A 112,935-nucleotide genomic window follows, 5' to 3' on the forward strand; every position below is an offset into this window, starting at 1 on the left:
GCAGCCGGTGCCTCGCACGCACAGAACACGCTGGACACGATCACGAAGAGCAAGACGGTCCGGATCGCGATTCCCACCGACTTTCCGCCCTACGGCTCGGTCGGCCCGGACATGGCGCCCCAGGGGCTGGACATCGAGGTCGCGCGGCTGATCGCCGGCAAGCTCGGCGCCAAGGTCGAATTGATTCCGGTCTCGACGGCGAACCGCATCCCTTATCTGCAGACCAAGAAGGCCGACCTCGTGATCTCGACGCTGGGCAAGAACCCGGAGCGCGAGAAAGTCATCGACTTCACGGTGGCCTACTCGCCCTTCTTCATCGCAGTGTTCGGCCCGAAGACGCTGTCCGTGAAAGCGCCGGCCGAGCTCGCGGGCAAGTCCATCTCCGTCACGCGCGGCTCCGTGGACGACGCGGAACTCACCAAGGTGGCACCGGCCTCCGTGGAGTTGCGCCGCTTCGAGGACAACAACGCGACCATCTCGGCCTTTGTCGCCGGACAGACGCAGCTGGTGGCAACCAGCGCCCAGGTGGCGAGCACCATGATGGCGAAGAACCCGCAACTCGGGAGCGAGCTCAAGTTCGTGCTGAAGGATTCCCCGAACTTCGTCGGCGTGGCCAAGGGAGAGGACGCGCTGCGGCTCAAGGTCAACGAGATCTTGCTCGATGCGAAGAAGAGCGGCGAACTCGACAAGCTGGCTGTCAAGTGGCTGGGCCGCCCCGCCGGCGATTTGCCGCAGTAAGGCGCGCCCACGACATGAACGAGCCATGGCGCCTCAGTGCGGCGCAGTTGACTGCCGGGTACGCAAAGCAGTTGTTCACACCCCTCGACGCGCTGCAGGCGTGCCTGGCACGCACCGAGGCTTGCGAGCCGTCGCTCAACGCCTTCGTGGCACTCGACCGGGAAGGTGCGCGGCGCGCGGCGGCGTCCAGCACGGCACGCTGGGCCACCGGCCGGCCGCTGGGCCCGCTCGACGGCGTGCCAGTGAGCGTCAAGGACAACATGCACGTCGCGGGTCTTCCCACGTCGTGGGGGAGCAGGCTGCTGCAGGGCTTTGTCGCATCGCACGACGAGCTGCCCGTGGCGCGCCTGCGCGCGGCAGGCGCCGTGCTGTTCGGCAAATCGAACCTGCCTGAATTCGCGATGCAGGGCTACACCTCCAACGCCCTGCACGGTACGACCCGCAACCCCTGGGACACCGCGCTGACGCCGGGCGGATCGTCGGGCGGTGCCGCGGCGGCGGTCGCGGCGGGCCTGGGGCCGCTGGCCCTGGCCACCGATGGCGGCGGCTCCATCCGCCGGCCTGCATCGCATTGCGGTCTTGTGGGATTCAAGCCTTCGCGCGGCCTCGTGCGCAGGGAGCGCGGCTTGCCCGAGATATTCCTCGACTACGAAGTGGCCGGCGGAATCGGTCGCTGCGTGAAAGACGTACAGCATCTGACGGCGGCAATCGCAGGATCGCGCCTGGAGGCCGGCCGGCCCACGCCGTCTCGCATTCTTTTCGTGCCCCGCTTCGGCACCCATGCCGTCGACCGCAACATTGCCGCGTCGGTGCGTCGCGCGGCCGAGGGTTTTGCCGCGTTGGGGCATGCGGTGGACGAAGCACAACAGCAGGTGAACTGGTCGGAGGCGATCAACGCGCTGTGGCCGACGCTTTCCAATGCAGGGCTCGCCTGGATGCTCCAGCGCGCATGGCAATGGCCCGAGTTCGGATTGCCCGAGGGCGTGCAGCCGGATCTCTCAGGCTGCGGCGCGGTCGCGCAGGCGAATTTCGACGCCGGCCTGAAGCTCGATGCATCCAGCCTGTTCGATGTACTGGTGGAAGTGCGTGAGCTCGAGCGACAGATGGAAGTCGTCTTCGCCCGCTACGACTTCATCCTCACACCCGCGACGGCCGCCCTGCCCTGGCCCTGTGAACAGAGCCACCCCGAGCGGATTGCGGACGCGGAAGTCGGCCCGCGCGGACATGCCGTCTTCACCGCCTTCGCCAATGCCGCGGGCTTGCCGGCCATTGCATTGCCAAGCGCGCACGCAGAGGGCCTGCCGACCGGCATCCAGCTGGTCGCATCGGCCGGCCACGATGCCGAACTGCTGGCTTTGGCCATGCAGTATGAGGAGGCGTTTCCATGGCCTGCGCTGTGGGACGAAGGGTTTCACTCAACGGGCTGAAATGAGGAGGTTCCACCCGGCATTTGGGTTGGAACTGCGGGCCATAGGGGCATCTCGCTCCTCTCGATCGCAGATGTCTGCGTGGCTATACTGCGCCCGTCATGTCAAAAACAGGCGTGATCGGGATTGGTCTCCCGTGCAATCACTGCGACGCAAGCCGCAGTTCCCCGCAGGGTCTGCGGCTTCGTCATTCGTGCTTCCATTTTTTTGGCGGCTCGATGGGCGGGCGCGAGCCCGGCCGGTTTCACGCAAGTGGTTGCCCGGTAGACCAACCCATCGAGCTGCCGCCTCGATTGGTCTCGGGTGCGGCGGTTTCAGCAAACCGCAATCACTTGGAGGCCTTTCATGGCTGCATCCGCTCGCGCGTCCGCGCACGTCTCTTCATTTCCCGAATCTTCTGAAGCCGCCAGCGTTGAATCGCTTGTGCTGCAGGCATGCGATGACATCGACAGCCTTCACGCTGTGCATCGTGCCTACGCGTGTCTCGAAAAGCTCATCGTTCCGCAGGGTGTGAACGATACGGAAGAGGTGTATCCGACCCGCACCGAACTCAGCGCGCTGGTGCGGGTGGTCAATGAGGAACTGCAGCGGCGGGTCGAAACGGCCGACACCACGATGCAGTCGTTGCGTGTTGCCTTGAGTGAAGGCGGTGCGCGATGAACACCTTCGAGGTTGTCGATGCCAGTCCAACAGGATTCGAGAAAACTAAAAAGAGCTTGGGCCGACGTCCACGAAACTGGCGACAGCCCACTGCTCTACTTCTCAGCAACCACCGCGGAGGACTCTTTGATAGTTGCCACCTGAATCTCCTGGCCATCGAGGCTCATCGACACGATCCTCCAATTACCACTTTTTACGAGGCTCGCATGCAACTCGCCAGTCCCACTGGAGCCTTCCACGGAAGCGGAAAACTCCGCGTTTCCACTTGGCCCCGACATTCGGATCGAGTACCCGAAGAAATGAAGGCTCATCTTCGGACGATCGCCTACTTTTTCTCTTATGCCGTCTGAGGTTTGAACGAAATTTCTCAGCGTCTGGTACGCGTCGGTCTGCTTGATGATCAAGTGGCCTGCGACCTCAGAAAGAGGGAGAACCACCAGCACTACTACGGCAGCCCATTTCAGAAATTTCATGCTGCCACTCGCCCCATTCCAGCTCGCATTTTTTGAAGGCTCATGTGCCCAAGGCCCGTCGCTTCGTTGAGATGGTTGTGTTCAGAAGCTGTTCGTTTGAGGAGTTCAGTTACTTGATCTCAATCCCGCCGGTCTTTTTCTTTGCGAGTTGATTGTGTGTGAACGAACAATCCGACGATACCAATCAGGAAGCCCAGAAAAATAGCCTTAGCGCCGAGTTCCACTTGATCGAGTGCAAGAGCGATTACCCCTCCGATCCAAGCCAAGGAGATGCCTGCAGTCTGAATGTGAAGCCCCGTCTGTGGCTTGCCCGCATAGAGTTTTCGGTACAGAACGACAACTAACGGGATGAGCACAGCTAAGACCACTAAGCCAAGAAGAAAACCCTGACGATTGGACATATCACCTCCTTAAGCACCACGTTTTTTGAACGCAATCGACATAGCCTACACCAGCACCCCCGCCAAACTGACCGCGCGTCCCACCTCTCGTGCCTTGCATTTGCGTCGAGTCGTTCACAGTAACTTGGCCTGCGCCCACCAGTCCAGCCCCTCCAAACCAAGTCACACCTTTGGAAGTCGAGACACCGCTCGAAGGAAATCCATCGCCGACCGAGTATGAGATACCGCAGGCAGCAACAAGTTGTGGACCAGCAACCCCGCAGAACTGTGCATAGAAGCAAGCGTCATCAAACTGCGGTGTAGTGGCTAAGCCAACCTCGCCGGCAAGGCCTATCACTGCTGCCCCCAAATTGCCAGAGAGTCCAATTTGTAAGGTGGTGCCGGCGGGAGATCCAGAAGGCTTTGGCTTCATCCACCCGATGGCCGCTGAGTTGGCTAGCCCAAAAGGATCGGTGCCTCTTATCGGATTCGCATCCACATACCCAAATCGATTCCACCCCCCGTCAAGTCCAATCGGATCTGGCTGACTGTACCGTCCCGTCCTGGCGTCATAGCTGCGGAAGTAGTTGTAGCTGAGGCCTGATTCCTCATCCGCATGCTGCCCCGGATACCGCAGGTTGAACTTCACCTCCGAGATGCTCGTCGTGCCCGGGTTCGGTGTCGTTTCTGTGTTGGCGAACCGGTACCTCGCCAGCGTCGGCTTGTCCTCCCCGAACGCGCTGTAGCTCCACTGCCAGACTGCTTGGCCATCTGCGTTCGTCAACTTTCGCGGCGTGTTCAGGTGATCGCTGTGCACTGCAAACGTGGCGCCGTTGACGATGGCCGCAACCGGCATCGGTCCATTGGCCGTCGGCAGGTAGATGTACTGGTTCTGCCCCGCACTGTTCGTGCCCCCGCTGCCCACTTCCGCGATCAGCGTGCCCTGCTCGTCGTAGACGTAGGCATAGCCCAGCTGCTCCGCCTGCGTCGTGCTCGGGCTCCACAGCTTCGTGAAGAACGCGATCAGGCTCTGCATGAAGCCCGGGTCGGCCTCGTCGCCCTGGCTGGGCGGATACAGCGGCTCCGTCTTGAACACCCGCTGCCCCAGCGCGTTGTGCGCATAGCGCGTGGTCGGGCTGACATCGGTCGCACCCGTCGTCGCCGCGGCAAGCCGCCCTTCGGCATCGTAGGTGTAGCTGCGCAGGCCGTCGCTCACCATGTCACCGTTGGCGTTGTAGCCGTAGGTGACGCTGGTGCTGCTCGCGCCGTTGATGGTCTGGCTGAAGCCCGTGAGCTGGTTGCTTGTCGATCCCACCGTGTAGGTGCGGTTGGTGCTCACACCATCGACAGCGCGGGTGCTGCTGCGGTTGCCGTTGGCGTCGTAGCCGAAGCCTGCGGTGTTGCCCGTGGCGTTGAAGCTCACGATGCGCCCCACGGCGCTGTAGCCCAGGCTCCAGGCGACGTTGGCATTGGCGATGGTGCTGTGGGTCGGGTCGGTGTCGCCGGGCTGGTAGAGGTTCTGCGTCAGGCTGGTGATGCGCCCGGCTGCGTCGTAGGCGTAGCTGCTGAACTCGGTGGCGGTCAGCCGGCGTGCGGTGTCGTAGGTGCGGCTGGCTGCGATGGAGGGGCTCGCGAACGCCCAGCTCCACGCCGTGGGCTGGCCCAGCGGGTTCCAGGCGATGCCGGTGACCAGCGGGTTGCCGTTCAGGCTCAGGCCTGTGAGGCGACCGGTGCTGTCGTAGCTGTGCGTGAGCACGCCGCCGCCGTTGGGGTAGCCGATGCTGGCCAGCGTGCCGTTGGGGTTGTAGGCGTAGCTGACCTGCTGGACGCTGCCGTTGGCCAGGGTCTGCTTCTTGAGGGTCACGCGGCCAAAGGCATCGCGGGTGTACTCGGTGGTGCCGCTGCGGTCGACGATCTCGGACAGATATCCCTTGCTGTTGGCCGTGAGGTCGTAGCGCAGGGTGGTGGTCTTGCCGTCGGCGAAGACCAGGCCAGTTGGGCGGCCCAGGGCATCGCGCGTAATCGTTGTCGCCTGGCCGAGGGCGTCGGTGATCTGGGTGGGCAGGCCGAGGTTGTCGTACTGGGTGCTGGCGGTGCCCACGTCGGCGCTGCTCTCGGCCGTCGCATTGCCCTGGGCGTCCCGGGTGTAGCTGGTGACGACACCCTTGAAGTCGCTGGCTGAAGTCACCGCGTCCAAAGCGTTGTAGCTCAGAGTGGCGCTGGCGTTGGCTGCGTCGGTTACCGCCTTGACGCGGCGCAGGTTGTCCAGGCCGTACTGGGTACTCTGGTTCAGGCCGTTGGTCGAACTGGTCAGTTCTCCGTTGGCGTCGTAGCCGAAGGTGCTGCTCTGGTTCGCGCCTTCGGTCCTGCCCGAGAGGCGGTTGATGTTGTTGACCGTGCGGGCCACGCTCCAGGCCACGTTGCCAGCGCTGTCCTTGATCTGCTCGGCGGTGCGGTTGCCCATGCCGTCCAGGGTGTAGGTGCCGCTCTCGCCTCGGTTGTTGCTCCAGCCCACCAAGCGGTGGGCTGCGTCGTAGGTGTAGGTAAGGGCCAGACCTGTAGGCAAGGAGACAGTCTCGACCGTGCCGTAGGGCTTGTAGGTCAGGACCGTGGTCAGACCGCCGACGGATTGAGTCAGCAGGCGGTCGCGCAAGTCGTAGGTGTAGGTGCTGACGAGGCCATTGGGGGCAGTCGAGCTGACGACGCGGTTGGCGAGGTCGTAGGTGTAGCTGGTGACATGGCCCAGCGCGTTCGTCGACGTGAGGACGTTGCCCCGGGTGTCGTAGGTATAGCTGGTGACCGCGCCGTTGGGTTCGGTGGCGGTGTCAACGAGCTGCGACGTGTTGTAGGTCCATTGCCAGATCCGGGCCTTGTTGGTCGCTGTGTCGGACACCGTCTTCGACAGGACGTTGCCGACAGCGTCGTAGGTGTAGGCGGTGGTGCGGCCAAGCTCGGACACCAGCGCAGGAAGATTGAACGTGGTGTGCCACTGCGTGGTGGTGGTCTTGGCATCGGACGTTCCAGATGCTTGCACTACCGTATTGGGCAAGCGCCGGGCAATGTCCCAGCTGATAGTCGTACGTACCCCCTTATGGTCATCGATGCCATAAATCAACCCGTCATCAGTAATTCCTCGCCACGAGGCGCTGTTTTCACCTGCTCCAAGAACTGCGCTACTACCCAGTGCGACGTGGCCACCACGATAGGCATAGAAATAAGTTCGCTGAGTATTGAGGGGGTCTGTAACGGACGTTGTGCCTTCAGTTGAGTTTTGGGTATAGCTAAGCTGATAGCGATCAACACCGCCAGCGTGTTCAGTGCTCGTAACCTTTCCCTGGGCATCAAAAGCATAGGTGGCGAATCTCAACCCACTTTCATCGATGACTCCGGTAAGGGCTTGGGGATAGGCACTGTTCTCATAAAGGAATCCTCGACTCTTTCCGTCAGGATAGATTACCCAGATCAACCTCTCATAAGCATCGTAGAGGTACGCGACAACGCGTCCGTCAAATGTTGTGACCGTGGCAAGTGTGTCCCCGGAATACCCCAAGGAAAGTACACGGCCGAACGCATTGAACACCGTGGCTAAGCGCCCCTCGCCATCGTATGAATAGAACGTAGATCGTCCACCGCGATCAGTTTTAGCTTGGAGCCTTCCAGCAGCATCGAAGACGAGCGAACTGTTGTCTTGTGCAATTTTGTATAGCCATCCTCCCTCGACTTCGACGAGCGTGTCGGCGCTATTGGTTGTCGTCCAAATGGTTGTATCAGCGGCCTTCTGGAACATGCGTCGCCCACCGTTGGGTGAGACGACTACAGCGAATCCCGTTGTTATTGACGTAGAACCCGCGCTCTTCGTTTGCAATATCCAGCCATGGTTATGCGACCAAGCTTTCCCCAGACCAAGTGCCGGCCTTCCAGAGGCTTCTGCGGATCGACTTCCATAGATGCGAACAAAGTCGAGCCCCACAGAACCGGCGTCTCGAATGTCGATTTCTTGGGCGATTTTTTCGCCGGTAGTTGGTCGAACGGGATTACCAACTACAGACTCAGACCAATCGGATTCTGACTCACCTGCCGGACAAGATTGACTATTTCCGTCGTTCGCCGGCTCAGGTGGAATTGGTTGGCACATCCCATTTACGGGGTCTGCTTGCTCCCCTTTTGAAATGTTACAGGTGCATGAAGAAGGAGTGTTAGTCCAATTTCCATTGGGCAACAAGTACCATTTGTTTATCGAGACATCGATGCTGGTATGAAGCCACCTCCCGCTCTCCCAGTGTCCGCACTGCGACGAGGACGATGACCGATCGACGTTAATCGAAAAAACTGGCAGCCCTGCTGCTAGGTTCTGTTGAATGTTGCCCCATGCACAAACTTTTGATAGCTCGCCGAGTTCAGCACTCGAGACCACCAGATAGCCCTGTCGTTGTTCATGCGTGCCGCGATACTCGAAAGGGTAGGGGCACGAATCCGCTGCCAAAGCACGAATACCGAAAAAGAGGACTAAGAGCCCGGACAACAACCGAGGAAGTCTGAAATAGTTGATGGAAAAGCGGTTTGCGTTTTTCCGAGGGTCTGCCCCACACACTTTCAGCTCCCAGCTTCTCATCCCTACTCCTCCTTTGATATTCGTCGTAGCGGCTTGAATGACTATGCCATCAACAGTGCATCCAGGGTCAGAGTCCGACCTGCCTCCTCGCAATCATAGTAATCCGCGACCTCCAATCCTCTGCTACAAATAATTGAACAACGAAATACTATTCAACTTAGCAAACGTCATCTGCGTAGCCTGCAACGAAGACTGCCGCTGATAAAACTCCGCAATCGCGCTATACGGGTCCAGGTCTTCAATGGAAGACAGATAAGACTCTTCCTGCAGCTTGCGGTCCCCACCACCCGAGTCCAGCGCATCGATCTCGCTCTGCCTTGAGCCCACCGACGACAACACCGTCAGCACGTTGTCGTGCGCATTCGTCACCTTCACGTTGGCTGTGGCCAGCGCGTTCTGCAGCTTCGCCTGCGCAGCCGCCCCACCACCGCTCAGCGGCGTACGCAGCGCACTCACCAGTTCGCCGATGGCAGCGAACACATCGGTGCCGGCGTTCTTCGCGGTAGACACATCAAAGCTGTCGCCAGCCGCCGGCGTGCCGGTGATCTTGATCTGCACGCCGCCGAAGTTGATGGGCGTGTCCGCCGAGATCGGGCCGGTGGCTGCGACCACTGGCGGCGTGTCCTTGGTCGTCACCGTGTAGTCGGTGGCGCTGAAGGTGATGGTGAAGTCCTTGCCGTAGTTGGGCGCGGTGGCGTCGGTCACGCTGACGGAGCCGAACACGCCGGTGCCGGTGTTGCCCGCGGCGCCTGACGCCACATAGCCCGCGCCGCCTTGCACCGACTGGAAGACGCTGCGGCCGTCGTCTGACGTAGACATCTGGCGCGCCACGTCGACCTGCATCAGCCGCTGGCCCTGGTCGCCGACGTACTGCACGCCGCCGCTGGCCGTGGCCACGAAGGGCGGGGAGCCGCTCTTGAAGCCTGCGAACAGGTACTGGCCGTTGCCGTCGTCGGAGTTGGCGATGCCCACCAGCTGGTCGTAGCTGCTCTGGATGGTGGTGGCGAGCGATGCGCGGTCGGCGTCCGACAGGGTGCCGTTGCCGGCTTGCACGGTCAGGGCCTTGATGTTCTGCAGGATCGAGGTCACCGAGTTGAGCGCGTTCTCCTCGGTGGAGAGCGAGCGCGACGCGCGCTGGCGGCTGGTGGCGTACTGCGAGATTTCCGACAGCGTCTGGCTGACGCCGAGTGCGCGGGCCGCGCCCACCGGGTCGTCGCCTGCCGAGAGAAATTTTGAGTTGGTGGCCAGCTGCTGCTGGACCCTGAACAGCTTCTGCTGCTGCTGGCCCATGGCCAGTACGTTCTGTTCGTAGAAAGATTGGGTGCTGATGCGCATCGCTTTGCCTTGTTGAGTCTGCTTGACGTTGGGCTGGCTCAGCTGCCGATGCCGAGGATGGTGTCGAAGATGGTCGAGGCGGTCTGGATCACCTTCGCATTGGCCTGGTACATCTGCTGGAACATCAGCAGGTTGGCGGTCTCCTCGTCCTGGTTCACGCCCGAGATGGCCTGCTGGCTGGCCTTGATCTGGCTGGTAACGCTGTCTTGCGTGGTGGCTGCCACCTTCACTGCCATGGCGCGGTTGCCGACTTCGCTGACGATCTGCGAGTAGGCGCCGTTGAAGGTTGCCGTGCCGTTGGCCATGGTGGTCTTGCGCTGCAGTGCGCCCAGCAGCAGCGCGTTGCTGCCGTCGGACACGCCCGCGGTGTTCTTGCCAATGGTGAAGGTGTCGCCTTGCGCGGGCGCGCCGGTCATTGCAACGGTGATGCCGTCGAAGCTCATCTTTGCGCCGGCGGTGTAGGGCACGGGCGTGCCGGCCGCGTAGCTGGTGCTGGTGCCATCGGCCAGCGTGACGGTCACGGCCGAGGTGGCCGGAAAACCGGTCAGGTTGCCGGTGGTCGCGTCGTAGCTCAGCGTGACGGTGCCGCCCAGCGGCGTTGCGGGGTAGCTCGCATCCACCGTGGCCGCGCCCAGCGCGCCGGAGCCCTTGTTGCCGACGGTATTGCCGGTGACGATGGGCGATGCCGCGGCCACCTTGGCGGGGTCGAGCGTCAGCACGTCGAGGTCGCGCGCGCCGGTGCGCGTGGGCTGCACCAAAAACGAGTCGCCGGCCTGCGCGGTACCGCTGGCAGCCGTGAGGCTCACGCCGTCGAAGGTAATGGGGAAGGTGGTGAAGGAGCCCATCGACTGCTTGTCCGACAGGCGGGTGACCGAGTAGGTCAGCGTGCCGGCCACGTCGGTGACGCTCACGTTGTAGTCGCTGGTCGTGAGTTGCGACGCGTTCGAGAGCGTGCCGGTGAGTTCGAGGTTGCCCGCGTTCTTTGCGTTGGAGAGCACGCCCGGCACGGACTGCGTGAAAAAGTCCTTGCCCAGTGCGCCGCTGAGGTCCACGCCCAGCTTGCTCTGCGCGTTCACGGCATCGGCCACCGACATGGCGAGCCGGCCGATGGAGTTTTGCGTGGGAATGAGCGTGTCGCGCCGAAAGCTCATGAGCCCGCCCAGCGTGCCGCCGGTGATGACGCCGTCTGACAACTCGGTCGTGTTGCCGGCAAAGCCCTGCAGCGCCACGGCCTTGCGCGACGGGTCGGCGGCGGAGTTAACTGCCGCCATGGTGGCGGCGTAGTCGCCCGTCACCAAAGACTGGCCGGTGGCGATGAACACGTTGTACTTGCCGTTGTCCTGCTGCAGCACCTTCACGTCGACCACCTGGCTCAGCTCGCTCACGAGCTGGTCGCGCTGGTCGAGCAGGTCGTTGGGCGGCTGCCCGCCGGCCATGGCGCTGATCTGGCTGATCTGCTGGTTGAGGCTGGCGATCTTGCTGGCGTAGGTGTTGATCTGGTCCACGCTGCCGACGATCTGCTCATTGACGGAGGAGTTCAGGTCCGACAGGTATTGGTCGGTCGCGCGAAACTTGCTGGCCAGCGCCTGCGCCGAGCTGATCATCTGCTGGCGCGCGGCCGGGTCGGCCGGTGTGTTGGCCACGCCCTGCACGCTGGTGAAAAAGCTCTGCATCAGCGGCGCGATGCCCGAGGTCTTGTCGGCCAGCAGGGTGTCGATGCGGTTGATCTGCGTGCTGTTGGTGGCGAGCGCGGCCGAGGCCGACTGCGCAATAGAGAGCTGCGCCGTCAGGTAGCGGTCGTAGCTGCGCGAGACGGTCGTGACGTTGGCACCCGAGCCGATGAAGCCCGAGCCGGTGCCAGTGGCGTTGCCCGTGGCGATTTCTGCCACCTGGCGGCTGTAGCCGGCGGTATACACGTTGGCTGTGTTGTGGGCCGTGGTCATCAGCGCGGTGCGTGCAACGCCGAGGCCGCTCAGACCCGTGTAGAACAAACTTCCGGACATATGGCTTTACCTGTCGATGAGGTGTGTGAAATGAGGTGGCATCGCCTGGATGCCTCTGGGTCTATATCGGCAGCGCCGGCCGAAAGTTGAGGGCCGATCGGGTCAGAACTCGGTCCAGTCGCCCTTGGCGTCGTTGGCCATGGCGAGTTGCGGGGCGCCAGAAGGCTCGCGCCGGGTGGGCAAGGCCTTGGCGGGGCGCTTGGGTGCTGGCTTGGCGGGCTTCGGGATTGGGGTGATACGCGTGAAGCCGGGGCGTGTGGTGGCGACGGCGTTGGCATCGAGCTTGAAGACGCTCACCGCCTGTACGAGGCTGCTGGCTTGCTCTTGCAGCGATTGAGCGGCTGCCGAAGCCTCTTCGACCAGTGCGGCGTTCTGCTGCGTGACCTGATCCATCTGCGTGATGGCCTGGTTGATCTGCTCGATGCCCGAGGTTTGTTCCTGGCTCGCGGCCGTGATCTCGCCCATGATGTCCGTCACGCGCTTCACGCTGCCCACGATCTCGTCCATCGTGCGGCCAGCCTCTTCCACCTGCTTGCTGCCTTCTTCGACCTTTTCTACCGAGTCGCCGATCAGCGTCTTGATCTCTTTGGCTGCTGCAGCGGAACGTTGAGCCAGGCTGCGAACTTCTGAAGCCACTACGGCAAAGCCTCGGCCTTGCTCACCTGCGCGGGCAGCTTCGACCGCTGCATTCAGCGCCAGGATGTTGGTCTGGAAGGCAATGCCGTCGATCACGCCGATGATGTCGACGATCTTCTTGGACGATGCATTGATCGAGCCCATCGTGTCCACCACTTGGGAGACGACGCTGCCGCCCTTCACGGCAACTTCAGAGGCAGACACAGCCAGCTGGTTGGCTTGACGCGCGTTGTCCGCGTTCTGCTTGACGGTGCTGGTCAGCTCTTCCATCGAAGCAGCCGTCTGCTCCAGCGAACTCGCCTGCTCTTCCGTGCGCGAAGACAGGTCCTGATTCCCCGAAGCAATCTGCCCCGAAGCAGTGGCGATCGTCTCCGTGCCCGTGCGCACCTCACCAACCACCTTTGCCAGGCTCGCATTCATCTCTCGCAGCGCGTGCATCAGCTGCCCTGTCTCATCGCGGCTTTCCACCTCGATGTGCGTGCTCAGGTCGCCCGCGGCCACCGTCTCGGCCACTTCCACCGCATGCCCCAGCGGGCGCACGATGCCCAGTGTCAGGCGCCATGCAAACAGCGCCCCCAGCACCAGCGCAATGCCCGACAGCACCATCAACGTGGTCTCGCCGGTCGTATGGCTGGCTTCGATGTCTTGCGCCAGTTCGTCGATGCGGTCGCGCTGATACGCCGCGAGCTTGGCCACGGCCTCCTCGTAGACGGTGAGTGCGGGCGCGAACTGGTTGTCGGCCATTTCCATGGCCTCTTCGTTCTTCCCCTCGGTCTTGAGCTTGTTGATCTTCCCGATGGTCGCGAGCACGACGCCGCGAGCGTCAGCCACACCGGCATACAGCTTCTTCTCTTCCGGAGAGGTCAGCAGTTCCTCGAGCTTCTTCTGCACCGGGTTGATAAGCGCCGACTTGTCGGCCCGGCCCTTCTCGAAGTAGGCGACCACCTTGGGGTCTGTCGCCTTGACCATCGCGAACGAATTGACGATTGCCGGCCCGAGCAGGTTGGACCACTGGTTGGCCAGGCGCTCCTTGACCAGCGCGTTCTGCATCATGTCTTCCGTGGCCTTGCCCACGCTCGCAAGGCGCTGCATGCCGGTGGCGGCAATGACCAACATCAGGAGCAACACGACCGCAAAGCCGAGGCCCAGGCGGGTGCCGATTTTCAGGTTCTTCAAGTTCATTTGATTTCCTCCAGCAGACTCAGAATTCCGTCCAGTCGCCCTTCGCATCCCCAGCTACGGCGAGCTGTGGGGCTGCGGCGGGTTCGCGGCGGGTGGGCAAGGCCTTGGCGGGGCGCTTCGGCTCGGGCTTGACGGGCTTGGCGATCGGGGTGATGCGCGTGAAGCCGGGGCGTGTTGTGGCCGCGGCGTTGGCGTCGAGCTTGAAGATGCTGACGGACTGCACGAGGCTGCCGGCCTGCTCCTGCAGCGATTGAGCGGCTGCCGAAGCCTCTTCAACCAACGCTGCGTTCTGCTGCGTGGCCTGATCCATCTGCGTGATGGCCTGGTTGATCTGTTCGATGCCAGAGGTCTGCTCCTGGCTCGCGGCGGTGATCTCGCCCATGATGTCCGTCACGCGGCGGACACTGCCGACGATTTCGTCCATCGTGCGGCCAGCCTCTGCAACCTGCTTGCTGCCCTCTTCGACCTTTTCGACCGAGTCGCCGATCAGGGTCTTGATTTCCTTGGCGGCGGCAGCCGAGCGCTGAGCGAGGCTGCGCACTTCGGAGGCGACGACAGCAAAGCCACGGCCTTGCTCGCCGGCGCGTGCCGCCTCGACTGCCGCGTTCAGCGCGAGGATGTTGGTCTGGAATGCGATGCCGTCGATCACACCGATGATGTCGACGATCTTCTTGGACGATGCATTGATCGAACCCATGGTGTCGACCACTTGCGAGACAACGCTGCCGCCCTTCACGGCAACTTCAGAGGCAGACACAGCCAGCTGGTTGGCTTGGCGCGCGTTATCCGCGTTCTGCTTGACGGTGCTGGTCAGTTCCTCCATCGAAGCAGCCGTCTGCTCCAACGAGCTTGCCTGCTCTTCCGTGCGCGAAGACAGATCCTGATTCCCCGAAGCAATCTGGCTCGAAGCCGTCGCGATCGTGTCGGTCCCCGTGCGCACTTCGCTGACGATCTTCACGAGGCTGTCGTTCATGCCCTTCAGGGCCTCGAGCAGTTGCCCGGTTTCATCTGTCGTCCGCGCCTCGATGCGGCTGGTCAGGTCGCCCGCTGCCACCGACTGCGCCACCTTCACGGCTTCCGCCAGCGGCCGCGAGACGATACGTGCGATCCACAACGCCAGCCCCAGGCCGAGCGCGATGCTGCCCAGCAGCAGGCCAAACACCCAGAGCCTGGCTCGTCCGTGCACCGCGTCGGCTGTCTGGCTCGCGCGCAGGGCGCCCGCCATGTTCATCTGCGTCAGCTTGTCCAGCGTCGCGTTCATCTCGCGGCTCAAAGTCTGCGACTTGCCGCGAATCAGATTGGCCGTCTGGTCGATGTCCTGCGTATTGGAGATGGCGACGATCTTGTTGTGCTCGAGCGCGTATTGCGCCAGCAACTTCTCGAACACCGGATAGAGCTCGCGCTCCTCGGGCTCCGAGATAAGCGTCGCATATTCGGCGCGCTTCTTCTGCAGCACCGCCCACGACTCGTCCATCGCCTTCTCGTGCGCAGTCATTTCGGTGAACGAACCCAACAAGGCATGCTCCGTCTCCTGCGCGCGGTAGCTCGCCACCAAAGTCTTCAGCTCCAGCAGCGAGCGCGTGGCGGGCAGCCAGTTGGTCGAGAGGTCCTTGGACATCTCGTGAACCTTGCCGAGCTGCATCACCGAAATCACACCGAGGCAGGCCGTCAGCACGAGGACGGCAATGAACGACGCAAGCAGCTTGGTCGCGATCTTGAGGTTGTAGAAAGACTTGATCATTTTTCAGGCCGAGAAGGCCAATACCGTGTGTTGCCGGCCTTCGCCGAGCTTGAAGATGCTGACGGCCTGCACGAGGCTGCCGGCCTGTTCCTGCAGCGACTGGGCTGCGGCCGAGGCTTCCTCGACCAGTGCCGCGTTCTGCTGCGTGACCTGGTCCATCTGCGTGATGGCCTGGTTGATCTGTTCGATGCCTGATGTCTGCTCGTGGCTCGCGGCGCTGATCTCACCGATGATGTCGGTCACCCGCTTCACGCTGCCCACGATCTCTTCCATGGTCCTTCCGGCTTCGCCCACCAGGGCGGTGCCCGCATCGACCTTGCCGACCGAGTCATCGATCAGGCCCTTGATTTCCTTGGCCGCTGCTGCCGAGCGCTGCGCGAGGTTGCGCACTTCGGCAGCCACCACGGCGAAGCCCCTGCCCTGCTCTCCCGCGCGCGCTGCTTCCACCGCGGCGTTGAGCGCCAGGATGTTGGTCTGGAAGGCGATGCCGTCGATCACGCCGGTGATGTCCACGATCTTTTTCGACGAGGCATGGATCGAGGCCATGGTGTCCACCACCTGGCTGACCACATCGCCGCCCTTGAGCGCCACCTCGGAGGCCGACAGCGCCAGCTGGTTGGCCTGCCGCGCGTTGTCTGCGTTCTGCTTGACGGTGCTGGTGAGCTCTTCCATCGATGCAGCGGTCTGCTGCAGCGAGCTCGCCTGTTCCTCCGTGCGCGTCGAGAGATCCTGGTTGCCCGCCGAGATCTGGCCCGAGGCGGTGGCGATGGCATCGGTGCCCTCGCGCACGCCGCCCACAACGCCGGCCAGGCCCTCGCGCATGCTTTCCACGGCGCGGGTGATCACGCCCATCTCGTCACGGCGGGCCGAGTCCAATCGCTGCGACAGGTCGCCCTGGCCGAGAGCCTGCACATGCTCGCTCAGCACGCTCAGTGGCCGCACGGTGCGGCGGATGAAGACGATCAGCGCCGCCCCCAACACGAGGGCCGCCAGCGCAATGCAGGCGCCGATCCAGGCCATCTGACGATAGAGCCCGGCGAGCACCTCCGAAGCGGGAAGCTCGGCCACCACCAGCCAGCCCGTCGCTTCGCTCCTGGCCACCGAGGCATAGCGCCGCTGCCCGTTCGCTGCGGATGCAAGCACCGCCCGCGCGTCGTCGATCCACATGGCGTCAGGCGCCGCGACCCGCGACAGCCAGGCGGTCGACTCGTCACCAGGCAGAAGCTCGCTCAGCTTCTTGCCCGCCGCCGTCGGATGAAAGACCAGCGTCGCCGCATCGGCACCGCCGCTGGGGTTGACGATGTAGAGCCCGCCGGTCTCGAAGATCCGCGTCTTGCCCACGGCTTCGCCGAAGGAAGCCTGCTGTTGGGAAATGTCCAGCCCGATGTAGAGCACCGCGACGACGCGGCCGGCCGCATCGCGCACCGGCTCGTAGACCGTCATGTAGGGGCGCCCGAACAGCATGACGCGCCCCACGAAGCGCTTGCCCTCGCGCAGCACCGGATAGGCGCCGCTCTTGCGATCGAGCAGCGTGCCGACGGCGCGTTCGCCGCTTTCCTTCTTCACCGAGGTGGTGACGCGGCGGAAATCTTCGCCTTGCGCTACGAACACCGTGGCATTGGCGCCGGGGAAATCGCGCGCGAAGGCATCCACCTCCGCGATGCGCTTGGCGTCGATGGGCGTGCCGTCACTGCTCAGCGCTCCCTGCGCGGCTCCGTCGAGAACGAAGCTGGACGCGAACTGGCGGCGGAAGACGCCGAAGGCGTTCTCCGCCGTGAGGCGCATGGTCTGGTCGAAGATGTCCAGCGAGCGGGCGATGGCTTCCGCCTTGGCATTGGCATACTGCGCGGCACTGCGCTGCTGCTGCGAGGAAGCCAGCGCGTAGAAGACTGCCAGCACCAGCGTCACCACCAGGAGCATGCCTGCGACGGCGCCGAGGGTCATGGTGCGAGCCAGGGAGACGAAGGCGGGATCGCGCCTCGCGGGGTTCGCGGTTTTCATAACTACAGAAAGCCCTATGGTTCAGAACTCGCGCCAGTCACCGGCACCGGCCACCGCAAGCTGCGGTGTCGTGGGCAAGGGCGACCCGACGCGCTTGGCCGGCTGAGTTCTGGCCTGCGCGCGAGGCGCGGCTTGGCGGCCTTCGTCGAGCTTGAAGATGCTGACGGCCTGCACAAGGGCGCCGGCCTGCTCCTGCAGCGATTGAGCGGCTGCCGAAGCCTCTTCGACCAGCGCGGCGTTCTGCTGCGTGACCTGGTCCATCTGCGTGATGGCCTGGTTGATCTGTTCGATGCCCGACGTTTGTTCCTGGCTGGCAGCGGTGATCTCACCCATGATGTCGGTCACGCGCTTCACGCTGCCGACGATCTCGTCCATCGTGCGGCCAGCTTCTTCCACCTGCTTGCTGCCCTCTTCGACCTTTTCTACCGAGTCGCCGATGAGAGTCTTGATCTCCTTGGCTGCTGCAGCGGAACGTTGAGCCAGGCTGCGAACTTCTGAAGCCACTACGGCAAAGCCTCGGCCTTGCTCACCTGCGCGGGCAGCTTCGACCGCTGCATTCAGCGCCAGGATGTTGGTCTGGAAAGCAATGCCGTCGATCACGCCGATGATGTCGACGATCTTCTTGGACGATGCATTGATCGAGCCCATCGTGTCCACCACTTGGGAGACGACGCTGCCGCCCTTCACCGCAACTTCAGAGGCAGACACAGCCAGCTGGTTGGCCTGCCGCGCGTTGTCGGCGTTCTGCTTGACGGTGCTGGTCAGCTCTTCCATCGAAGCAGCGGTTTGCTCCAGCGAACTCGCCTGCTCTTCGGTACGCGAAGACAGATCCTGATTGCCCGAAGCAATCTGCCCCGAAGCAGTAGCGATCGTTTCCGTGCCCGTACGCACTTCGCCCACCACCTTCGCCAGGTTGGCGTTCATGTTCTTCAGCGCCTGCATCAGCTGCCCTGCTTCGTCGCGGCTTTCCACTTCGATGTGCATGCTCAGGTCTCCGGCAGCGACCGTCTCGGCCACCTGCACGGCTTGCGCCAGCGGGCGCACGATGCTGCGCGAGATGAAGAACGCGAAGATGCCGCCGCTGACCACCGTCAGCACCGTCAGCAGCAGTTGCAGGTTGAAGCTGCGCGTGTTCGCCGCGTCGATGGCCTGGCTCATGTCGTCGATGGCCTGGCGCTCCATCGACAGCAGGTCGAGCACGCGGGTTTCATAGGCCTTGGCGGCCGGCTGGAACGACTCCTTGAAGGCGCGCGCGGTGTCCACCGCATTGCCGCTGGCCTTGGCCTTTCCTACGTCGTCCTTGGCGGTCTGGTACTTCGCGCGCAAATCGAGAATGGACTTCAGGACGGCCTTCTCCTCCTCCGTCACCAGCAGTTTCTCGACCTTGGCAATGGTCTCGCTGCCCTTCTTCACGCTGTCGGAGATCACGTCGGCAAAAACGACCGGCAGGGTCTCGTCGGTCGTGCGCGCAATCATCGAGGTGCGGGCGATGGCCGAGTAGGTAAGCACGTACCAGTCGGAGATGAGCCGCTCCTTCGCGAGCGGGCTCTGCATCATGACCCGGGTGGCTTCCGCGTTGTTGCGCGAGGAAACCAGGGCGATCGCGGTCGAGATCACGGTCAGGCCCAGCACGATGGCGAAAGCCACGGCCAGCCGGTTGCCGATGCGGAGGTTCGAGAGAAATTTCATGGTGCAGGCCTTGAAAGGTGAAGATGTGGAGCCGAGCCTGGCCATGCGGCCATGGCACCGGTGTCAGGCAGTGGCGGCGGCTTCGACGAGCCCCATTTCTTCGCTGGACATCAGCCGGTCGATGTCCACCAGGATCAGCATCCGCTCTTCCAGCGTGCCCAGCCCGATCAGGTAGTCGGCGTCCAGCACCGAGCCCATCTCCGGCGCAGGCTTGATCTGATCGCCCGTCAGCGTGATCACGTCCGACACGCTGTCCACCACCATGCCCACCACGCGCCCTGCGATGTTCAGCACGATCACCACCGTGAACTGGTCGTACGTCGGGTCGCCCAGCTTGAACTTGATGCGCATGTCGATGATCGGAACGATGATCCCGCGCAGGTTCACCACTCCCTTGATGTACTCCGGTGCATTTGCAATGCGCGTCACCGCGTCGTAGCCGCGCAGCTCCTGCACCTTCTGGATGTCTATGCCGTATTCCTCTTCGCCCAGCTTGAAGGTCACGACCTCCAGGCGGTTCACGCCGGTGGACGCTGGCGAAGCCGAGGCGGCTTTCTGCAGTGGATCTCTTGCCTTGTTCAGACTCATTGCTCTTTTCCTTCGATAACAGGGAACGGGTTCATCCTGTTATCGGCATCGGATCGCTGAACTTGAGTCCTTTTTTCTCAAAACTCGGTCCAGTCGCCCTTGGCGTTGCCGGCCATGGCGAGTTGCGGAGCGCCAGAAGGCTCGCGTCGGGTGGGCAAGGCCTTGGCGGGGCGCTTCGGTGCCGGCTTGGCGGGCTTCGGGATTGGGGTGATTCGCGTGAAGCTGGGCCGCGTGGTGGCGACGGCGTTGACGTCGAGCTTGAAGACGCTCACAGCGCGCACGAGGCTGCTGGCTTGTTCCTGCAGCGACTGGGCTGCGGCCGAAGCTTCTTCAACCAGCGCAGCGTTCTGCTGCGTGACCTGGTCCATCTGCGTGATGGCCTGGTTGATCTGCTCGATGCCGGAGGTTTGTTCCTGACTTGCGGCAGTGATCTCGCCCATGATGTCCGTCACGCGCTTCACGCTGCCGACGATTTCGTCCATCGTGCGGCCGGCTTCTGCAACCTGCTTGCTGCCTTCTTCGACCTTCTCGACCGAGTCGCCGATGAGCGTCTTGATTTCCTTGGCGGCGGCTGCCGAGCGCTGCGCGAGGCTGCGAACTTCTGAAGCCACCACCGCAAAGCCCCTGCCTTGCTCGCCCGCGCGGGCAGCTTCGACCGCGGCGTTGAGCGCGAGGATGTTCGTCTGGAACGCAATGCCGTCGATCACGCCGATGATGTCGACGATCTTTTTCGACGACGTATTGATCGAGCCCATGGTATCGACCACTTGCGAGACGACACTGCCGCCCTTCACAGCCACTTCCGAAGCCGAGACCGCAAGCTGGTTCGCCTGACGAGCGTTGTCCGCGTTCTGCTTCACGGTCGAGGTCAGCTCTTCCATCGAAGCAGCCGTCTGCTCCAGCGAACTCGCCTGCTCTTCAGTGCGCGAAGACAAGTCCTGATTGCCCGAGGCTATCTGGTTCGAAGCCGTCGCAATCGTCTCGGTGCCCGTGCGCACTTCACTGACGATCTTCACCAGGCTCTCGTTCATCTCCTTGAGCGCGAGCATCAGCCGGCCGGTCTCGTCCTTCGACTGCACCTCGATGCGCGAGCTGATGTCGCCCGCCGCCACCTTCTCGGCCACCTGCACGGCCTCGCCGATGGGCCGGGTGATCGAGCGCGTGATGAGCCATGCAATGGCCGCACCAGCCAGGACCGCGAGGGCGCCCAGTGCCAGCATCAGGTTGCGCGACCATACGTAGCCGGCGTGGGCCTCTTCCTCGGCCTCCTGCGACAGCTTGCCCTGGCGTTGGCTCATGGCGTCGAGCTCCTCGAGCAGCGCCCGCGTGGCCGGCTGGAACTTCGAGATGAAGATTGCGGTTGCCTCGTCGTTCCTGTTCTGCAACGCGAATTCGGACAGTTGAGCACTCAGCGGCACGAGCACGGCCACCTTCTCGTCGATGCGCGCGAGCAGCGCCTTGCCATCGGAAGTGGCCAGCAGCTTCGCCAGCACGGCGCGGTTTTCGGTGAAGCGGTCGCGCGCGGCGGTAACCTTCTTCGACTCTTCGCGCATGGCGTCGGTGTCGGTCAGCAGGATCAGGTTGCCATCGAGGATGGCGATGTCGCGGACCGCGTCCAGCATCTTGTTGACCGAGGCCACCTTGACGTTGTTGCCGTTGACGATGCCGTCCAGCCGCAACTGGATATTCGACATCGCGCTGAGGCCGAGGCCGGCAATGCCGGCCAGCAGCAGGAGCACGGTGGCAAAGCCCGCGCCGAGACGGGTACCGATCTTGAGATTGATGAATGAGTTCATGGGGTGGAGAGCTTGTTTTCAGGAATCCTGGGCATTGACGTGCTGGAAAACCCTGTCGAGCCGGTCGGAGACCTTCGCGGCGTCGTGGGTCGAACGGGTGACCGAACTCGTGACGAGCCACGCGACGACACCGGCGGTGAGCAATGCAGCCACGCCCAATGCACACACCGTCAGGCGCGCCCATTCGTAGCCGGCGCCGGCCTTGAAGCCGAGGCTCAGCGCGACGGCCAGCAAGAGCAACAGAATGGCGAAGCCCACGCCGAGGCGCAGGGCAAGCCTGGGGCTGAGACGTGTGCGCATGGGTGCTTCAGACCATCTCTACTTCTTCGACGTCGGCGTCGAGCTTGAAGGTGCTGACGGCGCGCACGAGGTTGTCGGCCTGCTCCTGCAGCGACTGGGCAGCGGCCGAGGCTTCTTCGACCAGCGCGGCGTTCTGCTGCGTGACCTGGTCCATCTGCGTGATGGCCTGGTTGATCTGCTCGATGCCCGACGTTTGCTCCTGGCTCGCGGCGGTGATCTCGCCCATGATGTCGGTCACGCGGCGCACGCTGCCCACGATTTCCTGCATCGTGCGGCCGGCTTCACCAACCTGCTTGCTGCCGGCCTCGACTTTTTCGACCGAGTCGCCAATGAGCGTCTTGATTTCCTTGGCCGCCGCTGCCGAGCGCTGCGCCAGGTTGCGCACTTCCGACGCGACAACGGCAAAGCCCTTGCCCTGCTCGCCGGCGCGTGCGGCTTCGACCGCCGCGTTCAGCGCCAGGATGTTGGTCTGGAACGCGATGCCGTCGATCACGCCGATGATGTCGACGATCTTTTTCGACGATGCATTGATCGAGCTCATGGTGTCGACCACTTGCGAGACAACGCTGCCGCCCTTCACCGCGACCTCGGAGGCCGAGACGGCCAACTGGTTCGCCTGACGTGCGTTGTCCGCGTTCTGCTTCACCGTCGAAGTCAGCTCTTCCATCGAAGCTGCCGTCTGCTCCAGCGAGCTGGCCTGCTGCTCGGTGCGCGAAGACAAGTCCTGGTTGCCGGCCGCAATCTGCCGCGAGGCCACCGCGATCGAATCGGTCGAAGCCTTGATGCGCGTCACCAGATCGGTGAGCGTGTCTTCCATCTCGCCCATGCCGCGCAGCAGCCGGCCGAAGTCGCCTCCGCGCTCGGTCTCGAATTCCTGGCTCAGGTCGCCCGAGGCCACGGTCTCGGCGATCAGCAGTGCCTCGGCGATGGGCTGCACGATGCTGCGCGTCAGCAGCCATGCGATCACCGATCCGGCAACGACCGCGAAAGCAGCCAGCCCGACGAGCCAGGCCCGGCCCGACCGGTACTGCGCGCCGATGCCGGCAGCGGTCCTGTCGATCTCCTTCTGCTGATGGCCCACCATGGCGCGGATGCTCGCGTCGTAGCCGTCGAGCGCGGGCAGCAGTTGCGTGTCGGTCAACTTCGTGGCCTCTTCCTTGCGGCCGTCGGCCTTGAGCTTGAGGATCTGGTTGCGCAGCTCGACGTATTCGCCGCGCTTCTTCTTGATGTCGGCGCTCAGCGCCAACTCTTCTGGCGACGCCAGCATGGCCTCGAGCTTCTTCTGCGTTTCGGTGATGACAGCGCTGGTGGCCGTGATGTTCTTCTGCAGATACTCCTGCACGGCCACGTCGTCGCTCTTGAGCAGGGAGAAGGTGCGCACGCTGTTGGTGTTGGTGCCCAGCTGCCAGGCGGCCGCCAGCCGTTCCTTTGTCAGCGACTGTCCGGCCATGGCCTCCGTCGCGTCGCCCACGCCCTGCAGGCGCAGCACGCCGATGGCCGCGGTGATCACCACCAGCGCCAGCACCAGTGCAAAGCCGGCACCCAGGCGCCGTCCGATCTTCCAGTCTTTCATGTGCGTCTCCTCGCGGAACCTCTGTGTGTCGTTGTTCTGATTGGCGTTGGCGTGCGCGCCCGGCCTTCAGGCGGCGATCTTCTCGACGAGGCCCATCTCGTCGCTGGACATCAAGCGGTCGATGTCCACCAGGATCAGCATCCGCTCTTCCAGCGTGCCCAGCCCGATCAGGTAGTCGGCGTCCAGCACCGAGCCCATCTCCGGCGCCGGCTTGATCTGCTCGCCCGTCAGCGTGATCACGTCCGACACGCTGTCCACCACCATGCCCACCACGCGCCCTGCGATGTTCAGCACGATCACCACCGTGAACTGGTCGTACGTCGGGTCGCCCAGCTTGAACTTGATGCGCATATCGATGATCGGAACGATGATCCCGCGCAGGTTCACCACTCCCTTGATGTACTCCGGTGCATTGGCAATACGCGTCACCGCGTCGTAGCCGCGCAGCTCCTGCACCTTCTGGATGTCTATGCCGTATTCCTCTTCGCCCAGCTTGAAGGTCACGACCTCCAGGCGGCTGCCTGCTGCGGTTTCTTGGGTCTTTGCCATGGGGTTTCCTTGATGTGGTGTGCGCGAGCGCGGCTCACCCGAATTTCTGCATGATGCGAACGAGCTTCTCGCCGTAGCGCGGATCGGTGGCGTAGCCCGCGCGCTGCAGGCCGTGCGCGGCCTCGGTCGGGTCGTCGGTGGCCAGCACGTTCGCGTAGCGCGGGTTGCGGGTGATGAAGCGCGCGTAGTCGGTGAAGGCTTCTTCGTACGAGGCGTAGGCGCGAAACTTGGCGCGCACCTTCTGCGGCTCGCCGTCGACGTATTCGGTGGTGGTGGTTTCGACCGTTGCGCCCTTCCAGCTGCGGTCGGCCTTGATGCCGAACAGGTTGAAGCTCTGCGTGCCGTCGTCGGCGCGAATCTCCCGCTTGCCCCAGCCGGACTCGAGCGCAGCCTGCGCAAGGATCAGCGGCGCGGGCACGCCGCTGGCCGTGCTCGCGGCCTGCGCAGACGCACCCATGCGGCCCACGAAATCATCGACCTGCCCTTGCAGCGAGGCATTCGCACTACCAGCACCGGGTGCGCGGCGCTCGCTGTTGAATTGATAGACGCTCAGGTCGGCCCCCACGCGGGCGGTCGGTGCCGAGCCAATGGGAATGCCCGCGCGCGGGCCGTACGGCAAGCCGCCGCGTGGTTCGAGCGACATGGGCTTGGTGCCGATTTCGGCGTCGGCATCCGCATCGGGCGGACCCGACGGCATGCTGCGCCGCAGCTGCGCGAGCATGGCCTCGGCCAACCCCACGCCGCGCCCCGAAAGGTTCTGCGTGAGCTGCTGGTCGAACATCGAGAGGTACACCTTCTGGTCCTGGCTCTCGAACAGCCCGCTGGAGGGCGTTGCCTCGCGCATGCTCTTGAGCACCATGTTCATGAACAGCGCCTCGAACTGCCGCGAGACCTGCTGCAGGCCTTCTTCCGGCGAAGTGCGCACGGTGCGCCGCAGGGCATCGACGCCCTGCACGTCGAGCGCGAAGCGCTGGTCGAGCGCGCCGCTGCGGTCGGTAGTGGCCGGTAGCGTCATCGCATCGACCTCAGATGATTTCCAGCTCGGCGCTCAGTGCGCCGGCCGACTTCATGGCCTGGAGGATGGACACCAGGTCCTGCGGATTCGCGCCCAGGCTGTTGAGGCCCTTGACCACGTCCGACAACGACGCGCCACCGCGCACCATCTGGATCGCGCCGCCGCCCTGGTTCACCGAGATCTGCGATGTCTGCGCCACCACCGTGCTGCCGCCCGAAAGCGCCCCCGGCTGGCTGATGACAGGTTCGGTGTTGATGACCACCGACAGGTTGCCGTGCGCAACGGCGCAGTCCTTCACGCGAACGGCCTGGTTCATCACCACCGACCCGGTGCGCGCATTGACCACCACCCGCGCCCCGGCCTGCGTGGGCGTCACTTCAATATCTTCGAGCCGCGCGAGAAAACCCACGCGCTGCTGCGGCTCCGGCGCACGCACGCGAATCGAACGCGCATCGACCGCCTCGGCCGTGCCCGAACCGAACTGCCGGTTGATTGCATCGACCGCGCGCTGCGTGGTGCCGAAGTCCGACCGGTTGAGCTCGATCGAGAACGTGCCTTCAGCACCAACAGGCGCTTCCACAGTGCGCTCCACCAGCGCGCCTGCCGGAATGCGACCCGAGCTCAGCTGGTTGACCTGCACCTTGCTCCCGTTGGCCGCGGCACCCGCGCCGCCGACCACCATGTTCCCTTGCGCCACCGCATAGGTCGCCCCATCGACGCCCTTCAGCGGCGTCATCAGCAGCGTGCCCCCGCGCAAGCTCTTCGCATTGCCCATCGAAGACACAGTCACGTCGATGTTCTGCCCCGGCCGCGCGAACGAAGGCAGCGTAGCCGTCACCATCACCGCCGCCACGTTCTTCAGCTGCATGTTCACGCCCTGCGGAATCGTGATGCCCAGCTGCTGCAGCATGTTGTTCAGGCTCTGCGTGGTGAACGGCGTCTGCATAGTCTGGTCGCCGGTGCCGTCCAGACCCACCATCAGCCCGTACCCGATCAACGGGTTGTCCCGCACCCCCTGAATGCTGGCGAGCTCCTTGAGCCGCTCCGCATGCACAGGCGCAAAAAACAAAGCACCAAACACGGCCAACGCCGCGATGCGCAAGCGAGCCGAAAAATTCGTGGAATGCCGCGGAACCGGCTCTGCCGGGCCGCAGGCGTTGCCCCCTGCAAGGGGGGGGGAGTAGCGACACGAAGTGCGCGAAGCCTGGGGGTAAGTCATTTTTAAAATGGCATGACGTTGAGGAAGATGCGCTGCATCCATCCCATGGTCTGCGCCTCGTCGATGTAGCCCTTAGCCGAGTACTCGATGCGCGCATCGGCCACCAGCGTCGAAGGCACGGTGTTGTTGCCCGACACGGTGCGCGGGTTCACCACGCCCGAGAAGCGGATGTACTCGGTGCCCTGGTTGATGCCCATCTGCTTCTCGCCACTCACCAGCAGGTTGCCGTTGCCCATCACGTCCGTCACCGTGACCGTGATCACACCGTTGAAGGTGTTGTTGGCGTTGGCCCCGCCCTTGGCGTCGAGCTTGTTGGTGCCCGAGAGATTCGTGCCCTGCCCGTCGAGCAGGCCGCCGATGAGCTTGGGAATGGCGGAGAACACGCCCGTCGTGCTGCCCGTGCGGCTGGCGTTGGCGCCGGAATTCTTGGTGGCGTTGACCTTCTCGCTGATGACGATGGTCAGGATGTCGCCGACGTTGCGCGGGCGGCGGTCTTCGAACAGCGCATTGGCGCCAGGGCCATCCTGGAAGATCGCGCCGGGCGCGCGGCGCGGCTGCATTGCCGCGTAGTTGTCGGCGCGCGCCGTCATCGGCTGATGCACCAGCGGCTCGCGCGGAATCTGCGCGCAGCCCGTGGCCAGCACCGCGGCGGCAAGAAGCAGCAGCGCTCTCGCGGCCGCGCCACTCCCACGAAGAAGACGCACACCCCGCAACATCACAGCTGGGCCAGGCGCTGCAGCATCTGGTCCGAAGTCTGGACCGCCTTGCTGTTGATTTCGTACGAACGCTGCGTCGCAATCATGTTGACCAGCTCTTCCACCACGTTCACGTTCGAGGCTTCGACGTAGCCCTGGCTCAGCACGCCAGCGCCGTCGATGCCGGGGTTCACCTGGTTGGGCGCACCGGAAGCGTCGGTTTCGGCATACAGGTTCTCGCCCTTGCTCTGCAGGCCCGTCGGGTTCACGAAAGTCGCAAGCTGAAGCTGGCCGACCTGCACGGTGTTCGTGCTGCCCGCCTGCACCACCGAGACGATGCCGTCGCGGCCCACCGTGATGCTGGTGGCGTTGGCCGGAATGGTGATGGCCGGCTGCACGGGAAAGCCGCTGGCCGTAACGAGCTGGCCGTCGCGGTCGGTCTGGAACGAGCCGTCGCGCGTGTACGAGGTGGTGCCGTCGGGCATCAGCACCTGGAAGAAGCCGCTGCCGTTGATGGCCACGTCGGTGGGCTTGTCGGTCTTGGTGAGGTTGCCTTGCGAGTGGATGCGCTCGGTGGCAACCACGTGCACGCCGGTGCCGACCTGCAGGCCCGAAGGCAGGCGGGTCTGGTCCGACGACTGGCCACCGACCTGGCGCAGGTTCTGGTAGACCAGGTCTTCGAACACGGCGCGGCTGCGCTTGAAGCCGGTGGTGCCGACGTTGGCGAGGTTGTTCGAAACCACGTCGAGCTGCGTCTGCTGCGCGTCGAGGCCGGTCTTGGCGATGTAGAGGGAGCGAATCATTTTTTGAAGAATCCTGCGGGTGTGTTGCGGGGCGGGCTGCTACGGATCAGCGGATCAGCCGTAGGCCAGCAGCTTGTTGGCGGCCTGCGCGTTGGTGTCGGCGGTCTGCAGCGACTTCATCTGCATCTCGAAGCTGCGCGCGTTCGCGATCATTGCCACCATGGCCTCGACCGGGTTGACGTTGCTGCCCTCGACCACGCCGGTGACCAGCGTGACGGCCTCGTCAGCCTCGGCGGGCGGCTGGCCGGCGCGCATGCGGAACAGGCCGTCGTCGCCGCGTTCGAGATCGGCGACCGGCGGGTTGACCAACTTGAGGCGGCCGACTTCGGCAATGCCCGTGAGCGTGGTCGAAGATGCGTCGCGCGAACCCACCAGCCCGTTGGTGGCAATGCTCACGCTGGAGCCGGGCGGAACGGTCAGCGCGCCGTTGTCGCCCACCACCGGGCGCCCGCCCATGGTGGTGAGCTGGCCGTCGGCGCTGATCTGCAGGTTGCCCACGCGGGTGTAGGCCTCGCCGCCATCGGCCGTCTGCACCACCAGCCAGCCCTCGCCGCTCACGGCCACGTCGAGCTCGCGGCCGGTTGCGGTCAGCGGGCCGTGGGTGAAGTCGGCGCCGGGCGTGGTGGCCGCCACGAAGGCGCGCGTGGGCGCCTCCTGGCCGACCACGGGCACCGCGCGGAAGTTGGCAATCTGCGCGCGGAAGCCCGGCGTAGAAACGTTCGCCATGTTGTTGGCAACCGAGGCCTGCTGTTCCATGACCTGCTTGGCGCCGCTCATGGCGACATACAACATTCGATCCACTGGGTGCTCCTGGTGTCAGTCGTTCTGCGTTGCTGTTGCCGCGTCAGCGGATGTTCATCAGCGTCTGCATGACCTGGTCCTGCGTCTTCACGGTCTGCGCGTTGGCCTGGTAGTTGCGCTGCGCGACGATCAGGTTGACCAGCTCGGAGGTGAGGTCGACGTTGGACGATTCGAGCGCGCCCGACTGCAGCGCGCCGAGCTTGGTGCCTTCGCCCGGGGTGCCGGTGAGCGCGTTGCCCGAGGCCTGCGTTTCAGCCCACACGTTGTCGCCCTTGGGTTCCAGGCCGTTCGGGTTGGCGAACGACGACAGCACGATCTGGCCCAGCAGCTTGGTCTGTTCGTTGGAGAACTTGCCGGTGATGGTGCCGTCGGCGTTGATCGAGAACGAGGTGAGTTCGCCCGAGCGGTAGCCGTCCTGCGCGAGCTTGCTCATGGCGTTGGCCGCGCCGAACTGCGTGGTGCCCGAGAGGTCGACCGTGGCGCTCAGCGCCGCGGCGCCGTTGGTGAAGGTGATGGGGCCGATGTTCAGCTGGCCGTTGGCCGGCGCGGTCATCTTGCCGGCGGAGTCGAAGGTCAGCGTGGTGAGCGCTGCGCCGGCGTTGAGCGCCGCGCCGTCGGAGGTGCCGTACACGCTCCAGGTGTTGGCGGGGGTGGCGCTCTTCACGAAGTACACGGACACGTCGTGCGGGTTGCCCAGCGAGTCGTAGATGGGACCGACGGCGTTCGAGTAGTTGAAGGTGTCGGAGTCGGCCGCGTTGAAGGGCGTCTTGGTGGGCGTGGTGAGGCGCGCGTCGAGGTTGAACTCGGCGTTGATGCCGGTCGTGGCCTTGGGCGTCATGGCCGCGGTCGGGATCTGGATGGCCGCCGGCGTGCCGCCGCTGATGCCGCCGCTGGCGTTCACGCCGAAGCCGGTGAGGCGCAGGCCCGATGCGTTGACGATGTAGCCGTCCTTGTCGCGCGTGAACTGGCCGTTGCGCGAGTACATGACTTCACCGCTGGGGCTGCTCAGGCGGAAGAAGCCGTCGCCGTTGAGGATGGCCACGTCCAGCGGGCGGCTGCTCGACTGCGTCACGCCCTGCGTGAAGTTCTGCGTCACGCCCGACACCGATGCGCCCAGACCGACGCGCGAGCCCGCGTACACGTCCTGGAAGGTGGCGGCGGCCGACTTGAAGCCGACGGTGCCCGAGTTGGCGATGTTGTTGCCGATGACGTCGAGGTTGGCTGCGGCCACGCCGAGTCCGCTGATGCCCTGGGAAAAAGCCATGTTGGTTCCTTGGTTCGATGCTGCGTTGAATGCGTTTTGAGAAAAAAGCTCAGAGGAACAGCCGCACGTCGGACAGGCTGATGTTGTTGCCCGTCATCAGTTCGAGCGAGACCCCGTTGGTGCCCTGCTTGACCGCGGCCACCTGCGAGAAGGTGAGCGAGGTGGCCTTCACGGTCGCGCTGCCGTTGGTGGCGTCGACGGTGAAGCGGTAGGCGCCCGCGGGCACCACGGCGCCCGTGTCGTCCTTGCCGTCCCATGTGACGGCGTTGACGCCTTCGGTCATGGAGCCGGCGCTGATGGTGCGAACGACCTTGCCGGTGCCGTCGACGATCTTGATGTCGACGTCGGAGGCGGTGCCGGGCAGCTCCACGGCAAAGGCCTGCGAGGCAGGTTCCTTGCCCTCTTCGGGAGCCTTGGTGATGAGCGTGTCGCCCGGCGACAGCACGTTGTAGCCAATCAGCGAGGTAGCCTGCAGCAGCTGGTTGGAGTTGGTCTGGTTCACCAGGCCGGAGAGCGTGCTGTTGAGCTTCTCGATGCCGCTCACGGTGCTCATCTGCGCGAGCTGCGAGGTGAGCTCGGCGTTCTGCATCGGGTTGAGCGGGTCCTGGTTGTTCAGCTGCGTGACGAGCAGCTTGAGAAAGCGCTGCTCGCTGTCTTCGTTCGAGACGTTGCTGCTGGTCGCCGCTGAAGTGGCGTTCTGACCGGTGATGGACGAGGTGTCGGAGATGGCCATGGCGTGGTGCCTGTTCTGTTCTGGTGGATCTGATGAATCTGGCGAATCTGGTGGGAGGTTTACTGGCCGATGGACAGCGTCTTGACCATCAGCGTCTTGGCCGTGTTGAGCACCTCGACGTTGGCCTGGTAGCTGCGCGAGGCGGAAATCATGTTGGTCATCTCTTCGACCACGTTGACGTTGGGCATCGCCACGTAGCCTTCGGCGTTGGCGTGCGGGCTCTTCGGATCGAACACGAGCCGCGGCGGCGACTGGTCTTCGATGACGCCCGCGACCTTGACGCCGCCGATGTCCCCGGCGCCGTATGCCGACGGCTCGACCTGGAACACCACCTGCTTCGCGCGGTAGGGCATGCCGTCGGGGCCGGCCACGCTCTCGGCGTTGGCCATGTTGCTGGCGGTCACGTTCATGCGCTGCGATTGCGCGGTCATGGCGGAGCCCGCCACGTTGAAGATGTTCATGGAAGTGCTGTTGAAGGGCATGGTGGCGGCCGCTCTTCTTTCTTGTTACTGCTGGATCGCCGAGAGCAGCGACTTGATCTTCGAATTGATGACGGTGAGGTTGGACTCGTAGCGCAGCGCGTTGTCGGCAAAGGCGATGCGCTCGACGTCCATCTCTACGGTGTTGCCGTCGAGGCTCGACTGGTTGGGCACGCGGTAGAGCAGGTCTTTGTCGGACGCGGCTTGCGCCTGCCCTGCAAGGTGGCGCGACGAGGTGGTGGCCAGCGACACCGACTGCGCCGACGCGCGGCCGCGCTCGACGGCTTCGCTCAGGCGCGAGCCGAAGTCGAAGTCGCGCGCCTTGTAGTTGGGCGTGTCTGCATGGGCGATATTGGCCGCGAGCACTTCCTGGCGCTCGGCGCGGAGGTTGAGGGCTTCGCGGTTGAAACGAAGCGCCGCATCCAGCTTGTCGATCATCTTTTTTCCATCCGTTGAGGCGTCGCCAATGCGCAAGCGCAGCGACAGATGGAAAGCGAGTCTATGCATGCATCGCGTTTGCAATCGCCCGAACAAAGGGGGTTTTCGCCTGCTGCTCGCACCTTCGATCGGCGGGCGGATTTCTAGAATTTCCGGGCGGCGGCATGCGCCCTCTTGCTGTGGCGCGCCGCAATCCAGGCCCTCTTTTCCGACACACCCGATGACCCTCTTCAAGCTTCGCAACCGCAGCCTGCCGGCACTGGTGGCCATGGTGTGCACGGCGTCCGCGTTCGCCGCCGCTGCCGATGCCAATGCCGCCGATGTCAATACGGTCATCGAGAAATACCTGCAGGTGCAGACGGCGGGCTTGCCGGGCAAGGTGACGATCAACATCGACGCACGCAGCACCTCCAACCTGCCCGCCTGCGATGCGCCCGAAGCCTTTCTGCCGCCGGGCGCGACGCCCTGGGGGCGCGTGTCGGTGGGCGTTCGCTGCCAGGCGGAGCGGCCGTGGACGCGCTACGTGCAGGCACACGTCGCGGTGGAAGGCAGCTATTTCGTGGCCGCGCGCGCCATCGATTCGGGCCGGCCGCTGGGCGCGGGCGACGTTACCGAGCGCACCGGCGACCTCACGCGGCTGCCGCGCTCGGTCATCACCAGCGCGGCCGAGCTGGCCGGCGTGGTGACGGTCAACCGGGTGGCGCCGGGCGCGCCGCTGCGCAAGGAGCTGGTACGCGGCGTTACCGTCATCCAGCAGGGGCAGGCGGTGAAAGTCGTGGCGCAGGGCCAGGGCTTCGTCGTCAGCACCGAGGGCAAGGCCATGACCGGGGCCGTCGTCGGCGCCGTGGTGCAGGCCAAGACCCGCGACGGACGGCTGGTCAGCGGCGTGGCGGACGAAGAGGGACAGATCCAGCTCGCCCAGTAAGCAGCTTCGTGCACGCCCTGCCTAAAGTTCTTGCCCAAGCTGCCGATATACGGGTCAGCCCCTGAGGAATCACCTTGAAAATCGATCAACCCGCCCCTTCGGCCACGCCCCCTCATCGCCCAACGCCCGCGCCGGGCGCGGCTACGGTGACCGGCGCCGATGCCGCCCAGCGCCCCAAGGAGGCGGCGCCGGCTTCCGCGCACGTTCATTCGCTGCCCAGCGCCGCGGGCACTGCCAGCGATTTCGATGCGGCCCGCGTGGCGGCGATCCGCGAGGACATCCGCGCCGGGCGCTACCAGATCCGCCCCGAGCGCATCGCCGACGGCCTGCTGGCAAGCGTGCGAGACCTGCTCGACCCCAAGCTCGACCCGAACAGCGGCAAGGGCGGCAACGAATGAAGCCCACCCTGCTGACCCACCTGCGCACCGAGACTGCCTGCATCGAGGAATTCCTTTCGGTGCTGGACCGCGAGGCCCAGGCAATGTCGGACGGCGCGTTCACCGACCTGGCGGCCATTGCCGGCCAGAAGACCGTGCTGCTCGACCGCATGGCCGAGTTGGACACGCAGCGCGAAGCCATGCAGGCGGCGCTGGGCTTCGAGCCTGGCCGCGTGGGTGCCGATGCTGCCGCAGCAGCCGGCGGCCCGGACGTGATGCAAGCCTGGGCTGCATTGCTGGAGCTTGCCGGGCAGGCAAGAGGCCACAACCTGCGCAACGGCTCGATGGTCTACGCGCATCTCGATTTCACGCAACAGGCCCTGCACTTCCTGCAGGCCAGCGCGCAGCTGTTCTACGGACCGGACGGCGTGCGCAAGACACAGGCGGGCAGCGGCAACCGCCTCGCGGCGGGCTGATCGCCGTGCGGGCCGGGCTGCTGGTCATGCTGTGGCTGTGCGCCACCGCCCTGCATGGCGTGGCGAGCGCGGCGGACGGCGTGCTTGTCACCAACGTGGCGCCGGGCGCCCTGCCGGGCGACGCGGTCAACCTCGGCCAGCTGCAACAGGTGCCCGCTGCCTTGCGCGACGTGGAACGCATCGCGTACTCAGGTACGGCGATGGCCGTGGCCATGTCGGCTGCGTACGTGCCCACGCTCTACCCCGGCGAGAAGACGGTGGGCCTGGCCGTCGGCACCTACAAGGGCTACACGGCGGCGAGCCTCGGCTTCAAGACCCTTTCGGACGACGGGCAGATGGCCTGGGGCATGGCCATCGCCAACGCAGGTCGGGACTGGGGCTTCAACGCCGGCATCGGCTGGAAGCTGCCGCGCGCGGGCGACCGCTGAAGCAGCCCTTCCACCCTCACCATCACCAACACACGGAACCCCTCGACATCATGAACAACGACGCTCACGGCGGCTCGCGCCAGGTGGCCATGGTGGGTTGCGACGAGGCCCAGGCGCAGGCATGGGGACAACGGCTGAGCCTGATGGGCTGCGCGCCGGTTTCCTTCGACAGCAGCGACGACTTTCTGCGCGCGGTAACGCGCGGCACGCAAGGGAGCCACTTCGACCTGCTGCTGGTGGTGCTGAAGGACGAGGGCGCGTGGCCGGTGCTGACGTCGATGTGCAAGGCGCTGCGCCTGCCGATCTTCCTGGTCGCCAATGCGCTGCAGCGCGAGCTGCTGGCCGAGGTGCTGCTGGCGGCGGAGCCCGAAGCGCAGGGCGCGAGCATCGATTTCGCGGTGCTGCCGGTCGACGACTTCGAGGTGGAGTTGCGCGTGCGCGAAGCGCTGCGGCGCAACGAAACGCTGCTGCATCCGCCATCGGTGAATGCGCTGTTCGGCGACTACCAGTTCATCGGCAGCCGCAAGGTGGTGGTGCACAAGGGGCAGGACATCCGCCTGAAGCCGCGCGAATTCGAGCTGGCGCTGCTGCTGTTTCGCAATACCGGCCGGCTGCTGGAGCGCGACTGGCTGCTGGGTTCGCTGTGGATGGACTCGCAGGTCGAGCGCAGGAGCCGGGTGCTCGACTGCTGCGTGGCGAACATCCGCCGCAAGCTGTCGCTGCACAAGGACAGCGAGTTCATGCTGCACTCGGTGTACGGACGGGGCTACGAGCTTCGCCATGTGCCGGGCTCGCCGATTGCAGGCACCGTGGACGACTCGGGATTTCCGGACACCTCGAACGAGCCGATCTGGCTGGGGGAAATCTCCCAGGCACGAGCGTAGGAGCCCGTCAGGCCTGGGAGTCGCTCCCGCGGCGGCGCCGGGTCGTCCATTCGTCGACGAAATACCGGGCGCGGAAGCGGGCCCGCTCGAGCGCTGCTTCGCGCGAGGGCTGTTGCGTCAGCACGAACACGCAGCGCTGCACCCGTCCCTGCCGGAGTTCGGCCTTGCCGGCATAGGTGCCTTCCAGGGTCTTTTTGAGGTCCAGCCGGCACGTCCAGCCTTCAGGGAGATTGAAGTCGACGGGGTCTTGGGTCATGGCGTATCGAAGAATAGTTCTCCGCAGGCCGTTTGAAAATGTGACGATCGCCAGCCTCGAGGAACCGCCACCAATGGGCGGGTGCCTGAGCGACCTCTACCAACGCCAGCAGACCGTCCACCCGAGTATCAGCCGGCAACCTTAAGCCGAACTGAAGGCCGGAAAATAAGAGCGCTGACGTCATGGAAGATCGCGCCACCCGAGCAAGAATTGCGGATGCAACAACTGCAGATCGACTCGCACCAGGTTCACCTATGGCACCTGTACGTCCCCGAGCAGGACGACGACGCCACCTGCGAAGAAAAGGGCATGGCCCTGCTGGCGCCCGAAGAGCGCGAAAGGCACGGGCGCTTTCACTTCGCCCGGGACCGGCGCCGCTATCTCATGACGCGGGGGCTGATCCGCTCGCTTCTCTCCTGCTATGCGCCCATCGCCCCGCAGGACTGGCAATTCGAGAACAACGCTTATGGGCGCCCCCGGATCGCCAATGCACTGCCGCAGGCGCAGCGCCTTCGCTTCAATATTTCGCACAGCGCCTCGCTCATCGTGGCGGCGCTGGCGGTGGAGCGCGAAGTGGGCGTGGACGTCGAGCACACGGCAAGGGCTGCCCCGCTGGAGATTGCGGAGAACTTCTTCTCCGCCAGGGAGGCGAAAGAGCTGCAGCAGCTTCCGGCCGGGCTTCAGCCTTCACGCTTCTGGGATCTCTGGACGCTCAAGGAAAGCTATATCAAGGCGCGCGGAATGGGGTTGTCTCTGCCGCTGGACCGGTTTTCCTTCAGCTTCGACGACGCCCACAGCGTGGCTATCGACTTCGAGGACGGCCTCGAGGATTCCGCAGCACGCTGGCAGTTCTGGCAGCTTCAGCCGGACAACGCGCACGCCGTGGCCCTCTGTCTTGAGCGAACTCAATCGCAAGACGTGCAGATCCTGTGCCGGAAGGCAACGCCGCTGCTTGCGTCCTTCGGGGAATTCCAGGGCACGGTGACGCGCCGGTCAGCAGGTAGCTGACTACTGACTGGCTGATTGGCCGCGCTCCGCCTCGAATTCGGCCCGGTTCCACAGGCCGAAATACAGCACCTCGGACCATTGCAGACCGAGCGGGTGCTCCGTGGCGCCGGTGCGGGTGCTGTCGCAGTCATCGTCCAGCCGCAGCCCGAAAAAGGCGTCGAGCGGGGAGGCGCACTTCTGCGTGGTCGCCTGTTTCAGCTGCCGCCCTGCCTCGGCGATGTCGGCCGGCAGGGCATCGATGGCAGCGCCCACGCGCAGGCATCGCGCGATCTCCTGTTCCACGCAGGCTCGCAGCGCCGCCTCATCTGATTCGGACATGGTGTCGAGCTCGATCGTCTCCAGCAGCAGGTAGCGGTCGCGATGGGCTTCGAGGAAGGCGATCGTCTCGTCGAGCCAGATGGGCAGATGCACCAGCGCCGTGGACGCACTCGCTGGCTCAGCGGGGGCCGTTTCCGTCTGTGGCGAAACCAGCCGCTTGAGACGCCCGAGGAAAGACACCGGCTGCGCTGAAACGGCAGGTTGCGGCTCGGGTGCTGATGCTTGCGCCGCAAGGAGAAACCGCACGATGTCGATGAAACGCCGCACGCGCTCGAAGCCCGGATCGAAGCTGCTGCTGATTGCATGGAGCCTGACCTTGTGCTCCGGCTCGTCGTCATCGAAGCCATCCGACACCAGCGAGGCACACAGCTGCGGATCGCCCGACATGAGAAGCCTGTACATGAACGGCACGTCGTAAGGCCATTCGGACAGGCCCGAAATTGTTTCCGGGCGGTCGGCATATGCGCCGGGCCGATTGCTGACGCTGTAGAGATAGGAACGGTTGGCCATCTGGAACTCCCTGATTCGCGCGCCATTGTTCGAGCGCTACTGCCCGATTCTAGGAGGTAGGCCCGGCTGAATGACTATTCCCAGGAAACCTGAAATTAAGAAAAAACTTCGACAAAATCAAAGACGCACCAATAAGAGGCATCACTTTTTTGTCGCCACCGATATCAAAATAGTGATTCAGAAAAATAACTACATTGAAAAAATAAAACAACTGTGATATTCATTTAATTCACTAGTATTTTCATATTACTATTCATCGATAACGCTCGATTTAAAATACAAATCAATTTGACACAATGACTCCAAAATGCGACATGGCTAGTTGCAAATACCCGCCCTCCTTTTAAGATTTATTTAGAAATAATAATTTCTAAGTGTTTCTTAAGTGGAATGGCCTCACGACCATTCAATAGTTTTCCAACGGATGGATGGGGCTCATGAACACAACTTATCGCTCGCTCTGGAACGAATCCCTTGGCGCCTGGGTAGCGGCGTCGGAACTCACTTGCGCGCGCGGCAAGCGCAGTGGGAGTTGCGTGACGGCCGGTGCACTCACGCTGCCTCCGTCGAGGCGCCTGCGCTCGGGGATCATGACCGCGCTGCTGACCATGGGCGGGCTTGGAGGGGCCTCGCTGGCGCAGGCGCAAGCGATCTGCACTGCGGGGCCGTACTACGTCTATAGCGGCAGCTCGACTTGCGCAGGTCAGCAGTCCCAAGCGACTATGGGCGGAGCCACAGCTATAGGCTTTAACGCCAGCAGTACGGGGCTGAATGCCACGACTCTCGGCTACGGCGCTATTGCCTCGGCGGTCAATGCTCTTTACCTGGGCGCGCGTACCGCTGGAGGAACCGGAGCAACCGGAGAGTCGTCGATTGCCATCGGTACGGATGTCGCCTCCACTGGAGCGGGGTCCATCGGTATCGGCGTGCAGTCGAAAGCAACTGGAAACGGCGTTGCCGTGGGTGCGTCAGCCGTTGCCTCGGCGACGGGCGTGGTCGCAGTGGGCGGTGGGGCCACGAGTTCGGCAGTCAACGGTGTAGCTGTTGGCTCCGGAGCCAGTGCGTCCGGAGTCAACTCCATTTATCTAGGCGCACGCACCGCCCCGACGGCAGGTTCGCTGAGCGAGAGTTCGATCGGAATCGGTACGGACGTGACTGCGAGCGACACGTACGCAACCGCCATCGGCTTCAACACGAAGGCGACCGGGCTGCGCAGCGTTGCCCTTGGATACCTCGCAAATGCGGCCGCATTGGATACCGTTGCGCAAGGTACCCGCAGCCAGGCAACAGCTCAGAACGCCATCGCCGTCGGCTTCCAGTCGATCGCGTCCCAGCTGAATTCGGTCTACATCGGCTCGCGTACCGGCGCGGGAACGGGGGCCACAGCAGTCGGCGCTGTCGCCATCGGCACGGATGTGACGGCGTCCCAGCTCAACACCACAGCCATGGGCTTCCAGAGCCAGGCGACCGGACAAAGCGCAGTGGCTGTCGGGTCGACTGCGGTCGCTTCGGGTACCTCTGCAATGGCGCTGGGGACGGGCACGCTCGCAAACAACGTCAATGCTGTCGCGCTCGGCGCTTCCGCCAATGCCACCGCGGCCGGCGCCAGCGCCCTGGGCACCTTTGCCAATGCTTCGGGAGCGAACTCCACAGCGGTCGGTGTCAGCTCGACGGCCAGCGGCTTGCGCGGGTTCGCTGGCGGCTGGGGGAGCAACGCCGTAGGCGCCGATGCCGCAGCCATCGGCACGTCGGCCAACGCGGCAGGAACAAGCTCGGCAGCGCTCGGCAACCTCGCCAATGCTTCGGCGGATTTCTCGCTGGCCATGGGCAATCAAGCCCTCTCGAGCGGAGTCGGCTCGGTCGCGGCGGGGTCGGGAGCCAACGCCGCGGCCGACGGGACCGTGGCGATGGGCAACAACGCTGCGGCAACCGTCACGCGCGCAACCGCACTGGGATTCGGCACAGCAGCGAGCGGCCAGAACGCTACTGCAGTGGGTGCACTCGCCAATGCGTCCGCAGCGCAGGCGGTCGCTATCGGCAACAGCGCCAATGCCTCGGCGCTCAATGCGATAGCGATGGGCACCAACACCGTCGCCGACTCCGCCGATGCAGTCGCGATCGGCAACAGTTCCAGGGCCACCGGCGGCAAGGCGGTGGCCATCGGCTCCGGCAACGTCGCCAGCGGCAATGGCGCCGTGGCGATCGGCGACCCGAACACCGCCACCGGCAACGGCGCGATCGCGAATGGCCTGGACAACACCGCCACCGGCAACGGCTCCGTGGCCATGGGCAACACCAACAAGGTCGGCGGCGGCGGCCAGGATGTGAGCGTGCCCGGCACGGCGGCTCAGGGCGCAGTCGGCATCGGCTACCAGAACACCGTGGTCGGCCAGGGCAGCGTGGCCATCGGCAGTACCAGCAAGGCGCTGGCCGCGGGCGCGGTCGCGTTCGGCGACACGGCGGTGGCGAACAATGCTCGCGACGTGGCGCTGGGCTCGGGCTCCACGACGGACGTGGCGGTCGGTACGCCCAACGCCGTGGTCGGCGGCACGACCTACAACTTCGCCGGCACCACGCCGACGAGCACGGTCAGCGTCGGCGCTTCGGGTGCGGAGCGCACCATCACCAACGTGGCGGCCGGCAGGATCTCCGGCTCCTCGACAGATGCGATCAACGGCTCGCAGCTGTTCGGCACGAACCAGCAGGTCACGAAGAACACGAACGACATCACCAACATCAACGCCGGCGCGGGCATCAAGTACTTCCACGCGAACTCGACCCTGCCCGATTCGCAAGCGGTGGGGACGGATTCCGTCGCCATCGGCCCGAACGCGGTAGCCAACAACGCCGGCGCCGTGGCGCTGGGCTCGGGGGCCACGACGGACGTGGCAGTCGGCACGGCCAGCGCCGTGATCGGCGGCACGACCTATAACTTTGCCGGCACGACACCGGCCTCGACGGTGAGCGTCGGTGCAGTGGGTGCCGAGCGCACGATCACCAACGTGGCGGCCGGCAGGCTCTCCAACACGTCGACAGATGCGGTCAACGGCTCGCAGCTGAATGCAACGAATCTGCAGGTCACCAAGAACACGACCGACATCACCGTCCTTGGCAACACGATCAACGACATCAACACCGGCGCGGGCATCAAGTACTTCCACGCCAATTCGACGCTGGCCGACTCGCAGGCGCTGGGGACGAATTCCGTCGCCATCGGACCGAACGCAGTGGCCAACAACGCTGGCGACGTGGCACTGGGCTCCGGCTCCACGACGGGCGTGGCAGTCGGCACGGCCAGCACCACCATCAACGGCACGACCTACAACTTTGCCGGCACTACGCCGACGAGCACAGTCAGCGTTGGCGCGGTGGGCGCCGAGCGCACGATCACCAACGTGGCGGCCGGCAGTATTTCCGGCTCTTCGACCGATGCCATCAACGGCTCGCAGCTGTTTGCCACCAACCAGTCGATCGAGAACCTCAGCACCACGGTCACAGCCAACAAGACCAGGTACTACAGCGTCAACTCGACCGGTGGCGGCAACGAAGACAACCTTGGCGCGACTGGCGCCGATGCCATCGCATCGGGCAAGGATGCGAGTGCAACTGTCGCCGGCTCCGTGGCCATCGGTTCAGGCTCCGTCTCCGACCGCGCAGTCGCAGGCAGCACCGGCAACATCCCCGCGGGCAGTTCGCTGATCCCCTTCAACACGACCGACCGTACGCTGCTCGGCGCCCTCTCCGTCGGCAGCGCCACTACCTACCGCCAGATCACCAACGTGGCCGACGGCACGCAGGCGCAGGACGCCGTCACGGTGCGCCAGCTCAGCGGCGCGCTGCAGTCGTTTGCGGTCACGCCCATCCAGTACTTCCACGCCAACTCCACCGCGGCCGATTCGCTGGCCATCGGCACGGAGTCGGTGGCGGTCGGCCCGCAGACGGTGGTCAACGGCAACAACGGCGTGGGCATCGGCAATGGCGCCATCGTGCAGCAGAGCGCACCGGGCGGCATTGCAATCGGCCAGGGTGCAACCTCGCACCTGGCCGACTCCATCGCGCTGGGCACGCAGTCGTCGGCCGCCGCGGTGCAGGGCGTGGCGCTGGGCGCGGGCACCAGCGTGACACAGGCCGGCGGCGTGGCGCTGGGAGCTGGCTCGGTGGCTTCGACTGCGGCAGGCGTGGCAGGCTACGTGCCGCCCACCGCCACCGACGCGCAGCGCATTGCCATAGGCGCGACCACCAGCACGCTGGCGGCCGTGTCGGTGGGCAATGCCGCCAGCGGCCAGTTCCGCCAGATCACCGGCGTGGCCGCGGGCACGGCCGACAGCGACGCGGTCAACGTCTCGCAACTGCGGGGCGTGCAAGGCCAGGTGGCAGTGATCGATCAGTCGACGGTCAAGTACGACACCAACGCGGACGGCACGACCAACTACAACAGCGTGACCATGGGCGGCAGCAATGCCACCGGGCCCGTCACGGTGCACAACGTGGCGCCGGGCGTGGCGGGCACCGACGCGGTCAACGTCAACCAGCTCAATGCGGTCAGCGGCGGCCTGAACAACCGCATCAACGCCCTCAGCGACCGCCTCGACGGAGTCGAGAAGAACGCCTATGCAGGCGTTGCCGCGGCCATGGCGCTGCAGATGCCCGGAAGCTACGTTCCGGGCAAGACGGTCATGCGCATCGGCGCGGGCTCCTTCAAGGGCCAGAGCGCGGTGGGCGTCAGTTTCCGGCGTACCTCCGAGAACAACGCCTGGAGCATCACCGGCGGCGTGGCCACCAGCCGTGCCGGCGTGGGCGCCACCGTGGGCGCGGAATGGGTCTTCAACTGATCGCCGTACGAATGAACTGGACGCACCCCATCATGAACAAGCTTCTTCAAGCCAAGGCCCCTTTCACTGTTCTCTGCCTCGCGGCACTGCTGGCCGGCGGCTGCGCCAGCCCGAGCTACACCATCACGCCGGAGATGCAGGCCCGAGCCGCTTCGGAGAACCCGGCGCCGCCGAAGGACGAAGACTTTCCCGCGCTGAACTCGGCCAAATGGCAGCAGGGCGCGTTCCCGAGCGTCGAGGCCTTGCGCAACATGCGCACCGGCCTGGGCAAGGACCAGGTGCGCGAACTGCTGAGTTTTCCGCACTTCAGCGAAGGGCTGGGCGGCGTGCGCGAATGGAACTACATCTTTCACTTCCGCACCGGTGCGGGCCCGGAGTACATCACCTGCCAGTACATGGTTCGCTTCAATGCAGACGTGCTGACCAACGGGATGTACTGGAAGGGGCCGGGCTGCGCGGATGTGCTCAAGCCACCCGTGGTGACGAGGCCTGCCGCGGCCGCTCAGCCGGCGGTTGCTCCTGCGAAGACGACGCTCGGTGCCGACGGCCTCTTCCGCTTCGACGGCCGCTCGCTGGCCGACTTGCTGCCTGAAGGGCGACGCAAGCTGGACGCCCTGGCAAGCGACATCAAGGTCAGCGTCAAATCGGTGGACACGATCAGGGTCACTGGCCACACCGACCGGCTCGGCAGCAGCACCTATAACCAGGCACTCTCGCTGGCGCGCGCCAACACCGTACGCGACTACCTCGTGCAAGCTGGCGTGCCCGCGCAGAACATGCAGGTGCAGGGCAAGGGCGAATCGGAACCGAAGGTGCAATGTGCGCAGACACGGCGGGCAGAGCTGATCGACTGCCTTGCTCCGAACCGCCGCGTCGAGATCGAGGTCTTCGCGCAGCGCTGAACTCTTCGGCGGGCCTCGCATACTCATTCATCAATACGAAGGAGGTATAAAAAAGCATCTCGAATGAGTATTTCCAGATATGGATTTGTCTCCCTAGGATGCGTCCACAACTATCAGGAGACGAGACATATGAAGAGGATCACCACTCTGGCTTTGCTATGGGCCGCCGGCTTGCAATGCACCATGGGCACTGCGCTTGCACAGAGCGCGCCCTGGCCCCAACGAGCCATCAAGATCGTGACGCCAACGCCACCCGGCGTCGGCTCCGACATCTTCGCGCGCAGCTATGCCGACCAGCTCTCGCGATTGCTGAAGGTGCCCGTGATCGTGGAGAACAAACCGGGCGCGCTGTCGACCATCGGCACGGACGCGGTGGCCAAGGCAACGCCCGACGGCTACACGGTGCTGTTCTCGACGAGCAACCCGTTCACGATGACGCCGTTTCTCCTCTCGAAGCTTCCCTACAACCCGAAGGAAGATCTTGTGCCTGTGACGCAGGCACTCAAGGGCGGCTCATTCATCGTGGCGAACAACACGGTGCCCGCGCGCAATACGGAAGAACTGGTCGCACTGGCCAAGCGCCAGCCGGGTCACGTGAGCTTCGCGTCTTACGGCTCGGGCAGCACCTCGCACCTGGGCTTTGAGCTGCTGCAGGAAGCAGCGGCCATCGAGATGCTGCACGTTCCCTACAAGCAGGGCGCCATGCCGGATGTGATCGGTGGGCAGGTGATGCTGGGCTTCGAGCCCCCGATCTCGGCATTGCCGAACATCAAGGCGGGCCGGGTGAAGGCACTGGCCTATACCGGCAGCCAGCGCAGCGCGGCACTGCCCGACGTGCCGACCGTTGCAGAGCGCTATCCCGGTTACGACGTGTCGACCTGGCTCGGCTTCTGGGTGCCCGCGCGCACGCCCGAGGCCATCGTCGAGCAATTGAACCGGGCAATCACCACCGTGACGCGCTCGCCGGAGATGGCGCGGCAGATCGCCGATGCCGGGCTGGAGCCGATGACGACGAATTCCGCCGACACCCGCGCCATCATCGAACGCGAGGCCCAGACCATGGGCCGGCTGATCAAGGCCAAGGGCATCCGCATCGACTGACGATGCCCCGGCGCGGCTGAACGAACGCCGCTCCCCATTCTTCTTCTGAGGTTTTCACGCCGTGGTGCTTGCAGCGCAAGCACCGCGCGCCGACACGCGCCAACACGCGCCATTTCCGCACGCCATTTCTACAACGAGGAGACACGCATGAAGACAACAACCACCCCACCCTTTCGCCGCCGGCTGCCGCACACCATTGCGGGTGCGCTCTGCATCGCCGCCAGCGCTGGCGCGACAGCTCAATCGAGCGTCCAGCTCTTCGGTACGCTGGACATGAACCTCACGTACACGAAAAGCGACGGGCGCTCCGTCAAGTCGATGGACCAGGGAGGCAACATCTTCCCCAGCCGACTCGGCTTTCGCGGCACGGAGGACCTGGGCGGCGGGCTGGCCGCGAGCTTCTGGCTGGAAATGGCACTGCTGCCCGACACGGGCGAGGTCCAGGGCGTCGGCTTTCACCGGCGCTCGACGGTGAGCCTGTCGCACAACAGCGTCGGCGAGCTGCGGCTCGGGCGCGACTACACGCCCACGTTCTGGAACATCTCGCAGTTCTCCCCCTTCGGCACCGTGGGCGTCGGCGGCTCTGCCAACATCGTCGAAGGCTGGCCCTTCGGCCTCGGCGGCGCACGCACGCTGGCGCGAGCCAACAACTCCGTGGGCTACTTCCTGCCCAAAAACCTGGGCGGCTTCTACGGCCAGGCGATGTACGCCCTGCCCGAAGGCGAGGACGGCGCCCGCTACCGCGGCGGGCGGCTGGGCTGGACCAACGGCACGGTCGATGTCGCGGCTGCCTACGGCGTGACACCGGTCGGCCCCAACGACTACAGCGTGGCCAGCCTGGGCGGCACCTACGACTTCGGGCTCGCAAAGCTCTACGCGAACTACTACCGGCAAAAGACCGAGGGCGACAAGCAGGTCAACGTGATGCTGGGCCTGGGCGTGCCAGTCGGCCCGGGCGTGATCAAGGCCTCGGTGGCACGCTCCAACCGCTCCGGACCGGGCATCGACAGCGACGACGCGACGCAATATGCCGTCGGCTACGTGCACTACCTCAGCAAGCGCACCGCGCTGTACGGCACCTACTCGCTTGTCCGCAACCGCGGCAATGCGGCCTACACCGTTGCCGACTCGGCGCCGGCCAGCACGCCGGGACGCGCAGCGCGCGGGCTGCAGTTGGGCATTTCGCACAACTTCTGATCGGGTCAGCTGCAAGAAAAAAGCCGCAGTGAAAAATCACTGCGGCTTTTGATAGTGGCTTTGCCAGCAGAAGAATGAAAGGCCAGAAGGCTTTCAGCAATCAACCGCTTGCAAGCGTATTTGGAGGAGAGGGAGGGATTCGAACCCTCGGTACTATCGCTAGTACGCCTGATTTCGAGTCAGGTACATTCGACCACTCTGCCACCTCTCCGGTGCTGTCGAGCCTGCGATTATAGCAGACAAAAATGGGGCTTTTGAAGCTCCCTGCGATCAACCGCGCAGAACTTCAAGCCCGCCGAGGTACGGACGCAACGCCGCAGGCACGTTGATCGAGCCGTCTTCGTTCTGGTGGTTTTCCAGCACGGCCACCAGCGTGCGGCCCACAGCCAGGCCGGAGCCGTTGAGCGTGTGTACGAGCTCGTTCTTGCCCTGCGCATTCTTGAAACGCGCCTGCAGGCGGCGCGCCTGGAAGGCCTCGCAGTTCGAGACGGAGCTGATCTCGCGGTAGGTGTCCTGCGCCGGCAGCCAGACTTCGAGGTCGTAGGTCTTGCCGGCGGTAAAGCCCATGTCGCCGGTGCACAGCAGCACGACGCGGTACGGCAGTTCCAGCGCCTGCAGCACGGCTTCGGCATGGCCGGTCATCTGTTCGAGCGCGTCGTAGCTCTTCTCGGGGTGCACGATCTGCACCATTTCGACCTTGTCGAACTGGTGCTGGCGGATCATGCCGCGCGTGTCGCGGCCCGCGCTGCCGGCCTCGGAGCGGAAGCACGGCGTGTGGGCAGTGAGCTTGATCGGCAGTTGCGACTCGGCCACCACCTCGTCGCGCACGAAGTTGGTCAGCGGCACTTCGCTGGTGGGAATGAGGTACAGCGCCGAATGGTCGGGCGCGGGTTCGCCGTCCTGGCCGCCCTTCTTCGCGGCGAACAGGTCGCCTTCGAACTTGGGCAGCTGGCCGGTGCCGCTGAGCGTGGCAGCGTTGACGATGTAGGGCACGTAGCACTCGCTGTAGCCGTGCTTCTCGGTCTGGATGTCGAGCATGAACTGCGCAAGGGCGCGGTGCAGGCGGGCGATCGGACCCTTCATGACGGTGAAGCGCGAACCCGCGAGCTTGGCGCCCATCTCGAAGTCGAGGCCCAGCGGCGCGCCCAGGTCGACGTGGTCCTTCGGCGCGAAGGCCAGCGGCGTGGCATTGGCGCCGGCGCCGCCTTGCGGGCTCCAGCGGCGCATTTCGACGTTGCCTGTCTCGTCCTCGCCCACCGGCACACTGGCGTGCGGCAGGTTGGGCACGGCGAGCAGCAGCGCGTGCAACTCGGGCTGGATTTCTTCGAGGCGCTTCGATTGCGACTCTTGCTCGGCCTTCAGCGCATTGACCTCGGCCATCAGCGCATCGACCGACTCGCCCTTGGCCTTGAGCGGGCCGATCTGCTTGTTCAGCGTGTTGCGGCGCGCCTGGATTTCCTCGGTGCGGGTTTGCAGCGTCTTGCGCTCGGCCTCGAGCGCGGTGAACGCCGACACGTCGAGGTACGGCTGGTTCTTCTTGCGTTTTTCGAGGCCGGCCACAGCGGAGGCCAGGTCTTTGCGGAGCAGGGTGATGTCAAGCATGGGGGGGATTTTAGGTGGGCGTAGCATCGCGGTCCCACTGACCCACCTCGAAGGGAAAAACGATGGAAGCCTATCTGACATTCAACGGCAATGCCGCCGAAGCGCTCGCGTTCTACGCCAAGGCGCTGCACGGCAAGGTCGTCTTCAGCATGACCTTCGGCGAAAGCCCGGCGGGAGCCCAGACGCCGGCCTCGTACAAGGACAAGATCATGCACGCCACGCTCGAGGCCCGCGGCCACAAGCTGATGGCCTCCGATGCGCCACCCGAGTGGCCCTTCGAGGGCTACAAGGGCTTCTCTCTATCGGTGCAGGCCGACAACGTCGACGAAGGCAAGAAGCTGTTCGACGCGCTGGCCGAAGGCGGCAAAGTGACAATGCCCTACGGCCCGCAGTTCTGGGCCACGGGCTTCGGCATGCTCACCGACAAATTCGGCGTGGCCTGGATGGTGAACTGCGAGAAGTAAGAACCGATCAGGCAACCGTCGCAGGATCGACGTTCGCCCCGCAGACGATCAGGCACACCTTCTCGCCTTCGCGCGGCACGTAGGCGCCGGTCTGTAGTGCAGCGAGCGGCAGCGCGGCGGCCGGTTCCACCGCCAGCTTCAGCTCTTTCCAGAGCCACTGCTGGGCTGCGCGGATGGATTCGTCGGACAGCAGCAGCGCGTCTTGCACCTGCTGCTGCGTGATCTCCCAGGAAATGGCACCGATGCGGCGTGCGCCGAGCGAATCGGCCGCGATGCCGCCCACTTCCACGTCGACCGGCTCGCCGGCTTCGCGGGCACGGAACAGCGTGGGCGCCTTCTCGGGTTCGAGCGCCACCACGCGGGCGCGCTTCTCGAACCAGCCGGCAAGGCCGCCGATCAGGCCGCCACCGCCCACGCTCACGAGCACCGAATCGGGCAGACCGCCCTGCTGTTCGATCTCGCGGCCCAGCGTGCCGGCGCCGGCCACCACTTCGGGCTGGTCATAGGCGTGCGTGAGCAAGGCGCCGGATTCCTTCTGGCGCGTCAGGCAGGCGGCCAGCGCATCGGGATACAGCTCGCCGACCACGACCACTTCGGCCCCCAGCGCACGCAGGCGCGCGCGCTTGGCTTCGGGCGACACGCCGGGCAGGAACACCTGGCAAGGCACACCCAGCGCACGCGCAGCGGCGGCCGTGGCAATGCCCGCATTGCCACCCGAGGCCACGACCACGCCGCTTTGCGGAATGTCGTTGGCCAGCAGCCGGTTCATCATGCCGCGCGCCTTGAAGCTGCCGCTGACCTGCATGTGCTCGAGCTTGAGCCAGATCTCCGCGCCCGGCACCTCAATGCCGAAGGCGCTTGCCGGCAGCTTCCACAGCGGGGTTTCGCGCAGGAAGTGGCCGGCGCGTTCGCTCAGCCTTCGGGCGGCGCTGTCTATTTCAGAGCGCCAGTCGGTTGTTTTCGTATCGTTCAAGAGATGTGTCCTGGAGGCGGAATGTCGTCGAGCTTGAGGCCCTTGGGGAGCGGAAACTTGATGGTTTCCTCGATGCCGTCCATCTTGCGGACCGACACCGCGCCGAACGCGCGCACGCGGTCGATCACCTCGCGCACCAGCACTTCGGGGGCCGAGGCGCCAGCCGTGAGGCCGATGCGCGTCTTGCCCTCGAACCACTCGGGTTTCAGCTCTTCGGCCGAATCGACCATGTAGCTCTGGGTGCCCAGCCGCTGCGCCAGTTCGCGCAGCCGGTTGCTGTTGGAGCTGGTGGGACTGCCGACCACGATCACGAGGTCGACCTGAGGGCTCATGATCTTCACCGCGTCCTGGCGGTTCTGGGTGGCGTAGCAGATGTCCTGCTGCTTGGGCTCGCGCACCTCGGGGAAGCGCGCGCGCACCGCGGCGGCGATCTCGGCGGCGTCGTCCACGCTCAGTGTGGTCTGGGTGACTACCGCCAGCCTGGAGGTCTGCGTCGGCGAGACCTTCGCCACGTCACCCACGTCCTCTACAAGGTGGATGCCGCTCGACAGCTGCCCCATCGTGCCCTCGACCTCAGGGTGCCCCTTGTGGCCGATCATGATGAACTCGTAGCCCTCTTTCGCGAGCTTGGCCACCTCGACGTGCACCTTGGTCACCAGCGGGCAGGTGGCGTCGAAGATCTCGAAGCCGCGGTCGCGCGCCTCCTGCTCCACGGCCTTGCTCACGCCGTGCGCGCTGAACACCAGCGTGGCGCCGGGAGGCACGTCGGACAGTTCCTCGATGAAGATCGCGCCCTTGGCCTTGAGCTCGTTCACCACGTAGGTGTTGTGCACGATCTCGTGGCGCACGTAGATCGGCGCGCCGAACTTGGCGATGGCACGCTCGACGATCTCGATGGCGCGGTCGACACCCGCGCAGAAGCCGCGCGGCTCGGCCAGGATGACTTCTGAGATCTCGGAGTTCATAGCACCCCGATCAGCTTCACTTCGAAAGTGACGGGCTGGCCGGCCAGCGGATGGTTGAAGTCGAAGCGCACACCGGTCTCGTTCGACTCGATCACCGCGCCGGCGTAGCTGCCGGTGCCGTCGGGCGTGGGGAACTGCACGACGTCGCCAACGGCGTACTGCTCGTCGGGGTCGCCCATCTGCGCGAGCAGCTTCCTGGCCACCCACTGCTGCATGTCGGGGTTGCGGTCGCCGAAAGCCTCGCCGGCGGGCAGCTCGAAGGTGGCGTGCGTGCCCTCTTCCAGGCCCATCAGGCGCTGCTCCATGGCAGGAGAAAGCTCGCCGGTGCCGAGAGACAGGGTCGCGGGTTTGTCGGCGAAAGTATTGATGATGTCGCCCGCCGGGCCGGCCAGCCGGTAATGCAGGGTCAGAAAGGAGCCGGAAGTCACGACTTGGGACATGGGGGCAGCGGAGGTGGGCAAAGACAAGGTGGGTGTCCCGATAAACTGGGCCTCATTTTAAGGACCGGGGCTTCCACCCGGCTCCGCCAAGGTTTCACCCCAGGGTTTCATGTCATTCAAGGATCTCCCCCTAGACGCCCGTCCCCGCGAAAAACTCATCTCGCGGGGAGCGTCCGCGCTGGCCGATGCCGAGCTGCTGGCCCTGCTGCTGCGCACCGGAGTTGCGGGCAAGAACGTGCTGCAGCTGGCGCAGCAACTGCTCGAACGCTTCGGCGGGCTCTCGGGGTTGCTGCACACCGGCGCCGAAGACCTCAAGGCCGTCAAGGGCATGGGCGGCAGCGCCAAGCGCTCCGAGCTGATCGCCGTGCTCGAACTGGCACGCCGTGCCATGGGCGAAAGGCTCAAGGAGCGCGCGGTGTTCGACTCGCCCGGCGCAGTGAAGCAATACCTGCAGTTGCACATCGGCTCGTGCTCCTATGAAGTTTTCGCGGTGGTTTTCCTCGACGTGCAGCACCGCATGATCGCTCTGGAAGAAATGTTCCGCGGCACGCTCACGCAGACCAGCGTCTACCCGCGTGAGGTCGTCACGCGTGCCATCCACCACCAGGCCGCGGCCGTGGTGCTGGCGCACAACCACCCGAGCGGCAACATCGAGCCCTCGCGTGCCGACGAGTCGCTCACGCAAACGCTGCGAGCCGCCCTGGCGCTGGTGGACGTGCGGGTGCTCGACCACATCATCGTGAGCCCCGGGCAGAGCTTCTCGATGGCCGAGAGAGGGCTGCTCTGATGGGCTCGCGCGCTCCCTCGCTCAAGAACCTCGCCGACCTCAAGCAGGTGCAGCGCGCGCTCGCCGAAACCCGCGAGCGCGAAGCCGCCGAGGCAGCCGCCAAGGCAGCGGCCGAACGCAAGCGCGCCGCCGAGAAAGACCTGTTCGCCCGAGCCATCGGCGCCACCGAACCATTGCGCCGCAAAGCCGCCGTGCCGCTCGCACCGGAGCCGCCCGCGCCCATCCCCGTGCAGCACCAGCTCGACGAGCAGCGCGTGCTGCGCGAGTCGCTCTCCGACGAGTTCGACGTGACCACGCTGCTCGACGTGGACGACGCCATGAGCTTCCGCCGCCCCGGCATCGGCACCGATGTGACGGCGCGGCTGCGCAAGGGCGACTGGGCGATCCAGGCGCAGGTCGACCTGCACGGGCTGCGCAGCGACGAGGCGCGGGAGGCGCTCGGCGGCTTCATCCGCACGGCCTACAAGCAAGGGTTGCGCTGCGTGCGCGTGGTGCACGGCAAGGGGCTGGGTTCGCCGGGCAAGCAGCCGGTGCTGAAGACCAAGACCCAGCGCTGGCTGATCCAGAAGAACGAAGTGATCGCCTTCGTACAGGCCAAGCCTGCTGAAGGCGGGGCCGGCGCCCTCGTCGTGCTGCTGGCGCCCGCGCGGCGCTGAGCCGCACGGGACGCCGGTTTCTCTTTTGCCTTACTGGCTCAGATCGAGCTTGTAGACCGAGCGGCCCTTGCCGCTGCCATCATCGGCCGTCAGCAGCGAGATGTTCGTCAATCCGGCATCCGTCGCAGCGCTCAGTTGGCCCTGCCCCGACGTGAACACCACATTCCCCGCCGTCGTCACTTGCGTGAAACGCCAGCTGCGCGCCGCACCGTTGGTTGCACGCGTGATGGTCTTCTTGGCCTTGATGTAGTCGATCAGCACGTCGCGGTTCGCATCCGGCGATGCATAGATCGTCGCGCGCCCGTCCAGCGCGGGGATGAAGCTCGCACCGCTCGTCGCACGGTAGTTGTTCGTCGCGATGACGAACTCCTTCGCCGGGTCGATCGCAGCGCCCAGGTACGTCAGGTTCTTGATCCTGCTGCCCACGTCCTGCGTCACGTCGATCTCGTACTGCACGTCGGGCGTGGTGAACATGTCGAAGTTGTAGCCCGGAAAGGTGCTGATGAGCTGCTGGTCGGCCGTGGCCGTCAGGCTGATCTTGTTGAAGCGCTTGGCCGCTGCTTCGAGCCAGCTCTTGATTTCCGCGCCCGTCACCTTCACCGCATACACCGTGTTCGGGTACAGGTACAGGTCGGCCGCATTGAAGATCGCCAGGTTGCCCACGGCCACGTCGGTGTAGTCGCGACCGCCTTCGTAGCCCGACTTGAAAGGCGCGCTCACTGACAGCACCGGCAGGCTCGCGTACTGCGACAGGTTGGCCTGGATGTAGGCCTTCACGTAGTCGGCCTGCGCCTGATTCACGATCTGGATCGCACCCGGGTCGCCCACGTCCGCGAAGAAGGTGTTCATGCGGAAGTCGGTACTGCCGATAGGCGTCTTCACGTAGGTGATCGCGGCCTTGTGCTGCGTATCGACCAGCGGAGCGATCGCAGGGTCGGCATCGACGTACACGGCCTTGTTGGCGCTGTCCTTGCCTGTCTGCGTGGAGCGCGCGTCGACCACGGTCTTGCTCTTGTCCACGCTCCAGGCCTTGCCGTCGTACTCCAGCTCCAGCTTGATGAGGCCCAGCGACTTGCCCCACGACGAAGCCATCACCGCCGGCACACCGTTGACGGTGCCGGCCGTGTTGTCCACGCCGGCCTGCGTGAAGCCGGGCTTGGCGCTGCGGTCGGGGAAAACGGCGTGCTGGTGGCCCATCATCAGCGCGTCGATGCCCGGCACCTTCGCGAGGTACAGGGCCGAGTTCTCCATCGTCGGCGAGTAGGCCGATCCGTCGATCCCGCCGTGCTGCAGCGCGACAACGATGTCGGCGCCCTTGGCGCGCAGTTCGGGGATGTACCGGGTTGCCGCTTCCACCGTGCCCTCAGTGCGCAGCTTGCCTTCGAGGTAGCGCTTGTCCCAGTTCATGATGCCGGGCGTGGTGAAGCCGATCACGCCAACCTTCAGCGGCACCGTAACGCTCTTGCCGTCGGGCCCGGTCGCGGTGAACTGCTTGTTCAGGATGACGTACGGCGCGAGCAGCGGCTTGCCGGTCTTCACGCTCTGCACGTTCGCCAGCACCAGCGGAAAGCTCGGCCCGACGCACTTCTTGGTGGCGTCCACGCCATCCACATCGAGCCCGCCGCCGATTGCCTGATTGAGAAACTCCAGGCCGTAGTTGAATTCGTGGTTGCCGAGCGTGCCGGCATCGAAGCCCGTGGCGTTCATCGCCTTGTACATCGACAGCGGCTGCGTGCACGGAATGCGGTTGATCAGCGCCTCGTAGTCGGCCAGCGCCGTGCCCTGGATGGTGTCGCCGCTGTCGAACAGCATCGTGTTGGCGAACTCCTTGCGCGCCGCGTTGATCAGCGTGGACGCGCGCTCGTAGCCGTACGACTTGTCTTCGGCAACCTTGAAGTAGTCGAAGCTCAGCACGTTGAAGTGCAGGTCGGTGGTTTCGAGCAGGGCCACCGTGGTGCGCGTGCCCTTGGCCACCGGTGCGGGCGTGGTGGGCGTGGGGTTCGACGTCACCGGCGGAATGACGACGTTGCCGCCGCCGCTTCCGCCGCCACAGGCGGTGAGCGCGGCGGCCAGGACGGCGGCACAGGTGGTCATGGGGACAAAACGCGAAAGCGACGTGGCCGCTGCATCGTTCTTCATCGAGAGGTCTCCCTGCAAATTAGAGGAAGACCAGTCTCTGAAAGCAGAGTGACAGGCCAGTGAACCGGGCCTGACCTGCGGCACTCTTACGACAGGTTCACGACAGGTGATTCTTTAGTGGTACCGCCGCATCCGCCACCGCCGCCGCATCGGGGTTGCGCCCCGCTTCGAGCAGCTTGCGGCTCATCATGTGATCGACCGGCGCATTCACCGACTCCACGCACACGAGCTGCCCGTCGACGTAATGGAACAGCGAGAACGCATCGGGCTTCGGCCCCGCGCGGCGCACGCTGCTCAGGCCCGGCGTGCCTTCGGCCGGCATCAGGCCGACCATCTGCAGGCGCATGCCGCCCTGGTCGGACCAGAACCACGCGACCGCGTCGTGCGCGCGCGCCGCGCCGGTCAGCGTGGCCACTGCGGTGCGCGCCTGGTCGTTGGCGTTCTGCACCGATTCGAGCCGTAGCGCCCGGCCCGCGCGGCGGTCGGGGAAGCGCGTGCAGTCGCCCACCGCGAGCACGTCGGCCGCGCTGGTCTGCATGTGGCCGTCGACCACGATGCCGTCCGCGCATTCGATGCCGGCCGCTTGCGCGAGCGCGGTCTCGGGAACTGCGCCGATGCCGAGCAGCAGCAGGTCGACAGGCTGCTTCACGCCGTTGACCTGCACCGACACCAGCCGGTCGCCTTCGACTTCGAACGCGCCGGTCTGCGCGCCGAGCACGATGTCGATGCCGGCCGCGCGGTGCGTGGCGAGCACGTGCGCCGACAACTCGGGCGACACCGCGCGCCCCAGCAGCCGCGGCGCGCTCTCGATCACCTGCACCGACTTGCCGAGCGCCTTGGCAGTGGCCGCCACTTCGAGCCCGATGAAGCCGCCGCCGAGCACCGTCACATGTTCGGCCGCCGCGAGCCGCGTGCGCAGGCGATGCGCTTCGTCGGCCGCGCGCAGGCTCGCGACGTTTTCCAGGCCCGGCTTCAAGTCGGGCATCTGGCGCGCGCGGGTGCCGGTGGCCAGCACCAGCTGCTGCCACGGCAGGATCGCGCCCGAACGCAGAGTGACGGTGTGCGCCTCGCGGTCGATGGCCACGGCGGCATCGCCCAGGTGCAGCGTGATGCCCGCCTCGCGATACCAGTCGGCGGCCTTGTGCGGCTGCGTGGTTTCTTCCGCGCTCTTGAGAAAGGCCTTGGACAGCGGCGGGCGGTGATACGGCTCGCAGGCCTCTTCGCAGACCAGGTGCACGCGCGCGCCCTGCCCTGCTTCGGCAAGGCCGGCGCAGAGCTGGGCCGCGGCATGGCCGCCGCCGATGATGACGATGGAATTCATGAGAGAAGCGTCTTTCGAAATCGTTGTGTGATCGGTCGGTCACTCGCCGCGGCTGCGCATCCAGTCGGCGGTCTTGAAGAAGGAGTCGCGCAGGCGCTCGCGCAAGTCTTCCGGCACGCCCGTCTCGCCCATGGCCTGGTCCATGCAGGCCAGCCACTGGTCGCGCTCCTTGATGCCGATGGTGTGGCCGCCGATGCTCTGCGGCAGGTGGCGCGCCCGCAGCATCGGATGGCCGAAGCGGTCGGTGTAGTGCTGCGGCCCGCCGAGCCAGCCGCACAGGAACCAGAACAGGCGCTGGCGCGCGTTGTCGAGGCTGGTGCCGTGCACTGCGCGCAGCTGCGCATAGGCGGGCTCGAGGTCCATCAGGTCGTAGAAGCGCTCGACCAGCGCCTCTACCTTCGGTTCGCCGCCGATCCAGTCGAACGGCGTGCCGGCGGGCGGCTTTTCTTGAATCTGCATGGGCGGGAGTATCCCTCCAGGCGCTTGCTAGAGCTGCACGAGGCCGGGAATGGCCACGTCGGGGTTCACGTCGGCCTCGTAGTCCACGCCCTCCACCGAGAAGCCGAAGAGGCGCAGGAACTCGGTCTTGTAGCCGGCGAAATCGGTGAGCTCGTCGAGGTTGTCGCCGGTCACCTGCGGCCAGAGCTCCAGCACGCGAGCCTGCACCTGCGGCGCCAGTTCCTTGTAGTCCGCGCGCAGGCGACCGTCCTCGTCGATGTGCGGTGTGCTGCCGTAGAGGCTTTCGGCAAAGAGCCCGTGCACCTGCTCGATGCAGCCCTCGTGCGTGCCCTGCGCCTTCATCACCTTGAACAGCAGCGACAGGTACAGCGGCATCATCGGAATGGCCGAACTGGCCTGCGTGACGACCGCCTTCAGCACCGACACGCGCGCATCGCCGCCCTTGGCGGCCAGCTGCGCGCGGATGCCCAGCACCTTCTGGTCGAGGTCCTTCTTGGCGGCGCCGATGGAGCCGTTCCAGTAGATGTCGTGCGTGATCTGCTCGCCCAGATAGGTAAAGGCGGTGGTCTTCGCGCCGTCGGCCAGCACGCCGGCCTGCTGCAGCGCGTCGATCCACATCTGCCAGTCTTCACCGCCCATCACGGCCACGGTGTTGTCGATTTCTTCCTGCGTCGCGGGTTCGAGCACCGTTTCCTTCACGGCTCCGCTGTCGGTGTCGAGGCCGCGCAGGTTCACCGACTTGCCGATGGGCTTGAGCACCGAGTTGAAGACCTGCCCGGTCTTCGGGTGCGTGCGTCGCGGCGCGGCCAGGCTGTAGACGACGAGGTCGACCTGGCCGAGGTCGGCGCGGATGGTGTCGATGACCTGCTGCTTCACCGCGTCGGAGAAGCCATCGCCGTTGATGCTCTTCGCGTAGTGGCCTTCGGCTGTCGCGGCGCGATGGAAAGCGGCGGTGTTGTACCAGCCGGGCGAGCCGGGCTTGGTTTCGCTGCCCGGGCGTTCGAAGAACACGCCGAGCGTGTCGGCGCCGCTGCCGAAAGCGGCGGTGATGCGCGCGGCCAGGCCGTAGCCGGTCGATGCGCCGATCACCAGCACCTTCTTCGGGCCGCCCGCGATGGGCCCCTGGGCCTTGACGTAGTCGATCTGCTGCCTGACGTTGGCTTCGCAGCCGGTGGGATGGGTCGTGACGCAGATGAAGCCACGTACGCGGGGTTTGATGATCATGAGGATCTCGCTGGATGAGAGATGCGGGAAGAAAACGGCGGGAGCGCGTTTTTGGCGCCGCGAATTTAACCCAGCCCGTAATAACCGCCTTCAGCTTGTCCATATGCATATGTCGATTGACGATTTAATAATCAGGGGTTTTATTGATATGGTTCGACCCTGAATTTCCTCTAGGAGAGAGACAACCTATGCGCCACACCCTGCTCGCCGCGGCCGTCGCCGCTTCCACCTTCCTGCTCGGCACCGTCGCCCACGCCGACCAGTTGGCCGACATCAAGAAAAAGGGCGAACTGGTCGTCGGCGTGCTCGGCACCGACGAGCCCGCGACCTTCGTCGATCCGAAGACGCGCCAGATCGTCGGCTACGAAGTCGACCTGGTGAACGCCATCGCCAAGAAGATCGGCGTGAAGCCGGTGCTCAAGCAGATCGCTGTGGCCGCGCGCATTCCGGAGCTGCAGCAGGGCCACGTTGACCTGGTGGCAGCCGGCCTCACGCACAACAAGGAGCGCGAGGCGCAGATCGACTTCTCTCTCACCACCTTCGTCACCGGCCAGAAGGCCATCGTGAAGAAGGACAGCGGCATCGCCGAAGTGCCGCAGCTCGCGGGCAAGAAGGTGCTGACCATCCGCGGCGGCACGCAGGAGCCCAACATCCGCAAGGCCGTGCCCAACGTCGAGGTCGTGACCTTCGACACGAGCCAGCAGGCCTTCCAGGCGCTGCAGCAGGGCAAGGGCGTGGGCTATGTGGACGACGAGGCCGCACTGCTGCGCAGCTACGCCAAGCTGGGCCCGCAGAAGGCGCAGTACGTGGTGCTCAAGCAGAACCTGAGCACCGAGGCGCTGGCCATCGGCATCAAGAAGGGCGAGACCGGCCTGAAGGCCGTGGTGGACGACACGCTGCGCGAGCTCGAGAAGTCGGGCGAAGCGCAGAAGATCTTCATCAAGTGGTACGGCCCGACGACGGCTTCTGGCTTCCAGACGCGCGACTTCAAGCTCGACTCCGACAAGATCGACTGAGCCCGCGTTTCTCCTTCCCCCGCCGGGGGAAGGCCGGGATGGGGGCACGCGGCCCCGGCCCTTCGCGGCGGTGATACTGTCGCCCCCCATGCCCCTGTTCGACTATTCCTTGCTGCTGACCGGCAAGTACCACGACATGCTCATCGCGGGCCTGCTGCTGTCGCTGCAGCTGCTCGTGGCCGCGCTGGTGCTGGCGCTGCCCATCGCACTGGTGGTGGCGCTCCTGCGGCTGTCGCCCTTCGCGCCGCTGCGCTGGCTCGGCTTTGCGTACGTGGAGTCGATCCGCAACATCCCGCTGCTCGCGCACATGCTGTTCTGGTACTTCGGCGCACCCGAGCTGCTGCCCGAGGGCATCAAGCAATGGCTCTACGCGGGGCATATCGAGGCCTACAGCGCGGTGATTGCGCTGGCGCTGTACACGGCGGCCTTCATGGCGGAAGACATCCGCAGCGGCATCCGCGCGATTCCCTCGGTGCAGTTCGAAGCCGGCCGCGCAATGGGCTTCAGCTACCTGGCCACCATGCGCCGCGTGGTGCTGCCGCAGGCGCTGCGCGTGACCATTCCGCCACTCATCTCGCAGACGCTGAGCCTCTGGAAGAACACTTCCATCGCCACCGTGATCGGCGTGGCCGAGCTGATGTACCAGGCAGGCCAGGTCGAGAGCGCGACCTTCCGCAGCTTCGAGTCTTTTGCGTTCGCGAGCGCGGCGTACCTGACGGTGTCGCTGGCCATCACCGGGCTGGCGACCTGGTACCACCACCGTTACCCGGTGCGGACCATCTGAGGGCGCCAACGCGATGTTGCAGATCATCAACGACTACTGGGTCTACTTCCTCATCGGGCAGTACCCCAACGGCCCGCTCGGCGGGCTGGTGCTCACGCTGCTGCTGGCCTCCTGCGGGCTGGTGCTCGCACTGCCGCTGGGCATCGTGCTCGGGCTGGCGCGCGTGAGCCCGTGGCGCTGGCTGCGCTGGCCGGTCACGGGCTTCGTGTTCGTGGTGCGCGGGCTGCCGCTGCTGATGGTGATCTTCTGGGCCTACTTCTTCCTGCCCAGCGTCACGGGCGTGAAGACCGACCAGTTCACCACCATGCTGATCGCGCTCGTGGTGTTCGATGCCGCCTACCTCGCCGAGATCGTGCGCGCCGGCATCCAGGGCCTGCCGCGCGGGCAGATGGAAACGGCCCGCGCACTGGGCCTGGGCTATGGCCGAGCAATGCGGCTCGTGGTGCTGCCGCAGGCGCTGCGCAGCATGCTGCCCTCGCTGGTGAACCAGTTCGTCTCGACCATCAAGGAAACCTCGCTGGGCTACATCATCGGGCTGGCCGAGGTGTCGTTCATCGCGACGCAGATCAACACGCAGGTGTTCACCAAGCCCGCGCAGATCTACCTGATATTGGGCGGGACGTATTTCATTCTCTGCTTCGGCCTGTCGCGCTTCGCCTACTGGCTGGAACGCCGGCTCGCGCGCCGCGGCATCTCTACAGCCGCCGCCAAGGTGTCCGCATGATCGAACTCGAAAAAGTCAACAAGTGGTACGGCAGCTACCACGCGCTGGTCGACATCAGCGAGACCATCCACAAGGGCGAAGTCGTCGTGGTGTGCGGGCCCTCGGGCTCGGGCAAGTCGACGCTGATCCGCACCTTCAACCGGCTGGAGCCGATTCAATCGGGCCACATCGTCGTCGACGGGCAGGACATCCATGCGCCGGGCCTGGACGTGAACGCCTTCCGCTCGCGCATCGGCTTCGTGTTCCAGCAGTTCAACCTGTTCCCGCATCTCACGGTGCTGCAGAACTGCACGATGGCGCCGATGCAGCTGCGCGGCCTCACGCGCAAGGAGGCCGACGAGCGCGCGATGGCGCTGCTGCACCGCGTGGGCCTGTCGAACAAGGCCAACGCATGGCCAAGCGAACTGTCGGGCGGCCAGCAGCAGCGCGTGGCAATTGCACGCGCGCTCGCGATGCAGCCGCCGCTGATGCTGTTCGACGAGCCCACCAGCGCGCTCGACCCCGAAATGGTCGGCGAGGTACTGCTGGTGATGCGCGACCTGACACGCGACGGCATGACGATGGTCTGCGTGACGCACGAAATGGGCTTCGCGCGCGAGGTGGCCGACCGCGTGCTGTTCATGGACGAAGGCAAGGTGCTGGAGCGCGCCACGCCCGACGACTTCTTCAACCGGCCACAGCATCCGCGTGCGCAGCAGTTCCTGTCCGACATCCGATCGCCTTTCGCGAGAGACGCATGACCGACACCACCCTCCCCCTCATCGACGTCGCGCCGCTCATTGCCGGCACACCCGGGCGCGACGCCGTCGCCGCACAGATCGGCGCCGCCTGCCGCGCCCACGGCTTCTTCTATGTGACGGGCCACGGCGTCGATGCGGCGCTGGTGAAGCGGCTCGAAGAGCTGAGCCACCGCTTCTTCGAGCTGCCCGAAGAAACCAAGATGCAGTGGCGCATGGCCCTCGGCGGACGCGCCTGGCGCGGCTTCTTCCCGCTCGGCGGCGAGCTGACTTCGGGCCGGCCCGACTGGAAGGAAGGCCTCTACCTCGGCACCGAACTGCCCCCCACGCACCCACTGGTGCAGGCGAAAACGCCAGTGCACGGGCCAAACCTGTTTCCCGACGTGCCGGGCTTTCGCGAGACCATCCTCGACTACATGGCGGCCGTCACGCAACTGGGTCACCGGCTGATGGAAGGCATCGCGCTGAGCCTCGGCCTGGACGCGGACTACTTCGCCGAACGCTACACGGCCGACCCGCTGATCCTGTTCCGCCTCTTCAACTATCCGACGCAGGCCGTGCCCGAAGGCCTCGACGTGCAGTGGGGCGTGGGCGAGCACACCGACTACGGGCTGCTCACGATCCTGCACCAGGACCAGATCGGCGGCCTCGCGGTGCACACGCCAGGTGGCTGGATCGACGCGCCGCCCGTGGCGGGCTCTTTCGTCTGCAACATCGGCGACATGCTCGACCGCATGACCGGCGGGCTCTACAAGTCGACGCCGCACCGGGTGAAGCGCAACACTTCAGGGCGCGACCGGCTGTCGTTTCCGCTGTTCTTCGATCCGAACTTCGAGGCGCGCGTGCAGCGCATCGAAGGCCTCGCAGGCGCCGAGGCGCGCGACGACAGCGCCGAGCGCTGGGACCGCGCCAACGTGCACGCCTTCAGCGGGCGCTATGGCGACTACCTGCTCGCGAAGGTGTCGAAGGTGTTCCCGCAGTTGCGCGACGAAGTGCTCTGAACAGCCGGCGAAGGCTCGTCGAGGAAGGCGTCTTCCCAGCGTTCGATCTCGGCATCGGGGTCGGAAATGGGTACGAGCTTGTCGCTGCGGCAATAAAAGGTCCAGCCCTCGAACAGCACGTCGTAGTACGTGCCGGGCAGGTAGCGCTCGCTCGGCGCCTCGTAGGGCAGTGAGACAACTTCCACGATCCGGCCCACCGCACGCTCCGTGAAGGGCGACGCCAGGCAGCTGTCGACCACATGGCAGAGCGTGCCGATCTTGATCATGAGAGCCTTGTCGCGGCCTCGGCAGGAAACCAGCGCGGCAGGTGCGGCACCGCTTCGTGCAGCGACTCGAGCACATGGAAGGCCCGCTCGATGATGGATGCGGGCGGGTGCTTGAGGTCGGGCACGACCACGACACGCATGCCCGCAGCGAGCGCCGCCTTGGCGCCGTTCTCGCTGTCCTCGAAGGCGATGCATTCCGCCGGGTCCACGCCCAGCCGTTCGGCCGCGAGCAGGTAGAGCGCCGGATCGGGCTTGGCGCGCGCAACCTCGTCGCCGCCCGCAAAAGCCGAGAAATGGTGCAGCACGCCCAGGCTGCCAAGGCAGGCCTGGATCTGCCCGCTGGTCGATGACGAGGCCACGGCGCAGCGCGTGCCACGTTCGCGCAGCGCGCTCAGGAATTCGGCCGCGCCGGGCTTGATGGGAAACAGCGGCGCACCGTCAGAGCGCTCCAGCTGCAGGCGCTGGCGGACATGAGCCACGGCGTGGTTGTAGGCATCCGCACCGCCCAGCAGCGCCGCGAGGATGTGTTCGGACTCGGTCATGGCCAGCCCGACGACCTGCAGGTACTGGCTGTGCGAAAGCTCGATGTCGAGCGTGCGGGCGGCCTCGATCCAGGCGGCCATGATGGGCCGCTCCGAATCGATCAGCAGCCCGTCCATGTCGAAGATTGCGGCGGCGAACATCGGGGCATCCTAATGAAAAAGGGGCCGAAACGGCCCCTTTTGAAAGAAACGGCGGCAGTTGGCTGCCTTGTGCAAGTCGTCAGTCCCGCGCCAGTGCCCGGTTCAGCCCCAGCGCGCCCAGCGTGGCGATGGCACCCGACAGCAGGTAGATGCTGACGTAGGCCAGACCGAAGTGGGCCGACAGGCCGAGGGCAACCAGTGGCGCGAACGCCGCACCGATCAGCCAGGCCAGGTCGGCCGTGAGTGCCGCGCCAACGTAGCGGTACTTGGGTGCGAAGTTCGAGGTCACGGCGCCGGCCGCCTGACCGTACGACAGGCCCAGGATCACGAAGCCCAGCAGGATGAAGATGTCCTGCCCGACGCGGCCGCCATCGAGCAGCGTGGGGGCGAAACCACTGAAAGCCGCGATCACGGCAGCCAGGCCGCCCAGCGTGAAGCGTCGGCCGATGCGGTCAGCCAGCAGGCCCGAGGCCACGATGCCGGCAGCGCCGAGCACCGCGCCGATCATCTGCACGATCAGGAATTCGGTGACCGACTGGTCGGAATACAGCGTGATCCACGACAGCGGGAACACCGTGATCAGGTGGAACAGCGCATAGCTGGCCAGCGCGGCGAAGGCGCCGATCAGCAGGTTGGCGCCCTGAGAGCGAACCAGTTCGCTCACGCTGGTGGGCTCCAGTTCACGCTCTTCGAGCAGGCGCGAGTATTCGTCGGTGGCCACCAGGCGCAGGCGGGCGAACAACGCCACCACGTTGATCGCGAAGGCCACGTAGAAGCTGTAGCGCCAGCCCCAGTCGAGGAAGTCCTCGGACGGCAGGCTCGAATACAGGTAAGCGAACAGCGCGCTGGCAATGAAGAAGCCGATGGGCGCACCCAGCTGGCCCAGCATGGCGTACCAGCCGCGGCGGTTGGCCGGGGCATTCAGTGCCAGCAGCGACGGCAGGCCGTCCCAGGAAGCGCCCAGCGCCAGGCCCTGGCCGAAACGGAACACCGACAGCAGCACGATCGCCGTGAAGCCCAGGCTCGCATAGCCCGGCAGGAAGGCGATGCCGGCGGTGGAGGTGCCCAGCACGAAAAGTGCCGACGTGAGCTTGGCCTCTCGCCCGAATCGTCGCTGGATGACCATCGAGATGACAGTTCCGAACGGACGCGCGATGAAGGCGAAGGAAAAGATCAGGAACGAATAGAGAACGCCCTCGAGGTGCTGCTCGAACGGAAAGAAGACCGCCGGGAACACCAGCACCGAGGCGATGCCGTAGACGAAGAAGTCGAAATATTCGGAGGCGCGGCCGATGATCACGCCGACCGCGATCTCGCCGGGGGCGATGTGCGAGTGGTCGTCGCCCTGCCGGGCGCCGCCGTGCTCGGGCGAGTTCGGCAGCGGCTGTGCGCCTTGCGGACTGATGCTGGACGTCGTCATTGCTTGCTGTAATTCAGGTGTCACGCCGGGGCGCGACACCATAAGACCATGGAGATCCCAGAGCGTCGCACCGAATCACATTTACCGCCATAGGACAAAACGTCCAATAGGCGAAACCCGTCTTCAGGCGTAGATTGTGGGGTCTTTTTGCGTCGCCCCTGCACCTCTTTTCCTTCGGCATGCACATCCTCAAGAACCTTCGCCGATCACTCCTGCTGCTTTCCGCCATGCTCCTGGCGGGCTGCAACACGGTGCTGATGAACCCATCCGGCGACATCGCCAATCAGCAGGGACGCCTCATCGTCGTCTCCACCGTGCTGATGCTGATCATCATCATCCCGGTGATCGCCCTGACCATCTTCTTTGCCTGGCGCTATCGCCAGTCCAACAAAGAGGCCACCTACAGCCCCGACTGGGACCACTCGACCCAGCTCGAACTGGCGATCTGGGCGGCGCCGCTGCTCATCATCATCGCGCTGGGCGCCATCACCTGGATCAGCACCCACACTCTCGACCCCTACCAGCCGCTGCGCCGCCTCGACGCCCAGCGCGCGATTCCGGCCGAAACCAAGCCGCTGGTGGTCGAAGTGGTGGCACTCGACTGGAAGTGGCTCTTCATCTACCCCGAGCAGGGCATCGCCACGGTGAACGAGCTGGCCGCCCCGGTGGACCGCCCGATCAGCTTCAAGATCACGGCCTCCTCGGTGATGAACTCGTTCTTCATCCCCGCGCTGGCCGGCCAGATCTACGCCATGCCGGGCATGGAAACCAAGCTGCACGCGGTGATCAACAAGCCGGGCGAGTTCGAAGGCTTCTCCGCCAACTACAGCGGCGCCGGCTTCTCGGGCATGCGCTTCAAATTCCACGGCCTGAGCAACGGCGACTTCGACCAGTGGGTCCAGAAGGTCAAGGCCGGCAAGGACGGCGAACTCACGCGCGATCTCTACAAGAAGCTCGAAGTGCCCAGCGAGCGCGAGCCCGTGCGCCACTACGCCGCCGTGGACCCTGCCCTGTACGACGCCATCCTCAACCTGTGCGTGGACCGCAACAAGATGTGCATGAAGGAAATGATGGCCATCGACGCCGACGGCGGCATGGGCAAGCCCGGCGCCTTCAACGTTGCCACCAAGCAAGCCTGGCAGGTCGATTCACTCGACACGCCCAAGCGCAAGTACGTCACCGCGATGTGCACCACCGAAGAATAAGATGTTGCAGAACCTAGACCTGACGAAGCTCGTCTTCGGCCGCCTCTCATGGGAGGCGATTCCCTTCCACGAACCGATCCTGCTCGCGACCTTTGCGGGCGTGGTGCTGGGCGGCATCGCCGTCCTCGGCGCACTGACCTACTTCAAGCTGTGGGGCATGCTGTGGCGCGACTGGATCACCAGCATCGACCACAAGAAGATCGGCATCATGTACATCATCCTGGGCCTGGTGATGCTGCTGCGCGGCTTCGCCGACGCGCTGATGATGCGGGCCCAGCAGGCGATGGCCTTCGGCGACAACGCCGGCTTCCTTCCGCCGCACCACTACGACCAGGTCTTCACCGCCCACGGCGTGATCATGATCTTCTTCGTGGCGATGCCGCTGGTCACGGGCCTCATGAACTTCGTGGTGCCGCTGCAGATCGGTGCGCGCGACGTGGCCTTCCCGTTCCTGAACAACTTCAGCTTCTGGATGACCACCTTCGGCGCCGGCCTCGTGATGGCGTCGCTGTTCGTCGGCGAATTCGCCAAGACCGGCTGGCTGGCCTACCCGCCGCTGTCGGGCATTCTCTTCAGCCCCGACGTGGGGGTCGACTACTACATATGGTCATTGCAGATAGCGGGGGTGGGCACATTGCTATCCGGCGTGAACTTGCTGGCGACCATCGTGAAGATGCGCGCGCCCGGCATGACGATGATGAAGATGCCCGTGTTCACCTGGACCGCGCTCTGCACCAACGTTCTGATCGTTGCAGCCTTCCCGGTGCTGACCGCCGTGCTGGCCCTGCTGTCGCTCGACCGCTACGTCGGCACCAACTTCTTCACGAACGACCTCGGCGGCAACGCCATGATGTACGTGAACCTGATCTGGATCTGGGGCCACCCCGAGGTGTACATCCTGATCCTGCCGGCCTTCGGCATCTTCTCGGAAGTGGTCTCCACCTTCTCCGGCAAGCGCCTCTTCGGCTACGCCTCGATGGTGTACGCCACGGTCGTGATCACCATCCTGTCGTACCTCGTCTGGCTGCACCACTTCTTCACCATGGGCTCCGGTGCCAGCGTGAACTCGTTCTTCGGCATCACGACGATGATCATCTCGATCCCGACTGGCGCGAAGATCTTCAACTGGCTCTTCACCATGTACCGCGGCCGCATCCGTTTCGAGCTGCCCATGATGTGGACCATCGGCTTCATGATCACCTTCGTGATCGGCGGCATGACCGGCGTGCTGCTGGCCGTTCCCCCGGCCGACTTCGTGCTGCACAACAGCCTGTTCCTGATCGCCCACTTCCACAACGTGATCATCGGCGGCGTGCTGTTCGGCATGCTGGCGGGCATCACCTACTGGTTCCCGAAGGCCTTCGGCTACAAGCTCGACCCGTTCTGGGGCAAGTGCTCGTTCTGGTTCTGGATCGTCGGCTTCTGGTTCGCCTTCATGCCGCTGTACATCCTGGGCCTGATGGGCGTCACCCGCCGCATGAACCACTTCCAGGACATGTCGCTGCAGATCTGGTTCCAGGTTGCCGCCTTCGGCGCCGTGCTGATCGCGCTGGGCATCGCCTCGTTCATCATCCAGCTGGTGGTGAGCTTCATTCGCCGCGAATCGCTGCGCGACACCACGGGCGACCCGTGGAACGGCCGCACGCTCGAATGGTCGACCTCGTCGCCCCCGCCGGCCTACAACTTCGCGTTCACGCCGCGCGTGCATGACAACGACGCCTGGTCCGACATGAAGGCCCGCGGCTACCAGCGTCCGCTGGAAGGCTTCAGCCCGATCCACATGCCCAAGAACACGGCTGCCGGCTTCATCATCGCGGCGCTGGCCGCGGTGGGCGGCTTCGCAATGATCTGGCAGATGTGGCTCGTGGCCGGCATCGGCTTCGTCGCCATGCTCGCCGCAGTGATCATCCACACGTTCAACTACAAGCGCGACTACCACATCCCCACGGAAGAAGTCGTCAGCACCGAAGACGCGCGCACGCGCCTGCTAGCTGCCCATGTCTAACACCACCGCTCTTTCCGCCGGCAGCGCCGGCCAAGCGTCGAACGCGCCCGCGTTCGAGGTCTTCAACGTCCGCAACGAAGACCACCACCCCGAGAACGGCACGCTGCTGGGCTTCTGGCTCTACCTGATGAGCGACTGCCTCATCTTCGCGTGCCTGTTCGCGGTGTACGGCGTGCTGGGCCGCAGCTACGCGGCCGGCCCCTCGGGCGCCGACCTGTTCGACCTGCCGCTGGTGGCAATCAACACCTCGCTGCTGCTGCTGTCGTCCATCACGTACGGCTTTGCCGTGCTCGAGATGCAGAAGCGCCGCATGGGCGCCGTGCTGGTCTGGCTGGCCATCACCGGCCTGCTGGGCGCGGGCTTCATCGGCCTGGAGCTGTACGAGTTCGCGCACCTGATCCACGAAGGCGCGGGCCCGCAGCGCAGCGCCTTCCTGTCGTCGTTCTTCGCACTGGTGGGCACCCACGGCCTGCACGTGACCTTCGGCATCGTCTGGCTCATCGTGCTGATGATCCAGTTGCCCAAGCACGGCTTCACCGCCGCCAACCGCCGCCGCCTGATGTGCCTGTCGATGTTCTGGCACTTTCTGGACGTGGTCTGGATCGGCGTCTTCACCTTCGTGTATCTGATGGGATCGCTGCAATGAGCGCGCACACCGAAACCGCCGGCCACGGCGCACATGGCCATGACAGCCACGACGATGGCCCGGTGAGCCACAGCACCTTCAAGGGCTACATGACCGGCTTCGTGCTGGCCGTGATCCTCACCGCCATTCCGTTCTGGCTCGTGATGGCCAAGGTCTTCGACAAGCCCAACACCACCGCCCTCGTCATCCTGGCCTTCGCCGTGGTGCAGATCGTGGTGCACATGGTGTACTTCCTGCACATGGACGCCAAGTCCGAAGGCGGCTGGAACATGCTGGCGCTGATCTTCACGCTCGTGCTCGTGGTCATCACGCTGGCCGGTTCGCTGTGGGTCATGTACCACATGAACACCAACATGATGCCGGCCTCGATGCACGACATGAAGAACATGCCCTGATGGCGGCAGCGGTCCGCCAGCGTTCCACCGCCGCGCGGGTGGCGCTGGCGGTCGGCGCAGCCCTCGCCTTTGCCGGCTTCTTCGCGCTCGGCACCTGGCAGGTCGAGCGCAGGGCCTGGAAGCTCGATCTCATCGCCCGCGTCGAACAGCGCGTGCATGCCCCGGCTGCCGCGGCCCCCGGGCGAAACGAATGGCCCACGGTCAACGCGGCCTACGACGAATACCGGCATGTCCGCCTTGCCGGCACTTTCCTCCACGACAAAGAGACGCTGGTGCAGGCCAGCACCAAGCTTGGCGCCGGCTTCTGGGTGCTGACCCCGCTGCGCAGCGGGGACGGCACCGTGGTGCTCGTCAATCGCGGCTTCGTGCCGCCTGAAGCACGCGAACGCCCGGCCCGCACCGCGCCAGAGCCGCAGGGCGAGACCACCGTGGCCGGCCTGCTGCGCCTCACCGAGCCCAAGGGCGGCTTCCTGCGCAAGAACGACGCAGCCGCCGATCGCTGGTTCTCGCGCGACGTGCAAGCCATTGCCGCGGCGCGCGGCCTGAACGACGTCGCGCCCTACTTCGTCGATGCCGAGGCCGCGCCCGCGCAGGCCACTGCCACCATCGACACTCCCGCATGGCCCGCCGCCGGCCTGACGGTCATCGCCTTTCCCAACAGCCACCTGGTTTATGCCCTTACGTGGTACGGCCTGGCCCTGATGGTGCTGGTCGCGGCCTGGTTCGTGCGGCGCAGCGACGAAAATGCGGCCCATGCCGAAGCCCGCCCCGCCCAAGATGCTCGCCGCGACGACTGACACCGCCGCGGTCGCGGGCGAACTGCACGCCCCCCGCGCCGGCGTCGCGAGCCTCGACAACGCCACCGGCCACCAGAACATGCAGCAGCTGATCCAGCTGCGCTGGTTCGCCGTGGTCGGGCAGGTCGTCACCATCCTGGTGGTGCACTACGGCTTCGCGATCCGGTTGCCCCTGGACCACATGCTGCAGGTGCTGACCTGCCTCGCGCTCTTCAACATGGTGAGCCTGCTGCGTTCGCGCAGCCACCGGCGCGTGACCAACGGCGAACTGTTCCTCGCGCTGCTGGTCGACGTGGCCACGCTCACGGCGCAGCTCTACCTGAGCGGCGGCGCGACCAACCCCTTCGTGTTTCTGTTCCTGCTGCAGGTGACGCTGGGGGCAGTGCTGCTGAAGCCCTGGTCGACCTGGACCATCGTGGTCATCACCAGCATCTGCTTCGCCGGGCTGGCGCTGTTCTCGCGTCCGCTCGCGCTGCCGCTGGACCACAACCGCGGCCTGTGGAGCCCCTACATCCAGGGCATGCTGGTGTGCTTCGCGCTGAACGCGGCGCTGCTCGTGATCTTCATCACCCGCATCGGCCGCAACCTGCGCGCGCGCGACGCCCGGCTGGCCGACCTGCGCCAGCGCGCCTCGGAAGAAGAACACATCGTGCGCATGGGCCTGCTGGCTTCGGGCGCGGCGCACGAGCTGGGCACGCCGCTGGCCACGCTGGCGGTGATCCTGGGCGACTGGCGCCGGCTGCCGCATTTCAGCTCCGACCCCGAGCTGCTGACCGAGGTGGCCGAGATGGAGCTGCAGATCCAGCGCTGCAAGAGCATCGTGAGCGGCATCCTGCTGTCGGCCGGCGAGGCGCGCGGCGAATCGTCGGAAGAAACCACGGTCAGCACCTTCCTCGACGACCTGATCGAAGAGTGGCGCACCACCCGCCCCGTGGAAGACTTCGAGTACGACAACCGCTTTGGCCGGGACCTGCCCATGGTCTCCGACTCGGCCCTCAAGCAGATGATCTGCAACGTGCTCGACAATGCGCTGGAGGCGTCGCCGCACTGGCTGCGCCTTGAGGCGGCGCACGACGCCGACGCGCTGACGATCACGGTCACGGACGCAGGCCCCGGCTTCCTGCCGGCCATCCTGAAGGAGTTCGGCAAACCCTATCAGTCGAGCAAGGGCCGCCCTGGCGGTGGGCTGGGGCTGTTCCTGGTCGTGAACGTGGCGCGCACTGTCGGCGGCCGCGTCGCGGCGGCAAACCGGCCCGAGGGCGGCGCCATCGTGAAGATCACACTGCCGCTCGCGGCCATCGTGCTGGAAGAAGAAGAGGCGGAAGAGGACGACGAAAAGGTCCTCGACGGCGAGACCATCGAAGTGGAAGGCAATGACCGAAACCGAAGCTGAGCGCCAGTTGCTGATCGTCGAGGACGACGACGCCTTCGCGCGCGCGCTCGGCCGCTCCTTCGAGCGCCGCGGCTATGCCGTGACGCAGGCAGGCAACCTCGCGGAAGTCGACGCCCTGCTGGCCACCGCGTCGCCCGGCTACGCGGTGGTCGACCTGAAGCTCAACGGCGAGGCCTCAGGCCTTGCCGCCGTGCAGATGCTGCACCGGCACAACCCCAAGATGCTGATCGTGGTGCTGACGGGCTTCGCCAGCATCGCCACCGCCGTGGAAGCCATCAAGCTCGGCGCCTGCCACTACCTGGCCAAGCCGTCGAACACCGACGACATCGAGGCCGCCTTCGGCCGCGCCGCCGGCACCACAGAGGTCGAGCTGACCAACCGCTCGACCTCGATCAAGACGCTCGAATGGGAGCGCATCCACGAGACGCTGGCCGAAACCGGCTTCAACATCTCGGAGACCGCGCGCAGGCTCGGCATGCACCGGCGTACGCTGGCGCGCAAGCTGGGCAAGCAGCAGGTCAAGTAGGCAACCACTACATCCCTCCATCTGCATGAGGTTCCGATGACGACAGCTCCCTCCCAGACGCAACCCTCGCAGCGCACCTCCGTGCTGGCAGCCCGCGACCAGACGGCGATGGAAGAACTCTTCAATGCCCTGAGCCACGGCCTGGGCCTGGCGCTGGCCATCGCCGCGCTGCCCATCCTGGTCTACAACGCGGTGCAGAAGGGGCAGGCCGCGGGCGTGGTCGGCGCCTGTCTTTTCGCGGGCACGGCCATCGTGCTGTACCTGATCTCCACGCTGTACCACGCACTGCCCATGGGCCGGGCCAAGGCCTGGTTCAACCGGCTGGACCACGCGGCCATCTACCTTTTCATCGCGGGCAGCTACATGCCCTTTCTCTTCGGCGTGCTGCGCGGGCCGCTGGGGTGGACGCTGTTCGGCGCCATCTGCGCGGCGGCCGTGCTGGGCGTGAGCGCCAAGCTGTTCAACCGGCTGCAGCATCCGCTGTGGTCGACCGGACTCTATGTGGCGATGGGGTGGATGGCGCTGATGGCTGCGGTGCCGCTGTACGAGCGCATGTCACCGGCAGGGCTGGGTTGGCTCGTGGCCGGTGGGCTCTTCTATACGGCGGGCGCCGTGGTGTTCCTGTTCGACAACAAGGTGCGCTTCGCGCATTCGGTGTGGCACCTGTTCGTGCTGGCGGGCAGCACCTGCCATTTCTTCGCCGTGCTCTGGCACTCGCACGGCTGATCTTCCTGACTCAGTAATGCGGCGGTAGCTCGTCGCGCGGGTTGCGCGCGGCGCCGTCCTGCATCGCGTTCTGGCTCTGCTCCTTCAGTTGCGTGACCTGCAGGATCAGCCGGTCGATCTGCTGCTGCTGGCGGTAGATCGTCATGTTCAGCTGGTCGAGCAGGTCTTCGGCGTAGCTCGACTTGATCTCGAGCTCGGTCACGCGTTCCGCGAGGTCGTGGGGTGGGTTTTCCATGCCGCTATTGGACAGGAAGACCGACCCACCTTTTATGACGCCTCCCTTAGCCTCCTCTTGGCCTCTTAGCGCCGTACCTTCGCTTCGAGCAGATCGCCCATGCCGATGCGCTTCGCGAACTCGATGCGCACACGCTCCGACACCTCGAACACCTCCGTCGCACCGTCGCCCACGAAGTCGATCAGCGAGCGCATCGGCCGTGTGCCGGCGGGCAGGCCCACGATGCGCACGATCTCGTCGGCCACGGCCTGCGGGTCGGCGTTGTCGGGCGTCAGCGCCGAGAGGCGTTCGCCGATCTGGTCCATCACGCCGTCGTAGCGGCTGTAGGCGGCGGCGGTCGCGGCATCGGCCGGCTTGCCCGCGCTCGGGAAGTGGTCGGTGCCCCTGGTGAAGGCGCCCGGCACGACGATGGAAGTCTCGATGCCGAAGCGCGCGATCTCGTAGGCCAGCGTGACGGCCAGCGAATCCATCGCCGCCTTGGCCGCGCCATAAGGGCCCATGAACGGCGGAAAGCCGCCCTTGGTGGTAGTGCTGCTGATCCACAGCATCAGCCCCGACTCCTGCCTGCGCAGGTACGGCAGCACCGCGCGGTTCACGCGCTGCGCGCCGAGCACGTTGGTGTCGAACACCTTCACGATCTCCTCGGGCGTGAAGGCCTCGGTCGGACCGACCACGAGGTGGCCGGCGTTCTGCATCACCACGTCGAGGTGGCCCTGCTCGCGCACGATGGTCGCGGCGGCGGCATCGGCCGAGTCCTGCGAGAGCACGTCGAGTTCGAGTGGGTGCAGCTGAATGTTCTTCGCCGCAGCGAGCGAGCGCAGTTCGGCGGCGCGGCCGGCATTGCGGCCCGCGATGTCGCGCATCGACGCGTAGACGACGTGGCCGGCTTCGGCCAGCGATTGCGCGCTGAGCTTGCCAATGCCGGTGCCAGCACCGGTGACCAGGATGATCTGCTTTTGCATGAGGTTTCTCCGTATGGGTTGGGTTGATCCGAGAAAGCGAATGCCTCAGGCCACGCCGCCGTTGGCGCGCAGGACCTGCCCGTTGACCCAGCCCGCATCCGGACCGGCAAGGAAGGCCACCACCGAAGCGATGTCCTCGGGCTGGCCGAGGCGCTGCAGCGGCGGCATCTTCGCGAAGGTCTGGATCTGTTCTTCGGTCTTGCCGTCGAGGAACAGCGAGGTGGCGATCGGGCCCGGCGCCACGGCGTTCACCGTGATGTTTCGGCCGCGCAGCTCCTTGGCGAAGACGTGCGTGAAGGCCTCGACCGCCGCCTTGGTGGCGTTGTAGATCGCATAGCCGGGCATGTTCAGCGCGAGCGTGGTGCTCGAGAAGTTGACGACGCGCCCGCCCTCGTTGAGGCGCGCGGCGGCTTCGCGCAGCGTGTTGAAAGTGCCGCGCACGTTGATGTCGAAGGTCTGGTCGTAGAGCGCGTCCGTGTGCTCGGCCAGCGGCACGGTCTTGAGCACGCCGGCGTTGTTGACCAGCACGTCGACCTTGCCGAGCTGCGCCTCGACGGCGTTGAACATGGCGCGCACTTCGCCGGCGCTGGCCACGTCGGCCTTGACCGCGAAAGCCTTGCCGCCAGCGGCCTGCAGTTCGGCGACGAGGGCGTCGGCCTGCGCCGGACTCGACGCGTAGTTGACGGCGACCGCGAAACCATCCTTGGCGAGCCGCCGCGCAATGGCGGCGCCGATGCCGCGCGATGCGCCGGTGACGAGGGCGACGTTGGAGTTGGAGGGCTTGTTCATGGCTGTTTCCTTTGCAGTAGTGGGTTGGTGAGACGAATGATCGATCGTTCCCATCCAAAGATAATCAGCCTCAAATCGCCATTACCATTCCATTTACTTCAACAATAGATCCGGAGCCCAGCCATGGACCGCTTCCAGGAAATGCTGGCCTTCGTGCGCATCGCCGAGCGCCAGAGCTTCACGCAGGCGTCCGAAGACCTGCAGATTCCGCGCGCCACCGTCACCACCCTGATCAAGCGCGTGGAGCAGCGCCTGGGCACCCGGCTGCTGGAGCGCACCACCCGCACCGTGCGCCTCACGCAGGACGGCGAGGCCTACTACCGCCGCTGCGTGCGGCTGCTGGCCGACGTGGAAGAGGCCGAGGGCCTGTTCCGCGACGAGGCGCCCAAGGGCCTGCTGCGCGTGAACCTGCAGGGCACGCTGGCGCGGCATTTCGTGGTGCCCGCGCTGCCGGCGTTCCTGGCGCGATATCCCGACCTGGAACTGCACATCGGCGAGGACGACCGGCTGGTGGACCTGGTACGCGAAGGCGTCGACTGCGTCCTGCGCGCGGGCACGCTGCAAGATTCATCGATGGTCGGGCGGCGCGTGGCGCTGCTGCCGCAGGTCACGGTCGCGAGCCCGGCCTACCTGGCGCAGCACGGCGAGCCCGAGAGCGTGGAAGCGCTGTCGGTGCACCGCGCCATCCACTACATCTCCAGCGCCACGGGCAAGGCGGTGCCGCTCGAATTCACGGTCGATGGGCGGGTGACCACCGTGCAGCTCGGCGGCATCGTCTCGGTGACGGGCGCCGACCTGTACACCGGCTCGGCCGTCGCGGGCCTGGGGCTGGTGCAGGTGCCGCGCTATCGCGTGGCCAGCGAACTTGCAGACGGGCGACTGAAGGTGCTGCTGCCCGGCTTCGCGCCACCGCCGATGCCGGTTTCGGTGCTCTATGCGCAGAACCGGCAGCTGTCGTCGCGGGTGCGAGTGTTCACGCAATGGCTGCGCGACATCTTCGAAGCGGCAGCGCAAACCTGAGCAGGTCTCAACAGGCCGTCGACTCCAGCGCCACGGCACCAGCCTCAGCGTGTGTCTCGCCACGCAGGAACGCAAACACCACCATCGCCGTCACCACCGTCACGCCTGCCAGCACGCACAGCAGCGTGCCGAACGCCGCGCCGTAGGCATGCAGCAGCGCCGCGCGGTCCATGCCGGGCAGCAGGGCCAGCGCCTGCGACATGTTCCCGGTGGTCACCCGCTGCGCCGCCTGCGATGCGGCGGCGGCATGCCCCAGTTGCGCCGTCACAAGTGCCGTCAGTCCGGCCCCCACCAGCGCCAGCGCAATCCCCTCCCCCGCGACCCGCACGGTGTTGAAGATGCCCGACGCCATGCCCGCCCGCTCGCGCGGCACCACACTCACGGCCAACCCGTCCATCAGGCCCCAGGGCAGGCCGATGCCGGCGCCGATCAACAACAGCGGCCACACGATGTCGTGCAGCGGCGTGCCCGGCGCGCAGCGGCTGAGCCAGAACAGCCCCGCCGCGCACACCAGCAGCCCCACGGCCGAAATCACGCCCGCCGAGAACCGGTGCGCAAGCGATGCCGCCAGCGTCGGCACGATGAGAATCGGCCCCGAGAGCGCGAACATGAAAGTCCCCGCCTCGATCGCGCTGCGCCCTTCGAGCCCGATGAAGCGGATCGGCAGCAGCACCAGCAGCACGACGAAGCCATAGGCCGGCGCGGCAGCCAGCAGTTGCACGCCCACGAAGCGCGGAAAACGGAACAGCGACAGATCGAGCATGGGATGCGCCACGCGCCGCTCGATGGCGATGAAAGCCGTGCCCATCAGCGCCGCGCCCGCCAGCGCGCAAAGCACCCACGGGCTGCCCCAGCCGCTGTCGGGCGCCTGCAGTACGCCGAGCGTCAGCAGGCTCAGCGCGGCGGTGAAAGTCGCCGTGCCCGGCATGTCGAGCCCCATGGCATCCGGATTGCGCGACTCGCGCATGCTCGGCGCGGCGATGCACAGCGCCACGAGGCTGACCGCGCCGGGGCTCAGCATCACCGCCTGCCAGCCGAAGCTCTCGGCAAGCCAGCCCGAGAGGATGGAGCCGCACGACAGCCCCACGCCGAACGAAGTGCCGATCAGGCTGAAGGCCCGCGTGCGCGCTGCGCCGTCGAACACCTGCGCCAGCGCGGCCGTGCCCGCCGCGAAGGCCGCGGCCGAGCCCAGCCCCTGCAGGGCCCGCGCCAGATCGAAGGCGACGATGCCCGGGGCCAGCGTCAGCAGCGAGCTGCTCAGCGCCACCACCGCGAGCCCCAGCAGGAACACGCGCTTGCGCCCATAGGCATCGGCCAGCGCCCCGGCCGCCATCAGCGTGGCGCCGAAGCTCAGCATGAAGGCGTTGGTCACCCAGTTGAGCTGCACCGGGCTGCCGCCCAGCGCATCGCGGATCGCGGGCAGCACCACCGCCGGGCCGGTGAAGCTCAGCGGCATGCCCAGCGCTGCCAGGCAGACGGCGGCCAGCAGCCAGTTCTTGTTGGGGGAAGACGTGGACATCGAAGGCTTTCACGCAGGAGAAAGGAAGCCACAGAAGATAGAAAGGAATCAATGGAATGAAAATGGCGCCATTGATCCTCACACTCCCAACCCAGGGTTGTTAATCCATGGACAGCTTCAGCGGACTCGAATCCTTCGTGCGTGCGGCCGACCAGCTGAGCTTTGCCAAGGCCGGCCGGCAGCTGGGCATCTCGGCGTCGGCGGTGGGCAAGAACGTCGCACGGCTCGAGCAGCAGCTCGGCGTGCGCCTCTTCAACCGCACCACGCGCCACACGCGGCTGACGCAGGAAGGCGCGCTCTTCCACGAGCGCTGCCGCCGCATCCTCGACGAGCTGGACGATGCGCGCGCCATGATGCAAGACGCCATCGCCGCCCCGCGCGGCCGGCTGCGCGTGAGCCTGCCGACCATCGGCTACCGCTTCCTGCTGCCGATCCTGCCGGACTTCAAGGCGCGCTACCCCGAGATCGAGCTCGACCTCGACTTCAACGACCGGCTGGTCGACGTGATCGCCGAGGGGGTCGACGTGGCAATTCGCAGCGGCGACCTGGTCGATTCGCAACTGGTGGCGCGGCGGCTCGGCCCGTTCCAGTTCGTGCTGGTGGCGTCACCGGCTTATCTCGAACGCCACGGCGTGCCGCAGGTGCCGGCCGACCTGATACAGCACGCCTGCCTGCGCTACAAGTTCGTGACCGGCGGCAAGGTCGAGGAATGGGACCTGCCCGGGCTGCCCGCGCAACTGCCGCCCGGCCTGCTGTGCAACAACATGGAAGCCATGCTGGGCGCGGCCGTGGCCGGACTCGGCGTGGCCTACATGCCCGACTTCCTGGCGCGCGATTCGCTGTACCGAGGCGAGCTTCAGCGCGTGCTGGCCACGCACCTCGTGCGGCAGGGGCAGTTCTCGGCGCTGTGGCCGTCGAGCCGGCAGTTGTCGCCGAAGGTGCGGGCGTTTGTGGACTTTGCGGGGGAGCGGATGTTCAAGGAGGGCGACGAAGTCCCGCCCACCCCGGTCACGAGGCAGGCCACGCGCGGATGATCAGCCCGGTTCCACCTGCTCGGCGACCGCCTCGGCAGGCGCGACCATCGGCACGGGAGTCGAAGCCACGGTGACGGGTGGCACCGCGACCGGGGCAGCGACCGGTGCGGCGACAGGCTCAACGACTGCGGCAACGGGCGCCACTTCGGCAGGCGCGGCCACGGCGGCAGGCATCACCTCCGCGGGCTTGGCCGCCCTGACAGGCTTCACGCCCTCTGCAGTCACCGTTTTCACAGCCACCGGCTCGCTCCCAAGCCGGCTCAGTGCCAGTGCAGCCTTCAGCGGGAACAGCGTGCGCTCGTCGCCCTCCGCAGCATTGCTCACAGTGGTGCCGCTGGTCTCGCCGAGGCTGGCCGTGCGCACCGAGTCGAGCCGATGCGCAGGCACCATGAACGGCGAGTGCGTGGTGTAGATGATCTGGTTGCCGAAGTCTTTCTCGAAGTGCGCCAACAGGTCGGCCTGCGAGTGCGGGTGCAGGTGCAGCCCGGGTTCGTCCAGCAGCAGCACCGCGTCTTCCGCACGCCCGCCCTTCGTGTCAGCAAAGAACGCGATGTAGAACGAGAAGAACCACTGGAAGCCGCGGCTGCGCTCGTCGAGGTTCACTTCGACCTCGTAGGCGCCGTTCGGGTCGGACACCAGCGTGTCGAGGTACTGGCCGTCGAGGTTGAAGCGCACTTTCAGCGGACGATCTTTCCAGAGGCGGCGGATCTCTGCCGTCACCACCGAGCCGGCACGGTTGACGAGCTGGTTGCGCGTGGCCTGGTCGTTCTTCTCGAGCAGGTCGTGCAGCTTCTGCGGATCGAGCCCCGCGACCTTGCACAGCTTGCCGAAGCTCTGCTGCTCGGGCGTGAGCTGGCCCCAGCCCTGGCGCCCCAGGTATTCGGCGATGTTCTGGCGGCCGGGCAGTGCCGGGTATTCGTCGACATAGACGAAGCGCGGCAGCTTCCCGATCACCCAGGCCTGCGCGCGGGCGAGCGCGGGCGTGTCGTTGGAGATGGACAGGGCCATGTCTTCCAGCTCGGCCAGCATCTGCTCCTGCTTGTCGCTGAGTTCGGCGCCCGCCACGGCCAGCGCCTTGCGCAGGGCCTGCGCCGCCTTCACCGCGCCGGCCGACCACTTGATGTAGTCGGGGCTCATGATCATCGCGGCGTCGAAGGTGTCGGTCTCCTGCTCGAGCGTGGCCTTCGCTTCCTCGGCGACCTTTTCGGCGGCGGCCTTCACGGCCGGCACGATCTTGCGGACCTTGCCCTTGATGTCGCTCACGTCGAGCGACAGCGCCGTGAGCCCTTCGAGCCCGGCCTGGCGCGCCGTGCCATAGCCGCGGGCCGCGGTAACGTGGCGCACGCCTGCCGCGCGCGGCAGGATCGCCGCCAGCTCTGCCTGCTCGCTCTCGTCCAGGCTCCAGCGTGTGAAGACAACAGGGGTGTCACCAGTGCACTCTTCCAGGCGCCGGTGGCGGGGAAAGTCCTTGATGGGGCTGAGTTCGGCCAGGCCCTCTGCGGGGTTCAGGCTGTGGAGTGCGCGCAGCAGGTTCGATTTGCCGCTGTCATTTCGACCGAGGATCGCCGTGATCTGTGTGGAGTCGATGAGGCCGCTGTCGTTGATCGAGCGAAAGTTGGTGATCTGGAATGACGCCAAGCGCATGTAGAAAGATTCTTCCGAGTGAATTGAATACGGGGTCGGGGAATGTATTGCATTCCACGACCCCGTTCGGCTCGACCCCGAAGAAAAAGATGGCTACTCGGCAGCGCGCCGCAGCGTGTCGACCACCGGGCGGCGCAGCACGTCGCGCAGGCCCCACCATCCCGCGCCCAGTGCCAGCACCGCGCCGGCCAGCGCGCCGGCCACTGGCACGATCGGCGAGGCAGTCCAGGTGAACTCGAACACAAAGCGCGCCAGGGCCCAGCCGATCACCGAAGCCACGATGCTCGCGAGAAAGCCCGCAAGCAGCCCGACGCCCACGAGCTCGGCGCGCTGCACCTGCCGCAGCAGGCCGGCGCGCGCGCCCACCGCGCGCATCACTGCGAATTCGCGCGCCCGCTCCTCGCGCGTGGCCGTCACCGCCGCGAACAGCACCACCAGCCCGGCCGCGAGCGTGAAGCCGAACAGGAACTCGACCGCGCGGATCACCTGGTCGAGCACGCGCTGCACCTGGTTGATGGTGGCGCTCATGTCGACGTTGGTCACGTTCGGGTAGCTGCGTACCAGTGCGTTGTCGAAGCCCCGGGTCTCGGGCGCGCGGAAGGCGCCCATGTAGGTGGTAGGCACGTCGGCCAGCGAGGCCACCGTGTACATCACGAAGAAATTGGCGTGCATCGAGCCCCAGTCGACCTTGCGCAGCGAGGTGATGCGAGCCTCGTTCTGCATGCCGCCGATGTCGAAGCGCAGCATGTCGCCGAGCTTGAGGCCCAGCGTCTCGGCCAGGCCCTCTTCCACGCTCACCTCGCCCGTCGCATCGGGCGTCCACTTGCCCGAGGTGATGGTGTTGTGCGCGGGCGCATCCACGCTGTTGCTCAAGTTGAACTCGCGGTCCACCAGGCGCTTGGCGCGGTCTTCGGCGTAGTCGTCGGGCGTCACGGGCTTGTCGTTGATGGCGATCAGGCGGCCACGGATCATCGGGTACCAGTCGAACTTGCCCACGCCCGCGTCGCGCAGCGACTTCTGGAAAGCGTCGCTCTGGTCGGGCATGACGTTGATGACGAAGCGGTTCGGCGCATCGGGCGGCGTGGCCTGGCGCCAGCTCGCGACGAGGTCGGTGCGCAGCAGCACCAGCAGCACCAGCGCCAGCAGGCCGACCGACAGCGCGCTGACCTGCACCACCGCGTACGCCGGCCGCGCCGAAATCTGCCGCGTGGCCAGCACCAGCCAGCGCGGCGCCGTCGTTTCGTTGACGCTGCGTCGCAGCACCTTCACCGCCAGCCAGCTCAGCAGCGCGAACACCGCCACCGCACCCGCGAAGCCGCCGACCGCGATCAGCCCCAGCTTGATGTCGCTGCTCGCCGCCATCAGCAGCGCCGCGAAGCCCGCCACGCCAACGCCCAGCACCGCGAGCGATGCCGGCTTGAGCCCGCCCACGTCGCGCCGGATCACGCGCAGCGGCGGCACTCGGGCCAGCTGCAGCACAGGCGGCAGGCCGAAGGCGAACAGCAGCGTGAGCCCCATGCCGAGCCCGAAGGCGACGGGCCACAAGGTGGCCGCGGGCAGCGCGGTTTCGACCAGCCCCGCCAGCAGCAGCACGAACACGTAGTGCACCGCGAAGCCGATCGCCACGCCCAGCCCGCTGGCCACGATGCCGATCACCGCGAACTCGAAGGAATAGGCCACGGCGATGGTGCGCTGGCTCTGGCCCAGCACCCGCAGCATCGCGCAGTCGTCGAGGTGGCTGGCCGCGAAGCCGCGCGCGGCCAGCGCCACCGCCACGGCCGACAGCAGCGCCGCGAGCAGCGCGACCAGGCTCAGGAATTTCTCGGCGCGGTCCAGCGTCTGGCGCATCTCGGGGCGGCCGCCCTCGAAGGAATCGAGCCGCACGCCGCGCAGCTCGCCCTTCTTGATGGTGGCGTCGGCCCAGTCGCTGAAGCGTTTCACTGCCGCGTCGCTGCCCGCCACCGCGTAGCGATAGCCGACGCGGCTGGCGGGCTGCACGAGCCCGGTGCGCGGCACGTCGGCCTGGTTGAGCATCACGCGCGGAGAAAAGCTCATGAAGCCGGCGCCACGGTCGGGCTCCAGCGTGATGACGCGGCCGACGCGCAGGCCGGTGTCGCCCAGCAGCATCGTGTCGCCGACCTTGAGCGCGAGCGAGTCGAGCAGCGAGGCATCGACCCACACCTCGCCCGGCGGCGGGATGTCGCGCGTGACGGCGCCCGGCCCGTCGATGGTGGTGGAGGTCTGCAGGTTGCCGCGCAGTGGGTAACCAGCGGCCACGGCCTTCAGCGCCACCAGCTTGCTGGCGCCACCCTGCGCGTCCCCGGCTCGCGCCATGGTCGGAAAGCCGTAGGTGCCGCTGCCTTCCAGGCCCAGCGATTTCGCCTGCGCCACGAAGGCCTCGGGCGTCAGGTTGTCGCTGACGATCACCGCGTCGCCGCCCAGCAGCTGGCGCGCGTCGCGCTTGAGCCCGCCCTGCAGGCGGTCGGCGAAGAAGCCGACAGCCGTGAGCGCGGCCACGGCCAGCACCACGGCAACGATCAACAGGCGCAGTTCGCCGGCGCGCAGGTCGCGCCAGAGCGTGCGCCAACCCAGGCGGAGGGAGGCATTCATGGCGCGAACGATAGCCGACGGTCGGGGGCACGGCTGGATTCAAGGGTTATTGCGCCCTTTCGGCCCTTGATCCCGACAGGATGCTGTCGCATGATGCGACAAACGTATCCCGTTTGTCGCAAACCGGGCACTCCCGGAGAGCGAAAAACGAGGCCATAAAAACAGCCCGTTGTCAGACCCGTCCTTCCCCCAAGGAGTGTCGATGCCCCGATGTCAGCGTTTGCAGATCGTCGGCCTGTGCCTTGTCGCAGGCATGCTGGCGAGTGCCTGCGATCCCAAGGTCCCCACGCCGAAGGCCGATGGCGGCACCACCGGCGCGAGCCCGACGGGCATCAAGCCCGCCGAGTCCGGCGACAAGGTCGAATCCTCCGCTTCCCACAAAGGCCCGTCCGAAGGCGGCACAGCCATCGGCGGCATGAGCGGCCCGGGCGGTGGCGGCTCTTCCGGCGGCGCGGCGCCCGCGCCGAGCGGTGGCGACGGCACTGCGGCGCCCAAGTAGCGCGGCCCGACTGATTCATTCAATCAAGTTTCCCGGCAAAAAGAAGATCACGATGAAACACCCCACTTCACCGCTGCAGGAGGTCACGTCATGGACATGAACCGCCGGCAATTCTTCCGCGTCAGCAGTGCGGGGCTGGTCGGCTCCAGCATCGTGGCGCTCGGCTTCTCGCCGACCGCCGCGCTGGCCGAGGCCCGCAACTTCAAGCTCGCGCGCACCACCGAGACCCGCAACACCTGCCCGTACTGCTCAGTGGGCTGCGGGCTCATCATGTACAGCCTTGGCGACAAGGCGAAGAACGTGGTGTCCGACATCCTCCATATAGAGGGCGATGCTGACCACCCCGTGAACCGCGGCACGCTGTGCCCCAAGGGCGCGGGCCTGCTCGACTTCGTGCACAGCCCCAACCGCCTGAAGTACCCCGAGGTGCGCGAGGCCGGCAGCACCGAATGGAAGCGCATCGGCTGGAACGAGGCGCTCGACCGCATCGCCAAGCTGCTCAAGGCCGACCGCGACGCCAACTTCCAGACCACCAACGCCGAGGGCAAGACCGTGAACCGCTGGACCAGCAGCGGCATGCTCTGCGCCTCGGCCTCGTCCAACGAAACGGGCTACATCACGCACAAGGCATTCCGCTCGACCGGAATGCTGGTGTTCGACAACCAGGCACGCGTTTGACACGGACCTACGGTGGCCAGTCTGGCCCCGACGTTCGGACGAGGCGCGATGACCAACCATTGGCAGGACATCCAGAACGCGGATGTCGTGCTGATCATGGGCGGCAATGCCGCGGAGGCGCATCCGTGCGGCTTCAAGTGGGTCATCGAGGCCAAGAAGCAGAACAAGGCGCGCCTTGTCGTGGTCGACCCGCGCTTCACGCGCTCGGCCGCCATGGCCGACTACTACGCCCCGATACGCGCGGGCTCGGACATCGCGTTCCTGGCAGGCGTCATCAACTACCTGCTGGGCAACGACAAGATCCAGACGGAGTACGTGCGCAACTACACCAACGCGCCGTTCATCGTCGGGCCTGACTACAAGTTCGAGGACGGCCTGTTCAGCGGCTACAACGCCGAGAAGCGCAACTACGACCCCAAGTCATGGGGCTACGCGCTCGACGAGCAGGGCATGGCCAAGGTCGACATGACCATGCAGGACCCGCAGTGCGTGCTGCAGGTGATGAAGCGGCACTACTCGCGCTACACGCCCGAGCTGGTGAGCCGCATCACCGGCACGCCGCAGGACAAGTTCCTGAAGGTGTGCGAGTACATCGCGAGCACTAGCACGTCCACGCGCACCATGACCATCATGTACGCGCTGGGCTGGACGCAGCACAGCCAGGGCTCGCAGATGATCCGCACCGGCGCCATCGTGCAGCTGCTGCTGGGCAACATCGGCGTACCCGGCGGCGGCATGAACGCGCTGCGCGGCCACAGCAACATCCAGGGCCTGACCGACCTGGGGCTGCTGTCGAACTCCCTGCCCGGCTACATGTCGCTGGCGCGTGACAGCGAGCAGACGCTGGACGTCTACTACAAGACCCGCGCGCTGAAGCCGCTGCGCCCCAACCAGATGAGCTACTGGCAGAACTACCCGAAGTTCTTCGTCAGCATGCAGAAGGCGTGGTGGGGCAACGCGGCCACGGCGGAGAACGAGTGGGCCTTCCACTACCTGCCGAAGATCGACAAGCTCTACGACATCCTGCAGGCCTTCGAGCTCATGAACCAGGGCAAGCTCAACGGCTACATCTGCCAGGGCTTCAACCCGGTGGGCTCGTTCCCGGACAAGAAGAAGATCGTCGATGGGCTGTCCAAGCTCAAGTTCCTCGTCACCATCGATCCGTTGATGACCGAGACCAGCGAGTTCTGGCGCAACTTCGGCGAGTTCAACGACGTCAAGACCACCGACATCCAGACCACGGTGTTCCGCCTGCCATCGACCTGCTTCGCGGAGGAAGACGGCTCGCTCACCAACTCCAGCCGCTGGCTGCAGTGGCACTGGAAGGGCGCGGAGCCGCCGGGCGAGGCCAGGGGCGACATCGAGATCATCGCGGGCATCTTCAACCGCATTCGCACGGCCTACGCGAAGGACGGCGGCGCGTATCCCGACCCGATCGTCAACCTCACCTGGCCCTACAAGATTCCGCACTCGCCTTCCGCGCAGGAACTGGCGATGGAATACAACGGCCGCGCGCTGACCGACCTGCTCGACCCGAAGGACCCGACCAAGCCGCCGACAGCCAAGGCCGGCGAGCAGCTCTCGGGCTTCGGCCTGCTGCGCGACGACGGCAGCACCGCCAGCGGCTGCTGGATCTACAGCGGCGCATGGACGCAGGCCGGCAACCAGATGGCGCGGCGCGACAACGCCGACCCGTACGGCATCGGCATGGTGCAGAACTGGGCGTGGGCCTGGCCCGCGAACCGGCGCATTCTGTACAACGGTGCCTCGACCGATCCGGCCACCGGAAAGCCATGGATCGCCAAGCGCGGCCTCATCGCGTGGAACGGCAAGCAGTGGACCGGCGCCGACGTTCCCGACATCCGGCCCGATGCGAACCCGACGGAAGCCGACGCGGTGCGCCCCTTCATCATGACAGCCGAGGGCGTGGCCCGGCTCTTCGCGCCGACGGGCATGGCCGAAGGACCGCTGCCCGAGCACTACGAGCCCTTCGAGTCGCCGCTGGTCAACAACCTGATGCACCCGAACAACGAGAAGGCGCGCGCCAACCCCGCGGCACGCATCTTCAAGGGCGACCTCGAGCGTCTCGGCGTGCCGAAGGACTTCCCGTACGTGGCGACCAGCTACCGGCTCACGGAGCACTTCCACTACTGGACCAAGAACGTGCGCACCTCGGCCATCATCCAGCCGCAGCAGTTCGTCGAGATTGGCGAAGAGCTGGCGAAGGACAAAGGCATCGCCAATGGCGACATGGTGAAGGTGTCGAGCAAGCGCGGCTTCATCAAGGCCGTGGCGCTGGTCACCAAGCGCATCGTCGGGCTGCAGGTCGATGGCCGCACGGTGCACACGGTGGGGCTGCCGAACCACTGGGGCTTCGTCGGCGTGGCCAAGCCGGGGTATCTGGTGAACACGCTCACGCCTTTCGTGGGCGACGCGAACACACAGACGCCCGAGTACAAGTCGTTCACCGTGAACATCGAAAAGGCCTGAGCGATGTCTTCCCTTCAAACCCTGGACATCGCTGCCCGATCGGCCACGACCACGCCGTCGCCCGACATCCGCAACCGCCCGCAGGTGCAGCAGGTGGCCAAGCTGATCGACGTGTCGACCTGCATCGGCTGCAAGGCCTGCCAGGTCGCATGCATGCAGTGGAACGACCTGCGCGACGACGTGGGCACCGTGCACGGCACCTACGACAACCCGGTCGATCTCACGCCTTCCTCATGGACGGTGATGAAGTTCTCCGAAGTCGAACCCGAGGCCGGCAAGCTCGAATGGCTGATCCGCAAGGACGGCTGCATGCATTGCGACGACCCGGGCTGCCTGAAGTCGTGTCCGGCGCCGGGCGCCATCGTCAAGTACAGCAACGGCATCGTCGACTTCATCAGCGAGCATTGCGTGGGCTGCGGCAACTGCGTGACCGGCTGCCCCTTCGACGTACCGCGCATCAGCAAGGCCGACAACAAGGCCTACAAGTGCTCGCTGTGCTCCGATCGCGTGGGCGTGGGCCTGGAGCCGGCCTGCGTCAAGGCCTGCCCCACGGGCGCGCTGCATTTCGGCACCAAGGAAGACATGCACGAATACGCATCGGAGCGCATCGTCGACCTGAAGGAGCGCGGCTTTTCCAACGCCGGCGTGTACGACCCGGCCGGCGTGGGCGGCACGCACGTGATGTACGTGCTGCAGCACGCAGACCGCCCGGGCCTGTACGCCGACCTGCCGAAAGACCCGCACATCAGCCCGCTGGTGTCGCTGTGGAAGGGCGTGGCCAAGCCGCTCGCAATGGTCGCCATGATCGGCGCCGTGGTGGGCAGCTTCTTCCACTACATGAAGACCGGCCCCATCGAGCCGAAGGACGAGCATCCGGATGCCGACCGCGATGGCAAGCCCGACGACGTGGTGGTGATCGAAGAGCCGCCTGCGTCACCCCCCGCACCATCCACCGCGCCCCGTGCATGAGGAGAACGCGATGACACGCTATTACCTTCGCCGCTACCGCGACGCCACGCGCATGAACCACTGGTTCGTCGCGATCATGTTCTTCGCGGCCGCGCTCTCGGGCCTGGCCTTCTTCCACCCCGCCCTGTTCTTCCTGAGCACGCTGTTCGGCGGCGGGCCGTGGACGCGCATCCTGCATCCGTTCATGGGGCTGCTGATGGTGCTGGGCTTCGTGTTCCTGTTCGGCGCGATGTGGCGCGAGAACATCCTCGACCGCGGCGACCGCGAGTGGATCGCCAACGCGCCGAAGATGCTCAAGGGCGACAAGTCGAGCATGCCGCCGGTGGGCAAGTACAACGCGGGGCAGAAGCTGGTGTTCTGGGCCTTCGGTGTCAGCCTGCTGTTGCTGCTGGTGACGGGCTTCATGTTCTGGAGCCCGTGGTTCGTCGGGTTCTTCCCGATTCTCCTGCGGCGCATCGCGGTGGTGGTGCATTCGGTGTCGGCCGTGGTGCTGATCATTTCAGTCATCACGCACATCTACGCGGCCATCTGGGTCAAGGGCACGCTGCGCGCGATGACGCGCGGCACCGTCACGGAGGGATGGGCCAAGCTCAACCATCCGCTCTGGCATCGCAAAATGACGCGAGGTGAGTGATACTGCCCCGATGACGAGTTCCACCGGCAGCCCACCGCCGATCCGGACCACCCGCATCCTCGATCCTGAACAGATCGCGATGCAGGCCGGACGACAGATGCCGTTCCTGCGTTTGCCGGTTCGGTCCCTCGTGTTCTCCGACAGGCAATTGCGGCTGCGCCAGCTCGCAGCTTCGCATTCGATGCGGGAGTACCTGATCTTCATCGCCGATCTTGCGCAGGCGCAGCACCAGGTGCTGCAGGACTACGCACCGGTCACGTTGCCCGAATCCGATTCACTCGAAGCCGCATCGAAGGTGCTGAAACCGCCGATGCCCGCTTTCGGCTGGACGCGCGATCCGGTGTGGCTGCAGGAGCTTCGCCGTCTGCTCGGCCTCTTCCGCGCACGGCTGCCCGAAGGCCCCGCACGCGACACGCTCGACCGCGTGGTGGCGGCCGACGATGCGTGGATCAACGAGCAGGCCGACCGGCTCTCGCGCCGCATCATGTTCGGCCTCGACCTCGCAACCGCGCCACTGATTGCCGCGGGGCTGCAGGCCTACTGGGCTCAGCTCGTGCTGCAGGTGGCCGACCGCGAAGGCGAGAACATCTTCGGCCGCACCGATCCCGGCAACGAATGCCCTTGCTGTGGCAGCGTGCCCACCGTGAGCATCACGCGCATCGGCGCCGACGAAGCGGGCTTCCGCTACCTGCACTGTTCGCTGTGCAGCACCGAGTGGCACTACGTGCGCATCAAGTGCACGCACTGCGAGAGCACCAAGGGCATTCACTTCGAATCGCTGTCGCCGCAACCCGGCGTGGAGCTGCCGGCCACCGGCGCGCGCGAAGGCGCAGTCAAGGCCGAGTGCTGCGACAGCTGCGGCCACTACCTCAAGCAGATCGCGATGGAGAAAGACCCCGAGGTCGAGCCCGTCGCCGACGACCTCGCCAGCGTCACGCTCGACCTGCTGGTGTCCGAAGCCGGCCATCAACGCAGCGGCCACAATTTGATGCTGCTGTTCGGCGACCCCGAAATCCCCGACGACGGCGGAGGCGGCTGATGGCAGCGCCCGAAGAGTCCGTGGTCCACGGCTCGACGGCAAGGCCCCAGGATCTGCCTTCTGTCGATCAACTGCTGCGCCTCGCCGTGCCGGGCGCATTGCTGGCCGAGCACGGCCATACGCTGGTGGTGAAAGAGGCCCGTGCGCTGCTCGAAGGGCTTCGCGCGCGGGCTGTGGCGGGCAAGCTGATGGCCGCCGAGGTGCGGCACGACGCACTCGGCGATGCGCTTGCGGCGCGCATCCAGGCCCGCCTCGCGCCGCGCATGCGCGCCGTGCTCAACCTCACCGGCACCGTCATCCACACCAACCTCGGTCGCGCACTGCTGGCCGACGCAGCGCTGCAGCGGCTGCTCGCGGTGATGACCTCGCCCAACAACCTCGAATACGACCTCGCCACCGGCAGCCGAGGCGACCGCGACTCGCTGGTGGAAGAGTTGCTGTGCAGCATCACCGGCGCCGAGGCCGCCACGGTGGTCAACAACAACGCGGCCGCCGTGCTGCTCACCATCGCGGCACTGGCACGCGATCGCGAAGTGATCGTCTCGCGCGGCGAGCTCGTCGAGATCGGCGGCGCCTTCCGCATGCCCGACGTGATGGCCAGCGCGGGCGCGCGCATGGTCGAGGTCGGCACCACCAACCGCACGCATCCGCAGGACTACGAGCGCGCCATCAACGAACACACCGCGCTGGTGATGAAGGTGCACACCAGCAACTACGCCGTGCAGGGCTTTACCGCCGCAGTCGACGAAGCCACGCTCGCCGGCATCGCGCATGCACGCGGCGTGCCGCTGGCGACTGACCTGGGCAGCGGCTCGCTGGTCGACCTCGCGCACTACGGCCTGCCGCGCGAGCCGCTGCCGCAGGAGATGCTTGCAGCCGGCTGCGACGTGGTCACCTTCTCGGGCGACAAGCTGCTGGGCGGTCCGCAGGCCGGGCTGATCGTCGGCAGCAAGGCCGCCGTGGGCCGCATCCGCAAGTTCCCGATGAAGCGCGCGCTGCGCATGAGCAAGCTGCCGCTGGCCGCGCTCGAAGCCACGCTGTCGCTGTACCTGCGGCCCGAGCGTCTTGCGCAAGACCTGCCGACGCTGCGGCTGCTCACACGGCCCGCCGATGCGATCCGCGAAATGGCCGAGGCGTTGAAGGCGCCCGTGCAGGCAGCGGTGTCACCGCGCTTCACCGTCGAAGTCGTGCCGCTGCTCGGGCAGATCGGCTCCGGGTCTCTGCCTGTCGAGCGGCTGCCCTCGGCCGGCCTTGCGCTCGCGCCGGCCGGCACCTCGAAAAAGGGCACGGGCACCGCGCTCGACGCCCTCGCCACCGCGCTGCGCGGCCTGCCGCTGCCGGTGATCGGCCGCATCGCGGAAGACCGCCTGCTGCTCGACCTGCGCTGCCTGGAAGACAGCGCACCCTTCACGGCCCAGCTCGGCGCACTGCGCGAGCGGCTTCAGTAGACCGATCCCTCACTCAACCCACCACCTGTCTGGAGAAAGCGATGAATCCCCTCGAAGTGCTCGCCGGTATCGAAACGCAAACGCTGCAGCCCTCGGCCCAGCGCACCGACAGCGAGGGACGCTTTCCACGAGAGACGATCCAGGCGCTGGGCCAGGCCGGCCTGCTCGGGCTGGTGTCGGCCACGTCGGTCGGGGGCCAGGGCCTGGGCCTGAAGGAAGCCGCGCAGGTGGTGTCGCGCATCGCGCAGACCTGCCCGTCCACCGCGATGGTCGTGTGCATGCACTACTGCGCCACCGCCGTGCTCGAACAGTTCGGCCCCGAAGCCACGCGCCGCGCGATTGCCGAGGGCAAGCACCTGAGCACGCTGGCTTTCTCCGAAGCCGATTCGCGCAGCCACTTCTGGGCCCCCACCGGCACCGCCCGCGCAGATGGCGCGAACGTGGTGCTCGATGCCCGCAAGAGCTGGGTTACGTCCGCCTTCGAGGCCGACAGCTATGTGTGGTCGAGCAAGCCGCTCGCGGCCGAAGGCGCCAGCACGCTGTGGCTGGTCGATGCGAAGTCCGACGGCCTGAGCCAGCCCGGCCGCTTCGACGGACTGGGGCTGCGCGGCAACGCCTCCACGCCGATCACCGCGAAGGATGTGCGCATCGCGGCCAGCGCCCGGCTCGGCGAAGACGGCAAGGGCTTCGACGCCATGATGGGCGTGGTGCTGCCATGGTTCTCGGTGCTCAGCGCCGCCTGCTCGACGGGCCTGATGGAAGGCGCCCTGAGCCGTGCCATCGGCCATGTGAGCCAGACGAAGCACGTGCACCTCGATTCGTCGCTGGCCGACCTGCCGACCATTCGCGCCTACCTGGCACGTGCGCGCATCAAGACCGACATGGTGCAGGCGCTGCTCGACGACACCGTGGCCGCCATCGGCGCGAGCCGCCCCGACACCATGCTGCGCGTGCTCGAAGTGAAGGCGGCCGCCGCCGAAGCCGCGCTCGAAGTCACCGACATCGCCATGCGCGTGTGCGGTGGCGCGGCCTTCCGCAAGGAGGCAGGTATCGAACGGCTGTTCCGCGATGCGCGCGCATCGAGCGTGATGGCACCGACCTCCGACGTGCTGTACGACTTCATCGGCAAGGCCATCACCGGCCTGCCGCTGTTCTGAGGAACCGCGCCATGTCCGAACCGACGCTGATCATGGGCGCCGTGGCCTACGCGCCCAAGGTCGTCACCATCTGGGAGGGCTTCAAGGCCTTCTTCGTGAAGAACGGCCTGCCCTTCGACTACGTGCTGTATTCGAACTACGAAAGCCAGGTCGAGGCGCAGTTCGCCGGCACGCTGCACCTGGCGTGGAATTCGCCGCTGGCCTGGGCGCGCGCCGACCGCATCGCGCGCAGCCGCGGCCAGCAGGTGCAGGCCGTGGCGATGCGCGACACCGACTGCGACCTGCGCTCGGCCATCGTCGTGCGGGCCGACAGCCCGGTGCAGTCGCTGGCCGATCTGCGCGGCAAGACTGTCGGGCTGGGTGCGCTCGATTCGCCGCAGGCCACGCTGATTCCGCTCGACCACCTGCGCACCGAAGGCCTGGTGAAGTCGCGTGACTTCCAGGTGCGCTACTTCGACGTGCTCGGCGGCAAGCATGGCGACCACATCGGCGGCGAGCGCGATGCGGCCATCGCGCTGATGGCCGGCGAGGTCGACGCCTGCTGCCTGATCGACGGCAACCACCTGGCCTTCGGCCTCGACGGCACGCTGCCTTCGGGCAGCACGCGCGTGCTGGCGCGCACCGGCGCGTACGACCACTGCAACTTCACCACCAGCCCCGGCGCGCCGGCCACGTTGATCGACAGCTTCGTGTCGCTGCTGATGGCGATGCGCTGGGACGACCCGCAGGTGCGCCCACTGCTCGAACTCGAAGGCCTGCGCGAATGGCGCGCCGGACGCACCAGCGGCTACGCGCTGCTCGAGCGCGCGGTGGACGACGAGCATTTCTACGACGGCGATGGCCGCATCAGCAACCCCGACTATCGATATTGAGTCGCTGGGCCTCGACCAAGGCGCCCTGCTGCTCATTCGCCGCGCGCTGGCTGAAAGGCCGGTGGGCGGCGAGCTGCGCGTGCGCGGGCAATCGCCGGACTGGCAGATGCACCTGGAAGCCTGGTGCCGCAGCCAGGGGCATCCGCTGCGCTTCGAGACGGCGGAGGAGGCTTTGGTCACGCGCGGCCCGCATGCCGAAGGCCGCTGGCTCGGCGCGCAATCGACCGGCGCTGCGCAGGGCGACGCCAACGGCTCGCCCGCCGAGGACGCCGCGCCCGGCTGGGGCTTGGCCGCGCGCGGTGCCACGGTGGAGGCCGGCAGCCCGCCCTTCTTCTTCGCCCTGCATCGCCGCGACGAAATGTGGGCCGCGACGGCGGGCGAGCTCTACCGGCAGGCAGCAGCAGCCCAATGGGACCCGGGCACGGCCATCGACTGGGACGCGCCCTTCGACCTGTCGCCCGCAGTGGAGTCAGCGGTCGTGCAGGTGATGACCTATCTCATCGAAAACGAGAATGCCGCGCTGCTGGTGCCGGCGCGCCACCTCGGGCAGATCCATCCGCATTTCCGCGAGGTGCTGCAATTGCTTGCGCTGCAATGCGCGGACGAGGCGCGGCACGTCGAAGTCTTCACGCGCCGCGCCACGTTGCGCGGCCACCAGCCTGCGCTGTCGACCGCCGGCGGTCAGGCCTCGCTGCGCACGCTGTTCGATGCACCCGATTTCTCCGTCGCCACCTTCCTGCTGGCCGTGCTCGGCGAGGGCAGCTTCGTGAACCTGCTCAACTTTCTGCATGCGCACGCGCCAGACCCGGTGACGCGGCAGATCGCAAGGCTCACGGCGCGCGACGAGGCACGCCACGTCGCCTTCGGCATGGCGCATCTCGAATACCGGCTCTCGGTGCAGCCCGACTACCAGGCGCGGCTGCGCAACGCCATCGAGGTGCGCTACGACACGCTGGCCAGCACGGCGGGCCTCAACGAGGAGGTGTTCGACGCGCTGGTGCTGCTGGCGGCCGGCGAACTCTCGCCCACTGCCGTCGCACGCGGCCACGCGGCCGTGCAGCAACTGCAGCGCGACATGGCAGCCGGACGGCGTTCGCGCCTCGCGCGGCTGGGCTTCGACCGTGACGAGGCGCAGCGGCTGTCCGAGCTGCACACCCGCAACTTCATGTGACGACGCCCCCACGATGATCATCGGCACCGCAGGCCACATCGACCACGGCAAGACCACGCTGGTGCGCGCGCTCACCGGCGTCGACACCGACCGGCTGCCCGAGGAAAAGCGCCGCGGCATTTCCATCGAGCTGGGCTACGCGTACCTGCATGCGCCCGATGGCGTGTCGCTCGGCTTCGTCGACGTGCCCGGCCACGAGCGCCTGCTGCACACCATGCTGGCCGGTGCGACCGGCATCGACCACGCACTGCTGGTGGTGGCCGCCGACGACGGCGTGATGCCGCAGACGCGCGAGCATCTCGCGGTGGTGGCACTGCTGGGCGTTCGCGAGGCGACTGTGGCCATCACCAAGATCGACCGCATTGACGAGGCCGTGCGCGAAGCACGGCTCGCCGAGGTACGCGCGGACATCGCCACGCTGCTCGCGCCAACGCCGCTCGCGCAGGCGCCCATGCTGGCCGTGTCGGCGACGACCGGTGAAGGCATCGATGCGCTGCGGGAGCGGCTGCTCGACGTGGCGCGCCAGGAGCACGCGCGCGAAGACGACCTGGCGTTTCGCCTCGCCGTCGATCGCGCCTTCACGCTGTCGGGCGTCGGCACCGTGGTCACGGGCACGGTCTTCAGCGGCACGGTGCGCATCGGGGACGAACTGCGCGTGGTGCCTGGCGACCGCACGGTGCGCGTGCGCGGCATCCATGCGCAGAACCAGAAGACCGAATCGGCGCGCGCGGGCCAGCGCTGTGCGCTGGCACTGGCCGGCGTCACCAAGGACGAGATGCATCGCGGCGACTGGGTCTGCACACCGTCCATCGCGCTTGCCACCGACCGCATCGACGTGCTCCTCACGCTGTGGCCCGACGAGGCCAAGCCTCTGCGCTCAGGCGCGACGGTGCACGCGCACCTCGGCGCGAGCGATGTGATGGCGTCTGTCGCGCTGCTCGACCGCGATGCGCTCGCGCCCGGCGAGACGGCATTTGCACAGCTGGTGCTGCGGGAAGCAGTCGGCGCATGGCATGGCGACCGCGGTGTGCTGCGCGATGCCTCTGCCACGCGCACCGTGGCCGGCGTGCGCGTGCTCGATCCGTTCGCGCCAGTGCGCTACCGCCGCACGCCCGAGCGCCTGCGCACGCTGGCGGCCTGGGCCATCGACGACCGCGATGCGCGCGTGGCCGCGCTGCTGCACAACGCGCCGCTGGGCGTCGACATTGCACGGATGGCGCGCGCTCTCTCGCTGGCCGACGAAGGTGCGATGCCGCTGCCCGGCGACGCCGTGCGCATCGACCACACGGCCATCGCGCAGACGCATCTGGACATGCTTGAAGAACAGATCACCGGGCGCCTCGCAGACTTCCATCGCACTGCGCCAGACGAAGTCGGCCCCGATGCGCGCCGCCTCAAGCGGCTGGCCGGGCCACGCGCGGACGACTCGCTGTGGCGCCATGCGCTCGATGCGCTGGTCGCGCGCGGTGCGCTGGTGCGCAGCGGCACCTGGCTGCATCTGCCGGACCATGCGGCACGCCTCGGCGAAGCAGAACAGAAGCTCGCACAGAAGCTATTGCCCAGGCTGGCCGACGGCGGCTTCGATCCGCCATGGGTGCGCGATCTTGCGAAGGACTGCGCGGTGAGCGAGCCGATGGTGCGGCAGACGCTCGCGAGTCTCGCGCGGCGTGGCGAGACCTTTCAGGTGGTGAAGGACTTGTACTATCCGTTGGCAACCATCGAGCGGTTGGCGGCGTTGGCACGCGATTGCCTCGATGGCCCTGAAGGCTTGCAGGCCGCGAGTTTTCGCGATGCGACGGGATTGGGACGCAAGCGCGCAATCCAGTTGCTCGAATTTTTTGACCGTGTGGGCTATACGCGGCGCGTGAAGGACACGCACCTGCTGCGGCCCGATACGACGTTGTTCGGGGCGAGGCCGTGAACGACAAGAGTCATGGGAGGGGATCGTCCCTGGTGGGGCGGCTGGGCTTCAAACCCAGTGGGTGGCGCCAGTCGTCGCCGGGAAGGTTCGACTCCTTCCCCCTTCCGCCGTCGAGCGGGCATTCGCCTGCTGCGCGGTCCGATCTTGCACCTGCGATGCTCGACGTACCCATGTACGTCTGCGCTTCTCGGCGCAAGCTCGAACCGCTCGCGACGGCGACTGCCCACTCGACGAGTCGGCATAGGACCGCTCTGTCAGGGCACCACGCGCAGCGAGGGCTCACCGGCCTCTACACGACCGATGACCGCCGCTTGCCCAAAGCCTTCATCACGGAAGATCTTCAGCACCGCATCGACCGCTTCAGGCGCGCAGCTCACGAGCAGGCCGCCCGAAGTCTGCGGATCGCTCAGCAGGTTTTGCGTGGTGGCGTGCAGGCCGGCGGCCAGCTCCACGTCGGCGCCGTAGCCGGCCCAGTTGCGCCCCGAGGCACCGGTGACCATGCCCTCGGCGGCCATCACCACCACGTTGTCGAGCAGCGGCACCTTCGACCATTCGATCACCGCCTTGAGCTTCGCGCCGCGCGCCAGTTCGAGCGTGTGGCCAGCGAGGCCGAAACCCGTCACGTCGGTCAGCGCATGCACGCCGTCGAGCGCCGCGAGCGCGATGCCGGGCGTGTTGAGCTTCGTCGTGTTCTCGATCAGCTGGCGATAGCCGGTCTCGGAGAGCTGTTCTTTCTTGAGCGCGGCCGACAGCACGCCAACGCCCAGCGGCTTGCCCAGCACCAGCACGTCGCCCGCCTTCGCATCGGCATTGCGCCGCACGCGGTCGGGGTGCACGAGGCCCATGGCGACGAGCCCGTAGATCGGTTCGACCGAGTCGATGGTGTGGCCGCCGGCAATCGGGATGCCGGCTGCGCGGCACACGTCCTGCCCGCCGCGCACGATCTCGGCGATCACTTCCACCGGCAGCTGGTTGATCGGCATGGCCACCAGGGCCAACGCCATGATCGGGCGCCCGCCCATCGCGTACACGTCGCTGATCGCGTTGGTCGCGGCGATGCGGCCGAACTCGTAGGGGTCGTCCACGATGGGCATGAAGAAGTCGGTGGTGGCGATCAGCGCCTGCTGGTCGTTGAGCCTGTAGACCGCCGCGTCGTCGGCGGTCTCGATGCCCACCATGAGCTCGGGCGGGATCATGCTGCCCGCATGGTTCTTGAGGATCTGCGACAGCACGCCGGGCGCGATCTTGCAGCCGCAGCCGCCACCATGCGAAAAGCTCGTGAGGCGCAAAGGCGCGAGCGGGTTCATGAGCGTTGGGTTCATGGGCCGATTATCGAAGCGGCCCTGCTTTCTACAATCCCGTCCTTTCCTTTCCCACACCCGCTGCACGTTTTCGAGGCACATCCATGAAGAAGACTCTCACCCAGGTGGCGCTCGCGCTGGCCTTTTCCGTCGCCAGCTTCGGCGCCCTCGCCCAGGGCGTGCTGCGCGTCTCGGCCATTCCCGACGAAGCCCCCACCGAGCTGCAGCGCAAGTTCACACCGCTGGGCGACTACCTCAAGAAGGAAACCGGCATGGACGTGCAGTTCACGCCCGTGACTGACTATGCCGCCGTGGTCGAAGGCCTGGCCACCAACAAGATCGACCTGGCCTGGCTCGGAGGCTTCACCTTCGTGCAGGCACGCATTCGCACCAACGGCGGCGCGGTACCGATCGTGCAGCGCGCGGAAGACGAGGTGTTCACCAGCAAGTTCATCGTGCCGGTCGACAGCACCGCCAAGACGCTGGCCGACCTGAAGGGCAAGACATTCGCCTTCGGCGCGCCCTCGTCCACCTCGGGCAGCCTGATGCCGCGCTACTTCCTGCTGCAGGCCGGCATCAACCCCGAGAAGGACTTCAAGACAGTCGCCTTCTCGGGCGCGCATGACGCCACGGTGGCCTTCGTGGCCGCATCGCGCGCCGAGGCAGGCGTGCTCAACGCATCGGTGTGGGACAAGCTGGTCGAGTCGAAGAACCCCAACGCCGCCAAGGTGCGCGTGCTGGCAACCACGCCGACCTACTACGACTACAACTGGACGGTGCGCCCGGGACTCGATCCGGCCATCACCAGGAAGCTGACCGATGCGTTCCTGAAGCTCGACCCGGCCCACCCAGCGCAGAAGGAAATCATGGCGCTGCAGCGGGCTAGCAAGTTCATTCCGACCAAGTCGTCGAACTACGACGGCATCGAGACGGCGGGCAAGTCGGCTGGCCTGATCAAGTGAGTTTGCGCGGATGAGTTTTTCGCTGGAAGGCGCGGGTGTCGTGCACCCCAATGGCCAGCGAGCGCTGGCTGGGGTGACGCTGGCCGCGCACGACGGCGAACGCATCGCCGTCATCGGGCCCTCGGGCGCCGGCAAGACCACGCTGCTGCGCGTGCTCGGCGCGGCGCTGCGGCCCACGGAGGGCGAGGTTCAGGCCTTGGGCGCCAGGCCTTGGCAATTGCCAGCCGCGGCGCTGAAGAAGCTGCGCGCCCGCATCGGCACCGTGCACCAGTCGCCGCCGATTGCGCCGCGCCTGCGCGTGGTCACAGCCGTGCTCGCGGGTCGGCTCGGCGAGTGGTCGACACTGCGCGCGCTGGGCTCGCTCTTCCATCCCTCGGACATTGCCGGTGCGCACGAAGTGCTGTCGCGCCTGTCGCTGGAAGACCGCCTGTTCGACCGCTGCGACCGCCTTTCGGGCGGCCAGCTGCAACGCGTGGGCATCGCGCGGGCCCTGTATCAGCGCCCCGCCCTGCTGCTGGCCGATGAGCCCGTGTCCGCGCTGGACCCCACGCTGGCCGACGCCGCCATCGGCCAGCTTGTCGCGCAAAGCGAATCGACGGGCGCCACGCTGATGGCCTCGCTGCATGCGGTGGACCTCGCACTGCGCTGGTTTCCGCGCATCGTCGGCATGCGCAACGGGCAGGTGATGTTCGACCTGCCCGCCGCGCAAGTAACGGCCACGATGCTCGACGCGCTCTATGCAAGCGAAGGCGGCATCGCAACGCAGCGGCCGCAGCCGGCAAGTGCGGCAATGGAAGCGGCTTTCCATCGGCCGGACTGCCCTTGACGAGCACCGCCATCGCCCACCGCGACCCGCACGCCGCGCGCCGGCTGGCCGGATGCGTCGCCGCGCTCGTCATCGCATGGCCGATGCTGGCGCTGTCCGAATTCAAGCCGTGGGCGCTGTTCGCCGGCGGCAACCTCGCGGTCATCGGCGACTTCCTGGCGGGCTTCTTTCCACCCGACGGCTCGGCCGCCTTTCTCGCGCTGCTCTTCAAGGCCACGCTCGAAACGCTGGCGATGGCCACGGCCGGCACCGCGCTGGCGTTGCTGATCGGCGCGCCGCTGGGCTTCGTGACGACGCGCGCTCTCTCCATCTCGCGCATTGGCCCAGGCCCCGGCCGCGCGCAGGCGGGCATCGTGCGGCAGGCCGCGCGCTGGCTGCTGATGGTGCTGCGGGCGATTCCCGAAATTGTCTGGGCGCTGCTCTTCGTGCGCGCGCTCGGGCTCGGCCCCGCCGCGGGCGTGCTGGCGCTGGCCATCACCTACGGCGGCATGCTGGGCAAGGTCTACGCCGAGATCCTCGAATCGACCGACACACGCCCCGCGCGAGCCCTGCTCGAAAGCGGCAGCGGCCGGCTCGCGGCGCTTTGCTATGGGCTGCTGCCGAACACGGCGCAGGAACTGGCCTCGTACACCGTGTACCGCTGGGAATGCGCGGTGCGTGCGTCGGTGGTGATGGGCTTCGTCGGCGCAGGCGGACTGGGGCAGTTGATGGACCAGTCGATGAAGATGCTCAACGGCGGCGAGGCCAGCAGCATCCTGCTGGTGTTCCTGGCGCTCGTGCTGCTGGCCGACCTGCTGAGCAATGCGTTGCGCAGGCTGCTGGCATGACGACGATGCTGCCCCCACGCCCGCCGCCTTGCTGGCGTTGCCGCATTGCCCTGCTGCTGATCGGTGTGGCGGTGATTGCGAGCTTTGTCTACCTGGGCATCGATTACCGCGCGTTGGGCTCGTCGGAGTCGCTGCGGCTCATGGGCAAGTTCATTGCCGAGTTCTTCCCGCCCGATGTGTCGCCCGAGTTTCTCTCCAAGGTCGGCAATGGCGCGTTGCAGACGCTGGCCGTGTCCGCGCTCGGCACGGTGCTGGCGGCCATCGCAGGCGCGGTGCTCGCGTTGCCGGCCTCGGGCCGCGCTGGCTGGCTGCCGCGCCACGTGGCGCGCTTCGTCCTGAACTTCCTGCGCAGCGTGCCCGAACTCGTGTGGGCCGCGCTGATGGTGCTCGCCGCCGGCATCGGCCCGTTCGCGGGCGCGCTGGCACTGTCGCTGCACACCACGGGCGTGCTGGGCCGCCTGTTCGCCGAAGCGCTGGAAAACGCCCCGCGCGAACCCGAGCACGCGCTGACGCTCTCAGGCGCCAACCCCGTCACCGCCTTCAGCTACGCCAGCCTGCCCATCGTGCTGCCGCAGTGGGTGGCCTACGCGCTCTACCGCTGGGAGATGAACATCCGCATGGCAGCCGTGCTGGGCTTCGTGGGCGGCGGCGGGCTGGGGCAGCTGCTGTACTTCCACCTGTCGATCTTCCAGCAGCAGCAGGCGATGACGGTGCTGATCGCGATGTTCGTGCTGGTCACGCTGGTGGACTTTGCGAGCGCTCGCTTGCGCCGTGGCCTTGGACCTGCATACGCCTGAGTACCCGACAATCGGGGCATGAGGTTCCTGCCATGAGTCATCGCCAGCCCGTGCGGGTCGGCGACCGCCACGCCTTCGACACGCTGATCGACGCCCGCTCCCCGGCCGAGTTCGCGCTCGACCACATCCCCGGCGCCATCAACTGCCCCGTGCTCGACGACGAGGAGCGCCGCATCGTCGGCACCGTCTACGTGCAGACCGGCGCCTTCGAAGCCCGGCGCATCGGCGGCGCGATGGTCGCGGCCAACATCGCGAAGCATCTGCGCGACACGCTGGCCGACCGGCCCGAGAACTGGAAGCCGCTGGTCTACTGCTGGCGCGGCGGCATGCGCAGCGGCTCGATGGTCACCTGGCTGCGCCTCGTCGGCTGGGACGCGCAGCAGCTAGCGGGCGGCTACAAGAGCTTTCGCCGGCACGTGATCTCGCAGATCGACACGCTGACCCCGAAGCTCGACCTGCGCGTGATCTGCGGCGCTACCGGCAGCGCAAAGACGCGCGTGCTGCACGCGCTGGCCGCGCGCGGCGCGCAGGTGCTCGATTTGGAAGACTTCGCCAGCCACAAGGGCTCGCTGCTCGGCTCGCTGCCGGGTGTGGCGCAGCCTTCGCAGAAGCACTTCGAGACGCTGATCGCAGCGGTACTCGAAACCGTCGATCTCTCGCGCCCGCTGTATGTGGAGGGAGAGAGCATCCGCATCGGGCGGCTGTCGCTGCCGTTGTCGCTGGTGGCGCGGATGCGGGCGGCGCCGTGCATCGAGGTGGCGGCCACGCCCGAGGCACGGCTGGCCTATCTGCTGCGCGACTACGCCTACCTCGGCGACGACCGCGAGGCACTGGCCGACAAGATGGGCGTGCTGAAGGAAATGCAGGGGAAGGAAACGGTGGCGCGCTGGCAGCAGTGGGCGCATGAGGCCGATCTGCCGCATCTGTTTGCGGAGCTGATGGCGCTGCACTATGACCCGCATTACCAGAAGTCGCAGGAGCTGCACTTCAAGGCCTGGGTGCAGCGCCGGAGCGTGGTGGCGGAGGACTTGTCGGATCAGGGGATCGAGGCGGTGGCTGATGCCGTGCTGTCGCTCGAAAAGGGTGCGAGTCCATCGGCATAGAGCACACCACGCGGCGCGCGGCACAGCCCCCAGAAACGCAAGCCGCAAAGCTCGGCCATGCGCACACCCATCGAGGTCGGCGCAGAGATGGTCGCCATCGCCGCAATGCCCAGGCGCGCGCACTTGCGCACGAGCTCGTGACTGCCTCGGCTGGACATCAGCACGAAGCCCGGTTCTTCGAGGCGCCCTGCCAGCGCGAGCCTGCCTAGCAGCTTGTCGAGTGCGTTGTGGCGGCCGACGTCTTCCATCAGGTCGGTGAGTTCACCGCCGACCGTGGCCCATGCTGCGGCATGGATCGCGCCGGCTTCGGCGTTGAGGACTTGGCGCGGCGACATGGCTGCGAAGGCGCGCAGCACTGTCGCCAGGTCGACGCGTTCGATCCAGTCGCGTTGCGGCACGCGCTGCGGCGAGAGATCGAGCCCCGCGAAGCTCTCGACGCCGCACACTCCACAGCCGGTGCGACCGGCGAGGCTGCGGCGGCGGTCTTTCAGGCGTTCGAAGCTGCGTGTTGAGATTTCAAGCTGCACCTCGATACCGGGCATGCCTTCGGGCAGGCCGGCATCGGAGGCATCGACCGTCTGCACTTCGATGCCGCGGCAATCGGCGGCGGTATCGAGGATGCCTTCGCTCAGCGCGAAGCCGAGCGCAAAGGCTTCGAGGTCTTGCGGCGTGGCCATCATCACCGCGTGCGAGACGCCGTTGAACACCAGCGCGACCGGCACCTCGGCCGCCAGGGTGTCGTCGCGCACCACGCCTTCGGGCCCAACGCCGCGCTCGCCGAAGACATGCACGGCATGCCGAGAGAGCGGCGGCAGGGTGTCTTCGGAATCGGCGAGGTCTGGCTGCGACATGGTGGCTCCGGGTGGGCCTGCCATTGTCGGCTCAGTCGCCCATTTCGTCTTCAGGGGGCAGCGTTTGCACCTGTGCCCGTCCGGGCTCCTGGAGGTGTGCGACCCAGCGGCCGTCCTGCTGCTCCACGCGCACCCAGCCGGGGCCGCGCACGCCGCCGATGGCCGCATCGCCCATCAGCGTGAGCCGGCGCATCAGCACACTTGCGCCCTGCCCGAGCCGTTTGCCGAGGCGCGGCAGCGAAACGCCAGCGTCGTCCGGCGCCTGCGCGAGCATGCGCAGGATCGCCACGGAAAGGTCGTCCTGGAGCAAGGCGCTCATCTGATCGCCTGCGCAGCGGCCCGGTGGCTCATGCAGCCACCATCCCGTCCGCCTGGTCCTCCGCCAGCTTCTGGATCGGCAGCTCGTGCGGCACCAGCACCACGGGAATCGACTTGGAGGTCGGCGTGCCCGCGTTCTCGGCCACCGACGACAGCGGCACCAGCGGATTGGTCTCGGGGTAGTAGGCTGCGATGTTGCCGCGCGGGATGTCGTAGGCCACCAGCTTGAAGCGGTCGGCGCGGCGCTCCTGGCCGTCGTTCCACACGGTCTGGATGTCGACCCAGTCGCCGTCCTTCATGCCAAGCTTGCTGATGTCTTCCTTGTTGATGAACACCACGCGGCGCTGGCCGAACACGCCGCGGTAGCGGTCGTCCATGCCGTAGATGGTGGTGTTGTACTGGTCGTGCGAACGCGTGGTCAGCAGCGTGAAGACGATGGTGTCGCCCTTCTTCGCGAAGCGCGCGCGGGCGCGGTGCGAATGGGTGTCCAGCGGCACGGCGTGCGTGAAGAACACGGCCTTCTTCGACGCGGTGTTCCACACGCGCTCGCTTGCGGTGTTGCGCAGGCGGAAACCGCCGGGGTGCGCCACGCGCGTGTTGAAGTCCTTGAAGTCGTCGAAAACGGCTTCGATCTTGTCGCGGATGCGCGCGTAGTCTTCGACGAGCCACAGCCACGGTGTCTTGCTGCGCGCGCCGATGGTAGCGGCCGCGAGCCGCGCCACGATGGCCGGCTCCGACAGCAGGTGCTGCGACGCAGGCGGGTTGATGCCCATCGAGATGTGCACCATGCTCATCGAGTCTTCCACCGTCACGCCCTGCGGGCCGGCGGCCTGCATGTCGATCTCAGTGCGGCCCAGGCAAGGCAGTATCAGCGCCTCGCGCCCGTGGACCACGTGGCTGCGGTTGAGCTTGGTGGTCACGTGCACTGTCAGGTCGCACTGCTGAAGCGCCTTCCAGGTCTGGTAGGTGTCGGGCGTGGCGGCCGCAAAGTTGCCGCCGAGCGCGAAGAACACCTTGCCCTTGCCGTCGAGCATGAGCCGGATGGCCTCGACCGTGTCGACGCCGTTCTGCCGCGGCGGCTCGAAGTCGAACACCTTCTGCAGGCGGTCGAGCAGCGCTGCCGGCGGCTTTTCCCAGATGCCCATGGTGCGGTCGCCCTGCACGTTGCTGTGGCCGCGCACCGGGCATGCACCCGCGCCTTCGCGGCCCATGTGGCCGCACAGCATGAGCCAGTTGCCGATCATCTGGATGGTGGCGACCGAATGCTGGTGCTGCGTGATGCCCATGCCCCAGCAGGCGATGACCCGCTTGGCCCCCAGGTACACGTCGGCTGCGGCGCGGATCTGCGCTTCGCTCAGGCCCGACTCCTGCACCAGGATGTCCCACGACTCGGCGCGCAGGTCAGCCGCCAGCGCCTCGAAGCCGGTGGTGTGCGTGGCGATGAATTCATGGTCGAGCACCGAAGGCTCGCCGCGCGCGACCGCTTCGTCTTCGCGCTCGATGACGTGCTTCATCATCCCCTTGATGACGGAGAAGTCGCCGCCCACGCGCAGCTGGAAGTAGTGCGTGCTGATGGGCGTGGAGCCCATGGTCGCCATCTCGAGCTTGTCCTGCGGGTCGGCAAAGCGCTCCAGTCCGCGCTCGCGCAGCGGGTTGAAGCTCACGATGCGCGCGCCGCGCCTGGAAGCCGAGCGCAACTCGCCGAGCATGCGCGGGTGATTGGTGCCGGGGTTCTGGCCGAAGATGAAGATCGCGTCGGCCTTCTCGAAGTCGTCGAGCGTGACCGTGCCCTTGCCCACGCCGAACTGCGGACGCATGCCGCTGCCGCTGGGCTCGTGGCACATGTTCGAGCAATCGGGAAAATTGTTGGTGCCGTACTCGCGCACGAACAGCTGGTACAGAAAGGCCGCCTCGTTGCTCGCGCGGCCCGAGGTATAGAAGATGGCCTGGTTCGGGTCGGGCAGCGCATTCAGGTGCTGGGCTATGCGCGCGAAGGCATCGTCCCATTCGATGGGCACGTATTTGTCGCTGGTCGCGTCATAGGCCATGGGGTGCGTGAGGCGGCCCTGGTCTTCGAGCCAGAAGTCGCTTTGCTCGGCGAGTTCGGCCACGGTGTGCTTGGCGAACAGCTCGGGGCCGGCGCGGCGCGCGGTGGCTTCGGCGGCCACAGCCTTGACGCCGTTCTCGCAGAACTCGAAGGTCGAGGCGTGGTTGCGGTCAGGCCAGGCGCAGCCGGGGCAGTCGAAACCGTCGGGCTGGTTGGCCGACAGCAGCGTCTTCGCGCCCTTGATGGGAATGTCCTGCCGCAGCAGCGCGGTCGTCACGCTGCGCAGTGCGCCCCAACCGCCCGCAGGGCCCTTGTAAAACTCGATCTTCTGCTCACTGCTCATGCCGGCGAGTGTTCGCCGTGGGCCTGCGGAGCGTCAAATTGAATCGGGACATGCGGCGATTCAAAAAGGAAATGAAGCGGGGTCTCAGGCGCCTCGCGTGTCCTGCATCAGCAGCCCGCGCAGCTTGCTGCGCAGCGGCGTCTCTTCGACAGCCTGCACGCCAGCGATATCGCGCAGCGCGAAATCGCGGCTTTCTGCGTTGTGCAGGTCGATCTCGCGCACCACCTGCCCATCCTTGTAGACGAAGGCCACGTCGGCCAGCGCGAGCACATCCTCGATGTCGTGCGTGATCATCAGCACCGGAATGCCCCACTGCCTGCGCACCTGCGCGAGCTCGTTGCGCAATTCCGCGCGCAGCATGGGGTTGAGCGCGGCAAAGGGCTCGTCGAGCAGCAGCACCTGCGGCTCGCAGGCCAGCGCACGCGCGAGCGCCACGCGCTGCTGCTGGCCGCCTGACAGGTTCTGCGGCCGGCTGTCGGCCAATGCCGCGAGGCCGAAGCTTTCGAGCAGGGCGTGCACGCGTTCGGCATCTTTCGCGGCCGGCTTGCGGCGGTGCCATGCGGTCAGCCCGAAGGCCACGTTCTCGCGCACGCTCAGATGCGGGAACAGCGCGTAATCCTGGAACAGGTAGCCGATGCGCCGCGCCGGCGCGGGCACGTCGATGCCCTGGGCCGAGTCGTACAGCGTGCGGCCGTCGAGCCGCACGTGGCCCGACGAAGGATGCAGCAGGCCGGCAATGGCCTGCAAGGTCAGCGACTTGCCCGCGCCCGACGGGCCGTAGAGCGCGGCAAAGGGCACGTCCGTCGCGAAACGCACCGCCAGATCGAAGCGCCGGCGGCCATCGGCCACCGTGAGCTTCAGATCGACATCGATCATGGCTTGCCGAATCCGTAGCGCGTGAGCACTTCCTGCGCGGCGGGCGTCGAGAGGAAGGCGATGAAGTCGCCGGCCAGCGCTTTCTGCTTGCTCTCGGCGACCACGGCGATGGGGTAGGTCACGGGTGTGTGGCCGGTGGGCGTGAAGGCGATCTTCACCTTGTCGCCGGCCACGGCCGCGTCGGTGCGGTAGACGAAACCGGCCTCGACTTCGCCACGGCTCACGTAGTCGAGCACCTGGCGCACGCTGTCGGCCTGCACGAACTTGGGTTCGAGCGTGGTCCAGAGGTTGGCGTTGTCCAGCACCTGCTTGGTGTAGCGGCCGACCGGCACGGTGGCGACCTTGCCGACGGCGATCTTCTTCACGTTGGCGCCGCCCAGGTCCTGCAGCGACTTGAGGCCCACGCCCTCCTTGGCCGGCTCGATCAGCACCAGGCTGTTGGTGACGAAGTCCTTGCGCGTGGCGGCGTCGATCGCCTTCTGCTCGACGCCGCGGTTCATCGTTTCCTGGTCGGCGCTGGCGAACACGTCCACCGGTGCGCCCTGGCCGATCTGCTGCAGCAGCACGCCCGAGGCCGCGAAATTGAAGCGCACCGTAGTACCCGCCTTGGCCGCCTCGAACTTGGGGCCGATTTCCTTGAATGCGTCGGTCAGGCTGGCAGCGGCGGACACGGTGATCTGCTGGGCGCTAGCGGCCAGCGGCAGGGCGAGTGCAAGAACCAACGACAGAAGGCGCAACGGACGCATGGACAACTCCAGATTGTTGAAACGAAATCAGCGAAGAGAAAAGAAGCGGTTCGACAGCACCAGCACGGTGATCGACAGCAGCGAAGTCACGATGACCAGCAGCAGCGCAAGGTCGTCGTGCCCGGCCTGCACCGCGTCATAGATGGCCATCGAAAGCGTCTGCGTCTGCTTGGGGATGGAGCCGGCCACCATCAGCGACGCGCCAAATTCGCCCATGGCGCGCGCGAACGCGAGCAGCGTGCCGGCCAGGATGCCGGGCCAGGCCAGCGGCAGCGTGACGCGCAGGAAAACCGAAAACGGCGACTGCCGCAGCGTGCTGGCCGCAGCTTCGAGCGAGCGGTCGACGCCCGAAAACGCCGCGCTGGCCGACTTGAGCACCAGCGGCAGTGCGACCACGGCCGAGGCCACCACGGCGCCGTGCCAGCTGAAGATGATGGTGTAGTCGAGGTGCTCGCGCAGCCACGCGCCCAGCGGGCTGCGGCGCCCGGCCGCCACAAGAATCGCGTAGCCGATCACCGTGGGCGGCAGCACCAGCGGCAACATGAACACAGCCTCGATCACGGTGGCGCCGAAGAACTTCTTGCGTGCGAACACCCAGCCCAGCGCCACGCCGACGATCAGTGCCAGCAGGGTCGCCACGGCGGCGACCTTGAGCGACAGCACCAGCGGAAACCAGTCGGTCGAAGCGATGAGCGAGTTCGTCGTGTTCATGAAAATACGGCGAGATTGTTACACGATGAGCCCTAAGGTTCTCACGGGGGTGCGCAAAGCCATGAGTCTTCATATACTGAGGAATACAGCGTAGGAGACATCCCACCCATGCGCCCTTCCATCCACGACACCGTTGTTCGCTCGATCTCCGGCCGGCCGGAGCTTCGCCACCATGTGACGCAGGTGCAGGAATGGCGCATCGAGCGCGCCATGGATGCAGAGGGCTTCGTGCTGTCCATCACCGGCCCCGACGGCGCGAGCCAGTCCTTCTTCGTGGCAACGGCCGACGCCGGCGACATCGGCGAGGTGCTGCGCCGCCAGGCGGTGTGGGTCGACCACCGGGAGCAGTGACGCGCATGTGGCGGCACATGACGGGTGCGGAGCGCATCCTCGAAGTTTTGCTGACGCGGCGCTCGGTGTCGCCGCGTCGCCTGCAGCCGCCCGGCCCCAACCCCGATGAACTCGACGCGATCCTCCAGGCAGGCCTGCGCGCGCCCGACCATGGCGGCCTGCATCCGTGGCGCGTGATCGAGTTCCGCCCGCAGAACCGCGAAGCGCTGGCCTGGTGCTTCGAGCAGGAAAAACTGCGGCGCGATCCGCTGGCCAGCCCCGCCGACCTGAAGCGCGCACGCGAACATGCCACTCGGCCGCCGCTGCTGCTGGGCTTCGTGGTGTCGCCGCGCGAACGCAGCAAGATCCCGGCGCGCGAACAGTGGCTGAGCGCGGGCGCGGCGCTCGGCAATCTGCTGAGCGCCGCGCACCAGCTGGGCTATGGCGCCATCGTGCTGAGCGGCGAACGCTGCTTCGACGAGACGCTGGCACGACAGGTGGGCGTACAGCCGGGCGAATACCTCGCGGGCTTCATCAGCGTGGGCAGCATCGGCGAGGCGCCGCCGCAGGTGCGCGAGGTGCTGTCGCAGAGCGTGTGGTCGTGCTGGCAAGGCTGGCAGGACCCACCGGAAAACGCCCCGCCCGATCAGCCCATCCTGCCGTCGGAGCGGGTGCGCGGCAGCTGATCGAGCCTGGCGCCGAACCAGCCGATGCGGTCGGTCTCGCGCACGTCGAACTTCGGCACGTAGGGCTTGATGTCGAGCACGGGCGTGCCGTCCATCATGTCGTTGCCGCTGAAGTGCAGCGTGGTGCCCTCCACCGAGGTGAGCCGCACGATCGACAGGCCCAGCCGGTTCGGCCTTGCGGGCGCGCGCGTGGCGAAGACGCCGTGCGATGCGTTGTCCAGAAAGGGCACCACCTCCAGGCGCTCGTGTGCGCACTGGTGCAGGTGGGTGATGAGGATCATGTAGTCGAAGCCTTCGATGTCGCGCAGGCCCGGTGCGAACTCGGCGAACACTTCGACGCGCCCCGTTTCTTCGGGTGCGCCGGCCGTCTGGATCGGCATGCCGGTGGCCTCAGTGAAGCGGCTGCGCACCAGGCCGACCGGGCGGCAGACGACATCGGCGGCCTCGGAGCTCATGGCGCCAGCAGGCGCGTCAGCGCACGAATGTCGGCCGCCGTGGCAAGGCGCGCCGCGTTCTCGATGGCCCGGTAGTGCTTGACGATTTCCTCGCCCACCGGCGTCAGCGCCGTGCCGCCGCCGCGCGAGCCGCCGGCGGCGGTGTTCACGGCCGGCGAGGCCAGCGACTGGTTCATCTCGTCGATCAGCATCCAGGCCCGGCGATACGACATGCCCAGCAGCCGGGCGGCCGCCGAGATCGAGCCGGTCTCGGCCACGGCTTCGAGCACGGCGATCTTGCCGGGGCCGATGGCGATGGTGTCGTCCCGGTAGACGCGCAGACGGAACTGGACTTTGGATTTCATGTTGGCGCCAAGCGTAAATCAATGCGGGCCGCCATTGTCCGCCCGCGGTGGGCGGCCGTCGCTATGCAAGAATGAATACGACGCTACCCGTCCTGGGGAAACGAGGAGTTCCAGTGAAAGACCGCACCCTGTTCCTGTTGTCCCTGTTGACCGTGCTCGCAGGTTGTGCCGGCGGCAGCCCACAGACAGGCGCCATGACGCCGCACGTTACGGCCGCCACCAACGAAGGCATCTCGCCCTCCTTCACCGTCTCGGGCATCGTCGGCAAGCGCGCCACCTTCGACCTCGCGGCCCTGCAGGCTCAGCCCGCCGTCACGCTGACGGTCGGTAGCAACACCTACACCGGCGTGAGCCTGTGGGCCCTGCTGAACGATGCGTCGGTCGGCCTCAAGCCGGACACCGCGGTGCGCAACCCGGTGCTCTCGATGTATGCGGTGGTGGTCGGCAGCGACGGCTACCGTGCGGTGGTCTCGCTCGCGGAGATCGCACCCGAATCCGGCAACCGCATGGCGCTGGTTGCCTACAGCCTGAACGGCGCGCCGCTGGGTCGCAACGGCATGGCGCGGCTGGTGATGGCCGGCGATGTGAAGCCGGGCCGTTCGGTGGCCCGGCTGGCGGCGATCGAAGTGTTCGCCGCACAGCCCTCGGGCCGCTGATCGCTCGGAGGATCAGCCGAAGAACTTGGCCGCGCTGATCAGGGTCTTGTAGACGCCCCAGGCCAGCGGAATACCCACCGCCACCCAGGCCAGCGCCACCACCGCCGGGCTCACCGTATCGGCACGGCCCGAGCCGCTGCCCACTTCGGCCGCCGAGGCCTTCTCGTGTGCCAGCTTCTTCTCGACGGCCAGTTCGGCGTCGGTCATGAAGTGCTTGTCGGCCACCGGACGCACCAGCAGGTTGGCGATGAAGCCGATCACCAGCATGCCCACAAGGATGTACATGGTCTGGTTGTAGACCTGCTCGCGCGGCAGGCCCAGGCCCAGCTGGTATTCGCGCATGTAGTTCACGACCACCGGGCCGAGGATGCCGGCCGTGGCCCACGCCGTGAGCAGGCGGCCGTGGATGGCGCCCACGAACTGCGTGCCGAACAGGTCGGCCAGGTAGGCCGGCACCGTGGCGAAGCCGCCGCCGTACATCGACACGATCACGCAGCAGGCACCCACGAACAGCAGCTTGCTGCCCGCGCCGGCCGACGAGGGAATGCTCGCGTACAGGATGCCGCCGAGCACGAAGAACACCGTGTAGGTGAGCTTGCGGCCCAGCTTGTCCGACAGGCTGGCCCACACGAAGCGCCCGCCGATGTTGAACAGCGACAGCAGCGCCGTGAAGCCGCCCGCCACCACTGCGATGGCCGCGAGCTGGGTCTTGTCGAGCTGGCCGTACTTGGCCGGCAGGTCGATCAGCGCGCCGCCGAACACTTCCTGCAGCATGGGCGAGGCCATGCCGATCACGCCGATGCCGGCGCTCACGTTCATGCACAGCACCAGCCACACGAGCCAGAACTGCGGAATGCCCCAGACCTTTTTCACGTGCACGTGGCGCTGCGTGATCATGGTGTTGGTGGTCTGTGCCGGGGGCGGCGTCCAGCCTTCGGGCTTCCAGCCCGAGGGCGGCACACGGTAGCCCAATGCGCCGGCCATCATGAATACGAAGTAGCCCAGCGCCATGACCACGAAGGTCTGCATCACGCCCACGTCGGTGGCGGTGCTGAAGCGCTTCATCAGGTCGACCGCCAGCGGCGAACCGATCATCGCGCCGCCGCCGAAGCCCATGATGGCCATGCCGGTCGCCATGCCGCGGCGATCGGGGAACCACTTGATCAGCGTGCTCACCGGCGAGATGTAGCCCAGCCCCAGGCCGATACCGCCGATCACGCCCGAGCCGAGGATCATCAGCCAGAACTGGTGCAGGTGGATGCCCACCGCCGACAGCAGCATGCCGCCGCACCAGCAAATCGCCGACACCACACCGGCCTTGCGCGGGCCCGCGCGTTCGAGCCAGCCGCCCCACAGGGCTGCCGAGCAGCCGAGGAAGACGAAGAACAGGGTGTACATCCAGCCGAGCGTGGCCACGCGCCAGTCGCAATTGGTGGCGAAGAGCTCGGCGAAGAAGCTCATGTCCTTGGCGCAAGCTTGTGCGCCGGTGCCGGCAGTGCCGAGCGCCTTCGACAGCGGCAGCCAGAACACCGAGAAGCCGTACGCCATGCCAATGCACAGATGAATGGCCAATGCAGCCGGCGGAACCAGCCAGCGATTGAAGCCGGGGCCCGCGATGATGCGTTCTTTTTCCAGGAAGCCGGGTTGCGTCTGCGCCCCTCCCCCAACGACGCGTTCTCCATCGAGAACGCCTGCAGATGAACCTGCCATATTTCTCCTTGTTCGCCGGATGTGTAAGTTATTGCTAATCCGGGTCGCGGAGTGTGAGCTAACGGTTAAATCTCCGTCAAATTCGATCAGGGCATGGCCTGATTCAATAACTAAATGATTAGGCCTTTGGTTCCTGTCATTTGCCGAGCGCACCGCTGTGCTGCTGCAACTGCTCCTGCCACTCAGGCGTCTGCAGGAAAGCCAGCGCCGCTTCGAGCGCGCGCGAGGCGCGCACGCCGTCCTGCGTCATGAAGCCGATGGGCGTACGCACGTCCGGCGCCATCAGCGGCAGCGCTTCCAGCTCACGATGGCTGCGCACGGCCGCGACCATGCCGCCGGGCAGCACGCTGTTGACCGTGCCCGCGCTCACCGCCAGCGCCAGCGCGAGCACCGAATTGGTCTCGATGGCGGGCATCACAGGCACGCCGGCTTCGCGCAGCGCCTGGTCGACGATGGCGCGGTTGTGCATGTCGGACGTGAGCAGGCACAGCGGCAGCTTGCCCGCCTCGGCCCACGAGATGGGCTCGCCGATGCGCAGCTCATCGGTCGAAGCCTTTTTAGCGCGGCGCAGCAGGAAGTAGTGCTCGATGCTCTGCGGCCAGGCCGTGAGCTTGATGCCGGGCAGGTGCATGCGCTCGGTGTAACCCAGCGCGAGGTCGATCGACAGGCTTTCGAGCCCCGTCTCCAGGTCTTGCGAGCTCATCGACAGCACGGCCGGCACGATGCCCGGGTGCCGCTGCTGCAGCATGGCCGCAAAGCGCGAGAGCATCGGTATCGCCGTGGGCACTGCGGCCATGCGCAGGCGGCCGTGCGGGTTGTCCACGTCGCTGCGCAGTTCCTGCAGCAGCACTTCGTTGTCGCGCAGCATGCGTTGCGCCGTGGCGAGCACTCGTTCGCCTTCGTGCGTGAGGCCGACATACACGCGGGCACGCTTGACGATGACGACGCCGAACTCGGTCTCCAGCGCACGCAGTGCATTCGACAGTGCCGGCTGCGTGATGTGGCAGGCCTGCGCCGCGCGGCCGAAGTGCTTGTGCTCGTTCAGCGCTACCAGATAGCGCATCGAGGCGAGCAGGTTCATCGAGACGCCGTTCCTCAGGTGTTCTTGCTGATCGAGATCGTCGGAAACTTCGCCGAAAAGTCCTTGGCCTTCTCCGCAATGCCGACGGCCACTCGACGTGCAACCGCCTTGTAGATGCCTGCCACGTCCCCTTCAGGATCAGACACCACAGTCGGCGCCCCACTGTCGGCCTGCAGACGGATCTTGATGTCCAGCGGCAGCGCGCCGAGGTATTCCATCTGATATTCAGCCGCCATCTTCTTGCCGCCGTCCGCGCCGAAGATGTGTTCGGCATGGCCGCAGTTCGAGCAGATGTGCACCGCCATGTTCTCGACGATGCCCAGGATCGGCACGCCGACCTTCTCGAACATCTTGATGCCCTTCTTGGCGTCGAGCAGCGCGATGTCCTGCGGCGTGGTAACGATCACCGCGCCCGTCATCGGCACGCGCTGGCTCAGCGTGAGCTGGATGTCGCCGGTGCCCGGGGGCATGTCGACGATGAGGTAGTCGAGGTCTTTCCAGTTGGTCTGGCGCAGCAGTTGCTCCAGCGCCTGCGTGGCCATGGGGCCGCGCCAGATCATGGCCTGGTCCTGGTCGACCAGGAAGCCGATGGACATCACCTGCACACCGTGGCGCTCCATGGGCTCCATGGTCTTGCCGTCGGCGCTGTCGGGGCGGCCTTCGATGCCCATCATCATGGGCTGGCTCGGGCCGTAGATGTCGGCGTCGAGCAGGCCGACCGTGGCGCCCTCGGACGCCAGCGCCAGCGCCAGGTTGGCCGCCGTGGTGCTCTTGCCCACGCCGCCCTTGCCCGAGGCCACCGCGATGATGTTCTTGACGTTGGGCATCAGCTGCACGCCGCGCTGCACCGCATGGCTGATGACCTTGGTGACGATGTTGACCGACACGTTCTCCACGCCCGGCACCGCCTTGGCGGCAGCCACCAGCGCCTTGCGGATGGCCGCGTGCTGGCTCTTCGCCGGGTAGCCGAGTTCGAGGTCGAACGAGACGTCGCCCTCCGAGACCTGGAGGTTCTTGAGCGACCGGGTCGCCACGAATTGCTTGCCGGTGTTAGGGTCCGCGACGGCCTTGAGCGCGTCCATGAGCCCATCTGGGGTGAGTGCCATTGATCTAACTCCTGAATGGCGGGTAGTCTAGTGCGCTCTCCGAGCCAGCATCGAACAGCCTCCCAATAACCAAAAATGCCAGAGACAAGCCCCGTCGCCACCGGCCTCCTGCTCACCGGGGGCGGCGCCCGGGCCGCCTACCAGGTGGGCGTGCTGGAGGCCATTGCCGAGATCCGGCGCTCTGTCGGCCCTGCCGCCGGCACGGGCAACCCCTTTCAGGTCATCACCGGCACCTCGGCCGGAGCCATCAACGCAGCCGTGCTGGCCTGCGGCTGCGACAACTTCGACCACGTGGTGGCACACATCGCCGAGGTCTGGGGCCAGTTCCGCGCCGAGCAGGTGTACCGCGCCGATTCGCTTTCGGTGATTGGCAGCGGCGCGCGCTGGCGCATGCTGCTCGGGCTCGGGCGCTTCGCGGCCAACTGGATGCGCATCAAGCCGAAGTCGCTGCTCGACAACACGCCGCTGGCCGAGCTGCTGCAACGCATGGTGCCGCTCGAGCGGCTGCCGCAGCTCATGAAGGAAGGCCACCTGCAGGCACTGGCCGTGACGGCTTCGAGCTACAGCTCGGGCGAGCACGTCACTTTCTTCGAGGCGGCCGTGCCGATGGAGCCATGGGTGCGCTCGCAGCGCCTGTCGGTGCGCGACCGCATCACGCACACCCACCTGCTGGCGTCGTCGGCCATTCCCTTCGTGTTTCCGGCCACGGCCTTGCCGATGCAGGGGCACACCGAGTACTTCGGCGACGGCTCGATGCGCCAGTCGGCGCCCATCGCGGCAGCCATTCACCTGGGCGCGCAACGCATCGTGGTGATCGGCGCGGGCCGCATGCACGAGCCGCGCGACGCCGACGCGCCCAACACCCACAGCGGCTATCCGACGATGGCGCAGATCGCGGGCCATGCGCTGTCGAGCATTTTTCTCGATGCGCTGGCGGTGGACATCGAGCGCTTGCGCCGCATCAACCACACGCTGGGGCTGATTCCCGAAGAGGCGCGCGCGGCGAGCGCGCTGCGCCCGCTCGACCTGCTGGTGATCTCGCCGTCGGAGCGCCTCGACGTGATCGCGGCGCGCCACGTCGACGCCCTGCCCAGCGCGGTGCGGCACCTGCTGGGTGGCTCGAAGGTGGCGGCCGATGTGAAGGGCGGCGCGCTCGCGAGCTACCTGCTGTTCGAGTCGGGCTACACGCGCGAGCTGATGGCGCTGGGGCGCGCCGATGCGATGAAGCAGCGCGACGAGGTGCTGCGCTTCTTCGGCTGGAACGTGGCCTGAGGGGTCTGGCCGCTCAGGTGGCGGCCTGCTCGACCATGCCCTCGCGCGCCAGCCACTGCCGCTGCGCCGCGACGACCTCCTCGCCTGATCGCCCCGTCAATGCGCGATACACACCGGGCGCGGTCGCGCCTTCAGTGCTGATGAGCAGCACGCGTGCATCGGGGCCCAATCCCGAGGTATCTCGGGCCGCGGGGTCGGCGGCCAGCACCTGCAGCGCCGCCAGGCCGGCCGCGCCGGATTCACCGCTCAGCACGGGCACGTCGCCCGCCTCGCCGCTCGCGAGCGTGCGCATCGCCTGCTCGGCCTGCGCGTCGGTCACGGTCATGAACAGGTCGACGGCCGGTTGAAGAAAGCGCCATGCGAGCGGCGAGGTTTCGCCGCAGGCCAGCCCCGCCATCACCGAATCGACCGAGCCCGTTGCGCGATCGGGCCGGCCGCTGCGCGCGCTTTGCAGCAGGCAGTCGGCCTGCTCGGGCTCCACCACGATGAAGGTCGGCCGTGCCGCACCGTAGCGCTCCCAGAAATGGCTGACGACGCCTGCGGCCAGCCCGCCCACGCCGCCCTGCACGATGACGTGGGTGAACGGGCACGGTGCGCCGGCGGCAACGTCTTCGAGCAGCTCGTCGGCCAGGATGCCGTAGCCCTGCATCACATCGCGCGGCACCTCTTCGTAGCCGTCGTAGGAGGTGTCCGAGACCACCTCCCAGCCATTGATGCGGGCAAGGCGCGCGGCTTCTTCTACCGACTCGTCGTAGTTGCCGGCGATGCGCACGATCTCCGCGCCGAGCGCGGCAATCGGCGTTTCGCGCTCCTCGCTGACCTGGGCATGCAGCACGATGACGCAGCGGCAGCCAATGCTCTGCGCAGCTGCTGCGAGCGCGCGGCCGTGATTGCCGTCGGTGGCGCTGACGACCACGAAGTCGCGCAGCGCCGCTGCATGCCTGCCCGCCAGAAGCTCCGCGGGCGTCCATCCGCGGTCGGGCCATCGGCGCAGCACGAGCCGCAGCAGCGCAATGGGCGCGCCCAGCACCTTGAAGCTGCCGAGCGCCGAGCGCTTCGATTCGTCCTTGACGACCAACTGGCCGATGCCCAGCTGCGCTGCCAGCCGGGGCAGCGGCCATGCCGGCGTGGGGTGCGGCGCGAGCCGGTTCCAGTGCGACAGCCACTGCCGGCTCTCCTGGCCGCGCGCGATGTTCAT

At 66.3% G+C, this 112,935-nt stretch carries 105 protein-coding genes, 2 tRNA genes and 1 pseudogene (2 of these 108 running past the window's edge); 51 read left to right on the forward strand and 57 right to left on the reverse strand.

The window, feature by feature from the left end; all coding sequences use genetic code 11:
• The 3 genes from BMW87_RS15625 to BMW87_RS35485 form a co-directional block, all read left to right on the forward strand.
• Window positions 1–738 carry the 3' portion of a transporter substrate-binding domain-containing protein gene (locus BMW87_RS15625; RefSeq protein WP_093077294.1) on the forward strand. It extends 54 nt beyond the left edge of the window, so 738 of the gene's 792 nt are visible here — the last part of the coding sequence; the start codon falls outside the window, past its left edge; it ends in the stop codon at window positions 736–738.
• A gap of 14 nt (window positions 739–752) precedes the next feature.
• On the forward strand, window positions 753–2,165 hold the full coding sequence (locus BMW87_RS15630; protein WP_093077295.1) for an amidase: 1,413 nt from the start codon (window positions 753–755) through the stop codon (window positions 2,163–2,165).
• Between the two features lie 345 nt (window positions 2,166–2,510).
• Window positions 2,511–2,825 (forward strand): hypothetical protein, encoded by a 315-nt coding sequence (locus tag BMW87_RS35485; protein ID WP_093077297.1) that lies wholly within the window; start codon window positions 2,511–2,513, stop codon window positions 2,823–2,825.
• A 95-nt stretch (window positions 2,826–2,920) separates the two neighbouring features.
• Here BMW87_RS35485 and BMW87_RS15640 read toward each other — a convergent pair whose 3' ends face one another.
• The 24 genes and pseudogenes from BMW87_RS15640 to flgB form a co-directional block, all read right to left on the reverse strand.
• On the reverse strand, window positions 2,921–3,298 hold the full coding sequence (locus BMW87_RS15640; protein ID WP_093077298.1) for a cytochrome c oxidase assembly factor Coa1 family protein: 378 nt from the start codon (window positions 3,296–3,298) through the stop codon (window positions 2,921–2,923).
• Between the two features lie 119 nt (window positions 3,299–3,417).
• Window positions 3,418–3,699, reverse strand: a complete 282-nt coding sequence (locus BMW87_RS15645; protein WP_093077300.1) for a hypothetical protein — start codon at window positions 3,697–3,699, stop codon at window positions 3,418–3,420.
• A gap of 1 nt (window position 3,700) precedes the next feature.
• Window positions 3,701–7,465: an RHS repeat-associated core domain-containing protein gene (locus tag BMW87_RS15650; protein WP_177192781.1), complete on the reverse strand. Its 3,765-nt coding sequence runs from the start codon at window positions 7,463–7,465 to the stop codon at window positions 3,701–3,703.
• 69 nt (window positions 7,466–7,534) lie between these two features.
• Window positions 7,535–8,290, reverse strand: a pseudogene (locus BMW87_RS35745) (DUF6531 domain-containing protein); the annotation flags it as partial.
• A 123-nt stretch (window positions 8,291–8,413) separates the two neighbouring features.
• A complete protein-coding gene (gene flgL, locus BMW87_RS15655; RefSeq protein WP_093077303.1) occupies window positions 8,414–9,625 on the reverse strand; it encodes a flagellar hook-associated protein FlgL in 1,212 nt (403 codons plus the stop codon).
• A 38-nt stretch (window positions 9,626–9,663) separates the two neighbouring features.
• Window positions 9,664–11,628 carry a flagellar hook-associated protein FlgK gene (gene flgK / locus BMW87_RS15660; RefSeq protein WP_093077304.1) on the reverse strand — a complete coding sequence of 655 codons (1,965 nt, stop codon included), beginning with the start codon at window positions 11,626–11,628 and terminating at the stop codon, window positions 9,664–9,666.
• A gap of 102 nt (window positions 11,629–11,730) precedes the next feature.
• Window positions 11,731–13,446 (reverse strand): methyl-accepting chemotaxis protein, encoded by a 1,716-nt coding sequence (locus tag BMW87_RS15665; protein WP_093077306.1) that lies wholly within the window; start codon window positions 13,444–13,446, stop codon window positions 11,731–11,733.
• A 19-nt stretch (window positions 13,447–13,465) separates the two neighbouring features.
• The gene (locus BMW87_RS15670) at window positions 13,466–15,187 is read right to left on the reverse strand and encodes a methyl-accepting chemotaxis protein (protein ID WP_093077307.1); all 1,722 of its coding nucleotides are present in this window, start codon (window positions 15,185–15,187) and stop codon (window positions 13,466–13,468) included.
• A 3-nt stretch (window positions 15,188–15,190) separates the two neighbouring features.
• Window positions 15,191–17,131, reverse strand: coding sequence for a methyl-accepting chemotaxis protein (locus BMW87_RS15675; protein ID WP_305727925.1), 1,941 nt, complete (start codon window positions 17,129–17,131; stop codon window positions 15,191–15,193).
• Between the two features lie 78 nt (window positions 17,132–17,209).
• Complete coding sequence (locus BMW87_RS15680) at window positions 17,210–18,877, reverse strand: methyl-accepting chemotaxis protein (protein WP_093077311.1); 1,668 nt, start codon at window positions 18,875–18,877, stop codon at window positions 17,210–17,212.
• A gap of 63 nt (window positions 18,878–18,940) precedes the next feature.
• Window positions 18,941–19,465, reverse strand: coding sequence for a chemotaxis protein CheW (locus BMW87_RS15685; protein ID WP_093057941.1), 525 nt, complete (start codon window positions 19,463–19,465; stop codon window positions 18,941–18,943).
• A 77-nt stretch (window positions 19,466–19,542) separates the two neighbouring features.
• Window positions 19,543–21,261, reverse strand: a complete 1,719-nt coding sequence (locus BMW87_RS15690; RefSeq protein ID WP_093077312.1) for a methyl-accepting chemotaxis protein — start codon at window positions 21,259–21,261, stop codon at window positions 19,543–19,545.
• Window positions 21,262–21,279: 18 nt separating this feature from the next.
• Window positions 21,280–21,561, reverse strand: a complete 282-nt coding sequence (locus BMW87_RS15695; RefSeq protein WP_093057943.1) for a hypothetical protein — start codon at window positions 21,559–21,561, stop codon at window positions 21,280–21,282.
• A gap of 7 nt (window positions 21,562–21,568) precedes the next feature.
• Window positions 21,569–23,134, reverse strand: a complete 1,566-nt coding sequence (locus tag BMW87_RS15700) for a methyl-accepting chemotaxis protein (RefSeq protein WP_093077314.1) — start codon at window positions 23,132–23,134, stop codon at window positions 21,569–21,571.
• 66 nt (window positions 23,135–23,200) lie between these two features.
• Window positions 23,201–23,683, reverse strand: coding sequence for a chemotaxis protein CheW (locus BMW87_RS15705; RefSeq protein ID WP_093077315.1), 483 nt, complete (start codon window positions 23,681–23,683; stop codon window positions 23,201–23,203).
• A 34-nt stretch (window positions 23,684–23,717) separates the two neighbouring features.
• Window positions 23,718–24,698 (reverse strand): flagellar assembly peptidoglycan hydrolase FlgJ, encoded by a 981-nt coding sequence (gene flgJ, locus BMW87_RS15710; RefSeq protein WP_093057945.1) that lies wholly within the window; start codon window positions 24,696–24,698, stop codon window positions 23,718–23,720.
• Window positions 24,699–24,708: 10 nt separating this feature from the next.
• Window positions 24,709–25,800, reverse strand: a complete 1,092-nt coding sequence (locus tag BMW87_RS15715) for a flagellar basal body P-ring protein FlgI (protein ID WP_093057946.1) — start codon at window positions 25,798–25,800, stop codon at window positions 24,709–24,711.
• A 119-nt stretch (window positions 25,801–25,919) separates the two neighbouring features.
• A complete protein-coding gene (locus BMW87_RS15720; RefSeq protein WP_371127402.1) occupies window positions 25,920–26,633 on the reverse strand; it encodes a flagellar basal body L-ring protein FlgH in 714 nt (237 codons plus the stop codon).
• Complete coding sequence (gene flgG / locus BMW87_RS15725; RefSeq protein WP_093077317.1) at window positions 26,633–27,415, reverse strand: flagellar basal-body rod protein FlgG; 783 nt, start codon at window positions 27,413–27,415, stop codon at window positions 26,633–26,635. The genes BMW87_RS15720 and flgG overlap by 1 nt, the downstream gene beginning before the upstream one ends.
• A 54-nt stretch (window positions 27,416–27,469) precedes the next feature.
• Window positions 27,470–28,216 (reverse strand): flagellar basal body rod protein FlgF, encoded by a 747-nt coding sequence (locus tag BMW87_RS15730; protein WP_093077318.1) that lies wholly within the window; start codon window positions 28,214–28,216, stop codon window positions 27,470–27,472.
• Between the two features lie 43 nt (window positions 28,217–28,259).
• Window positions 28,260–29,480, reverse strand: a complete 1,221-nt coding sequence (gene flgE, locus BMW87_RS15735) for a flagellar hook protein FlgE (protein WP_093057949.1) — start codon at window positions 29,478–29,480, stop codon at window positions 28,260–28,262.
• A gap of 49 nt (window positions 29,481–29,529) precedes the next feature.
• Window positions 29,530–30,213, reverse strand: a complete 684-nt coding sequence (locus BMW87_RS15740; protein WP_093077320.1) for a flagellar hook assembly protein FlgD — start codon at window positions 30,211–30,213, stop codon at window positions 29,530–29,532.
• Between the two features lie 59 nt (window positions 30,214–30,272).
• Complete coding sequence (gene flgC / locus BMW87_RS15745; protein ID WP_256216791.1) at window positions 30,273–30,674, reverse strand: flagellar basal body rod protein FlgC; 402 nt, start codon at window positions 30,672–30,674, stop codon at window positions 30,273–30,275.
• A gap of 45 nt (window positions 30,675–30,719) precedes the next feature.
• Window positions 30,720–31,130 (reverse strand): flagellar basal body rod protein FlgB, encoded by a 411-nt coding sequence (gene flgB / locus BMW87_RS15750; RefSeq protein ID WP_093057952.1) that lies wholly within the window; start codon window positions 31,128–31,130, stop codon window positions 30,720–30,722.
• A 220-nt stretch (window positions 31,131–31,350) separates the two neighbouring features.
• Between flgB and flgA the strand changes: the two genes are divergently transcribed.
• From flgA to BMW87_RS15775, 5 genes are all read left to right on the forward strand, one after another.
• Window positions 31,351–32,055 (forward strand): flagellar basal body P-ring formation chaperone FlgA, encoded by a 705-nt coding sequence (gene flgA, locus BMW87_RS15755; protein ID WP_093077321.1) that lies wholly within the window; start codon window positions 31,351–31,353, stop codon window positions 32,053–32,055.
• 74 nt (window positions 32,056–32,129) lie between these two features.
• Window positions 32,130–32,453 carry a flagellar biosynthesis anti-sigma factor FlgM gene (gene flgM, locus BMW87_RS15760; RefSeq protein ID WP_093077323.1) on the forward strand — a complete coding sequence of 108 codons (324 nt, stop codon included), beginning with the start codon at window positions 32,130–32,132 and terminating at the stop codon, window positions 32,451–32,453.
• A complete protein-coding gene (locus tag BMW87_RS15765) occupies window positions 32,450–32,908 on the forward strand; it encodes a flagella synthesis protein FlgN (protein ID WP_177192782.1) in 459 nt (152 codons plus the stop codon). Before flgM ends, BMW87_RS15765 begins: the two co-directional genes overlap by 4 nt.
• A gap of 5 nt (window positions 32,909–32,913) precedes the next feature.
• Entirely contained in the window at window positions 32,914–33,336 is a 423-nt protein-coding gene (locus BMW87_RS15770) for a YadA-like family protein (RefSeq protein ID WP_256216792.1), read from the forward strand.
• 50 nt (window positions 33,337–33,386) lie between these two features.
• On the forward strand, window positions 33,387–34,220 hold the full coding sequence (locus BMW87_RS15775; protein ID WP_093077324.1) for a winged helix-turn-helix domain-containing protein: 834 nt from the start codon (window positions 33,387–33,389) through the stop codon (window positions 34,218–34,220).
• Between the two features lie 7 nt (window positions 34,221–34,227).
• Here BMW87_RS15775 and BMW87_RS15780 read toward each other — a convergent pair whose 3' ends face one another.
• Window positions 34,228–34,476 carry a hypothetical protein gene (locus tag BMW87_RS15780; protein ID WP_093077326.1) on the reverse strand — a complete coding sequence of 83 codons (249 nt, stop codon included), beginning with the start codon at window positions 34,474–34,476 and terminating at the stop codon, window positions 34,228–34,230.
• Window positions 34,477–34,692: 216 nt separating this feature from the next.
• Here BMW87_RS15780 and BMW87_RS15785 point away from each other — a divergent pair, with 216 nt between their 5' ends.
• Entirely contained in the window at window positions 34,693–35,484 is a 792-nt protein-coding gene (locus tag BMW87_RS15785; protein WP_093077327.1) for a 4'-phosphopantetheinyl transferase family protein, read from the forward strand.
• Here BMW87_RS15785 and BMW87_RS15790 read toward each other — a convergent pair whose 3' ends face one another.
• Window positions 35,485–36,312, reverse strand: a complete 828-nt coding sequence (locus tag BMW87_RS15790) for a DUF7822 domain-containing protein (RefSeq protein ID WP_093077329.1) — start codon at window positions 36,310–36,312, stop codon at window positions 35,485–35,487.
• Between the two features lie 437 nt (window positions 36,313–36,749).
• Here BMW87_RS15790 and BMW87_RS15795 point away from each other — a divergent pair, with 437 nt between their 5' ends.
• From BMW87_RS15795 to BMW87_RS15810, 4 genes are all read left to right on the forward strand, one after another.
• Entirely contained in the window at window positions 36,750–41,144 is a 4,395-nt protein-coding gene (locus BMW87_RS15795) for an ESPR-type extended signal peptide-containing protein (RefSeq protein ID WP_093077330.1), read from the forward strand.
• A gap of 32 nt (window positions 41,145–41,176) precedes the next feature.
• Window positions 41,177–42,046, forward strand: a complete 870-nt coding sequence (locus BMW87_RS15800) for an OmpA family protein (RefSeq protein ID WP_256216793.1) — start codon at window positions 41,177–41,179, stop codon at window positions 42,044–42,046.
• Window positions 42,047–42,175: 129 nt separating this feature from the next.
• Entirely contained in the window at window positions 42,176–43,147 is a 972-nt protein-coding gene (locus BMW87_RS15805; protein WP_177192783.1) for a Bug family tripartite tricarboxylate transporter substrate binding protein, read from the forward strand.
• A 147-nt stretch (window positions 43,148–43,294) separates the two neighbouring features.
• A complete protein-coding gene (locus BMW87_RS15810; protein ID WP_093077335.1) occupies window positions 43,295–44,344 on the forward strand; it encodes a porin in 1,050 nt (349 codons plus the stop codon).
• Between the two features lie 121 nt (window positions 44,345–44,465).
• Here BMW87_RS15810 and BMW87_RS15815 read toward each other — a convergent pair.
• A tRNA-Ser gene (locus BMW87_RS15815) sits at window positions 44,466–44,555 on the reverse strand.
• A 59-nt stretch (window positions 44,556–44,614) separates the two neighbouring features.
• Window positions 44,615–45,946 (reverse strand): serine--tRNA ligase, encoded by a 1,332-nt coding sequence (gene serS / locus BMW87_RS15820; RefSeq protein WP_093057963.1) that lies wholly within the window; start codon window positions 45,944–45,946, stop codon window positions 44,615–44,617.
• A gap of 62 nt (window positions 45,947–46,008) precedes the next feature.
• On the opposite strand from serS, the gene BMW87_RS15825 reads away from it, so the two are divergent.
• Window positions 46,009–46,410, forward strand: coding sequence for a VOC family protein (locus BMW87_RS15825; protein ID WP_093077337.1), 402 nt, complete (start codon window positions 46,009–46,011; stop codon window positions 46,408–46,410).
• Between the two features lie 7 nt (window positions 46,411–46,417).
• Here the strand turns inward: BMW87_RS15825 and BMW87_RS15830 are convergent, their stop codons facing one another.
• The 3 genes from BMW87_RS15830 to BMW87_RS15840 are packed head-to-tail and all read right to left on the reverse strand — an operon-like array spanning window position 46,418 to window position 48,788.
• On the reverse strand, window positions 46,418–47,383 hold the full coding sequence (locus BMW87_RS15830) for a threonine/serine dehydratase (RefSeq protein WP_093077338.1): 966 nt from the start codon (window positions 47,381–47,383) through the stop codon (window positions 46,418–46,420).
• Window positions 47,380–48,348 carry a 4-hydroxy-3-methylbut-2-enyl diphosphate reductase gene (gene ispH / locus BMW87_RS15835; protein ID WP_093077340.1) on the reverse strand — a complete coding sequence of 323 codons (969 nt, stop codon included), beginning with the start codon at window positions 48,346–48,348 and terminating at the stop codon, window positions 47,380–47,382. Before ispH ends, BMW87_RS15830 begins: the two co-directional genes overlap by 4 nt.
• Window positions 48,345–48,788: an FKBP-type peptidyl-prolyl cis-trans isomerase gene (locus tag BMW87_RS15840; RefSeq protein ID WP_093057967.1), complete on the reverse strand. Its 444-nt coding sequence runs from the start codon at window positions 48,786–48,788 to the stop codon at window positions 48,345–48,347. The genes ispH and BMW87_RS15840 overlap by 4 nt, the downstream gene beginning before the upstream one ends.
• A 109-nt stretch (window positions 48,789–48,897) precedes the next feature.
• Between BMW87_RS15840 and radC the strand changes: the two genes are divergently transcribed.
• Both radC and BMW87_RS15850 read left to right on the forward strand, forming a co-directional pair.
• Window positions 48,898–49,575: a RadC family protein gene (radC, locus tag BMW87_RS15845; RefSeq protein WP_093057968.1), complete on the forward strand. Its 678-nt coding sequence runs from the start codon at window positions 48,898–48,900 to the stop codon at window positions 49,573–49,575.
• A complete protein-coding gene (locus BMW87_RS15850) occupies window positions 49,575–50,231 on the forward strand; it encodes a Smr/MutS family protein (protein ID WP_093057969.1) in 657 nt (218 codons plus the stop codon). Before radC ends, BMW87_RS15850 begins: the two co-directional genes overlap by 1 nt.
• Window positions 50,232–50,261: 30 nt before the next feature.
• Here the strand turns inward: BMW87_RS15850 and BMW87_RS15855 are convergent, their stop codons facing one another.
• From BMW87_RS15855 to fabV, 4 genes are all read right to left on the reverse strand, one after another.
• Entirely contained in the window at window positions 50,262–52,325 is a 2,064-nt protein-coding gene (locus tag BMW87_RS15855) for a bifunctional 2',3'-cyclic-nucleotide 2'-phosphodiesterase/3'-nucleotidase (protein WP_093077605.1), read from the reverse strand.
• Window positions 52,326–52,467: 142 nt separating this feature from the next.
• Window positions 52,468–53,691, reverse strand: coding sequence for an NAD(P)/FAD-dependent oxidoreductase (locus BMW87_RS15860; protein ID WP_093077341.1), 1,224 nt, complete (start codon window positions 53,689–53,691; stop codon window positions 52,468–52,470).
• A 39-nt stretch (window positions 53,692–53,730) separates the two neighbouring features.
• Window positions 53,731–54,150, reverse strand: a complete 420-nt coding sequence (locus BMW87_RS15865) for a group II truncated hemoglobin (protein WP_093077343.1) — start codon at window positions 54,148–54,150, stop codon at window positions 53,731–53,733.
• 27 nt (window positions 54,151–54,177) lie between these two features.
• A complete protein-coding gene (fabV, locus tag BMW87_RS15870) occupies window positions 54,178–55,374 on the reverse strand; it encodes an enoyl-ACP reductase FabV (RefSeq protein WP_093057972.1) in 1,197 nt (398 codons plus the stop codon).
• Window positions 55,375–55,562: 188 nt separating this feature from the next.
• Between fabV and BMW87_RS15875 the strand changes: the two genes are divergently transcribed.
• From BMW87_RS15875 to BMW87_RS15895, 5 genes are all read left to right on the forward strand, one after another.
• Window positions 55,563–56,390, forward strand: coding sequence for an ABC transporter substrate-binding protein (locus tag BMW87_RS15875; RefSeq protein WP_093077344.1), 828 nt, complete (start codon window positions 55,563–55,565; stop codon window positions 56,388–56,390).
• A gap of 88 nt (window positions 56,391–56,478) precedes the next feature.
• Complete coding sequence (locus BMW87_RS15880; RefSeq protein ID WP_093077346.1) at window positions 56,479–57,174, forward strand: amino acid ABC transporter permease; 696 nt, start codon at window positions 56,479–56,481, stop codon at window positions 57,172–57,174.
• A gap of 13 nt (window positions 57,175–57,187) precedes the next feature.
• Complete coding sequence (locus BMW87_RS15885) at window positions 57,188–57,898, forward strand: amino acid ABC transporter permease (protein WP_093077347.1); 711 nt, start codon at window positions 57,188–57,190, stop codon at window positions 57,896–57,898.
• Window positions 57,895–58,638: an amino acid ABC transporter ATP-binding protein gene (locus BMW87_RS15890; RefSeq protein WP_093077349.1), complete on the forward strand. Its 744-nt coding sequence runs from the start codon at window positions 57,895–57,897 to the stop codon at window positions 58,636–58,638. Before BMW87_RS15885 ends, BMW87_RS15890 begins: the two co-directional genes overlap by 4 nt.
• Window positions 58,635–59,636: an isopenicillin N synthase family dioxygenase gene (locus BMW87_RS15895; RefSeq protein WP_093077350.1), complete on the forward strand. Its 1,002-nt coding sequence runs from the start codon at window positions 58,635–58,637 to the stop codon at window positions 59,634–59,636. Before BMW87_RS15890 ends, BMW87_RS15895 begins: the two co-directional genes overlap by 4 nt.
• Here BMW87_RS15895 and BMW87_RS15900 read toward each other — a convergent pair.
• From BMW87_RS15900 to BMW87_RS15910, 3 genes are all read right to left on the reverse strand, one after another.
• Window positions 59,579–59,902, reverse strand: coding sequence for a hypothetical protein (locus BMW87_RS15900; RefSeq protein WP_093077352.1), 324 nt, complete (start codon window positions 59,900–59,902; stop codon window positions 59,579–59,581). The two genes, BMW87_RS15895 and BMW87_RS15900, sit on opposite strands and share 58 nt — an antisense overlap.
• Complete coding sequence (locus tag BMW87_RS15905; RefSeq protein WP_093077353.1) at window positions 59,899–60,585, reverse strand: HAD family hydrolase; 687 nt, start codon at window positions 60,583–60,585, stop codon at window positions 59,899–59,901. The genes BMW87_RS15900 and BMW87_RS15905 overlap by 4 nt, the downstream gene beginning before the upstream one ends.
• Window positions 60,586–60,664: 79 nt before the next feature.
• Complete coding sequence (locus BMW87_RS15910; protein WP_093057978.1) at window positions 60,665–62,005, reverse strand: MFS transporter; 1,341 nt, start codon at window positions 62,003–62,005, stop codon at window positions 60,665–60,667.
• Between the two features lie 179 nt (window positions 62,006–62,184).
• Between BMW87_RS15910 and cyoA the strand changes: the two genes are divergently transcribed.
• The 8 genes from cyoA to BMW87_RS15950 are packed head-to-tail and all read left to right on the forward strand — an operon-like array spanning window position 62,185 to window position 69,698.
• The gene (cyoA, locus tag BMW87_RS15915; protein ID WP_093077606.1) at window positions 62,185–63,210 is read left to right on the forward strand and encodes a ubiquinol oxidase subunit II; all 1,026 of its coding nucleotides are present in this window, start codon (window positions 62,185–62,187) and stop codon (window positions 63,208–63,210) included.
• Window position 63,211: 1 nt separating this feature from the next.
• Window positions 63,212–65,215, forward strand: a complete 2,004-nt coding sequence (gene cyoB / locus BMW87_RS15920) for a cytochrome o ubiquinol oxidase subunit I (RefSeq protein ID WP_093057980.1) — start codon at window positions 63,212–63,214, stop codon at window positions 65,213–65,215.
• Window positions 65,208–65,861, forward strand: a complete 654-nt coding sequence (gene cyoC, locus BMW87_RS15925) for a cytochrome o ubiquinol oxidase subunit III (protein ID WP_093057981.1) — start codon at window positions 65,208–65,210, stop codon at window positions 65,859–65,861. The genes cyoB and cyoC overlap by 8 nt, the downstream gene beginning before the upstream one ends.
• On the forward strand, window positions 65,858–66,256 hold the full coding sequence (cyoD, locus tag BMW87_RS15930) for a cytochrome o ubiquinol oxidase subunit IV (RefSeq protein ID WP_093057982.1): 399 nt from the start codon (window positions 65,858–65,860) through the stop codon (window positions 66,254–66,256). The genes cyoC and cyoD overlap by 4 nt, the downstream gene beginning before the upstream one ends.
• Entirely contained in the window at window positions 66,256–67,053 is a 798-nt protein-coding gene (locus BMW87_RS15935; protein WP_093077355.1) for an SURF1 family protein, read from the forward strand. Before cyoD ends, BMW87_RS15935 begins: the two co-directional genes overlap by 1 nt.
• A complete protein-coding gene (locus BMW87_RS15940) occupies window positions 67,010–68,446 on the forward strand; it encodes an ATP-binding protein (protein ID WP_177192784.1) in 1,437 nt (478 codons plus the stop codon). Before BMW87_RS15935 ends, BMW87_RS15940 begins: the two co-directional genes overlap by 44 nt.
• On the forward strand, window positions 68,427–68,972 hold the full coding sequence (locus BMW87_RS15945) for a response regulator transcription factor (RefSeq protein WP_093057984.1): 546 nt from the start codon (window positions 68,427–68,429) through the stop codon (window positions 68,970–68,972). Before BMW87_RS15940 ends, BMW87_RS15945 begins: the two co-directional genes overlap by 20 nt.
• Window positions 68,973–69,008: 36 nt before the next feature.
• Window positions 69,009–69,698 carry a PAQR family membrane homeostasis protein TrhA gene (locus BMW87_RS15950; RefSeq protein WP_177142429.1) on the forward strand — a complete coding sequence of 230 codons (690 nt, stop codon included), beginning with the start codon at window positions 69,009–69,011 and terminating at the stop codon, window positions 69,696–69,698.
• 10 nt (window positions 69,699–69,708) lie between these two features.
• Here BMW87_RS15950 and BMW87_RS15955 read toward each other — a convergent pair whose 3' ends face one another.
• The 3 genes from BMW87_RS15955 to BMW87_RS15965 all read right to left on the reverse strand — a co-directional run bounded on the left by BMW87_RS15955 (window position 69,709) and on the right by BMW87_RS15965 (window position 71,684).
• Window positions 69,709–69,933, reverse strand: coding sequence for a SlyX family protein (locus BMW87_RS15955; RefSeq protein WP_093057985.1), 225 nt, complete (start codon window positions 69,931–69,933; stop codon window positions 69,709–69,711).
• A 65-nt stretch (window positions 69,934–69,998) separates the two neighbouring features.
• Entirely contained in the window at window positions 69,999–70,895 is an 897-nt protein-coding gene (locus tag BMW87_RS15960; protein ID WP_093057986.1) for an SDR family oxidoreductase, read from the reverse strand.
• 45 nt (window positions 70,896–70,940) lie between these two features.
• The gene (locus BMW87_RS15965) at window positions 70,941–71,684 is read right to left on the reverse strand and encodes an SDR family oxidoreductase (RefSeq protein WP_093077356.1); all 744 of its coding nucleotides are present in this window, start codon (window positions 71,682–71,684) and stop codon (window positions 70,941–70,943) included.
• Between the two features lie 123 nt (window positions 71,685–71,807).
• Between BMW87_RS15965 and BMW87_RS15970 the strand changes: the two genes are divergently transcribed.
• The gene (locus tag BMW87_RS15970; protein WP_093077358.1) at window positions 71,808–72,704 is read left to right on the forward strand and encodes a LysR family transcriptional regulator; all 897 of its coding nucleotides are present in this window, start codon (window positions 71,808–71,810) and stop codon (window positions 72,702–72,704) included.
• A gap of 7 nt (window positions 72,705–72,711) precedes the next feature.
• Here the strand turns inward: BMW87_RS15970 and BMW87_RS15975 are convergent, their stop codons facing one another.
• Window positions 72,712–74,223, reverse strand: coding sequence for an MFS transporter (locus BMW87_RS15975; RefSeq protein ID WP_093077359.1), 1,512 nt, complete (start codon window positions 74,221–74,223; stop codon window positions 72,712–72,714).
• 107 nt (window positions 74,224–74,330) lie between these two features.
• Here BMW87_RS15975 and BMW87_RS15980 point away from each other — a divergent pair, with 107 nt between their 5' ends.
• Window positions 74,331–75,257: a LysR family transcriptional regulator gene (locus tag BMW87_RS15980; RefSeq protein ID WP_093077361.1), complete on the forward strand. Its 927-nt coding sequence runs from the start codon at window positions 74,331–74,333 to the stop codon at window positions 75,255–75,257.
• Here the strand turns inward: BMW87_RS15980 and BMW87_RS15985 are convergent, their stop codons facing one another.
• Together BMW87_RS15985 and BMW87_RS15990 are read right to left on the reverse strand one after the other, a co-directional pair.
• Entirely contained in the window at window positions 75,258–76,901 is a 1,644-nt protein-coding gene (locus BMW87_RS15985) for an AAA family ATPase (protein ID WP_256216795.1), read from the reverse strand.
• A 93-nt stretch (window positions 76,902–76,994) separates the two neighbouring features.
• A complete protein-coding gene (locus BMW87_RS15990) occupies window positions 76,995–79,511 on the reverse strand; it encodes an ABC transporter permease (RefSeq protein WP_093077362.1) in 2,517 nt (838 codons plus the stop codon).
• A gap of 202 nt (window positions 79,512–79,713) precedes the next feature.
• Here BMW87_RS15990 and BMW87_RS15995 point away from each other — a divergent pair, with 202 nt between their 5' ends.
• From BMW87_RS15995 to BMW87_RS16050, 11 genes are all read left to right on the forward strand, one after another.
• The gene (locus BMW87_RS15995) at window positions 79,714–80,010 is read left to right on the forward strand and encodes a hypothetical protein (protein WP_093057992.1); all 297 of its coding nucleotides are present in this window, start codon (window positions 79,714–79,716) and stop codon (window positions 80,008–80,010) included.
• 90 nt (window positions 80,011–80,100) lie between these two features.
• Complete coding sequence (gene fdnG, locus BMW87_RS16005) at window positions 80,101–83,178, forward strand: formate dehydrogenase-N subunit alpha (protein WP_143047794.1); 3,078 nt, start codon at window positions 80,101–80,103, stop codon at window positions 83,176–83,178.
• Between the two features lie 3 nt (window positions 83,179–83,181).
• Window positions 83,182–84,147 carry a formate dehydrogenase subunit beta gene (gene fdxH / locus BMW87_RS16010; RefSeq protein ID WP_093077365.1) on the forward strand — a complete coding sequence of 322 codons (966 nt, stop codon included), beginning with the start codon at window positions 83,182–83,184 and terminating at the stop codon, window positions 84,145–84,147.
• A 10-nt stretch (window positions 84,148–84,157) separates the two neighbouring features.
• On the forward strand, window positions 84,158–84,781 hold the full coding sequence (locus tag BMW87_RS16015) for a formate dehydrogenase subunit gamma (protein ID WP_093077367.1): 624 nt from the start codon (window positions 84,158–84,160) through the stop codon (window positions 84,779–84,781).
• Window positions 84,782–84,791: 10 nt separating this feature from the next.
• Window positions 84,792–85,820: a formate dehydrogenase accessory protein FdhE gene (fdhE, locus tag BMW87_RS16020; protein WP_093077368.1), complete on the forward strand. Its 1,029-nt coding sequence runs from the start codon at window positions 84,792–84,794 to the stop codon at window positions 85,818–85,820.
• On the forward strand, window positions 85,820–87,268 hold the full coding sequence (gene selA, locus BMW87_RS16025) for an L-seryl-tRNA(Sec) selenium transferase (protein WP_093077370.1): 1,449 nt from the start codon (window positions 85,820–85,822) through the stop codon (window positions 87,266–87,268). Before fdhE ends, selA begins: the two co-directional genes overlap by 1 nt.
• Window positions 87,269–87,309: 41 nt before the next feature.
• Window positions 87,310–88,425, forward strand: a complete 1,116-nt coding sequence (locus BMW87_RS16030; protein ID WP_093077371.1) for an acyl-CoA dehydrogenase family protein — start codon at window positions 87,310–87,312, stop codon at window positions 88,423–88,425.
• An 11-nt stretch (window positions 88,426–88,436) separates the two neighbouring features.
• The gene (locus tag BMW87_RS16035) at window positions 88,437–89,297 is read left to right on the forward strand and encodes a phosphate/phosphite/phosphonate ABC transporter substrate-binding protein (RefSeq protein WP_093077373.1); all 861 of its coding nucleotides are present in this window, start codon (window positions 88,437–88,439) and stop codon (window positions 89,295–89,297) included.
• Complete coding sequence (locus tag BMW87_RS16040) at window positions 89,263–90,468, forward strand: ferritin-like domain-containing protein (RefSeq protein WP_093077374.1); 1,206 nt, start codon at window positions 89,263–89,265, stop codon at window positions 90,466–90,468. Before BMW87_RS16035 ends, BMW87_RS16040 begins: the two co-directional genes overlap by 35 nt.
• Window positions 90,469–90,481: 13 nt before the next feature.
• Window positions 90,482–92,389, forward strand: a complete 1,908-nt coding sequence (gene selB / locus BMW87_RS16045) for a selenocysteine-specific translation elongation factor (protein ID WP_093077376.1) — start codon at window positions 90,482–90,484, stop codon at window positions 92,387–92,389.
• Window positions 92,390–92,403: 14 nt separating this feature from the next.
• Window positions 92,404–92,496: transfer RNA gene (locus BMW87_RS16050), tRNA-Sec, on the forward strand.
• 147 nt (window positions 92,497–92,643) lie between these two features.
• Here the strand turns inward: BMW87_RS16050 and selD are convergent.
• The gene (gene selD, locus BMW87_RS16055) at window positions 92,644–93,711 is read right to left on the reverse strand and encodes a selenide, water dikinase SelD (RefSeq protein WP_256216796.1); all 1,068 of its coding nucleotides are present in this window, start codon (window positions 93,709–93,711) and stop codon (window positions 92,644–92,646) included.
• Window positions 93,712–93,794: 83 nt separating this feature from the next.
• Here selD and BMW87_RS16060 point away from each other — a divergent pair, with 83 nt between their 5' ends.
• From BMW87_RS16060 to mnmH, 5 genes are read left to right on the forward strand one after another with little or no spacing between them, the layout of a single operon-like run.
• Window positions 93,795–94,652 carry a putative selenate ABC transporter substrate-binding protein gene (locus BMW87_RS16060; RefSeq protein ID WP_093077379.1) on the forward strand — a complete coding sequence of 286 codons (858 nt, stop codon included), beginning with the start codon at window positions 93,795–93,797 and terminating at the stop codon, window positions 94,650–94,652.
• A gap of 10 nt (window positions 94,653–94,662) precedes the next feature.
• Window positions 94,663–95,478, forward strand: a complete 816-nt coding sequence (locus BMW87_RS16065) for a phosphonate ABC transporter ATP-binding protein (RefSeq protein WP_093077381.1) — start codon at window positions 94,663–94,665, stop codon at window positions 95,476–95,478.
• Entirely contained in the window at window positions 95,475–96,305 is an 831-nt protein-coding gene (locus BMW87_RS16070; RefSeq protein ID WP_093077382.1) for a PhnE/PtxC family ABC transporter permease, read from the forward strand. Before BMW87_RS16065 ends, BMW87_RS16070 begins: the two co-directional genes overlap by 4 nt.
• On the forward strand, window positions 96,302–97,102 hold the full coding sequence (gene phnE, locus BMW87_RS16075) for a phosphonate ABC transporter, permease protein PhnE (protein ID WP_093077384.1): 801 nt from the start codon (window positions 96,302–96,304) through the stop codon (window positions 97,100–97,102). Before BMW87_RS16070 ends, phnE begins: the two co-directional genes overlap by 4 nt.
• Window positions 97,103–97,134: 32 nt before the next feature.
• Entirely contained in the window at window positions 97,135–98,205 is a 1,071-nt protein-coding gene (gene mnmH, locus BMW87_RS16080) for a tRNA 2-selenouridine(34) synthase MnmH (protein WP_093077385.1), read from the forward strand.
• Here the strand turns inward: mnmH and fdhD are convergent.
• From fdhD to modB, 6 genes are all read right to left on the reverse strand, one after another.
• Window positions 98,139–99,056: a formate dehydrogenase accessory sulfurtransferase FdhD gene (gene fdhD / locus BMW87_RS16085; protein ID WP_093077387.1), complete on the reverse strand. Its 918-nt coding sequence runs from the start codon at window positions 99,054–99,056 to the stop codon at window positions 98,139–98,141. The genes mnmH and fdhD overlap by 67 nt on opposite strands.
• Window positions 99,057–99,087: 31 nt before the next feature.
• On the reverse strand, window positions 99,088–99,375 hold the full coding sequence (locus BMW87_RS16090; RefSeq protein ID WP_093058009.1) for a hypothetical protein: 288 nt from the start codon (window positions 99,373–99,375) through the stop codon (window positions 99,088–99,090).
• Window positions 99,376–99,403: 28 nt separating this feature from the next.
• Window positions 99,404–101,764 (reverse strand): FdhF/YdeP family oxidoreductase, encoded by a 2,361-nt coding sequence (locus BMW87_RS16095; RefSeq protein WP_093077388.1) that lies wholly within the window; start codon window positions 101,762–101,764, stop codon window positions 99,404–99,406.
• An 84-nt stretch (window positions 101,765–101,848) separates the two neighbouring features.
• Window positions 101,849–102,640 (reverse strand): ABC transporter ATP-binding protein, encoded by a 792-nt coding sequence (locus BMW87_RS16100; RefSeq protein ID WP_093058011.1) that lies wholly within the window; start codon window positions 102,638–102,640, stop codon window positions 101,849–101,851.
• The gene (gene modA, locus BMW87_RS16105) at window positions 102,637–103,386 is read right to left on the reverse strand and encodes a molybdate ABC transporter substrate-binding protein (RefSeq protein WP_093077390.1); all 750 of its coding nucleotides are present in this window, start codon (window positions 103,384–103,386) and stop codon (window positions 102,637–102,639) included. The genes BMW87_RS16100 and modA overlap by 4 nt, the downstream gene beginning before the upstream one ends.
• A 27-nt stretch (window positions 103,387–103,413) precedes the next feature.
• Window positions 103,414–104,097, reverse strand: coding sequence for a molybdate ABC transporter permease subunit (gene modB / locus BMW87_RS16110; protein WP_093077391.1), 684 nt, complete (start codon window positions 104,095–104,097; stop codon window positions 103,414–103,416).
• 108 nt (window positions 104,098–104,205) lie between these two features.
• Here modB and BMW87_RS16115 point away from each other — a divergent pair, with 108 nt between their 5' ends.
• Together BMW87_RS16115 and BMW87_RS16120 are read left to right on the forward strand one after the other, a co-directional pair.
• Complete coding sequence (locus BMW87_RS16115; protein ID WP_093077393.1) at window positions 104,206–104,448, forward strand: hypothetical protein; 243 nt, start codon at window positions 104,206–104,208, stop codon at window positions 104,446–104,448.
• Window positions 104,449–104,453: 5 nt separating this feature from the next.
• Complete coding sequence (locus BMW87_RS16120; protein ID WP_093077394.1) at window positions 104,454–105,113, forward strand: nitroreductase family protein; 660 nt, start codon at window positions 104,454–104,456, stop codon at window positions 105,111–105,113.
• Here BMW87_RS16120 and tsaA read toward each other — a convergent pair.
• Together tsaA and BMW87_RS16130 are read right to left on the reverse strand one after the other, a co-directional pair.
• On the reverse strand, window positions 105,074–105,568 hold the full coding sequence (gene tsaA / locus BMW87_RS16125; RefSeq protein WP_093077396.1) for a tRNA (N6-threonylcarbamoyladenosine(37)-N6)-methyltransferase TrmO: 495 nt from the start codon (window positions 105,566–105,568) through the stop codon (window positions 105,074–105,076). The two genes, BMW87_RS16120 and tsaA, sit on opposite strands and share 40 nt — an antisense overlap.
• Window positions 105,565–105,912, reverse strand: a complete 348-nt coding sequence (locus BMW87_RS16130; protein ID WP_093058016.1) for a winged helix-turn-helix domain-containing protein — start codon at window positions 105,910–105,912, stop codon at window positions 105,565–105,567. Before BMW87_RS16130 ends, tsaA begins: the two co-directional genes overlap by 4 nt.
• Before the next feature lie 113 nt (window positions 105,913–106,025).
• Between BMW87_RS16130 and BMW87_RS16135 the strand changes: the two genes are divergently transcribed.
• The gene (locus BMW87_RS16135; protein ID WP_093077397.1) at window positions 106,026–106,568 is read left to right on the forward strand and encodes a molybdopterin-binding protein; all 543 of its coding nucleotides are present in this window, start codon (window positions 106,026–106,028) and stop codon (window positions 106,566–106,568) included.
• Between the two features lie 12 nt (window positions 106,569–106,580).
• On the opposite strand, the gene BMW87_RS16140 is transcribed toward BMW87_RS16135, so the two are convergent.
• The 3 genes from BMW87_RS16140 to apbC all read right to left on the reverse strand — a co-directional run bounded on the left by BMW87_RS16140 (window position 106,581) and on the right by apbC (window position 110,465).
• Entirely contained in the window at window positions 106,581–108,278 is a 1,698-nt protein-coding gene (locus tag BMW87_RS16140) for an OFA family MFS transporter (protein ID WP_093077399.1), read from the reverse strand.
• A 136-nt stretch (window positions 108,279–108,414) separates the two neighbouring features.
• A complete protein-coding gene (locus BMW87_RS16145; RefSeq protein ID WP_093077400.1) occupies window positions 108,415–109,359 on the reverse strand; it encodes a LysR family transcriptional regulator in 945 nt (314 codons plus the stop codon).
• A gap of 14 nt (window positions 109,360–109,373) precedes the next feature.
• Window positions 109,374–110,465, reverse strand: coding sequence for an iron-sulfur cluster carrier protein ApbC (gene apbC / locus BMW87_RS16150; protein ID WP_093077402.1), 1,092 nt, complete (start codon window positions 110,463–110,465; stop codon window positions 109,374–109,376).
• A gap of 75 nt (window positions 110,466–110,540) precedes the next feature.
• Between apbC and BMW87_RS16155 the strand changes: the two genes are divergently transcribed.
• Entirely contained in the window at window positions 110,541–111,737 is a 1,197-nt protein-coding gene (locus BMW87_RS16155; RefSeq protein WP_093077403.1) for a patatin-like phospholipase family protein, read from the forward strand.
• A 13-nt stretch (window positions 111,738–111,750) separates the two neighbouring features.
• Here the strand turns inward: BMW87_RS16155 and BMW87_RS16160 are convergent, their stop codons facing one another.
• Window positions 111,751–112,935 carry the 3' portion of a diaminopropionate ammonia-lyase gene (locus BMW87_RS16160; protein ID WP_093077405.1) on the reverse strand. 60 nt of this gene lie beyond the right edge of the window, so 1,185 of the gene's 1,245 nt are visible here — the last part of the coding sequence; its start codon lies beyond the right edge, outside the window — the gene reads right to left on this strand; it ends in the stop codon at window positions 111,751–111,753.

This window comes from Variovorax sp. OV084 (assembly GCF_900111625.1).
Lineage (GTDB): Bacteria > Pseudomonadota > Gammaproteobacteria > Burkholderiales > Burkholderiaceae_C > Variovorax.

Bases quoted from the DNA above. Each gene is read 5' to 3' on its own strand.
- BMW87_RS15630 (WP_093077295.1), top strand. From the start codon at position 753: ATGAACGAGCCATGGCGCCTCAGTGCGGCGCAGTTGACTGCCGGGTAC.
- BMW87_RS35485 (WP_093077297.1), top strand. From the start codon at position 2,511: ATGGCTGCATCCGCTCGCGCGTCCGCGCACGTCTCTTCATTTCCCGAA.
- BMW87_RS15640 (WP_093077298.1), bottom strand. From the start codon at position 3,298: ATGAAATTTCTGAAATGGGCTGCCGTAGTAGTGCTGGTGGTTCTCCCT.
- BMW87_RS15645 (WP_093077300.1), bottom strand. From the start codon at position 3,699: ATGTCCAATCGTCAGGGTTTTCTTCTTGGCTTAGTGGTCTTAGCTGTG.
- BMW87_RS15650 (WP_177192781.1), bottom strand. From the start codon at position 7,465: ATGTTCCAGAAGGCCGCTGATACAACCATTTGGACGACAACCAATAGC.
- flgL (WP_093077303.1), bottom strand. From the start codon at position 9,625: ATGCGCATCAGCACCCAATCTTTCTACGAACAGAACGTACTGGCCATG.
- flgK (WP_093077304.1), bottom strand. From the start codon at position 11,628: ATGTCCGGAAGTTTGTTCTACACGGGTCTGAGCGGCCTCGGCGTTGCA.
- BMW87_RS15665 (WP_093077306.1), bottom strand. From the start codon at position 13,446: ATGAACTTGAAGAACCTGAAAATCGGCACCCGCCTGGGCCTCGGCTTT.
- BMW87_RS15670 (WP_093077307.1), bottom strand. From the start codon at position 15,187: ATGATCAAGTCTTTCTACAACCTCAAGATCGCGACCAAGCTGCTTGCG.
- BMW87_RS15675 (WP_305727925.1), bottom strand. From the start codon at position 17,131: ATGACCCTCGGCGCCGTCGCAGGCATGCTCCTGGTGGTGACGCTGGTG.
- BMW87_RS15680 (WP_093077311.1), bottom strand. From the start codon at position 18,877: ATGAAATTTCTCTCGAACCTCCGCATCGGCAACCGGCTGGCCGTGGCT.
- BMW87_RS15685 (WP_093057941.1), bottom strand. From the start codon at position 19,465: ATGAGTCTGAACAAGGCAAGAGATCCACTGCAGAAAGCCGCCTCGGCT.
- BMW87_RS15690 (WP_093077312.1), bottom strand. From the start codon at position 21,261: ATGAACTCATTCATCAATCTCAAGATCGGTACCCGTCTCGGCGCGGGC.
- BMW87_RS15695 (WP_093057943.1), bottom strand. From the start codon at position 21,561: ATGCGCACACGTCTCAGCCCCAGGCTTGCCCTGCGCCTCGGCGTGGGC.
- BMW87_RS15700 (WP_093077314.1), bottom strand. From the start codon at position 23,134: ATGAAAGACTGGAAGATCGGACGGCGCCTGGGTGCCGGCTTTGCACTG.
- BMW87_RS15705 (WP_093077315.1), bottom strand. From the start codon at position 23,683: ATGGCAAAGACCCAAGAAACCGCAGCAGGCAGCCGCCTGGAGGTCGTG.
- flgJ (WP_093057945.1), bottom strand. From the start codon at position 24,698: ATGACGCTACCGGCCACTACCGACCGCAGCGGCGCGCTCGACCAGCGC.
- BMW87_RS15720 (WP_371127402.1), bottom strand. From the start codon at position 26,633: ATGTTGCGGGGTGTGCGTCTTCTTCGTGGGAGTGGCGCGGCCGCGAGA.
- flgG (WP_093077317.1), bottom strand. From the start codon at position 27,415: ATGATTCGCTCCCTCTACATCGCCAAGACCGGCCTCGACGCGCAGCAG.
- flgE (WP_093057949.1), bottom strand. From the start codon at position 29,480: ATGGCTTTTTCCCAGGGCATCAGCGGACTCGGCGTGGCCGCAGCCAAC.
- BMW87_RS15740 (WP_093077320.1), bottom strand. From the start codon at position 30,213: ATGGCCATCTCCGACACCTCGTCCATCACCGGTCAGAACGCCACTTCA.
- flgC (WP_256216791.1), bottom strand. From the start codon at position 30,674: ATGAACATCTTCAACGTGGCGGGCTCCGCCATGACCGCGCAATCGCAG.
- flgB (WP_093057952.1), bottom strand. From the start codon at position 31,130: ATGATCGACAAGCTGGATGCGGCGCTTCGTTTCAACCGCGAAGCCCTC.
- flgA (WP_093077321.1), top strand. From the start codon at position 31,351: ATGACCCTCTTCAAGCTTCGCAACCGCAGCCTGCCGGCACTGGTGGCC.
- BMW87_RS15765 (WP_177192782.1), top strand. From the start codon at position 32,450: ATGAAGCCCACCCTGCTGACCCACCTGCGCACCGAGACTGCCTGCATC.
- BMW87_RS15775 (WP_093077324.1), top strand. From the start codon at position 33,387: ATGAACAACGACGCTCACGGCGGCTCGCGCCAGGTGGCCATGGTGGGT.
- BMW87_RS15780 (WP_093077326.1), bottom strand. From the start codon at position 34,476: ATGACCCAAGACCCCGTCGACTTCAATCTCCCTGAAGGCTGGACGTGC.
- BMW87_RS15785 (WP_093077327.1), top strand. From the start codon at position 34,693: ATGCAACAACTGCAGATCGACTCGCACCAGGTTCACCTATGGCACCTG.
- BMW87_RS15790 (WP_093077329.1), bottom strand. From the start codon at position 36,312: ATGGCCAACCGTTCCTATCTCTACAGCGTCAGCAATCGGCCCGGCGCA.
- BMW87_RS15795 (WP_093077330.1), top strand. From the start codon at position 36,750: ATGAACACAACTTATCGCTCGCTCTGGAACGAATCCCTTGGCGCCTGG.
- BMW87_RS15800 (WP_256216793.1), top strand. From the start codon at position 41,177: ATGAACAAGCTTCTTCAAGCCAAGGCCCCTTTCACTGTTCTCTGCCTC.
- BMW87_RS15805 (WP_177192783.1), top strand. From the start codon at position 42,176: ATGAAGAGGATCACCACTCTGGCTTTGCTATGGGCCGCCGGCTTGCAA.
- BMW87_RS15810 (WP_093077335.1), top strand. From the start codon at position 43,295: ATGAAGACAACAACCACCCCACCCTTTCGCCGCCGGCTGCCGCACACC.
- serS (WP_093057963.1), bottom strand. From the start codon at position 45,946: ATGCTTGACATCACCCTGCTCCGCAAAGACCTGGCCTCCGCTGTGGCC.
- BMW87_RS15825 (WP_093077337.1), top strand. From the start codon at position 46,009: ATGGAAGCCTATCTGACATTCAACGGCAATGCCGCCGAAGCGCTCGCG.
- ispH (WP_093077340.1), bottom strand. From the start codon at position 48,348: ATGAACTCCGAGATCTCAGAAGTCATCCTGGCCGAGCCGCGCGGCTTC.
- BMW87_RS15840 (WP_093057967.1), bottom strand. From the start codon at position 48,788: ATGTCCCAAGTCGTGACTTCCGGCTCCTTTCTGACCCTGCATTACCGG.
- radC (WP_093057968.1), top strand. From the start codon at position 48,898: ATGTCATTCAAGGATCTCCCCCTAGACGCCCGTCCCCGCGAAAAACTC.
- BMW87_RS15850 (WP_093057969.1), top strand. From the start codon at position 49,575: ATGGGCTCGCGCGCTCCCTCGCTCAAGAACCTCGCCGACCTCAAGCAG.
- BMW87_RS15855 (WP_093077605.1), bottom strand. From the start codon at position 52,325: ATGACCACCTGTGCCGCCGTCCTGGCCGCCGCGCTCACCGCCTGTGGC.
- BMW87_RS15860 (WP_093077341.1), bottom strand. From the start codon at position 53,691: ATGAATTCCATCGTCATCATCGGCGGCGGCCATGCCGCGGCCCAGCTC.
- BMW87_RS15865 (WP_093077343.1), bottom strand. From the start codon at position 54,150: ATGCAGATTCAAGAAAAGCCGCCCGCCGGCACGCCGTTCGACTGGATC.
- fabV (WP_093057972.1), bottom strand. From the start codon at position 55,374: ATGATCATCAAACCCCGCGTACGTGGCTTCATCTGCGTCACGACCCAT.
- BMW87_RS15875 (WP_093077344.1), top strand. From the start codon at position 55,563: ATGCGCCACACCCTGCTCGCCGCGGCCGTCGCCGCTTCCACCTTCCTG.
- BMW87_RS15880 (WP_093077346.1), top strand. From the start codon at position 56,479: ATGCCCCTGTTCGACTATTCCTTGCTGCTGACCGGCAAGTACCACGAC.
- BMW87_RS15885 (WP_093077347.1), top strand. From the start codon at position 57,188: ATGTTGCAGATCATCAACGACTACTGGGTCTACTTCCTCATCGGGCAG.
- BMW87_RS15890 (WP_093077349.1), top strand. From the start codon at position 57,895: ATGATCGAACTCGAAAAAGTCAACAAGTGGTACGGCAGCTACCACGCG.
- BMW87_RS15895 (WP_093077350.1), top strand. From the start codon at position 58,635: ATGACCGACACCACCCTCCCCCTCATCGACGTCGCGCCGCTCATTGCC.
- BMW87_RS15900 (WP_093077352.1), bottom strand. From the start codon at position 59,902: ATGATCAAGATCGGCACGCTCTGCCATGTGGTCGACAGCTGCCTGGCG.
- BMW87_RS15905 (WP_093077353.1), bottom strand. From the start codon at position 60,585: ATGTTCGCCGCCGCAATCTTCGACATGGACGGGCTGCTGATCGATTCG.
- BMW87_RS15910 (WP_093057978.1), bottom strand. From the start codon at position 62,005: ATGACGACGTCCAGCATCAGTCCGCAAGGCGCACAGCCGCTGCCGAAC.
- cyoA (WP_093077606.1), top strand. From the start codon at position 62,185: ATGCACATCCTCAAGAACCTTCGCCGATCACTCCTGCTGCTTTCCGCC.
- cyoB (WP_093057980.1), top strand. From the start codon at position 63,212: ATGTTGCAGAACCTAGACCTGACGAAGCTCGTCTTCGGCCGCCTCTCA.
- cyoC (WP_093057981.1), top strand. From the start codon at position 65,208: ATGTCTAACACCACCGCTCTTTCCGCCGGCAGCGCCGGCCAAGCGTCG.
- cyoD (WP_093057982.1), top strand. From the start codon at position 65,858: ATGAGCGCGCACACCGAAACCGCCGGCCACGGCGCACATGGCCATGAC.
- BMW87_RS15935 (WP_093077355.1), top strand. From the start codon at position 66,256: ATGGCGGCAGCGGTCCGCCAGCGTTCCACCGCCGCGCGGGTGGCGCTG.
- BMW87_RS15940 (WP_177192784.1), top strand. From the start codon at position 67,010: ATGCCGAAGCCCGCCCCGCCCAAGATGCTCGCCGCGACGACTGACACC.
- BMW87_RS15945 (WP_093057984.1), top strand. From the start codon at position 68,427: ATGACCGAAACCGAAGCTGAGCGCCAGTTGCTGATCGTCGAGGACGAC.
- BMW87_RS15950 (WP_177142429.1), top strand. From the start codon at position 69,009: ATGACGACAGCTCCCTCCCAGACGCAACCCTCGCAGCGCACCTCCGTG.
- BMW87_RS15955 (WP_093057985.1), bottom strand. From the start codon at position 69,933: ATGGAAAACCCACCCCACGACCTCGCGGAACGCGTGACCGAGCTCGAG.
- BMW87_RS15960 (WP_093057986.1), bottom strand. From the start codon at position 70,895: ATGCAAAAGCAGATCATCCTGGTCACCGGTGCTGGCACCGGCATTGGC.
- BMW87_RS15965 (WP_093077356.1), bottom strand. From the start codon at position 71,684: ATGAACAAGCCCTCCAACTCCAACGTCGCCCTCGTCACCGGCGCATCG.
- BMW87_RS15970 (WP_093077358.1), top strand. From the start codon at position 71,808: ATGGACCGCTTCCAGGAAATGCTGGCCTTCGTGCGCATCGCCGAGCGC.
- BMW87_RS15975 (WP_093077359.1), bottom strand. From the start codon at position 74,223: ATGTCCACGTCTTCCCCCAACAAGAACTGGCTGCTGGCCGCCGTCTGC.
- BMW87_RS15980 (WP_093077361.1), top strand. From the start codon at position 74,331: ATGGACAGCTTCAGCGGACTCGAATCCTTCGTGCGTGCGGCCGACCAG.
- BMW87_RS15985 (WP_256216795.1), bottom strand. From the start codon at position 76,901: ATGCGCTTGGCGTCATTCCAGATCACCAACTTTCGCTCGATCAACGAC.
- BMW87_RS15990 (WP_093077362.1), bottom strand. From the start codon at position 79,511: ATGAATGCCTCCCTCCGCCTGGGTTGGCGCACGCTCTGGCGCGACCTG.
- BMW87_RS15995 (WP_093057992.1), top strand. From the start codon at position 79,714: ATGCCCCGATGTCAGCGTTTGCAGATCGTCGGCCTGTGCCTTGTCGCA.
- fdxH (WP_093077365.1), top strand. From the start codon at position 83,182: ATGTCTTCCCTTCAAACCCTGGACATCGCTGCCCGATCGGCCACGACC.
- BMW87_RS16015 (WP_093077367.1), top strand. From the start codon at position 84,158: ATGACACGCTATTACCTTCGCCGCTACCGCGACGCCACGCGCATGAAC.
- fdhE (WP_093077368.1), top strand. From the start codon at position 84,792: ATGACGAGTTCCACCGGCAGCCCACCGCCGATCCGGACCACCCGCATC.
- selA (WP_093077370.1), top strand. From the start codon at position 85,820: ATGGCAGCGCCCGAAGAGTCCGTGGTCCACGGCTCGACGGCAAGGCCC.
- BMW87_RS16030 (WP_093077371.1), top strand. From the start codon at position 87,310: ATGAATCCCCTCGAAGTGCTCGCCGGTATCGAAACGCAAACGCTGCAG.
- BMW87_RS16035 (WP_093077373.1), top strand. From the start codon at position 88,437: ATGTCCGAACCGACGCTGATCATGGGCGCCGTGGCCTACGCGCCCAAG.
- BMW87_RS16040 (WP_093077374.1), top strand. From the start codon at position 89,263: ATGGCCGCATCAGCAACCCCGACTATCGATATTGAGTCGCTGGGCCTC.
- selB (WP_093077376.1), top strand. From the start codon at position 90,482: ATGATCATCGGCACCGCAGGCCACATCGACCACGGCAAGACCACGCTG.
- selD (WP_256216796.1), bottom strand. From the start codon at position 93,711: ATGAACCCAACGCTCATGAACCCGCTCGCGCCTTTGCGCCTCACGAGC.
- BMW87_RS16060 (WP_093077379.1), top strand. From the start codon at position 93,795: ATGAAGAAGACTCTCACCCAGGTGGCGCTCGCGCTGGCCTTTTCCGTC.
- BMW87_RS16065 (WP_093077381.1), top strand. From the start codon at position 94,663: ATGAGTTTTTCGCTGGAAGGCGCGGGTGTCGTGCACCCCAATGGCCAG.
- phnE (WP_093077384.1), top strand. From the start codon at position 96,302: ATGACGACGATGCTGCCCCCACGCCCGCCGCCTTGCTGGCGTTGCCGC.
- mnmH (WP_093077385.1), top strand. From the start codon at position 97,135: ATGAGTCATCGCCAGCCCGTGCGGGTCGGCGACCGCCACGCCTTCGAC.
- fdhD (WP_093077387.1), bottom strand. From the start codon at position 99,056: ATGTCGCAGCCAGACCTCGCCGATTCCGAAGACACCCTGCCGCCGCTC.
- BMW87_RS16090 (WP_093058009.1), bottom strand. From the start codon at position 99,375: ATGAGCGCCTTGCTCCAGGACGACCTTTCCGTGGCGATCCTGCGCATG.
- BMW87_RS16095 (WP_093077388.1), bottom strand. From the start codon at position 101,764: ATGAGCAGTGAGCAGAAGATCGAGTTTTACAAGGGCCCTGCGGGCGGT.
- BMW87_RS16100 (WP_093058011.1), bottom strand. From the start codon at position 102,640: ATGATCGATGTCGATCTGAAGCTCACGGTGGCCGATGGCCGCCGGCGC.
- modA (WP_093077390.1), bottom strand. From the start codon at position 103,386: ATGCGTCCGTTGCGCCTTCTGTCGTTGGTTCTTGCACTCGCCCTGCCG.
- modB (WP_093077391.1), bottom strand. From the start codon at position 104,097: ATGAACACGACGAACTCGCTCATCGCTTCGACCGACTGGTTTCCGCTG.
- BMW87_RS16115 (WP_093077393.1), top strand. From the start codon at position 104,206: ATGCGCCCTTCCATCCACGACACCGTTGTTCGCTCGATCTCCGGCCGG.
- BMW87_RS16120 (WP_093077394.1), top strand. From the start codon at position 104,454: ATGTGGCGGCACATGACGGGTGCGGAGCGCATCCTCGAAGTTTTGCTG.
- tsaA (WP_093077396.1), bottom strand. From the start codon at position 105,568: ATGAGCTCCGAGGCCGCCGATGTCGTCTGCCGCCCGGTCGGCCTGGTG.
- BMW87_RS16130 (WP_093058016.1), bottom strand. From the start codon at position 105,912: ATGAAATCCAAAGTCCAGTTCCGTCTGCGCGTCTACCGGGACGACACC.
- BMW87_RS16140 (WP_093077399.1), bottom strand. From the start codon at position 108,278: ATGGCAGGTTCATCTGCAGGCGTTCTCGATGGAGAACGCGTCGTTGGG.
- BMW87_RS16145 (WP_093077400.1), bottom strand. From the start codon at position 109,359: ATGAACCTGCTCGCCTCGATGCGCTATCTGGTAGCGCTGAACGAGCAC.
- apbC (WP_093077402.1), bottom strand. From the start codon at position 110,465: ATGGCACTCACCCCAGATGGGCTCATGGACGCGCTCAAGGCCGTCGCG.
- BMW87_RS16155 (WP_093077403.1), top strand. From the start codon at position 110,541: ATGCCAGAGACAAGCCCCGTCGCCACCGGCCTCCTGCTCACCGGGGGC.